The 115,343-nt window shown below is 69.2% G+C and carries 90 protein-coding genes, 3 rRNA genes and 1 pseudogene (2 of these 94 only partly in view); 51 read left to right on the forward strand and 43 right to left on the reverse strand.

Going from position 1 to position 115,343, the window contains the following annotated elements; genetic code table 11:
- Positions 1–1,314, forward strand: partial view of a glycosyltransferase gene (locus tag INTCA_RS05695; RefSeq protein ID WP_013491971.1) — the 3' portion only. Its footprint begins 2,043 nt before the window's first position; 1,314 of the gene's 3,357 nt are visible here — the last part of the coding sequence; the start codon falls outside the window, past its left edge; it ends in the stop codon at positions 1,312–1,314.
- A 33-nt stretch (positions 1,315–1,347) separates the two neighbouring features.
- Here the strand turns inward: INTCA_RS05695 and INTCA_RS05700 are convergent, their stop codons facing one another.
- Entirely contained in the window at positions 1,348–2,424 is a 1,077-nt protein-coding gene (locus INTCA_RS05700) for an SGNH/GDSL hydrolase family protein (RefSeq protein ID WP_013491972.1), read from the reverse strand.
- A gap of 117 nt (positions 2,425–2,541) precedes the next feature.
- Between INTCA_RS05700 and INTCA_RS05705 the strand changes: the two genes are divergently transcribed.
- Positions 2,542–4,434, forward strand: a complete 1,893-nt coding sequence (locus INTCA_RS05705; RefSeq protein WP_013491973.1) for a glycosyltransferase family protein — start codon at positions 2,542–2,544, stop codon at positions 4,432–4,434.
- Between the two features lie 136 nt (positions 4,435–4,570).
- On the opposite strand, the pseudogene INTCA_RS05710 reads toward INTCA_RS05705, so the two are convergent.
- The 5 genes and pseudogenes from INTCA_RS05710 to istA all read right to left on the reverse strand — a co-directional run bounded on the left by INTCA_RS05710 (position 4,571) and on the right by istA (position 10,598).
- Positions 4,571–5,877, reverse strand: a pseudogene (locus INTCA_RS05710) (IS256 family transposase).
- Between the two features lie 606 nt (positions 5,878–6,483).
- Complete coding sequence (locus INTCA_RS05715) at positions 6,484–6,933, reverse strand: transposase (protein WP_083807866.1); 450 nt, start codon at positions 6,931–6,933, stop codon at positions 6,484–6,486.
- Positions 6,923–7,711 carry an O-fucosyltransferase family protein gene (locus tag INTCA_RS05720; RefSeq protein ID WP_013491974.1) on the reverse strand — a complete coding sequence of 263 codons (789 nt, stop codon included), beginning with the start codon at positions 7,709–7,711 and terminating at the stop codon, positions 6,923–6,925. Before INTCA_RS05720 ends, INTCA_RS05715 begins: the two co-directional genes overlap by 11 nt.
- A gap of 311 nt (positions 7,712–8,022) precedes the next feature.
- Complete coding sequence (locus INTCA_RS05725; RefSeq protein WP_013491710.1) at positions 8,023–8,859, reverse strand: ATP-binding protein; 837 nt, start codon at positions 8,857–8,859, stop codon at positions 8,023–8,025.
- Entirely contained in the window at positions 8,856–10,598 is a 1,743-nt protein-coding gene (gene istA / locus INTCA_RS05730; protein WP_244859875.1) for an IS21 family transposase, read from the reverse strand. The genes INTCA_RS05725 and istA overlap by 4 nt, the downstream gene beginning before the upstream one ends.
- A 281-nt stretch (positions 10,599–10,879) precedes the next feature.
- Between istA and INTCA_RS05735 the strand changes: the two genes are divergently transcribed.
- The 6 genes from INTCA_RS05735 (at position 10,880) to INTCA_RS05750 (ending at position 22,543) form a co-directional block, all read left to right on the forward strand.
- Positions 10,880–11,944: a glycosyltransferase gene (locus INTCA_RS05735; RefSeq protein WP_013491976.1), complete on the forward strand. Its 1,065-nt coding sequence runs from the start codon at positions 10,880–10,882 to the stop codon at positions 11,942–11,944.
- Positions 11,945–12,389: 445 nt separating this feature from the next.
- Positions 12,390–14,462 (forward strand): glycosyltransferase family 2 protein, encoded by a 2,073-nt coding sequence (locus tag INTCA_RS19025; protein ID WP_013491977.1) that lies wholly within the window; start codon positions 12,390–12,392, stop codon positions 14,460–14,462.
- A gap of 41 nt (positions 14,463–14,503) precedes the next feature.
- Positions 14,504–15,118 carry a hypothetical protein gene (locus tag INTCA_RS19440; protein ID WP_148236484.1) on the forward strand — a complete coding sequence of 205 codons (615 nt, stop codon included), beginning with the start codon at positions 14,504–14,506 and terminating at the stop codon, positions 15,116–15,118.
- A gap of 177 nt (positions 15,119–15,295) precedes the next feature.
- Positions 15,296–19,771 carry a glycosyltransferase gene (locus INTCA_RS05740; RefSeq protein WP_218916290.1) on the forward strand — a complete coding sequence of 1,492 codons (4,476 nt, stop codon included), beginning with the start codon at positions 15,296–15,298 and terminating at the stop codon, positions 19,769–19,771.
- Entirely contained in the window at positions 19,684–20,499 is an 816-nt protein-coding gene (locus tag INTCA_RS05745) for a DUF6270 domain-containing protein (RefSeq protein ID WP_244859876.1), read from the forward strand. Before INTCA_RS05740 ends, INTCA_RS05745 begins: the two co-directional genes overlap by 88 nt.
- Before the next feature lie 154 nt (positions 20,500–20,653).
- Positions 20,654–22,543, forward strand: coding sequence for a heparinase II/III family protein (locus tag INTCA_RS05750; protein ID WP_041307310.1), 1,890 nt, complete (start codon positions 20,654–20,656; stop codon positions 22,541–22,543).
- Positions 22,544–22,555: 12 nt separating this feature from the next.
- Here the strand turns inward: INTCA_RS05750 and INTCA_RS05755 are convergent, their stop codons facing one another.
- The 11 genes from INTCA_RS05755 to INTCA_RS20460 all read right to left on the reverse strand — a co-directional run bounded on the left by INTCA_RS05755 (position 22,556) and on the right by INTCA_RS20460 (position 34,262).
- A complete protein-coding gene (locus tag INTCA_RS05755) occupies positions 22,556–22,780 on the reverse strand; it encodes a hypothetical protein (RefSeq protein ID WP_013491981.1) in 225 nt (74 codons plus the stop codon).
- Positions 22,781–22,785: 5 nt separating this feature from the next.
- Positions 22,786–24,069 carry an ISL3 family transposase gene (locus INTCA_RS05760; protein WP_218916289.1) on the reverse strand — a complete coding sequence of 428 codons (1,284 nt, stop codon included), beginning with the start codon at positions 24,067–24,069 and terminating at the stop codon, positions 22,786–22,788.
- A gap of 153 nt (positions 24,070–24,222) precedes the next feature.
- Positions 24,223–25,125 (reverse strand): DUF6270 domain-containing protein, encoded by a 903-nt coding sequence (locus tag INTCA_RS20630; RefSeq protein WP_013491982.1) that lies wholly within the window; start codon positions 25,123–25,125, stop codon positions 24,223–24,225.
- A gap of 50 nt (positions 25,126–25,175) precedes the next feature.
- Positions 25,176–26,120 carry an ABC transporter ATP-binding protein gene (locus INTCA_RS05770; RefSeq protein WP_013491983.1) on the reverse strand — a complete coding sequence of 315 codons (945 nt, stop codon included), beginning with the start codon at positions 26,118–26,120 and terminating at the stop codon, positions 25,176–25,178.
- Positions 26,113–27,021 carry an ABC transporter permease gene (locus INTCA_RS05775; protein ID WP_013491984.1) on the reverse strand — a complete coding sequence of 303 codons (909 nt, stop codon included), beginning with the start codon at positions 27,019–27,021 and terminating at the stop codon, positions 26,113–26,115. Before INTCA_RS05775 ends, INTCA_RS05770 begins: the two co-directional genes overlap by 8 nt.
- The gene (locus tag INTCA_RS05780) at positions 27,011–28,765 is read right to left on the reverse strand and encodes a glycosyltransferase family 4 protein (RefSeq protein ID WP_013491985.1); all 1,755 of its coding nucleotides are present in this window, start codon (positions 28,763–28,765) and stop codon (positions 27,011–27,013) included. The genes INTCA_RS05775 and INTCA_RS05780 overlap by 11 nt, the downstream gene beginning before the upstream one ends.
- Positions 28,758–30,011 (reverse strand): glycosyltransferase family 4 protein, encoded by a 1,254-nt coding sequence (locus INTCA_RS05785; protein ID WP_013491986.1) that lies wholly within the window; start codon positions 30,009–30,011, stop codon positions 28,758–28,760. The genes INTCA_RS05780 and INTCA_RS05785 overlap by 8 nt, the downstream gene beginning before the upstream one ends.
- 160 nt (positions 30,012–30,171) lie before the next feature.
- Positions 30,172–31,242 (reverse strand): LCP family protein, encoded by a 1,071-nt coding sequence (locus INTCA_RS05790; protein ID WP_013491987.1) that lies wholly within the window; start codon positions 31,240–31,242, stop codon positions 30,172–30,174.
- A gap of 176 nt (positions 31,243–31,418) precedes the next feature.
- Positions 31,419–32,420, reverse strand: coding sequence for an IS30 family transposase (locus INTCA_RS19445; RefSeq protein ID WP_148236755.1), 1,002 nt, complete (start codon positions 32,418–32,420; stop codon positions 31,419–31,421).
- A complete protein-coding gene (locus INTCA_RS19805; protein ID WP_169312896.1) occupies positions 32,314–33,006 on the reverse strand; it encodes a hypothetical protein in 693 nt (230 codons plus the stop codon). Before INTCA_RS19805 ends, INTCA_RS19445 begins: the two co-directional genes overlap by 107 nt.
- 80 nt (positions 33,007–33,086) lie before the next feature.
- Positions 33,087–34,262, reverse strand: a complete 1,176-nt coding sequence (locus tag INTCA_RS20460; RefSeq protein ID WP_013491988.1) for a PucR family transcriptional regulator — start codon at positions 34,260–34,262, stop codon at positions 33,087–33,089.
- 140 nt (positions 34,263–34,402) lie between these two features.
- On the opposite strand from INTCA_RS20460, the gene INTCA_RS05805 reads away from it, so the two are divergent.
- Together INTCA_RS05805 and pruA are read left to right on the forward strand one after the other, a co-directional pair.
- A complete protein-coding gene (locus INTCA_RS05805; protein ID WP_013491989.1) occupies positions 34,403–35,329 on the forward strand; it encodes a proline dehydrogenase family protein in 927 nt (308 codons plus the stop codon).
- Positions 35,330–35,409: 80 nt separating this feature from the next.
- Positions 35,410–37,038, forward strand: a complete 1,629-nt coding sequence (gene pruA, locus INTCA_RS05810) for an L-glutamate gamma-semialdehyde dehydrogenase (RefSeq protein ID WP_013491990.1) — start codon at positions 35,410–35,412, stop codon at positions 37,036–37,038.
- Positions 37,039–37,714: 676 nt separating this feature from the next.
- On the opposite strand, the gene INTCA_RS19460 is transcribed toward pruA, so the two are convergent.
- Positions 37,715–38,062, reverse strand: a complete 348-nt coding sequence (locus INTCA_RS19460) for a hypothetical protein (RefSeq protein ID WP_148236490.1) — start codon at positions 38,060–38,062, stop codon at positions 37,715–37,717.
- 405 nt (positions 38,063–38,467) lie between these two features.
- Between INTCA_RS19460 and cysD the strand changes: the two genes are divergently transcribed.
- The 4 genes from cysD to INTCA_RS05835 all read left to right on the forward strand — a co-directional run bounded on the left by cysD (position 38,468) and on the right by INTCA_RS05835 (position 45,469).
- Positions 38,468–39,457 (forward strand): sulfate adenylyltransferase subunit CysD, encoded by a 990-nt coding sequence (cysD, locus tag INTCA_RS05815; RefSeq protein ID WP_041307312.1) that lies wholly within the window; start codon positions 38,468–38,470, stop codon positions 39,455–39,457.
- Positions 39,457–40,812 (forward strand): sulfate adenylyltransferase subunit 1, encoded by a 1,356-nt coding sequence (locus INTCA_RS05820; RefSeq protein ID WP_013491994.1) that lies wholly within the window; start codon positions 39,457–39,459, stop codon positions 40,810–40,812. Before cysD ends, INTCA_RS05820 begins: the two co-directional genes overlap by 1 nt.
- A 927-nt stretch (positions 40,813–41,739) precedes the next feature.
- Entirely contained in the window at positions 41,740–43,818 is a 2,079-nt protein-coding gene (locus INTCA_RS05830; protein ID WP_013491996.1) for a TCAD7 domain-containing protein, read from the forward strand.
- 34 nt (positions 43,819–43,852) lie between these two features.
- Positions 43,853–45,469: an esterase/lipase family protein gene (locus tag INTCA_RS05835; protein ID WP_013491997.1), complete on the forward strand. Its 1,617-nt coding sequence runs from the start codon at positions 43,853–43,855 to the stop codon at positions 45,467–45,469.
- 41 nt (positions 45,470–45,510) lie between these two features.
- Here the strand turns inward: INTCA_RS05835 and INTCA_RS05840 are convergent, their stop codons facing one another.
- Positions 45,511–46,392: a LysR family transcriptional regulator gene (locus INTCA_RS05840; RefSeq protein WP_013491998.1), complete on the reverse strand. Its 882-nt coding sequence runs from the start codon at positions 46,390–46,392 to the stop codon at positions 45,511–45,513.
- 106 nt (positions 46,393–46,498) lie between these two features.
- Between INTCA_RS05840 and INTCA_RS05845 the strand changes: the two genes are divergently transcribed.
- Both INTCA_RS05845 and INTCA_RS05850 read left to right on the forward strand, forming a co-directional pair.
- Positions 46,499–47,428, forward strand: coding sequence for a pseudouridine-5'-phosphate glycosidase (locus INTCA_RS05845; RefSeq protein ID WP_013491999.1), 930 nt, complete (start codon positions 46,499–46,501; stop codon positions 47,426–47,428).
- Positions 47,429–48,307, forward strand: a complete 879-nt coding sequence (locus tag INTCA_RS05850) for a carbohydrate kinase family protein (protein WP_013492000.1) — start codon at positions 47,429–47,431, stop codon at positions 48,305–48,307.
- A gap of 108 nt (positions 48,308–48,415) precedes the next feature.
- On the opposite strand, the gene INTCA_RS05855 is transcribed toward INTCA_RS05850, so the two are convergent.
- The 3 genes from INTCA_RS05855 to rfbB are packed head-to-tail and all read right to left on the reverse strand — an operon-like array spanning position 48,416 to position 50,789.
- A complete protein-coding gene (locus tag INTCA_RS05855; RefSeq protein ID WP_013492001.1) occupies positions 48,416–48,946 on the reverse strand; it encodes a TVP38/TMEM64 family protein in 531 nt (176 codons plus the stop codon).
- The gene (rfbD, locus tag INTCA_RS05860; RefSeq protein WP_013492002.1) at positions 48,943–49,791 is read right to left on the reverse strand and encodes a dTDP-4-dehydrorhamnose reductase; all 849 of its coding nucleotides are present in this window, start codon (positions 49,789–49,791) and stop codon (positions 48,943–48,945) included. The genes INTCA_RS05855 and rfbD overlap by 4 nt, the downstream gene beginning before the upstream one ends.
- Positions 49,788–50,789, reverse strand: a complete 1,002-nt coding sequence (gene rfbB / locus INTCA_RS05865; RefSeq protein ID WP_013492003.1) for a dTDP-glucose 4,6-dehydratase — start codon at positions 50,787–50,789, stop codon at positions 49,788–49,790. The genes rfbD and rfbB overlap by 4 nt, the downstream gene beginning before the upstream one ends.
- 42 nt (positions 50,790–50,831) lie before the next feature.
- Between rfbB and INTCA_RS05870 the strand changes: the two genes are divergently transcribed.
- A complete protein-coding gene (locus INTCA_RS05870) occupies positions 50,832–51,728 on the forward strand; it encodes a hypothetical protein (RefSeq protein WP_013492004.1) in 897 nt (298 codons plus the stop codon).
- Here INTCA_RS05870 and INTCA_RS05875 read toward each other — a convergent pair.
- Complete coding sequence (locus INTCA_RS05875; protein ID WP_013492005.1) at positions 51,664–53,241, reverse strand: lipopolysaccharide biosynthesis protein; 1,578 nt, start codon at positions 53,239–53,241, stop codon at positions 51,664–51,666. The two genes, INTCA_RS05870 and INTCA_RS05875, sit on opposite strands and share 65 nt — an antisense overlap.
- Before the next feature lie 100 nt (positions 53,242–53,341).
- On the opposite strand from INTCA_RS05875, the gene INTCA_RS18585 reads away from it, so the two are divergent.
- The 4 genes from INTCA_RS18585 to INTCA_RS05895 all read left to right on the forward strand — a co-directional run bounded on the left by INTCA_RS18585 (position 53,342) and on the right by INTCA_RS05895 (position 56,985).
- Positions 53,342–54,322 (forward strand): glycosyltransferase family 2 protein, encoded by a 981-nt coding sequence (locus INTCA_RS18585; protein WP_169312904.1) that lies wholly within the window; start codon positions 53,342–53,344, stop codon positions 54,320–54,322.
- Positions 54,322–55,419, forward strand: coding sequence for a polysaccharide pyruvyl transferase family protein (locus INTCA_RS05885; protein ID WP_013492007.1), 1,098 nt, complete (start codon positions 54,322–54,324; stop codon positions 55,417–55,419). Before INTCA_RS18585 ends, INTCA_RS05885 begins: the two co-directional genes overlap by 1 nt.
- A 90-nt stretch (positions 55,420–55,509) precedes the next feature.
- Positions 55,510–56,379 carry a glucose-1-phosphate thymidylyltransferase RfbA gene (gene rfbA / locus INTCA_RS05890; RefSeq protein ID WP_013492008.1) on the forward strand — a complete coding sequence of 290 codons (870 nt, stop codon included), beginning with the start codon at positions 55,510–55,512 and terminating at the stop codon, positions 56,377–56,379.
- 6 nt (positions 56,380–56,385) lie between these two features.
- Positions 56,386–56,985: a dTDP-4-dehydrorhamnose 3,5-epimerase family protein gene (locus INTCA_RS05895; RefSeq protein ID WP_013492009.1), complete on the forward strand. Its 600-nt coding sequence runs from the start codon at positions 56,386–56,388 to the stop codon at positions 56,983–56,985.
- A gap of 22 nt (positions 56,986–57,007) precedes the next feature.
- Here the strand turns inward: INTCA_RS05895 and INTCA_RS05900 are convergent, their stop codons facing one another.
- Positions 57,008–57,673 (reverse strand): arsenate reductase/protein-tyrosine-phosphatase family protein, encoded by a 666-nt coding sequence (locus INTCA_RS05900; RefSeq protein WP_013492010.1) that lies wholly within the window; start codon positions 57,671–57,673, stop codon positions 57,008–57,010.
- A 124-nt stretch (positions 57,674–57,797) separates the two neighbouring features.
- On the opposite strand from INTCA_RS05900, the gene INTCA_RS19815 reads away from it, so the two are divergent.
- Positions 57,798–58,076 (forward strand): PqqD family protein, encoded by a 279-nt coding sequence (locus tag INTCA_RS19815; protein ID WP_013492011.1) that lies wholly within the window; start codon positions 57,798–57,800, stop codon positions 58,074–58,076.
- 29 nt (positions 58,077–58,105) lie between these two features.
- Here the strand turns inward: INTCA_RS19815 and INTCA_RS05910 are convergent, their stop codons facing one another.
- Positions 58,106–59,239 carry a glycosyltransferase gene (locus INTCA_RS05910; protein WP_013492012.1) on the reverse strand — a complete coding sequence of 378 codons (1,134 nt, stop codon included), beginning with the start codon at positions 59,237–59,239 and terminating at the stop codon, positions 58,106–58,108.
- Positions 59,240–59,278: 39 nt separating this feature from the next.
- Here INTCA_RS05910 and INTCA_RS05915 point away from each other — a divergent pair, with 39 nt between their 5' ends.
- From INTCA_RS05915 to INTCA_RS05925, 3 genes are read left to right on the forward strand one after another with little or no spacing between them, the layout of a single operon-like run.
- Entirely contained in the window at positions 59,279–60,136 is an 858-nt protein-coding gene (locus INTCA_RS05915; RefSeq protein ID WP_013492013.1) for a hypothetical protein, read from the forward strand.
- Positions 60,133–60,429 (forward strand): PqqD family protein, encoded by a 297-nt coding sequence (locus INTCA_RS05920; protein WP_013492014.1) that lies wholly within the window; start codon positions 60,133–60,135, stop codon positions 60,427–60,429. Before INTCA_RS05915 ends, INTCA_RS05920 begins: the two co-directional genes overlap by 4 nt.
- The gene (locus INTCA_RS05925; protein WP_013492015.1) at positions 60,426–61,292 is read left to right on the forward strand and encodes a nucleotidyltransferase family protein; all 867 of its coding nucleotides are present in this window, start codon (positions 60,426–60,428) and stop codon (positions 61,290–61,292) included. The genes INTCA_RS05920 and INTCA_RS05925 overlap by 4 nt, the downstream gene beginning before the upstream one ends.
- A 56-nt stretch (positions 61,293–61,348) precedes the next feature.
- Here INTCA_RS05925 and INTCA_RS05930 read toward each other — a convergent pair whose 3' ends face one another.
- Entirely contained in the window at positions 61,349–62,767 is a 1,419-nt protein-coding gene (locus tag INTCA_RS05930; RefSeq protein ID WP_013492016.1) for a tyrosine-protein kinase domain-containing protein, read from the reverse strand.
- A 153-nt stretch (positions 62,768–62,920) separates the two neighbouring features.
- On the opposite strand from INTCA_RS05930, the gene INTCA_RS05935 reads away from it, so the two are divergent.
- The 4 genes from INTCA_RS05935 to INTCA_RS05950 are packed head-to-tail and all read left to right on the forward strand — an operon-like array spanning position 62,921 to position 68,599.
- Positions 62,921–65,041, forward strand: coding sequence for a glycosyltransferase (locus INTCA_RS05935; protein WP_013492017.1), 2,121 nt, complete (start codon positions 62,921–62,923; stop codon positions 65,039–65,041).
- The gene (locus tag INTCA_RS05940) at positions 65,038–66,399 is read left to right on the forward strand and encodes an O-antigen ligase family protein (RefSeq protein WP_013492018.1); all 1,362 of its coding nucleotides are present in this window, start codon (positions 65,038–65,040) and stop codon (positions 66,397–66,399) included. Before INTCA_RS05935 ends, INTCA_RS05940 begins: the two co-directional genes overlap by 4 nt.
- 14 nt (positions 66,400–66,413) lie before the next feature.
- Complete coding sequence (locus tag INTCA_RS18590; RefSeq protein ID WP_148236494.1) at positions 66,414–67,418, forward strand: glycosyltransferase family 4 protein; 1,005 nt, start codon at positions 66,414–66,416, stop codon at positions 67,416–67,418.
- Entirely contained in the window at positions 67,415–68,599 is a 1,185-nt protein-coding gene (locus INTCA_RS05950) for a glycosyltransferase (protein ID WP_013492020.1), read from the forward strand. The genes INTCA_RS18590 and INTCA_RS05950 overlap by 4 nt, the downstream gene beginning before the upstream one ends.
- 59 nt (positions 68,600–68,658) lie before the next feature.
- Here INTCA_RS05950 and INTCA_RS05955 read toward each other — a convergent pair whose 3' ends face one another.
- Complete coding sequence (locus INTCA_RS05955) at positions 68,659–69,564, reverse strand: polysaccharide pyruvyl transferase family protein (protein ID WP_013492021.1); 906 nt, start codon at positions 69,562–69,564, stop codon at positions 68,659–68,661.
- 94 nt (positions 69,565–69,658) lie between these two features.
- Here INTCA_RS05955 and INTCA_RS05960 point away from each other — a divergent pair, with 94 nt between their 5' ends.
- Entirely contained in the window at positions 69,659–70,627 is a 969-nt protein-coding gene (locus tag INTCA_RS05960; RefSeq protein WP_013492022.1) for a beta propeller repeat protein, read from the forward strand.
- 11 nt (positions 70,628–70,638) lie between these two features.
- On the opposite strand, the gene INTCA_RS05965 is transcribed toward INTCA_RS05960, so the two are convergent.
- The gene (locus INTCA_RS05965; RefSeq protein WP_114609576.1) at positions 70,639–71,685 is read right to left on the reverse strand and encodes an LCP family protein; all 1,047 of its coding nucleotides are present in this window, start codon (positions 71,683–71,685) and stop codon (positions 70,639–70,641) included.
- Between the two features lie 41 nt (positions 71,686–71,726).
- Here INTCA_RS05965 and INTCA_RS05970 point away from each other — a divergent pair, with 41 nt between their 5' ends.
- The gene (locus INTCA_RS05970) at positions 71,727–72,308 is read left to right on the forward strand and encodes a hypothetical protein (RefSeq protein WP_013492024.1); all 582 of its coding nucleotides are present in this window, start codon (positions 71,727–71,729) and stop codon (positions 72,306–72,308) included.
- Positions 72,309–72,350: 42 nt separating this feature from the next.
- On the opposite strand, the gene INTCA_RS05975 is transcribed toward INTCA_RS05970, so the two are convergent.
- Positions 72,351–73,415 carry a glycosyltransferase family 4 protein gene (locus INTCA_RS05975; RefSeq protein ID WP_013492025.1) on the reverse strand — a complete coding sequence of 355 codons (1,065 nt, stop codon included), beginning with the start codon at positions 73,413–73,415 and terminating at the stop codon, positions 72,351–72,353.
- On the reverse strand, positions 73,412–74,587 hold the full coding sequence (locus INTCA_RS18595; RefSeq protein WP_013492026.1) for a glycosyltransferase family 4 protein: 1,176 nt from the start codon (positions 74,585–74,587) through the stop codon (positions 73,412–73,414). Before INTCA_RS18595 ends, INTCA_RS05975 begins: the two co-directional genes overlap by 4 nt.
- A gap of 135 nt (positions 74,588–74,722) precedes the next feature.
- Between INTCA_RS18595 and INTCA_RS05985 the strand changes: the two genes are divergently transcribed.
- Both INTCA_RS05985 and INTCA_RS05990 read left to right on the forward strand, forming a co-directional pair.
- On the forward strand, positions 74,723–75,766 hold the full coding sequence (locus tag INTCA_RS05985; protein ID WP_244859877.1) for a glycosyltransferase family 4 protein: 1,044 nt from the start codon (positions 74,723–74,725) through the stop codon (positions 75,764–75,766).
- Between the two features lie 216 nt (positions 75,767–75,982).
- Positions 75,983–76,606: a hypothetical protein gene (locus INTCA_RS05990; protein ID WP_013492028.1), complete on the forward strand. Its 624-nt coding sequence runs from the start codon at positions 75,983–75,985 to the stop codon at positions 76,604–76,606.
- 82 nt (positions 76,607–76,688) lie between these two features.
- Here the strand turns inward: INTCA_RS05990 and INTCA_RS05995 are convergent, their stop codons facing one another.
- The gene (locus INTCA_RS05995; protein WP_013492029.1) at positions 76,689–77,684 is read right to left on the reverse strand and encodes a MauE/DoxX family redox-associated membrane protein; all 996 of its coding nucleotides are present in this window, start codon (positions 77,682–77,684) and stop codon (positions 76,689–76,691) included.
- 126 nt (positions 77,685–77,810) lie between these two features.
- Between INTCA_RS05995 and INTCA_RS06000 the strand changes: the two genes are divergently transcribed.
- The 4 genes from INTCA_RS06000 to INTCA_RS06015 all read left to right on the forward strand — a co-directional run bounded on the left by INTCA_RS06000 (position 77,811) and on the right by INTCA_RS06015 (position 81,352).
- Positions 77,811–78,608: an exodeoxyribonuclease III gene (locus tag INTCA_RS06000; protein WP_041308458.1), complete on the forward strand. Its 798-nt coding sequence runs from the start codon at positions 77,811–77,813 to the stop codon at positions 78,606–78,608.
- Positions 78,609–78,643: 35 nt separating this feature from the next.
- Positions 78,644–79,678, forward strand: coding sequence for a tryptophan--tRNA ligase (trpS, locus tag INTCA_RS06005; protein ID WP_013492031.1), 1,035 nt, complete (start codon positions 78,644–78,646; stop codon positions 79,676–79,678).
- Positions 79,679–79,752: 74 nt separating this feature from the next.
- The gene (locus tag INTCA_RS06010; RefSeq protein ID WP_013492032.1) at positions 79,753–80,286 is read left to right on the forward strand and encodes a 2'-5' RNA ligase family protein; all 534 of its coding nucleotides are present in this window, start codon (positions 79,753–79,755) and stop codon (positions 80,284–80,286) included.
- A gap of 7 nt (positions 80,287–80,293) precedes the next feature.
- Positions 80,294–81,352 carry a YihY/virulence factor BrkB family protein gene (locus tag INTCA_RS06015; RefSeq protein ID WP_013492033.1) on the forward strand — a complete coding sequence of 353 codons (1,059 nt, stop codon included), beginning with the start codon at positions 80,294–80,296 and terminating at the stop codon, positions 81,350–81,352.
- Positions 81,353–81,363: 11 nt separating this feature from the next.
- On the opposite strand, the gene INTCA_RS18600 is transcribed toward INTCA_RS06015, so the two are convergent.
- From INTCA_RS18600 to INTCA_RS06040, 5 genes are all read right to left on the reverse strand, one after another.
- Positions 81,364–84,060, reverse strand: coding sequence for a D-alanyl-D-alanine carboxypeptidase family protein (locus INTCA_RS18600; protein WP_013492034.1), 2,697 nt, complete (start codon positions 84,058–84,060; stop codon positions 81,364–81,366).
- A 119-nt stretch (positions 84,061–84,179) separates the two neighbouring features.
- Entirely contained in the window at positions 84,180–84,923 is a 744-nt protein-coding gene (locus INTCA_RS06025) for a succinate dehydrogenase/fumarate reductase iron-sulfur subunit (protein ID WP_041307319.1), read from the reverse strand.
- Positions 84,924–84,928: 5 nt separating this feature from the next.
- Positions 84,929–86,911 (reverse strand): fumarate reductase/succinate dehydrogenase flavoprotein subunit, encoded by a 1,983-nt coding sequence (locus INTCA_RS06030; protein WP_013492036.1) that lies wholly within the window; start codon positions 86,909–86,911, stop codon positions 84,929–84,931.
- A gap of 3 nt (positions 86,912–86,914) precedes the next feature.
- Positions 86,915–87,640 carry a succinate dehydrogenase cytochrome b subunit gene (locus INTCA_RS06035; RefSeq protein ID WP_013492037.1) on the reverse strand — a complete coding sequence of 242 codons (726 nt, stop codon included), beginning with the start codon at positions 87,638–87,640 and terminating at the stop codon, positions 86,915–86,917.
- A gap of 124 nt (positions 87,641–87,764) precedes the next feature.
- Positions 87,765–88,940, reverse strand: a complete 1,176-nt coding sequence (locus INTCA_RS06040; protein WP_041307320.1) for a glycosyltransferase family 4 protein — start codon at positions 88,938–88,940, stop codon at positions 87,765–87,767.
- 148 nt (positions 88,941–89,088) lie between these two features.
- Between INTCA_RS06040 and INTCA_RS06045 the strand changes: the two genes are divergently transcribed.
- Positions 89,089–90,255 (forward strand): nucleotide sugar dehydrogenase, encoded by a 1,167-nt coding sequence (locus INTCA_RS06045; protein WP_013492039.1) that lies wholly within the window; start codon positions 89,089–89,091, stop codon positions 90,253–90,255.
- Between the two features lie 27 nt (positions 90,256–90,282).
- Here the strand turns inward: INTCA_RS06045 and INTCA_RS06050 are convergent, their stop codons facing one another.
- Genes INTCA_RS06050 through INTCA_RS06060 form a run of 3 tightly spaced genes read right to left on the reverse strand, consistent with a single transcriptional unit; the run spans position 90,283 to position 93,907 of the window.
- Positions 90,283–91,374 carry a mannose-1-phosphate guanylyltransferase gene (locus tag INTCA_RS06050; RefSeq protein ID WP_013492040.1) on the reverse strand — a complete coding sequence of 364 codons (1,092 nt, stop codon included), beginning with the start codon at positions 91,372–91,374 and terminating at the stop codon, positions 90,283–90,285.
- Between the two features lie 29 nt (positions 91,375–91,403).
- Complete coding sequence (locus tag INTCA_RS06055) at positions 91,404–93,002, reverse strand: ABC transporter permease (protein ID WP_013492041.1); 1,599 nt, start codon at positions 93,000–93,002, stop codon at positions 91,404–91,406.
- The gene (locus tag INTCA_RS06060) at positions 92,999–93,907 is read right to left on the reverse strand and encodes an ABC transporter ATP-binding protein (RefSeq protein WP_041307322.1); all 909 of its coding nucleotides are present in this window, start codon (positions 93,905–93,907) and stop codon (positions 92,999–93,001) included. Before INTCA_RS06060 ends, INTCA_RS06055 begins: the two co-directional genes overlap by 4 nt.
- 168 nt (positions 93,908–94,075) lie before the next feature.
- Here INTCA_RS06060 and INTCA_RS06065 point away from each other — a divergent pair, with 168 nt between their 5' ends.
- From INTCA_RS06065 to INTCA_RS06125, 13 genes are all read left to right on the forward strand, one after another.
- Positions 94,076–95,668, forward strand: coding sequence for an acyl-CoA mutase large subunit family protein (locus INTCA_RS06065; protein WP_013492043.1), 1,593 nt, complete (start codon positions 94,076–94,078; stop codon positions 95,666–95,668).
- Positions 95,669–95,792: 124 nt separating this feature from the next.
- The gene (locus tag INTCA_RS06070; RefSeq protein ID WP_013492044.1) at positions 95,793–97,019 is read left to right on the forward strand and encodes an amidohydrolase; all 1,227 of its coding nucleotides are present in this window, start codon (positions 95,793–95,795) and stop codon (positions 97,017–97,019) included.
- Between the two features lie 167 nt (positions 97,020–97,186).
- On the forward strand, positions 97,187–98,245 hold the full coding sequence (locus INTCA_RS06075; RefSeq protein ID WP_013492045.1) for a BMP family lipoprotein: 1,059 nt from the start codon (positions 97,187–97,189) through the stop codon (positions 98,243–98,245).
- Between the two features lie 270 nt (positions 98,246–98,515).
- Positions 98,516–100,045 carry an ABC transporter ATP-binding protein gene (locus INTCA_RS06080; protein WP_013492046.1) on the forward strand — a complete coding sequence of 510 codons (1,530 nt, stop codon included), beginning with the start codon at positions 98,516–98,518 and terminating at the stop codon, positions 100,043–100,045.
- Positions 100,045–101,157, forward strand: coding sequence for an ABC transporter permease (locus INTCA_RS06085; RefSeq protein WP_013492047.1), 1,113 nt, complete (start codon positions 100,045–100,047; stop codon positions 101,155–101,157). Before INTCA_RS06080 ends, INTCA_RS06085 begins: the two co-directional genes overlap by 1 nt.
- Positions 101,154–102,440 (forward strand): ABC transporter permease, encoded by a 1,287-nt coding sequence (locus tag INTCA_RS20095; protein ID WP_013492048.1) that lies wholly within the window; start codon positions 101,154–101,156, stop codon positions 102,438–102,440. The genes INTCA_RS06085 and INTCA_RS20095 overlap by 4 nt, the downstream gene beginning before the upstream one ends.
- A complete protein-coding gene (locus tag INTCA_RS06095; protein ID WP_013492049.1) occupies positions 102,437–102,877 on the forward strand; it encodes a cytidine deaminase in 441 nt (146 codons plus the stop codon). Before INTCA_RS20095 ends, INTCA_RS06095 begins: the two co-directional genes overlap by 4 nt.
- 84 nt (positions 102,878–102,961) lie before the next feature.
- Positions 102,962–104,278: a thymidine phosphorylase gene (locus INTCA_RS06100; RefSeq protein WP_041307324.1), complete on the forward strand. Its 1,317-nt coding sequence runs from the start codon at positions 102,962–102,964 to the stop codon at positions 104,276–104,278.
- A gap of 474 nt (positions 104,279–104,752) precedes the next feature.
- Positions 104,753–106,274: ribosomal RNA gene (locus INTCA_RS06105) — 16S ribosomal RNA — on the forward strand.
- Between the two features lie 350 nt (positions 106,275–106,624).
- Positions 106,625–109,754, forward strand: a 23S ribosomal RNA gene (locus tag INTCA_RS06110).
- 80 nt (positions 109,755–109,834) lie between these two features.
- Positions 109,835–109,951: ribosomal RNA gene (rrf, locus tag INTCA_RS06115) — 5S ribosomal RNA — on the forward strand.
- Together the 16S, 23S and 5S rRNA genes form the textbook arrangement of a ribosomal RNA operon.
- 100 nt (positions 109,952–110,051) lie before the next feature.
- Positions 110,052–110,423: a cupin domain-containing protein gene (locus INTCA_RS06120; RefSeq protein ID WP_013492051.1), complete on the forward strand. Its 372-nt coding sequence runs from the start codon at positions 110,052–110,054 to the stop codon at positions 110,421–110,423.
- Positions 110,420–111,580 (forward strand): adenosine deaminase, encoded by a 1,161-nt coding sequence (locus INTCA_RS06125; RefSeq protein WP_013492052.1) that lies wholly within the window; start codon positions 110,420–110,422, stop codon positions 111,578–111,580. Before INTCA_RS06120 ends, INTCA_RS06125 begins: the two co-directional genes overlap by 4 nt.
- Positions 111,581–111,638: 58 nt before the next feature.
- Here INTCA_RS06125 and INTCA_RS06130 read toward each other — a convergent pair whose 3' ends face one another.
- From INTCA_RS06130 to deoC, 4 genes are all read right to left on the reverse strand, one after another.
- Positions 111,639–112,277 (reverse strand): uridine kinase family protein, encoded by a 639-nt coding sequence (locus INTCA_RS06130; RefSeq protein ID WP_174411521.1) that lies wholly within the window; start codon positions 112,275–112,277, stop codon positions 111,639–111,641.
- Positions 112,278–112,390: 113 nt separating this feature from the next.
- Positions 112,391–113,278, reverse strand: coding sequence for an aldehyde dehydrogenase family protein (locus INTCA_RS06135; RefSeq protein WP_013492054.1), 888 nt, complete (start codon positions 113,276–113,278; stop codon positions 112,391–112,393).
- A complete protein-coding gene (locus tag INTCA_RS06140) occupies positions 113,275–114,750 on the reverse strand; it encodes an aldehyde dehydrogenase family protein (RefSeq protein WP_013492055.1) in 1,476 nt (491 codons plus the stop codon). The genes INTCA_RS06135 and INTCA_RS06140 overlap by 4 nt, the downstream gene beginning before the upstream one ends.
- Before the next feature lie 16 nt (positions 114,751–114,766).
- Positions 114,767–115,343 carry the 3' portion of a deoxyribose-phosphate aldolase gene (deoC, locus tag INTCA_RS06145; RefSeq protein WP_013492056.1) on the reverse strand. 410 nt of this gene lie beyond the right edge of the window, so the window shows 577 of its 987 coding nt (coding positions 411–987); its start codon lies off the right edge, out of view; its stop codon occupies positions 114,767–114,769.

Genomic DNA, 115,343 nt, shown 5'->3' on the forward strand with positions numbered 1-115,343 from the left:
GACGCGCACGGCGTCGGGAGCATGCGGTTCGCGGTGGTGACGGCGGCGGCGCTGCTCATGCGCCGAGCCGATGTCCTCAGGCTTCGCGGGTTCGACCCCCGCTTCGTCAACGGGATGGAGGACGTCGACCTCTGCCTGCGCGCAGGGGCGGCCTCCCAAACGGGCTATTTCGCCGTCGAGCCCGCGGTGCGCTTCCAGCATCGCGAGAGCAAGACCCCGGCTCGCGGCAAGAACCTCGATGACAACCGTCGGCTCTTCATGGACCGGTGGTGGGGCCGTCTCCCGTCGCCGGACCTGGACAAGGTGGCGGCCGCGAACCTGCGGGTGACCCGGATCCAGACCGACGGCCGGGTCATCCCGTCGCTGCGCCCGGTGCTGGTCCGGGACCGTCCGGGTCCGGGACTGCGGTGGGGGCTGCGCCAGGCCGCGCCGGGAGGCCCCAGCGGGGACCGCTGGGGTGACACCGCCTACGTGGAGTCGCTGGCCGGCGCCTTGCGCCGGGCCGGCCAGGAGGTCGTCACCTACCGTCATGGCGCGAACCGGGAGACCGCGCACGTCTTCGACGACGTCAACGTGGTGTTGCGCGGCCTCGACCAGGTGGCCCCGATCCCGGGGGTGGTCAACGTCCTCTGGGTCATCAGCCACCCGGAGCTCCTGACGCCGCTGGAGGTCCGCGGCTACGACCTGGTCTTCGCGGCGTCGGCCTCGTGGAGCGAGCAGTTCTCCCGTCGGGCGGGTCGCGAGATCCTCCCCCTTCTCCAGGCGACGGACGTCGACCGGTTCGTTCCCCGCGAGCCGGGCGATGGCTTCACCAGGCCGGCGGTCTTCGTCGGTGGGAACCATTCAGGGCGCGAACGGACGATCGTCACGGATGCTCTCGCGGCGGGCGTGGACCTTCGCGTCATCGGCGGCGGCTGGGCCGACGTCGTCCCGGCGCCCGTTCTCGAGGCGGACCATGTCGACAACCGGGACCTGTCGGCCGTGTACCGCAGCGCCTCCCGGGTGCTGGCCGACCACTGGCCCGAGATGGCCGAGCTGGGCTTCATCCAGAACCGGCTCTTCGACGCGGTCGCGTCGGGGGCGCGGGTCATCTCCGACGAGGTCGCGGGTCTGCGCGAGGTCTTCGGTTCTGCGGTGCAGACCTATGACGGCCCGGACGAGCTGCGCCACCTCTGCAGCCCGGAGGGTGCGCAGCGTTTCGGCACCGACGAGGAGATCCTCCAGCAGGCCAAGGAGGTGCGCGCTCACCACTCGTTCGATGCCCGCGCCCAGGTGCTGCTCGAGGCCGTGGAGTCGGTGCGGTCAACGCAGTAGGCCCGGTCCCGTGCGCGGCTGCTCAGTTCACTCTCAGTTGGCCGGGGCGGGTGGAGGGGTCTCGGGCTCAGTCGTCGTGGTGGTCGGGTTGGCCCGGGTCGGCTTGAACGTCGTGGTTGACGTCTCGACGGGAGTCTCGGTCGGGGTCGGCTCGGGCGCTGGCGGAGTGGTGGAGACCGCGGTCGGTGTGGGCTGAGCGCCAACGGGGCTGCTGTCACCGACGGGGAAGGCCGCACCGGGTGCGATGACGTCGGTCGCCTCGGCGCCGACGGTGGGTGGCGAGGACGAGGACGAATCCGCGGGGAGCCGGCCGCCGATCGCGCGGTAGACGGTCTCGCCCCAGAGCAGACCGCCCTGCGCGTTGACGCTCGGCGGGTCGACGACGGAGACGAAGGAGTTCGGGTCCCCGGCTTGGCGGAAGGCGGCGGCGACATCCACCGTCGGCAGCTTCTTGGCCGCTGCCCACTTCTCGGTCGCCTTGCGCACGGGCGCAAGCTGGTCGTTCAGGTTGGGCGCCTGGAGCACGACGACGATGGGCACCTTGGGCCACTTGGCCCGGACCGCCGAGAGCGTGGTGTCGAGGCGATCGGCGATGGCCGAGGCCTTGTCGTCCCGACCGTAGTTCAGCACGACGGCGTCGGGCTCCTCCGGGATGAGGAAGTCGAGTCGGTCCGCGGCGTAGCCGGCGCCCGCTCCGGGCCGGCTGCCGTTCCAGATGACCGTCGTCGGCCCCGACGTGCCGTAGGTCTGCTCGTCGGCGTAGCGGGTCGGGTCGGTGGGGTCGAGGTTCCGCAGGGTGACCTGTCGTGTCGAGCCGGCCAGGTCGGCCAGGACCGACACCCATTCGCCGTCCTCGTCGCCGGTGCCGTCGCCGAGCACGGCGAGGACGAGATCTGCGTCGCTGGCGAGCAGCCGGGAGACCTCCGGCAGGGCACCGTCCATGCCTGCGGAGCTCGAGGAGCCGGGGGTCGCGGTCGTGGTCGGCAAGGTGCTCGCCGCAGGTGGGGCGTCGTCCCCCCCGATGAAGAAAACGACTGCGACGACGATGGCCACGTTGATCAGAAGGGCGATGAGCCCCAGCGACACGTCGGTCGCCCGGGATCTTCGCATGCCGACATTGTGCCCCAGCCGGGGGACCGCCCGGCACGGCCGTGCAATCGACTCTTTCCGTTCGGTACATTGGGCGCGCTCTGCGGGTTCGCCCGCATGTCCGTGTCAGGGGTGTCCATGTCCATTGCCCGAGAGGTCCTCGCGGACCCTCGCACCGCCGCGTGGCACCTCCGCCGTGGTGGCGTGTCCCAGGTCCGCACGTGGGCTCGCCGGCGCACGATCTTCGGCCGGCCGCTCAACCTGGACGGCCACCAGGCTCTCGGGGCCCCGGAGTTCCCGGCCTGGCCGTTGCCCGATCGCCCGCCACGTCGCCCGGATCTGCGCGTCGGGGTCATTCTCGACGACTTCAGCCGGCTGGCCTTCCGCTACGAGTGGGACCAGGTGGAGCTGACCGCCGCAGGGTGGCGCGCCGAGGTGGCCGCGCCGCGGCGCATCGACCTGCTCTTCGTCGAGTCCGCGTGGCACGGCAACGGAGACTCGTGGCAGTACGCGCTGACGGGTCCCACGGCGCCGCGCCCGGCGCTCGTCGATCTCCTCGAGTGGTGCCGGGCCGAGGGGGTGCCGACGGTCTTCTGGAACAAGGAGGACCCGGTCCACTACGACGACTTCCTCGACACGGCTCGCTTGTTCGACCACGTCTGGACGACCGACTCGGAGCGGCTGCCCGACTATGAGCGCGACCTGGGCCACGACCGGGTCGGCGTGCTCCCGTTCGCGGCGCAGCAGTCGATCCACAACCCCGTCCGGCCGTCGAGGGGTCACCAAGCCCGCGACATCGCCTTCGCGGGCATGTACTTCGCGCACAAGTACCCCGAGCGTCGCGAGCAGATGGATCTCCTCCTCGGGGCGGCTGAGCGTGTCTCGTCCCGTATGCCGCTGGGCTTGGAGATCTTCTCGCGTCATCTTGGGGGGGACGACCGTTACCAGTTCCCGGGGTCGCTGGGTGACCGGGTCGTCGGCTCACTCTCGTATGAGCAGACGCTGTCGGCATACCGCGGCTACAAGATGTTCCTCAACGTGAACTCGGTGGTGGGCTCACCGAGCATGTGCGCGCGGCGCATCTTCGAGATCACGGCCTGCGGCACGCCGGTCGTCTCCACGCCGAGCGCGGCCATCGGGGGGTTCTTCCCGGGCGACGAGGTCGTGCAGGTCTCCGAGCCGCGGGAGGCGGAGTGGACGTTGCGTGCTCTGTACAACAGCCCGGAGCTGCGCGACCGGATGGTGCACAGTGCCCAGCGGCGGATCTGGGCCGAGCACACCTACACGCGTCGGGTCGACGAGGTCCTGGCCGGGGCGGGGTTCGCGGCGCACCGGGTCAAGCGGCCGACCGTGAGCGCGCTGGTCTCGACGAACCGCCCGCACCAGCTCGACCACGTCCTCTCCACTCTCGCGGCCCAACAAGACGTCGACCTCGAGGTCGCCGTGCTCACCCATGGCTTCGAGGGGGCTTCCGCCGTCCGAGACAAGGCTCGGTCGCTCGGGATCGAGCACCTCGTCACGCTGGAGGCCCCGGCCGACGTCCCGCTCGGCGCGTGTCTGAACCGACTGGTTGCCGCAGCCTCAGGCGACCTGGTCGCCAAGATCGACGACGACGATCTATACGGTCCGCACTACCTCCGCGACCAGCTCAACGCCCTCGACTATTCCGGCGCCGATGTGGTCGGCAAGCAGGCGCACCACATGTACCTCAAGGCCGAGGACCTGACGATCGTCCGCTTCCCGGAGCGGGAGCACCGCTTCACCGACTTCGTCATGGGCCCGACCATCGTCACCTCGCGCGCCGTCGCCGTCGTCAACCCGTTCCCCGAGGTCCGTAGGGGAGAGGACACCGGCTTCCTCAGGGGAGTCAGTGACGCGGGGGCGCAGATCTACTCAACGGACCGCTTCGGCTTCATCCAAATCCGGAACACTCACGCTGGCGCCCACACCTGGGAGTCGGGAGCGTACGAGCTGCTATCAAGCGGTCGTGTCCTCGCTTCCGGCAACATGAACGGTCACGTCATGCGCTGAGTTTCTCAGAGACCGAAGGGAAAAGACTCCGTCAGTGACCTGAGCGGGAGCATAGAGCGGTGTTCTGGGCCTTGATGAAGTCCAGTGGCGACCCATTCGGGTGTGTCCGATGAACGGTGTTTCCGGCACTTGATTCCTACAGGTTCTCCGCCGCCGGCATGCGGTCGGCGAAGGTGACGGCGAAGGCGTTCAGTGCCGGCTTCCACCGTGTGATCCATCGTGCCTGCCCGAGGCCCTTGGGGTCCAGTCCTCGGGTGACCAGGTAGAGGCACTTGAGCGCGGCCTGCTCGGTTGGGAAGTGCCCGCGCGCCCCCACGGCCCTGCGATACCTGGCGTTGAGGCTCTCGATCGCATTGGTGGAGAAGAGAACCCGCATTATCTCGACGTCGTAAGCCAGGAACGGGGTGAACTCCTCCCACGCCGCCCGCCACAGCTTGGGGATGGCTGGGTAGGGTTTGCCCCACTTCTCCTCCAGCTCCTCGAACGTGGCCCAGGCCGCCTCGGCCGTGGGTGCCGTGTAGATCACCCGCAGATCCCGCGCGAGCTGGTCCCAGTACCTGCGTGAGGCGTAGCGCAGGGTGGCCCGGATCAGGTGGATCACGCACGCCTGCACGATCGCCTGAGGGAAGACCGCGGTGACCGCGTCCGGCAGGCCCTTCAGACCATCACAGACGACGAAGAAGACGTCTCGCACGCCGCGGTTGCGCAGGTCGGTGAGCACGTTCATCCAGAACTTCGCCGACTCGCCGCCGCCGTGCCCGGCCCACAGACCGAGCACGTCCCGGTGACCGGCAAGGTCGACCCCGATCGCGACGTAGTACGGCTGGTTGCCGACCTGCCCGTCGCGGACCTTGACATAGATGGCGTCGATGAAGACCGCCGCGTAGACCGCCTGCAGCGGCCGTGAGGACCAGGCCTGCATCTGCTCGACCACCGCGTCGGTGATCCGCGAGATCGTGTCCTTGGAGATGGAAGCGCCGTACACCTCGGCGAAGTGCGCCGAGATCTCACCGGTGGTCAACCCCTTGGCGTACAAGGAGATCGCGACCGCGTCCACGTCGTTCAGGCGCCGCTGCCGCTTCCTGACGATGACCGGCGCGAACGTGCCGGCCCGGTCCCGCGGCACCTCGATCGTCACCTCGCCCGCGGCGTCGGTCAGCACCGTCTTGGGCCGGGTGCCATTGCGGATGTTGCTGCCACCCTCGGCCGGGGCGCCGTGCCTCTCTCGTGGCCCAGGTGTTCGGTCATCTCCTCCTGCAGAGCGGACTCGAGCACCGTCTTGGTGATCGACTTGAGCAGCCCGTCCGGGCCGGTCAGGTCCTCACCCCTGGCGCGAGCGGCCTTGACCAGCTCACGCACCGCAGCCCGCTCAGCCTCACCAGGCTTGGCGGCCTTCACCGCTTCCTTGGGCATCAAGCTCATGCCCTCGAGTGTCTCGGTCATCAGGTGACCAGCCTTCCTCGCCGACCACGTCGGCGTGTCGGCCAGAAACACCGTTCAACGGACAGTCCCACCCATTCAACGTTTTGGTGCGTGCTCCGCCCCGTGGCAAAGCAGTATTCGTCGTACTTGAAGTTGCGATCTGTCGCGGACCTCAGGTCATCCCTGTAGGAGCGGGGCCGTGTCAAGAGCGTTCGGAGGTTGTTCTTGGCCGGCCCGGACCGTTGCTGGGCATGACTGGGTGGGCGTCGGGGTCAAGGCTCGAGCGGAGCTCGACCGCGTAGCGGCCGAAGGGCCTTGGGGCCGGCGCCCGGCGAGTCGACAATGTGGGGACGGCGGGCCCGCCGAGAGGTAGTGGTCGTTCTGGACTTTGGTCCTCACCTCGCGGGGTGGAAATCCCATTGGGGTAGGTGCCTCGTCAGTGCTGATGCGGTGCAGGGTGGACAGCCCGTCGTGGGTGTCAGTCATCCCTTCGCCACCGGAGCCGGTGGCATGACGTGGTGCGTGGGGTCTTGGCCGGTGTGGTCAATCAGAACGCGCGACCGCGCCCAACAGCTCGGGGGGTCATGACCTGCACGACCGAGCATCGACCAAGAAGAGTGAGGACGGTCATGCCGCGCCCCGGTGGGTCAGGACGCGGACGTGCCCGTCGCGTAACGCGTGGTAGACGTGCTCGAGCTGACGGCGGGCGGCAGCGACCGTGCCGATGTTCTTGCCCCGCTTGGCGGCGACCCGTTCGCGGAGTGGCCCGGCGCCGGTCAGGGGGCCGAGCCGTTTGACCGACTCGATCGCGGCCCACCACACCAGCCTCGAGCCTTGCTTGGTGATCCGCCCCCGCCGGACGTGGGTGTCCGACTCGTGGTGCTTGGGGGTCAGCCCGGCCCACGACGTCAGATGCGCGGCACTCTTGAAGCGGGTCACGTCGCCGATCTCGGCGACCAGCGGAGAGCGGGCCTCGTTCGGCGTGTCGCCTGCGCGAGGCGAATATCGAGTTGGTGCGAATGCGGCCAATGTATTGGTTGAGGGCAAGATCCCTAGCGTAGGACCTCTACTGTGCACTCCCTGCTCTCCTCAGGCTGCGCGACGTCTCGAGTGCCTGCTGCCTCCCTGAGTGTAACCACGCCATCTCGACGAAGCTCGACCAGTAAGGGCCGAGCAAGTGTCGAGCCCCGGCGAGCAGGTGCAGGTCTACCACGCTGGATCGGATCCCCTCGAAGGTGTTGTACTGGCCCTTGTCGCCAAGGGCGACGGTCATTGGGAACTCGGAGAGAATGGCTGACTGGACTTCGGGCTCATCACATGAGAGGAAGAACCGCGTTTCAGGCTGGTCGGTGATCATCTCCCGCATGCGGGTTGTGAACCATGACACCGGTGACGCGGCAAGGGTCTTGGCATGCGTTTTCTCGTTCACGCGGATCTGCACCCCAACGTACGGACCGGGTAGAAACTCGCGGCGGAACCGGGAGATACGCTCCGCGAGCTCCGCGACGGGCTGAAGGGAAGCAAAGATCTCTGACCATTCGCGCTCCGTCCCGTCTCCTCGTATGGCGGATCCCGAGCGGACGCACCAGAGGTCCCGATCGCGCAGGGAAGTGAGGTCGTCCGCCTCCGTTAGGTCGGCGGGCATGCCCTCGGCGGGGACCCGGACCGCCTCGTACTGCCATAAGTCCGTCAGCGCGGCGCCGAAGTGACTCCCCACATGCCATGAGTAGTAGAAATGCCGACCTTCCGCCTCCGCGACGGCCTGCGCAGAAAGGGTGAAGCGGATGCGGTTGCCGAGCCCGGCCCAGGGCGCGTTGACGGCGACCATCGCGGGCGTCTCGATGGCGGTGGTCATCGGCGTAAGGTAGCACGCGGCACAACCTCACCTGCCAAACGCGTAGCGCCGCCCATCCCTGTGGGGGCAGGGGAGGCGGAGGGAAGGGGTCGCGTGCAGGGCGAGCGATGGCGTCGCACCACCCGGCGTGGCGATCCTCCAGAACGGCGAGACCATCAGGAGTGGACGCCTGATAGGCTCGCCGACCGCTATGCGTCATACGGGTCAGTTGAATCGAAGCGCGAGGATCAGGGTGAGAACCGTCTACAGGTGTCGCTTGCCAGCGTGATGGGACCACCTCGTTGCCACGAGCATGGGACCACCTGGAGGTGTCAGTGAGCATGCTGGGCCTCGCTTGTTTCGTCAAGGATGACGCGCTGTCGTTGCCGGTGTGAGGGGCCCTCGATGATCAGGTGGTGCGCGCCGGAGGTGAGCCGGTCGATGGCCGACTGGGCGAGCAGGGCGTCGGTGGTCATGGCGAGCCATTCGGACGGCTCCCTGTTGGACACCCAGATGGTGGACTTCTTGCGGTGGCGCTCGACGACGAGCTCGTAGAAGTCGTTGGTCTGGGTCGCGTCCAGGGCGCGGAGTGCGAAGTCATCGACGATGAGCAGGTCCACGGCCGCGAGGCGGCGGACCTCGGCTTCGAGGGTGTGGTCCAGGCGTGCGGCGCGTAGCCGGGTGAAGAGTTTGTCGGCGCGGGCGAACACCACGCTCATCCGGCGCCGGATCGCGGCGTGTCCGAGCGCGGTCGCCAGGTGTGTCTTGCCGGCGCCGACGGGCCCGAGGATCAGGACGCCGGTGCCGGCCTCGGTGAACCGCAGCGAGGTCAGGTCCGACCAGAGGGTGCGGTCGTAGTTGAGGTCGGGGTGTTCGTCCCAGGTCTGGATCCGCATGCTCGGGTCGAGGCCGGCCTTGGCGGCGCGCAGCATCGCGGAGCGGGACTCGCGGCGGGCGACCTCATCAGACAGCAGCAGCTGCAGGAACGCGGCGTGGCCCAGCTTCTGTTGGCGGGCCAGCGCGAGCCGTTCGGGCAGGGTGTCCTTGAGGCCGGACAGTTTCAGGGCGCGCAGGATGCTGCTCAGGTCGGTCCCGACCGGGTCGATGGGCCCGGTGCTCGGGTGGGGGCTCGGGTGGGGGCTCGGGGCGGGCTTGGTGATGGTGCTCATCGGGTGCTCTCCTTCTGAGGGTTCCTGGGGGTGGGAGCGTCCTCGCGCGCGATGGCCTCGCGGGCGCTTCCGGGGATGAGGGACAGCGCGGTGGTCCCATTCGTGGCCGCGTTGACTGGCTCGGTGGCCACGGTGGTCCCATGAATGGCGAGGGCGGTCCCTCGACTGGCCGGGGTTGTCCAGCTATTGGCAGTGCGCGTCGTTCGGCTCATGAATTCGGTTGGCTGGCGGGCGAATCGGGTCGTGGTCGCGGCGGTCGCGGTGGGCAGGGTGGGGGTGGTGTGCTCGGTGGCGCGTTCGAGCATGGAGGCGATCTTGGTGACGGAGATGACGTCGAGCTGCAGCGCTCGGTCGCAGGCTTGCTCGACCGGGTCGGGTCCGTAGCGGCGGACGAGGCCGAGGAGGCGGTACACGGCGCGCATCCGCGTCCAGGGCAGCGGGTCATCCAGGATCCGTTCGGCGTAGATGCCGATGTTCGCCCCGTGCCCGGCGCAGGTGCCGATCAGCCGGGCCAGGTCCCGTAACGCGTACGAGGCCTGGTGCTCGGGCAGGTCGGCCGGGTCGGTGGACCGCCCGCCGGGCCGCTGGCGCGGGTGGGTCTTGACCAGCGCCCCTCGCTGGTACAGCTTGACCAGCTCGCTGTCGGCGCGGACGTCGAGGTGCTGGCCGAGGTACTGCTCGGGCAGCGAGTAGAGCGACTTGGCGACCTCGACGTGGAAGTCGCGGTGCACCTTGACCCGAGCGAAGATCGGCACGTCGTAGGCGTCCGGTGCTGGCAGCAGGACGGGCGCCTCGGCCTGCAGGAACACCTCGATCGGGCGGGCCTGGATGGTGCCGTGGATCCGCATCCCGGCCCGCTGCGCGCACCAGCGGGACGCGGCCACCTGAGCATCGGCGAGGTCGGTGAAGGACTCCCCGGCCCAGAAGTTGCCGCGCACGTACTGCACCGTCCGCTCGACCCGAGGCTTGTCCTTCGGGCGGCGGACCCGCGCGGGGTCGGTGACGAACCCGGCGTGCTGGGCGTAGTCGAGCCAGCCCTGGCTCAGCCGCGGGTTGACCGCGTCCGCGTCGGTGACGACCGGCTTGAGGTTGTCCGGGACGATCACCTTGAACACGCCGCCGAAGAACGCCCAGGCCGCCTCGCAGCCGGCGATCACCGCGGCCAACGTCTGGGCGTGGGTCAGCCAGACGAACATGTGCCGCGAGTAGACCGCGGTGAAGATCAACGCGTGCACCTTCCGGCGCCGCCCGTCCTGGTCGGTCAGGTAGCCCATCTGACCGAAGTCGACCTGCAGCTCGGCGCCCGGCTCGCCGTCGTTGACGCGCACCGTGCTCTCCTTGGCGCGGTAGCCGCATCGCTCGGTCGCGAACCGGTGCAGCGTCCGGTACGGCACGACCGTGCCTTGCCGGGCGAGCAGCTCCTCGATCTTCACGATCGACAAAGGCTTGGCGTCCTTGCCGTCGCCGGCCACCCAGGCCCGGATCTGCTCCTCATGCGCGAGGAGGGCCTCCCACGCCCGGCCGTGCCCGTTCGGGCGGACCGGGCGGACCGCGACCACGACCTGACCGACCAGCCCGTCATCGAGCGCGTCCCAGCCCGCCGCCCGGTCCAGCCCGGCCTCCTGCGCGGCCTGCACGTACCGGCGCGCCGTCTTGCGGTCGACCCCGGCCCGCTCGGCGACGGTGCGTAGCCCGGCCCCGTCGAGCCAGCCCCGCAACACTTCCCTGACCTCACTCACGCTGACCTCCCGGAATCCCATGCCCGCTGACCTCCACGTCGACGACGCTGACGAGGCGATCAAACGAGCCGGCCGAGGACCCACCGGCGAGGCGCGCCGGGTGGTCCCATGACTGGCAATCCAGGTGGTCCCATGAACCTGGCAAAAGACCGCTCAGAGCGGTCCCATGCTCATGGCAGGCGACATACAGGGGCTTTAAGCACGATGAACAGTCCCCCATCGCCGAAGCCAAAGCGGCAATCGCCTTGGCGAGGGTGGGGCCAGGGGAGAGACCGACCCTGGTGGCCTATACCCCGGTAGGCCGTACCAATCCGTATCAGGCATTGCTTTACAGAAGTGTCGAGGCCTACGGCGTCGCAACGACGCCGATTGTAAAGAGCTGGCAGTTCGAGCAGTTGAGCCGCGTGGCCAATCTAGTTGAAGATATGGTTCTCCATATTCACTGGACGTCTTTCGTCCTCGATGGAATACAGGCACGTCCTACGGCACGGAAGAAGATCTCACAATTCAAAAGTGCAATTTCCTCCTTCAAGGGCAGCGGGGGCCGGCTGACCTGGACGCTGCACAACATTGTGCCTCATGATAGCAATTTCCCCGACCTGGAGATTGAGATCCAGCAATTCCTCGCGGACGAGGCCGACGTCCTTCATGCGCTATCCTACGCCTCCCTTGATGTCATGGAGGAACTCATTTCCTTTGATCGCGGCAAGGTGATTGTTGTGCCGCACCCGAACTATCGGCTTGCCTACGAAAACTACGTGACGAGGTCGGACGCGCGACTTGCCTTCGGCCTGGAAGCGCACGACAGGGTCTACGTGCTTCTCGGGGCCCTTAAGCCATATAAAGGACTTGATGTACTGTTTCAGGCCTTCGAGCAATTCTGCGCTGAGGACCCCACGGTATCGCGAAAACTCCTAGTAGGGGGACGGCCCGATGACAATCCCGAGGTGCGGTCCTTTGTGCGTGATTGCGAGAACAGCCCGAATGTTCTCATTGAGCCGAAGATGATCGCGCCCCATTTCATTCAATACTATCTACGCGCGGCGGATGTAGGTTTAGCATCCTATTCGCGCATGCTGAATAGCGGTGCCCTGCTGCTTTACCAAACCTTCGATTTGCCCGTCATCACCTCCAGCAGTCCCGCCTTGTGGGAACACATGACGAAGGAGATCGCGGAGTGCGTAGGGACGCCCGACATCGAAGGCCTCTTGGGGGCCCTCCGGAAGGCGGAACGCTTCTTTGGTGAGGATGTAGGCCCTAAGGTGCGCTCGTACGCCGAAGGGTTCGACGCGACGGCATTGTCACATGTGTTTGTCTCGCAACTAATGGCTCGATTGGCGTCGTGAACGCTGGAAATTCAGGTGAATCCGTGGACAGAACCCCAATGCTAAGTTACGAGTGGAACTTTCTTAGCCCGAAAGGCCATTTCGATCTGTTTCTGCAGGTGCTCGGTCGTGTCGAGGAGCGCGGTTTCGTGTATCTTGCGGAGGCACTGGCTCCAGATGGAACGATCGATCCAAACGTGACATTTGACTGGTATTACTCCGATTCCCTCCAACGATGGTTCCTATACTCGCCGCCGGCCACGACTCGTACCACCAGTCAATTACGTTCGTTGACCTCTGACCGACAGCTCCTTGGGTTGCGCCTCACGGTTCGACCATGGGGCAGCCCCGACCCGTTCTCTGCGCATGGCGAGTGCTGGCTGCGCACCTCTGAAGCGGGTGTACAGGCGAAATCGGGCATCTGGGCTCTGTCGCGAGGGTTACGAGCAACCACGGAGGATCTGCTATGAGCAAGGACCCTCGGGTTGCGGTCTTCGTGCTCGTGGATGCCAATCAGGCGGAGTCAGATGTTGCCCGGACGATGCAGGGCCTCGCGCTCCCGTGCCAGGCTCAGATTGCGGTTCACATAGTTCCGCGGGCGCAGGAGAATAACTACACCGATCCTGGCATGGTAGGGCAGAGGTTGTCCCCGCAGGTAAGCGTTGCTGGCGCGGTCCATGAAGTACTGCCACAGGAGACGGCGGATGTGTTCTTCTTCGTCGTCAGCGGCTCAGTGGTTCATACAGAGGATATCGTGGAGTCGGCGCGGTACCTGGCTGGTGGATCATTGTCGGCCGTGAGGGGGCGCACCTATGACGTGTTGCCTGGTCGACTCGTCCATGGGGGAGCGTGGCGGCGGAGAGTCCGTCATGCAGATGCAGAGAACCGTATGGACTTAAGTAGGAACCCGGCTGTCGTGCTCCTGGGTGTGAGTCGCTCAACGTATCTAGCGCTTCGCGGCCTCGACGAGTCTCTTGCGGAGCCGGAGGCTTTGCTGCGGGACTTCGAAGCCAGAGCGCGCAGTGCAGGGGTCGTGGTACAGATGGGCCCGATGGTGCTGCGTCGCGCCCCTCGTCTCAACGCATTGGTGCGCAGGAGCAACCCAGGACTGCCTACCAAACATCGATCCGCGCAGCCTTCTCCGGTCTATAGGAACTTGAGCCGAGTTCTTGGCAATCCGCGAACGGACCCTCCGTTCGTTTCGATTGTGATATCTACCTACAACCGGGCCCAATATTTGGCCGAGTGTATCAATTCGATTTTGTCGCAGTCTATGCCTGACTTTGAAGTAATTCTGGTGGACGACGGGTCCACAGATGAGACAGAAGGTGTGGTGCGCGCTTTCGATGATGACCGGATTCGGTACTTCAAGCGCTCAAATTCAGGCATCTCTGCTGCACGAAACTTCGGTCTTCAGGCGGCGCGAGGCACCTTCGTCGCCGTGCATGACGACGACGACATCATGCTCCCTTGGCGCTTGGCTACGCAGTTGGCGTCGCTACAGCCTGAAGACCATGGGTCGTTCGGCGTGTCGGTGCACTTTGACGACGAGACGGGTGAAACACACAACCTCATTCATCGCCAATTCAACATGCAGACCGCACTGACATACGGCCACAACCCGACTCATCCGACCTGGCTCCTACGGCATGACGTGATTGCAGCTTTTGGGTACGACGAGACGCTGGAGAGCGGTGTGGACAACAACCTTGCGCTGCGCATGGTCCGAGCCGGGGTTCGGATGCGGCACTGCGGTGTACCGCTCATCTTGCGAAGGGTCCATCATGAACAGATCACGCGGACGGCGGGGGAAGCGCAGAAGGCCTATGCAGGAATGTCCCGGCGACTCCTACAATTCGCGAATGCTGGTCGCCCCACCCCGCGTGCGAGCAGCGAGTCTGAGTGGCTGCCTCCAAGTCAAGTGGACGTTCGCCTGCACCGGGTGCTTCCCTACCTTCCGGATAGGCTCACACGTCGCACTGTGACGATCAAGGTGGGTATGCCCCTTCGGGAAGCTCTTGTCGCTGTCCGGGACATTGGTTCTGTCCATTTCAGGGAGGAGCACTTCGGAAAAGCCCAGGATACGCCTAGGACCGTCCTCATCCTCACGGACGTAACTTGGCCAGGGCTCGCGACCCTTCGTAAGGTTGGTGCTGAATTCGAGGCGTCCGTGTTCACCGGGACGAACGTAGAAGGTGGAGGGTTCGACTCAGCCATCGAGGACTGGAGCTTGGATAAGATTGCTTCCTCAGGCCGACAGGGTGAGGTCTACGTGAGGGTTCTTTCGCGGGATCGAATAGGACTCCAGCGGTTTGTAAGGGAGTCAGAGCTTTCAGGGTGGACTTTCGAAACTCACTTGGAAAATGAGCTAATGGCAGTGGTGTTCTCGACTTCAGATCTGCATTCAGCTAGCGCACTGTGTTCCGGTTTGTTGGGCGCCGGCGTCAGCGTATATGAATTGTCCGTCCTCTGTTCCACCCACGTTGACGACGCTTCGATTCGTGCCGATCTATTCGGTGATGGCGGGATGAACGCATGAGATTTCGGTGGGAGCCCAACTCATTTGGACGCTCGGGTCTCGTGGCTATCCCGGAGCGGTTTGACTCGCGACCACTGTTCGATGAATTATGGCTAGACTACACGCTCGATAACGTGATGCCAGACCGACTCGCCGTGGCAGCCGCCTTGACGTTCAGACAGGGGCTCACGAAATCGTTCAAGGTCCCAGACCCCATATTTACCGTCACCGCGAGTGCGATCGAAGATCTTGCTTCATCAAGGGACCTGCGAGTCAACCAAGTGGTCCCTGGCGAGTTGTCGCGATCCAGAGGCAACGCAGTCCTTGTTGTTAATGTCGATAACCCGTCGGCAACCGTGGTGAATACGCGCGGCGGTCGGCGTCATATTGCCTTCAACATTCTACGAAGCGATCGATTTGCCGGCGCGCTCTTGGCGATGGATTCGCTGAGCCTGGCCAGCAACGCTTGGCTTCATCAGCGGCATCCTTCCTCGCCTTTGGAGGCGCACCTACCGTATTTGGCGGTGGCCGTCTTGACAGCGGAGGATCTGGGCGCAGGAGCCATTGCACTGATGACTGACGTCCTAGAGTCGGATCGGGCGTTAGCCAAAAAGGTCCGTCGACTCTGTAATGCTGTCGGCTTATCACTATTAAGTTCTTCACACGATGGTGACTGAACGACGCCGGAGGATCTGGCGTGCTGATCGAGACCAGTTGCATCTGATGAAACCGGTCCAGCATCGCCCGTTCGTAGGTCTATCCGATAAGCGAGAAGGCTATGGTCATCGCTGCTGGCAGTTGGAAAAGGCCAAGGCCATGACCAGAGGCGCCCGCATAGCCGAGGAGGCTTTCCGGTGAAACCCGATGAGGGGCGGGACGAGGAGGCCTTCAGTGGACTCCTCTTTAGGGATTTTCTTGCCAACGAGACGCGGGCCAGGGCTTTGTATGACGATCTGCGCCAACGTGAGGCTCGTGCAACACGGCGGCTCACCGAACTCGAGGTAGAGGTCGTCCGTTTGCAGCGAGCGGAGCAGGACAGCCGGGCACTTAGGCGTCGGCTCGGAACGGCGAACGCCGCGCTTGACGCGTACCGCACCGAGAGCAGACGCCTGAAGGCGGACCTTAAGCGCGTGCGTGGCTCCAACGCCTATCGGGTCGGCAGGGCTGTATTAAGGCCCGTCGGGATCCTTCGGCGCCTCCGTGGTGGCCCGGGGGGGGCATCCGATAACCCGGCAGTAGGTCACGAGAAGGCGCTGTCGGGCTCTGACGAGAATGGGTCGGACGAGCAAGTCCTGCCGTGTCGTTCTGTTCGAGGTCGCGCAGAACTCTCGTTCGAAGAGCTCAGGTCTGATTTCGAGAGCCAGCCGAGCACGGAGCGAATGGGCCCGCTGCTCTCTCATGCGTGGTATCAGCTTGGCCTCATCTCGGCTCCGGCGGAAGTTCTGCGGCGACACCCGGACGTGGCGGTGAATCTAAAGGGCCACCCACGCGTCTTGGCGGAACTTATCCGCGGGGAGGAGCGCCTTCTTGGCGCCAGCGTGAACCTTCCTGAAACCGGTCGGGGGGCCGCGTACCTACCCGAGCGCGACCGGGTCATGTACTGCGTGCACTCCTCGCCGGTGTTCAACACGAATGGCTATTCCACGCGTACCCAAGGGGTGGCGGGGGGTATGTCAAAGGCGGGCGCCGACGTCGTCGTAGTGTCACGGGTAGGGTATCCTTGGGACTCGAATGTCGATATTTCTAAGCCGGCACAGCGCAGATACGTCACCGCCCGTGAGGGAGTTGGTTACGTGCACCTGCCGGGGGCATCGCTCAGCAGCACACCCACTGACTTCTACATTCTGCAGGCCGCTGACGCCTTCGTGCGCGAAGCGAGGTTGCAGCGCCCAAGTGTCATCCAGGCGGCCTCCAATTTTCGCACGGGACTTGCAGCGCTTATCGCTGCCCGTCGACTTGGAGTTCCATTCGTTTACGAGGTTCGCGGTCTTTGGGAAATTACAGAGGCCTCGGAGAAGCCAGGGTGGGTCGACTCCGAACGCTTCCAGTTGCAGGCGAATCTTGAGACTTTGGTGGCCAAGGAAGCCGACTGCGTCCTCGCCATCACCCAGCAGATCAGGGACGAGCTGGTGCGGCGCGGGGTGGGACCAGAGCGGATCTTGCTAGCGCCGAATGCGGTCGACCCGCTGGCCTTTCTGCCGCTGCCAAAGGATCACGCTTTCGCCCACTCCAAGGGTGTGCGGACTGACGTGCCCGTAATCGGCTTTGCTGGCAGCATGGTCCCGTACGAAGGGTTGGACGTCCTGGCGGAAGCTGCAGCCGTCCTGCGCGATAGAGGGGTGGACTTCCAACTGGCGCTAGCCGGTTCGGGGTCTGCCGAACATCACCTCAGGAAGGAAGTGACGCAGCTCGGTCTGGGCGACAAAGTCCGATTCCTCGGCCGGCTTTCCGCCGATGAAATGCCTCGGCTCCTCAGCCTGTTCGACATCATGCCGTGCCCGCGAGTGTCCGTCCCGGTCACGGAGATGGTCTCGCCTCTCAAGCCCCTCGAGGCGTTGAGTTGCGGCAAGGCCGTCGTCTTGTCGGATGTCGCGCCCCACGTCGACCTAGCGGGCGGACATGAAGGACGTGCCCTGATCTTCCGAGCTGGTGACGCTCCGCAGCTGGCTGATGTGCTGGAACGCCTGATCAATGACGTGGACCTTCGAAGTGACCTGGGTCGTGCCGGCCGTCTGTGGTGCCTGGAGGAGCGTACGTGGGTCAAACTTGCTGAGACCATGCGTTCGGCGCATGCGCAAGCACGGGTAGCACTGGACCGACGCATCACCTCGGTCCCGAAGGTAGAACTCGCGGCGCTGCGGGTGGGGCTCGTGGCGGATGAGTTCACGACACAAACCCTGCGAGCTTCGGCGCTGATCGTGCCTCTCAGTCGGTCGAGCTGGCGCGAACAAGTCCATGGGCTCGATCTGGTCTTCCTCGAGTCCGCCTGGGAGGGCAACGGGGGCGAGTGGCACCGCGGTGTTGGCCGCTACTCCGACGAGGAGCACCGGGACATCGTGGCCCTGCTTGCCTGCGCGCGGGAGTTGGGGATCCCGACGGTCTTCTGGAACAAGGAGGACCCGATCCACTTCGAGCGCTTCGTTGCCACGGCATCACTGTGCGACCACGTCTTCACCACAGACGCCGATCGAGTGGTGTCGTACCTCGAGGCTGGGGCGGGGCACCTCAAGTCGGCGTCCTCGCTTCCGTTCTACGCTCAGCCCCACCTGCACAATCCCTTGCCAGGGCAGCGACCGTTCGAGAAGTCGGCCGCGTACGCGGGCACATACTATGGCGACCGTTATCGGAAGCGCTCGCGCGAACTCAGCAGCCTCCTGGCGACGGCCGCGCCGTTCGGGCTTGCTATCTATGATCGCCAAGCCGCGCTGCCAGATTCGCCCTACCACTTCCCCGCCGCCTTGGAGCGACATGTTCGTGGCGCACTGCCCTACGAAGAGGTCGTGGACTCGTACAAGGCGCACCTGGCCAACCTCAACGTCAATTCCGTGGCTGATTCTCCGTCGATGTTCTCGCGGCGGGTTGTCGAGGTTGCGGCCTGCGGTGGGGTAGTTCTTTCTGGACCGGGCCGAGGCATTGAGGAGACTCTCGGCAATGTCATTCCGAGTTCGTCGGATCCGCAGGTGTGGCATGCCCTGCTTGCGGCCTGGTCGAGTGATGCCGAGGAGCGGCTTCGCGAGGCATGGTTGCAGATGCGGGCTGTTTACAGGGCTCACACTGTCGGTGCAGCGCTGACGATCCTGGCGCGAACGGCCGGGATTCCCGTGTCCGCTCCCCCCTTTCCGACATACGCTGTGGAAGTGACTTCGGCTGACCAGGACGTCGTCGAGGGCCTCGCCCGTCAATCCATACTGCCGACGGACGTTTACGGGGCAGAGATCTCCCCCCGGGTGAGGGAAGTCCTGGAGCCGCTAGGGGTGCGGGTCCACGACGAACCGATCCACGACGGCGCGAACCTTGTCGCGGCGTTCGCCGCTCTCGTCGACGCGCCTCTTGGTCGCACCCACTTCGAGGACCTCCTCCATGCGTGTGCCTTCGGGCACTGGGAACGGATCGTGCCCAAGGATGGAGCCGCCTGCCAGCACGGACAGCCCATAGCGAGGCAGATCGACCACTCCGGTGAACTCTCGGGAGTCGTCGCCGCCGACCTGGTTCGCCGACTCGGGGGGCTGGTGCTCGCGCTCCACGCCACCCAAACGCGAGGTCTCGAGCTCGTCGTCGCGCCACAGCAGGTACGCCCCCCGGTCCCAACGGCGGAAGTCGCCGAGGCCGCTAAACATCGGTCGCTCTCTGAGCGTCGTGTAGTGGTGGCCGGTCATGACCTGAAGTTCGCGACGGGGCTCATTGACGCTCTCGAGTCCGGCGGAGCCAGGGTTGAGAAGGACCAGTGGCACTCGCACGTCAAGCACGATGAGCAGCGCTCCTCAGAGCTGCTCGAGTGGGCTGACATCGTGGTCTGCGAGTGGGGCCTGGGGAACGCCGTGTGGTACTCACGTAACCTGATGCCGCACCAGAGACTGGTTGTCCGGGTGCACTCGCAGGAGCTGAGAAGGCCCTATCTGGCCAGCATCGACCATGACCGCGTCGACGCTTACGTCTTCGTAGGCGATTTGATACGCGATGCCGCTATCCGCAGTCATGGCCTACCGCGAGAGAAGTGTCACGTGGTTCCGAATGCCGTCGACACCGCCGCACTGGCTTTGCCAAAGACCGCCGAGGCGAGCCGAGTCATCGGGCTTGTGGGCATCGTGCCCCAATCGAAGCGCCTGGACCTGGCTCTGGATGTGCTGGACGGCCTGCACGCCCTTGGCCTCGACTACGTCTTGCGGATCAAGGGCAAGCTACCCGAGGACTTCCCGTGGATGGCGCAAAGGCCCGATGAGCTCGACTGGTATAAGAGGCAGTTCGACCGCATCGGCGAGATACAACAGCGCCGGTGGGGCGGTGTGCTACTCGACGGACATGGCGACGACATGCTGCACTGGTACCAGAAGATCGGGGTCGCATTGTCGGTGAGCGACTTCGAGTCCTTCCACCTGACCATCGCGGACGGCGCTGCTTCTGGGGCGATGCCGGCGGTGCTCGCTTGGCCGGGTGCGGACCTGATATATCCCCGCGAATGGCTGTCACCGACGGTCGCGGCTCTCGTCAAACGCATCGCACAGGCTGAGCGCGATCCGCACGCATGGCGCGAGGTCGTGACAGCGCGCTTCGGAGCGGATCAGGTGCTCGATCGACTTGCAGCCCTGATCGCGGGCGGGGGGGGATTGTGAGCGCTTCGGAGCAGGTCCGTGTGCTCATCCATGGGAGTTGTGTCTCGCGGGACACGTTCGAGTTTCTGCCCGCCTCCTACCGTCTCGTCAATTATGTCGCCCGACAGTCCGCCATCAGCGTGGGTAACTCAGCGCCGGGGATCTCTGACCGACTTCCGCGACTGAGTTCGCCCTTCCAAGACAGGATGATCCGCGGCGATATCCGAGGCGACCTTCTCGAGCGGATCCGGGCGCTAGCTGAGGAGGTCGATTTGGTGCTCGTCGATCTGGTGGACGAGCGGGGTGGTGTCGTCGCCATTGGTGATGGCTATGCGACCCGCCTCGCGGAGTTCTGGAGCAACGGGGGAAAGGAACTAGCCAAGGGAGCCGAGCACATCGCATTCGGTACTCAACGCCATTTCAGCCTCTGGGCCGGCGCCTTCGACCGGATCGTGAGCGAACTCGAGTCTCTTGGACTACTGGCCAAGGTGCTCGTGCTCTCTACGCCATGGGCGGAGAAACTGGAGGACGGGAGCCCTCTGGGTGTCCCTGAGTGGATGACAGCGCCAAAGGTAGCGAACGAGGAATACGCCCGCTATTTCGACCACCTTGAATCGCGGGGCCTAAGGTTGCTTCGTCTGCCTGACCGATTGGCTCTATCCAGCACAGAGCACCGTTGGGGTCCGAGCCCCTTCCACTACACGGACGCGGCATACGAGTGGCTAGCCCAGGGGATCTCGCGTGCTTGATTCTTGCCGCGAAAGTGCGCCCCTCGACCTAGACCGGGCCGCGGCTATTGTCCGACGATCGCTGCCTCGCGATGTCTCCGACGACGCGCGGACACGTGCCACGAGGCACATCCGAGATGGAATCGTCGACGTTCCCCAGTCCGGCCTCCTGAGAGTGACCACCGACATGGACTCCGAGGCCTGGAGCGACAGCTCGGACCGCTCCCGAGGGCGCTACGTCCATGGGTTCATCTTCCTTCGCGACCTCGCCGGCCTGATGGCGTCCGACTTGGCGCCGCAGAACTCCTCTCCTGCGCGTTTCGCCTTGGATCTGCTGCGGGCGTGGGAAGGCCGCCACCCGCTTGCAGCCTCATCGGCAGCCGTACACCCCATGGCCTACCACGACGAGACGACTGCCCAGCGCATGCTGCACGTCTTGGCGATCGTTGACAAGATCAGTGCGTTGGGGGATGACGAGCGGACGTGGATACGCGCATTTCTCGATGGGACGGCGAAGCTGTTGGCGAGTCAAGACTTCCACGCGGGGCTCAATAACCACGGTATGTTCCAAGATGTTGCGTTGTTCTCGTGGGCGTGTCTTGCTGACTGGCGGAATCGACGGGTTCGCCTCGAGTACCTGTTCACAGCCAACGACCGCCTCCTTGATTACTTCCGGCAAAGCTTCACGCGGGAAGGAGTGCATATCGAGAACGCGCCGAACTACCACGTTCTCATCGCCAGATACCTCAAACAGCACACTGAACTCGCCCGGGCCGCTGGGCTGGATCAGCTCAACGAGCTCGAGGAGGTCCTCGCACAGGCGGCGGTTTATGCAACTCATGCCGTACGTCCCGACGGGTCTTTTCCGCTCGTGAGCGACACCCAGGCGACCCATTTGGCGACGGTGGCTCGTGAGGTCTTCGCCGACGAGGAGTTTCTGTATGCCGCTACCGCAGGGGTTCAGGGGATGCGCCCGTCGAAGCGTGTCCTCGTCCTTCCGGACTCCGGATACGCGATCTACCGGTCTGCATGGGGAGATCCAGACGCAACCTATGTCTACTTCTCGGCCGCCTACAACTCGGGCTACCACAAGCACTCCGACGAGAATTCGTTCTGGCTGACCAGTGAGGGAGTCGATCTCCTCGCCGAAGCGGGACCAAACGGATACACCTACGACGACCCCTTCACCCGCTATGCCTACTCTCAATTCGCGCACAACACTCTCGTGGTGGACGGACGGAGCACACCCCGGGCAGACGGACACGTCAACCATGTGGAACTCCTGCCTCTTTACGTGGGTCCAGACCGGTTCAAGGTGCTCGGACGCAATGCGCGCCTCAGCGGGGCGGTACACGATCGGACCTTCGAAGTGGTGGAACACAGCGGCCGGCACCCAATGATCCTCGTGACAGACGAAGTGCGCGCCTCAAGCCGGCACGTGTACGACATCTACTGGCACGTCGGCGATGGGCTGGACGTCCACCTTCGTGGGGATGGGTTCGACCTCACGAAGGATGGTTTCACTCGCATGTCTCTGACCCTGACAACGCGCGAGGACGTCGCGATCACCGTTCATCGCGGTGAGGGACCGCCGGAGCCGCTCGGCTGGCGCTTCTCACGCTTCGGGCGCAAGACGCCGTGCATAGTCGTTCGCATGCGCCTGCGGGGCGCCGACGTGATCATCGACTCGGCCATCACGCTCCCGGACGAGCCTGCCCTCTATGACAAGACAGACGCGGTGACCTCTTGCTACCACAATGACGCTCTTGCGACCGAGACGTCCTGGGAAGCGACCTCCACAAGGGAGCCGTCCCTAACGGTCCACGTCGCCGCCGACGGGGGCGGAAGGGCGCTCACGGCCACCATGCAGGTCTCAGGGTTCGCCCAGTACGCATTCAAGCTCTACCGAGGCTCCAGCTTGGTCGCAGAAGTGGGCTATTCCGCGCGCTCGCACGTGCGGTGGGCCGGGCTGGAGCCCGGCCGGTATCGCGTCAGGGGATACGCGAGGGAGCGCTACGGCTCACCCGTGAACGCTGAGACCAGTGAGTCTGTTTTCATCCGATGATGACCGCGGGGCCTACCGCAAGCGGAGCCGTTCGCTCACCATGGCAATGCGTTCTCCTTGGTCGTCCTTGACGAAGGCTCGAACGTAGAACGGCCCAGTCCCGCGTCCGGCGACGTGGAAGACGCGAAGCGGTGAGCGGCCGTAGTGCACCTTCTCGATGGGCTCCCCAGCGGCATACAGGTGGAACGCGAAGGCCCGCCCCGCGGGCGGTCGAACCGTGGCAGTAAGCTGGCTCATCGAACTTAGCCGGGCAGTGTGTGGTGAGTCGTGGCTGACGCCCGCCGGTGTTGGCGGGTGCAGGCCCACCGTATCCGGCGTCTCTGGTTGACCGGATTGCGGAAGCCGAAGGCGTCCCGTCCGACGTGCTTGGCGAGGCGGTTGTAGCCCTCGGAGCGGGCGTTGGTGTAGCCGGTGGTGATCGCGGCGAGCACGGCCGGCCACCAGGTCTCGATGGTCTGCGCGAGGCGGTGGGCCTCGGGCAGGTCACTCGCGGCGGCCTGGGCGTAGAACCGGTACAGCCGGTGCGAGATGAGCTCACGGTCCGCGCCCGGGGCCAGCGCGAGCAGGGAGCGCAGTCGCTCCTTCACGGCGTACGCGTGCAGCACCTCGGCGCCCGGCTCGCCCGCGTCGACCAGCGCGTTCCAGAGCCTCGCGAACGCATCGTGGGTGAGCCGTTCGTGGCCGAGCAGCAGCCGCCGGCGGGCGGCCCACTCGGGGTCCTTCTTCCGGCCGCGGCGGCCGCGGGCCTGCCGGGTGGCGTGCTGGCGCACCTCGGTGAGCATCTGGTTGCCGAGTGCGACGAGGTGGAACTTGTCGGCGACCAGGACCGCGTCCGGAAGGGCGTCGCGCACGGCCTTGGCGTACGAGGCGGACAAGTCGATCGCCACATGCGTCACCTGCGTCCTCCACGCATCCGGCTGGCCGGCAAGCCAGCCGGCTACAGACGAGGCGGTCCGTCCGTCGATGTGCGCGAGCAGCCCGGCCGTGCCGGCCGCGTCCACGACGGCGGTGTGCCACCGGTCGTGCAGCACCTTCCACCGACCCGTCACCGGGTCTTGGGCCCAGACCGGCTTGCCGCGGCGGGTCTCGTCGATCCCGAGCACGGCCACCGCCGGCAGCTCCTGCTCGAGGAGAGGGGTGACGTGCTCGACGAACGCGGCGTGCGCGACCGGCCAGGACACCCCGTGCGCCCGGGCCGCGGCCAGCACGCAGGAGAACCCGTCGGCGACACCGGCCCCGACCAGCTGCCGCAGCCGCATGGTCAGCCGCGTACGGGCCGGGACCTGCGGCAGGGACTCAGTGAACGTCACTCTGTCACAGAGCGGTTCGCGACACCGCCACCTCGTCTTGTGCCACACCAGCCGCAACGGCACCCGACCGTGCGGCACATCCCGTGGGCGGGTACGGACTCGTTCCTTGACCGAGGTGGAGAACACCCCGCAGGACGGGCACGCCGCCGCCGTCTCGTCCTCGGTGACCACGTGCACCACCCGTCCCCCGAACGCGTCGAGCTCAACTCGCTGCACGGCGACCCCCTCCAGGCCGAGCAGCCGGGAGGCGTGCTCAGCCGGGTCGTGGACATGCTGACATTGCGTAGGCTGGCTCAAGCCCGTGACCTCACTTCGTGACACGACTGCGTAGACAACAGCCATGATCACCGAGGTCACGGGCCCCTCACGTCACCGACGCGGACCCGGACCCTGCCCGGCTAACTTCGAAGACCCAGTAAGCTCTGCCGACGCACTCTGACGGAGTGTGACGACAGAAGGCGAGTCCTGCCTCCGCAGCGAGACGACGGCTGGCCCGACGGTCTGACTTCTTGGCTCAAGGCCCACATTGACGCAGAAACGCTCGATTTCCTGTGCTAGGGCGGCGTAGGTCTCGTCGTCATAGTGAAAGGGCGCCACACCCCAGCGATGGTCCGGCTCGGAGGCAACCGGGATGTTGGCGCCCAGAACATCCAGACCACAGGTCTCAGCCAGGATGTCGACATACTCACCAAACACCGGGTTCATGTTGGCTCCCGAGAGCCCGAAGCTTTTAGGAGCTTCACCGTCACCCCCACCCCTCACTCGATCTGCCCAGGCTGGGGCGAGAAGGGCCGTGCATTGACGCAGGGACAGATCCTCGAGCAGTTCTCCGAGTCGCCTGGCGGCGGAGGCGAACAGCTGACGGTGGCGATCGGACCCCATCTCTAGCCTAATGCGATCCGGCGCGGCCTCCCGCCGCAGGTGACGTCGCTCGACCGAGTCGGTCCAGAAGCCTGTGGCCCGAGGAAGCACCCCGAGTCGCTCATCCACGAGGTCCAGCAGGAGTAGGTCAGTGGTTGCGGCATGCTTCCGCAGGCTCTGAGGGAGTGAGGAATCCTCGTCCCCGGCGAGCATGCGGCGCTGGAAAGAACTGCTTAGCCCGCTGTGGTCGACGTGCCCCCCTGCCGGAGGGCCGAAAGCGCTGATGAGGCTCTGTCGGGCGACGTAGTCCACGAGCGTGTAGCCGAGCGGACGAAGGAACTCGAATGTGTCCCTGGAGACACAGCTCCCGTAGAGGAAAGTGTGTATCGACCGTGGCTCCTCAGACCTCATTTTCGTCAATTGCCCACGCTCCTCTGGCTAGTCTTTCCTCTCGCTCAAGGCTAGAGGTTGCGGCGGTGGCGGGAGATGTACCTCTTCGAGGTGCTGTCGTGCGGTGCCACGTGGGTCAGTCGCAGCTGCGCTCGGGCGTCGTGCAGGAGCTTCTCCGCCTTCTCGTGCTCACCCTTGGAGACGTTCCAGGCCCACCAGCGGTAGGCGCGCGCGGTCTCGTAGGCAGGTCCGTCCAGCACCATCTCGCCCTTGTGCAGCCAGATCGCTCGTGTGCACATCTCCTCGATGGTCTGGGCGGCGTGGGACACGAGGAAGATGGTGCCCGCCTCGCGGCGGATCTCGGCCATCCGCGCCTCACTCCGCTCCTTGGTGGCCGCGTCACCGGTCGCCAACGCTTCGTCGATGAGGAGGATCTCGGGGCGAGCCGACGCCGCGATGGCGAAGCGCAGTCGTGCCCCCATGCCGGAGGAGTACGTCTTCATCGGCAGGTGGATCGAGTCGCCCAGCCCCGCGAGCTCCACGACGTCGGGGATGGCTTCCCTGACTTCGCGTGGGGTCTTGCCCATGGCGAGCAGGCCGAGCCGCACGTTGGCCAGGCCGGACATCTCTGGCATGAGCGCGGCGTTGACGCCGAGGAAGGACGGCGTGGCCGTGGCGAGCACGGTGCCTCGGGTCGGCGTCTCCAGGCCGGCGATGACCCTCAGGAGCGTGCTCTTGCCGGAGCCGTTGTGGCCGACGACGCCGATCGATTCGCCGGACCTGGCGACGAAGGTGACGTTGCGCACGGCCTTGACGGTGACGTTGCGGGACCAGCCGAGCCGCGACTTCAGCCCACCCGTTCCGCGCTCGCTCGTGGGCACGCGGTAGTGGACCGAGAGGTTGCGGACCATGACGGTCGGCTCCCCGATGGGCACGATGATGCCCTTCTTCGGGGTCTCCTCGGGCATCCCCTCCGGCAGATCCAGGCCCCCGCTGGCCAAGGCTTCCTCAGGCACGGCCGTACTCCTCCTCCGCCTGCCAGAAGTAGAGGAACCCCAGCGCCGGCGTGACGACGGCCCAGGCGCCCAAGGTGAACCAGAGCTTGAGGTCGGGGGTCGTGCCATAGACCAGCAGCTCGCGCGACAGCTCGATCGCACAGTAGGCCGGGTTGAGCTGGACGATCTCGAGCAACGTCGGGTGAGTGATGAACCTTTCCATGGAGAACATCACGCCCGACCCGTAGAGCCAGAAGCGCGAGATGAAGGCGAGCACATGCCGCACGTCCGGGATGGCACTCGTGAGCCGGGCGGCGTAGAAGATCAGCCCGGCGTTGAACATCATCAGGAGCAGGAAGACGAGCGGGAAGAGCGCCCACCGCCACGTGATCACCGCGTGCGGCGGGATCACCGTGATCATCAGCAGCATGGTGATGATGACCGGGATCATCGACAGGGACTCGCGGATGAGTAAGGCGATGGGGATGGCGGCCCGGGGGAAGGAGAACGCCCGGATGAGGTTCTTCCCCGCGTTCATCACGCCGGCGCCCCCGGTGAGCGACCGTGACGTGAAGGAGAACATGAACACGCCGACCAGGAGGAAGCCGATGAAGTTCTCCACGCCGCGGCTCGTGCCCAGAACCAGCCCGAAGATGACGTAGTAGGCGAAGCCGTCGAGGATAGGTCGCCCGATGAGCCAGAGGTTGCCGAGCAGCGTGTCCTTGTTGCCTGAGAAGGCCTTCGCCCGGGCGTCCGCCCAGATGAAGTGCCGACGCTGGTGCAGGCCCCAGACGTAGCGCCCGAGGCTCGGTCGCACCCCCACCGGGGACAGGCGGCTGATGTCGACCCGCTCGAAGTTGACCACGTCGAGCTCGTCCAACGGCGACTGGCGGAGCTGTCGCCGGTGCGAGTCACGCGCCACGGGACACCCCCAACCCTTCATAGATCGCCCGATACGTCTCGGCCTGCGCCCCCCAGGTGCGGGTCCGGGCGAAACGCTGACCGCCAGCACCCAACCGTGCCATGAGGTCCGCGTCCGCTGCCAGTCGACGCAGCGCCGCCGCCAACCCGTGAGGATCGCCAGCAGGAGCCACGAGACCGCTGCCGGGCTCCACGACGACCTCGGCCAGAGCCGGCAGGTCAGAGGCGACCACGGGCCGACCCAGCGCCATCGCCTCGATCGGCTTGAGCGGTGTCACGGTGCGGCAGACCTCGGTGTCGAGGCGCGGCACGACGAAGGCATCCAGCGCCTGGTGCCACCGCACGGCCTCCTCCCGCGGCACCCGCCCCGGCAGCACGATCGCATCCGAGATGTCGAGCCGCTCGGCCAGCCGTCTCAGGCCGGGCCGAGCCACGCCCTCGCCCGCGATGGCGCAGCGCACCGGCAGGCCCTCCTCCCGGAGCAGCGCCACCGCGCGAATGAGCACGTCGAAGCCCTCGTAGTCGACGATCGACGACACCGACCCGACCCAGAAGCCGTCCTGCGGCAGCCCCAGCGACGCGCGCGCCTCGGCGGGCGTCTCAGCGCGCTCGAGCAGGCCGGCGTCCACCGCGTTGGGGACCAGCGAGATCCGCTCCGCCGGCACCCCTTGGGCCACCAGGTCGTCGCGCAGCGCCGTCGACAGGGTCACCACGTGGTCGGCGGCGAGCGCCATCTCGGTCTCGCGGGCGCGGGCGAGCAGGTAGCGCTCGCTCGTCGCGGCGCGCTCCTGGTCCTCCGGCGGCCGCCGTGCGAGCCAGGACTTCTCGAGCTGCCCGCGCACCTCATAGACCCACGGCACCCCGAGCGCGTCAGCGGCCGCCTGGGCGGTGAGCGCGTTGGGGTAGTGCGTCGTCGTGTGGAGCACCGTCGCACCGAACTCGCGCCCTCGCTGCACCACGGCCTCGACCGTCTGCTCGAGCCGGCCCGTCGGCGTCGCGGCCAGCCGCGCCGGCACGACCCGGCGATACGTGATGCCATCCACGACATCGACGTCCTTCGCCTGCGGCAGGCCCACGACGACCGGATATCCGATCCGGGTCATCGCCTCCACCGTCATCCCGGCCGCCTGCTGCGCCCGGAGGATGGCGTGGCTGCGCAGTGAGTAGCCGGACTGCGTCCACGGCAGGGAGTTGATGAGCAGATGAAGCGCCCGTATGCCGCTGGGCTCGCTCCCCGACGCCACCGACCTCGCTGCTGGGGCGGGGAGACGGAACCCCGGCGTGAGGAGGTCGCGCTCGGAAGCGAGCACAGCGGCATACCGCTGACCTCCGCGTCGCGGAGACGTCGACGCGACGGCAGCCGCCTCGCTCACGTCACCTCGCGCCCAGGCGGACCGGGCCCGCAGCAGGGGAGCGGCGTCGAGGGGGGCGGTGCCGCCGAGGACGATGTCGATCTCGGCGCCGACCCGGCGGGCGATGCGCGAGGAGGGCTGCGCGTGCGCGAGCGACTGGCGCGCGTCCGCGGGGTGGTCCGCGAGGAAGTGCGCGAGCGCGTGCCGGACCGATGCGGCTGAGCCCCCGGAGAGCAGCGCGGACGCGACCCGCGACCGGACGGGGGAGGGCAGGCGGCGCAGGGTCTGGACGGACAGCAGCATCGGGTCGTCCTGTGCGTGCCGCGCCGCGGTGCGGCCGAGGAGGACGACGTTGCGGGCGACCGATCGGAGTGCAGTGGACCGGTCAGCCACGGCGGCGCGCGATCCGTTCGAGGACCGCGAGGTACCGCGTCGCCAGGCTGTCGTCGTCGGCGTGGACCTGGGTCCAGCGGCTCGGCTCGGGGCCGACGACGAGGCTGGTCGGGTCGGCCACCATCTTGGCCCACAGCTCGGCCAGGGCGTCCGGGTCGCCCGGGCTCAACGTGGCGCCGGCCCTCGTCTCACGGATGATGCGCGCCGCCTCACCGTCGACGACCCCGGTGATGTGCAGGCCGATCGACATCGCCTCGTACAGCTTGGACGGGACGGTGACCGAGAGCGCCGGCCAGGGTCGGAGGTGGACGAGGAGCGTGTCGGCCCACGCGTAGTGCTCGGCGACCTCGTGACGGGGCACCTGGCCGACCATCTCGATCGGGACGTCACCCTTGGCGGCCATCTCCGCCACGGCCTCATACTCGGCGCCGGCCCCGACAATGCGCAGGCGGATCGGGACCCCAGCGTTGTGGGCGTGGCGCGCGGCGAGCACCGCTGCGCCGAGGCCCTGGGCCCGCCCCACCGTCCCGAGGTAGAGGACGTGCAGCTCGCCGTCCGGCACCCGGGGCAGATGGCGGGGGTAGCGCGGGACCGGGTGGGCGCCGTTGCGGATGACGTGGACCTCGGTCAGGCCCCGGTCGCGCAGGGTCTCGGCGAAGGTGTCGGTCGTCGTGATGACGGCCGCAGAGCGGCGCTGGATGGTCGACATGCCGACGCTCGCGGCCCGGATGAGCTGCGAGTGGACTAGGGCGCGGGCGCGGCCCGGCGGGACGGCGTCCTCATCCCACTCGTTCGCCACGGCGAGCAGGTCCGGCCAGGCGTCCCGCATCTCCGTGACGAGGGGGGCGCGCAGTGCTGCGGCCACGACCGCACCCGAGCCGAGCGTCGGGATGGCCGGCGCCGTGGCGACGACGACATCCGGGCGGTGCCGGTGCAGCCGCTGGATCGAGAGCCGGGTCGTGTCGGCCGCCGTGACGACCTGGTCGACGATGCGCGTGCCCAGGGCATGACCCTGGGTGCGGAAGTGCGCCCGGTGGACGACCTCGCCGTACCGACCGAGGTGGACCTGCCCGGGGCGTGGGTAGGCCGAGTCGTCGATGAGCAGCTCGCGGGGCTGATGGGGCGGCGGCGTGACGACCGTCACGTGATGGCCGCGCTCGCAGAAGCGTCGGACGAAAGCACCCCAGCGCTGCTGCGGTGCTCCGAGCTCAGGCTCGTAGTTGTGCGTGAGGAGCAGGATCCTCATGTGTGAGTGTGAGTTGCGATGTGCGGCACGTGTCGGTCTCTTGCTTCCCCTGTGGTCCCCGGTGCAAGGACCCTCGGGCCGAGGCTACCGGAATCGGGCAATGTGCTCGACCTGAGCGCCTCGACCGGTCGCATCGGCCGTCATTCTTGACCTGGGACGGTCAGTCCTCGTAGTCGTCGACGGTGTCCGTGCGGATCGCCTCACCGAGCGCGTCCATGCCCGCCTCGTCGACGATGTCGATCGACGCGCCCTCGGGGCTCGTGCCGAAACCGGTGAACGGCGCGGTGATGAAACGCACGTCGCGGCCCCGCAGGCCCTTCATCGAGAACGCCTCGGAGCGCATCGTGCCCACGTCGAGGTCCTGGTCGACGATGAGGTTGCTCGTCGCCGCGTCGATGAAGTCCTTGAGCCGGATCGGGTTGGTCAGGGTCTCGGCGCTCAGCGTCTTGAGCATGAGCGCCTTGATGAAGGCCTGCTGGCGACGGCCGCGGGAGATGTCGCCCTCGCTCAGCTGCTTGCGCTGGCGCACGAAGATCAGCGCGGTCTCGCCGTCCATGTGCATGGTGCCCTCGTTGAAGGTGACCCCGTTGCCGGTCGACGCCTCCTCGACCTTGACGTCCACCCCGCCGACCGCGTCGGTCATCCGCTTGAAGCCCTCGAAGTCGACCATGGCGACGTGGTCGACCTCGACACCGAGCAGGTTCTGCATCGTCTGGACGAGCAGCGGAGACCCGCCGAACGCGAAGGCGGCGTTGAGCTTGTTCTTGCCGTGGTCCGGGATCGAGACGTAGAGGTCGCGCGGGAAGTGGATCAGCGTGACGTTGTGCTTGTCCTCCGGGACGTGCACCAGGACCATGACGTCGGATCGCCCGCCGACCCGACCCGGGCCGGCGTCGCTGCCGAGGAGCAGGTAGTTCGTCCCGTTGCCGGCCGGCTGCTCGATGGCCTCTCCGGCGTCGTTCGTCGGTCCCGGGACATCGGGGAGCAGCTGCTCCTGCTTGATGTTCGAGGAGACGATCTGGTTCAGCCAGACGAGGTAGCCGCCCACCGCCAGGACCGGGACGAGGAGCAGGACGAGGGCCGCGACGAGGACGCGCCGGTTGCGGCGCTTCTCCCGCTGCCTCCGGTGCAGGTCGTGGCGGCTGCCCTCACCGTGGAGGAGCTCGCCACCCCCGTCCTCGGGGTCTGCGTAGCCAACGTCGTCGGGCGTGGAGGGGCCATAGGTGGACACGAGGCGTCAGTCTAGGAGACGACGGCGCCGACCTCCCTCGAGTGTGCACTTCGTGCCGGGGCGACCCCTCCCTCGAGTGTGCATTTCCCGCCATGCGTCGTGGGCACGAACTGCACACTCGAGGGGAAGCGAGCTCAGCGGCATACGGCACGAACTGCACACTCGACCGGGCGGTTTCAAGGGGTCGACGCAACACCGGTTGGTCCCTCGGACTGTAGTAGGTCGCGGAGGCGTTCGGCGGGTGTGGCCCAGCCGAGGGTCTTGCGGGGTCGGCCGTTGAGTTCTTGGGCGACGAGTTCGAGCTCTTCGGGGCCATGGACGGTCAGGTCGGTGCCCTTGGGGAAGTACTGGCGAAGCAGCCCGTTGGTGTTCTCGTTGCTGCCGCGCTGCCACGGGGAGGCCGGGTCGCAGAAGTAGACCTGCATGTCGGTGGCCAAGGTGATCTGCTTGTGCGCGGCCATCTCGCTGCCCTGGTCCCAGGTCAGCGACCCGCGCAGGTGCGCGGGCAAGGTGGTGATGCTGGCCAGCAGCGCGTCGCGGACGTGTTCGGCGGTGTGCCCGGCCGGTAGGTGCAGCAGCATGGTGTACCGGGTGGTGCGCTCGACCAGGGTGCCGATCGCGGACTTGTTCAGCTCCCCGGTGATCAGGTCGCCCTCCCAGTGCCCGGGTACGGCGCGGTCCTCGACCTCGGCCGGCCGCTCGGCGATCATCACCATCTCGTCCTTGAACCGGGAGCGGCGGGTCCCGGGCGCGGCGTGGGGTTTGCGCCGGGCCCGGCCGGTGCGTAGCGCCTGGGCGACCTCGCGTCTGAGGCCGCCGCGGGCCTGCAGGTAGAGGGCCTGGTAGATGGTCTCGTGGGACACCCGCATAGTCTCGTCGCCCGGGTTGTCCTGGATCAGCCTGTTGGCGATCTGCTCGGGTGACCAGTGTTGCTCCAGACCCTCCTGCACGTACTGCCGCAGCGGCGAATCCTCGTTCAGCTTCGAGGGTTTCGGCCGGGCCCGGCCAGCGGCGGCGTGCGCGTGCGCGGTCCGGGGCAGGTAGACCCCGGTCACCGTGTGGGCCCGCACCTCACGGCTGACGCTGCTCTTGTGCTTGCCGATCAACCCGGCGATCGCGCTCAGCGTCAGCCGGTTCTGCAGCCCGTCCGCGATCAACAGCCGCTCGCCCAGCGTCAGGTACCGCGCCGGCTCCGACGCCTCGGCCGTCGGCTCGGCGGAGGCACGTGGATCGGTGGAGGCGGGTGGATCGGTGGAGGCGGGTGGATCGGTGGAGGCGGGTGGATCGGGCGAGGGTGAGGCCACGGCTGGTCACCCACTGGTCATACCAGCGCGAGCCGGTCGTCTCGTGGATGCCGACTCGTGTGGCCGCGGCCCGAAGGTGGATGCCCTGCTCGAGCAGGGCGTGGAACTGCTCCTTGGCCGTCGCCGCTTGAGCCCGCCGCTGCGCCAGCGGCACCACCGCCGGCACCGCCCCAGCCCGGCGCAGGATGGACCGCGCCGCGTCCCGGCCCACCCCGCCGGCCTCGGCCGCCCGGTCCACGCTGCCCGACGCCTCGAACCCGACGAGCACCGCGTGCCGATGTTCCGCGGTGACCCTGGTGCGCTTGACCGGCGAGCCCAGCCCGAGCGAGCGCAGCACCTCACACGCCCAGCTCGGCGAGACCCCCAGCTGCCGCGCCGCCTCGACCACGGCCATCCCCTGGTCCTTGAGGGCCAGCAGATCCGCCAGCCACCCAGGCCGCTGCTCCCACACTTCCACCATCCTGCAACTCCTTCGGTATCGAAGGTGTTGCGTCGACCCCTTGAACCCGCCCCGGGAGCCAGCCCAGCGGCATACGGCAGCTATTGCACACTCGACGGGGGTGGGGAGGAGAGGACGGGGGCGAGCTTGAGGGCGAGGTGCAGGGAGAGTCGGTCCTCGCCGTTGCCCAGGTCGAGCCCGGTGATCTCGGCGATGCGCCGCAGCCGGTAGTAGGCCGTCTGGCGGTGGATGCCCAGCCGCTGCGTGGTGCGCTGGATGCTGCCCGCCTCGTCGAGGTAGACGAGGGCCGTGCGCGCCAGCTCTGGGTCTCCGTGCGCGAGGAGGCGACGGGCCGGGGCGTCGAGAAGGGCGGCGGCGAGGTCGTCCTCGGAGGCCGAGCCGAGCAGCCGGAAGGGGCCCAGACTCTCCCACCTCACGGCGGCGTCGCCTGTCCTGAGCCTCGCGACGCGGGTGCCGATGACCGCCTGGCGGTGGCTCGTCCGAGCCGCGCGCACCGACGACTGAGGGGCGCCGATGCCGATGAGGAGCCGCTCGGTCGCGGCGGTCGGCCCGGACTCGTTGTGCTCACGCGCCTGCGTGGCGACCCGCCCCAGGAGGGTCAGGTCGCTCTGGTCGGCCAGCCGGATGACGAGTGTGGCCCGGCCGGGACGGATCGTCGCCAGGACCTCGCGCGGGAGGGACCACACGTTGAGCGGGACTGCGGACCTCGACTCCTCGAGGCGGATCTCCATCACGACGACCCACTCACCGACTGCGACGAGCTCGCGTTCGAGGAGCTCGTCCGCCGCCGCCTGCGAGCGTGACAGGTCAGGGGAGAGGAGGGCCTCGAGCAGGATCGCGACGTCGAGTCGGCCCAGGGCGCGCTGGGCCAGCACTGCGCCGGCCTCGTCGGCGAGATGGGCCACCTCCGGGATGGACGGGTTGGCGCTGACGCTGCCGTCGGGGTCGATGACCCAGAGGTAGCCGTAGGTCACGCCCTTCCACCGGACCGGGAAGCAGAGTCGGCCGAGGATGCCGCTCGATGGGTCCGGCGGAGTGCGCACCGGGCCCTCGGCGGTCGCGATCCCGAACTGCTCGAACCACGACCGGACCTCGGCGGACGACCCGCGCTCCAGGATCGAGCGTTGGCGCACCAGGTCGATGTCCGGGCGTTGGCTGTGGAAGGCGACGAGGTGGAAGTCGCGGTCCTCGAGCAGGGCCGAGTGGTCGAGCAGGCGTGAGGCGAGGTCGACGATGTCCTGCACGTCGCGCGTCACGTGACTCCCTCCCTGGACCAGCCAGGTCGTCAGACGAATGTCTGAATGTTAGCTGCTGAAGTCCGTACGTCTGTGTCGTGACGCCAAGAGTGACCTCGCCCTAGCGTCGCTCCTGTCCACCTCACGTCAAGGAGCTCCCCGTGCTCGGTCCTGCCCTGCTCGCCGCCTCGAGGTCGCCTCGAGTCCGCACCCTCGTGTCCACGTCGCCGGTCTCGCGCAGGCTGGTCGACCGCTTCGTCGCCGGCGAGGCCCCGACCGACGCCCTGGCCGCGGTGCGCGCCCTGACCGAGCGCGGCCTCAGCGTCACCATCGACCACCTCGGTGAGGACACGACCGAGCGGTCCCAGGCCGAGGCGACGAGAGACGCCTACACGGCCCTGCTGGCCAAGCTCTCGGCTGAGGGCCTCGCCGCGGGCGCGGAGGTCTCGCTCAAGCTGTCCGCGCTCGGCCAGGCCCTGCCTCACGAGGGCGGGCGCCTCGCGCTCGACAACGCCCGCGCGATCTGCGCGGCCGCCGACGGGGCCGGCACGACGGTCACCCTCGACATGGAGGACCACACGACCGTCGACTCGACCCTGTCGATCCTCGCGGCCCTGCGCGGCGACTTCCCGTGGGTCGGCGCCGTGGTCCAGTCCGCCCTCTTCCGGACCGAGGCCGACGTGCGCGACCTCGCCCACCCCGGCTCCCGCGTCCGGCTCGTCAAGGGCGCCTACCGGGAGCCGCGCACCGTCGCGCACGCCCGCAAGCCCGAGGTGGACGCCGCCTACCGGCGCTGCCTCGCCGTGCTCTTCGCGGAGGGCGCCTACCCGATGGTGGCCAGCCACGACCAGACGATGATCGACGAGGCGAACCGCCTGGCTGCGCAGCACGGTCGCAGCACCGACGACTACGAGCTGCAGATGCTCTACGGGATCCGCACCGCCGAGCAGGACCGCCAGGTGGCCGAGGGCCGGCGGGTGCGGGTCTACCTGCCGTACGGCCAGGACTGGTACGGCTACTTCATGCGGCGCCTCGCCGAGCGACCGGCCAACGTCGGTTTCTTCCTGCGCGGCCTCGTCGCCCGCTGAGGCGGCCACACCACTCCCGCACCACCCCCCGCCACTCCCGCAGCACCTCGAGCGCCCGCACCAAGGAGACCCGAACGCCCATGGACGCAGTGACCCACGTGCCCGCCCCGATCAACGAACCGGTACTCGACTACGCCCCCGGCTCACCCGAGCGAGCCTCCCTCGAGGTGGCCCTGGCTGATCTCGCGTCCACCCAGGTCGAGCTGCCACACGTCATCGGCGGCCGGCGGGTCACCGGCGCCGGCGAGGAGATCTCGGTGCGCCAGCCGCACGCGCACGCGAAGGTGCTCGGCACGATGCGCAACGCCACCGTGGCCGAGGGCCAGTCCGCCGTCGACGCGGCCAAGGCGGCCGCCCCGATGTGGCGGGAGCTCGCCTTCGACGACCGGGCCGCGATCCTGCTCAAGGCCGCGGAGCTGCTGGCCGGGCCGTGGCGCGCGCGGCTGAACGCCGCGACGATGCTCGGCCAGTCCAAGACGGCCTACCAGGCCGAGATCGACGCGGCCTGCGAGCTGATCGACTTCTGGCGGATCAACGTCCACTTCGCCCGGCAGATCCTCGAGGACCAGCCGCTGCTCAACAGCAAGGGCGTCTGGAACCGCTCCGACTACCGGCCGCTCGAGGGCTTCGTCTACGCGATCACCCCGTTCAACTTCACCGCCATCGCGGGCAACCTGCCGACCGCTCCCGCGCTGATGGGCAACACGGTCGTGTGGAAGCCGAGCCCCACGCAGCAGCTCGCTGCGTCGTTGACGATGGAGCTGCTGGAGGCGGCCGGCATGCCCCCGGGTGTCATCAACTTGGTCACCGGCGACGGGATCAACGTCTCTGCGGCCGCGCTCCGCGACCCCGACCTGGCCGGGATCCACTTCACCGGGTCGACGCCGACCTTCCAGCACCTCTGGGCCGAGGTCGGGACCAACCTGCAGCGCTACCGGACCTACCCGCGCCTCGTCGGGGAGACCGGCGGCAAGGACTTCATCCTCGCCCACCCGTCCGCGGACCCGGCGGTGCTGCGCACGGCGATGATCCGTGGCGCGTTCGAGTACCAGGGCCAGAAGTGCTCGGCCGCCTCGCGCGCCTACGTGCCCGCCTCGGTGTGGAAGCTGATCCGCGACGAGCTCGTCGAGATCACCAACGGGCTCACGCAGGGTGACGTCACCGACCTGTCCAACTTCATGGGCGCCGTCATCGACGACCGCGCGTTCGCCAAGCACCGCGACGCGATCGACCGGGCCCACGCCACCGACGGCATCGAGGTCATCGCGGGTGGCACCTACGACGACTCGGTCGGCTACTTCGTTCGCCCGACCGTCCTCGAGATCGGCGACCCGACCGACGAGTCGTTCCGCACCGAGTACTTCGGGCCGATCCTGTCCGTGCACGTCTACGACGACGCCGACTACGACCGGGTGCTCGACCAGATGGAGCGGTTCGCGCCCTTCGGCCTGACCGGCTCGATCGTCGCCCAGGACCGCCGGGTCATCGCCGACGCCACCCGCCGCCTGCGCTTCGCGGCGGGCAACTTCTACATCAACGACAAGCCGACCGGCGCGGTCGTCGGGCAGCAGCCCTTCGGTGGCGGCCGGGCGTCCGGCACGAACGACAAGGCCGGCGCCGCGCAGAACCTGCTCCGCTGGACGAGCGTCCGCTCGATCAAGGAGACCTTTGTCCCCCCGACGAACCACACCTACCCGCACATCGGCTGAGGCCCCCACCCGCCAGCCCCGCCACGTCGCGAGGCGCCACCAGACGCCCGCGCTCGACGACTGCTTCACGGGCGGGACGGTGCCCGGTCAGGGCGGCAATCACCACAGAGCTGTCGACGACGATCACCGACCACGCCCCGCACGCACGACCTCGACGATGTCCTCAACCTTGACCGCAAGCTCAGGTGCGGACCACAGCAGATCGGCGTTGCGAAGACCACAGGCGTCCGTGCAAGTACGGGGCGACGGCAAGACGCAAGAAGGCCCCCATGGCCCCTCGCGCCGGTGAGGCGGGAGGGGCCGTTCTCTACGTGTGAGGACCGTCGTCGCTCAGCGCTCGTTTCTGAATGGCAGGTGCGGCCGCTCATGCGACCGTGAGGGTTTGTCCTGCGTTTGATGCCGCTAAGGCGCCGTGTCTGACGTGGAGCCCGGAGCCACGTCGTGATGATCCGTAGGCTCGGTGCTCTGGAGGGGCCAAATGATGAGTGCGAGGCCGACCAAAGTCAATATATGGGTCCACCAGCCTCTGCCCCATAACGTGAACGCTACCAATAGCAGGACGAAACCTGGGATGGCGTACCGCATATAGCGGACAGTGCGGATTGCGGCCCAATTTCGAGCGCGAAAAGTCACGAGGACTCCCGATCTGTGAATGGCGTCTGTAGTGAGTTCATCACTAGATACCCCAACGGACGGCCCGGATGAGTTGCCAAGCAGGCTTCACCTTGGAAACGAGGAAAGCTTCCAAGGCAATGCTGCAGATGAAGTTGCGGAAACTGGGGTCCTTGAACCAGTCCGGGGCTGGCCCGCCAACAGAGATGTTTGGATCCGTGCCTTCGCCCTCGCCGTCCTGATCTGTTGGAATGGGCTGTTCAGGCCGGTAGGCCGAATCCTTGAACCAGTCCGGGGCGGGGCCGCCGACGGGCACATTCGGGTCCTCGGACCCTGGCCCGTTTACGGGGGTGCCCTTCGCGACCGTCTGGCCGCGACTGGGTGCTGGCTCGGCCGCGACTGCGGTGCCCATCGGTAGTACGAGGGCGGTGGCGATTAGAGCGACGAGGAACCTCGCTCTTCCCATATCAAACTCCGTCCATCAGGGAGTCCCCTCTGAGACCCCGAGGCCTGTGATTCTGCTTGGGCGAAGGGGCCCGGGAACACCACTGAGAGAAAGAAATTACCTGAACCTGTGCAAACTTTACTAAACATACACTGAATGAGGCAACCGTCAGCAAGCTACGGGAACCACGGCAAGGCGCTCGAGCCAGTTGCTGGCCGCTCCAAAGCCGGGCCCAGAGAGGACACGATGCGGTGCCGGTGGGCGCCTGCCGCCTCCGCGTCCGTGAGGAGGATCTCCCACGAGCCGAGTGGGAATCGCCCGGATCGTGGAACCAACCGACTCGGCATAATCGAGCGTTATACATTGCATTACATGACGGTCACCGAGGTCCCCAGCCCCGCGCGCGATCAAACGCTCCGCGCGGATGCGAGCCCAGCGGCATACAGCACTCCTGAGCGCGAGCCGGCCCGGCGCCTGACCCAGCTCGACGCGCTCGAGGCGGAGTCGATCCAGGTCATCCGCGAGATCGCCGCCGAGCTCGAGCGGCCGGCGCTGCTCTTCAGCGGTGGCAAGGACTCGGTCGTCATGCTCCACCTCGCGGTCAAGGCGTTCTGGCCGGCGCCGATCCCGTTCCCGGTCCTCCACGTCGACACGGGCCACAACTTCCCCGAGGTGCTCGCCTATCGCGACGAGACCGTCGAGCGGCTCGGGCTGCGGCTCGAGGTCGCGAGCGTGCAGGACTACATCGACGACGGGCGGCTGCGCGAGCGCGCCGACGGCACGCGCAACCCGCTCCAGACGATCCCACTGCTCGACGCGATCAACGAGCACCGCTTCGGCGGCGTCTTCGGCGGCGGTCGGCGCGACGAGGAGAAGGCGCGCGCCAAGGAGCGCATCGTCAGCCTGCGCGACGAGTTCGGCCAGTGGGACCCGAAGAACCAGCGCCCCGAGCTGTGGAACCTCTACAACCCGCGGCACCGCCCCGGCGAGCACGTCCGCGTGTTCCCGATCAGCAACTGGACCGAGCTCGACATCTGGCGCTACATCGAGCGCGAGGACATGCCGCTCGCCCCGCTCTACTACGCCCACGAGCGCGACGTCTTCCAGCGCGACGGGATGTGGCTCGCCGTCGGGCCGGTGTCCCAGCCCCGCGAGGGCGAGACCGTCGAACGGCGCGTCGTGCGCTACCGCACCGTCGGCGACATGTCCTGCACGGGAGCCGTGGACTCCCCGGCGGCGACGAACGCCGAGATCGTCGCCGAGGTCGCCGCGTCCACGCTGACCGAGCGCGGGGCCACCCGCGCCGACGACCGGATCTCCGAGGCCGCCATGGAGGACCGCAAGAAAGAGGGGTACTTCTGATGACCACCCACACCATTCCGTATGCCGCTGGGCTCGGTGAGCGCGGACTGTTGCGTCTCGCGACGGCTGGGTCAGTCGACGACGGCAAGTCGACGTTGGTCGGGCGGCTCCTCCATGACACCAAGTCGGTGCTGTCGGACCAGCTGGCTGCTGTCGAGCGCGTGTCCCGTGACCGTGGGCTGACTGCCGCTGACCTGGCCCTGTTGACCGACGGCCTGCGCGCGGAGCGCGAGCAGGGCATCACCATCGACGTCGCCTACCGGTACTTCGCGACCGCCACGCGCTCCTTCGTCCTCGCCGACTGCCCCGGCCACGTGCAGTACACCCGCAACACCGTGACCGGGTCCTCGACCGCGGACGTGCTCGTCCTCCTCGTCGACGCGCGCAAGGGCGTCCTCGAGCAGACCCGCCGGCACCTCGCCGTGGCCGCACTGCTCCGCGTGCCGCACGTCGTCGTCGCGGTCAACAAGATCGACCTCGTCGGGTTCGCGCAGGACGTCTTCGAGCGCGTCGAGGCCGAGGTGCAGTCCGTGGCCCGCGACCTCGGCGTCGCTGAGGCGCAGGCGATCCCGGTGTCCGCTCTCGACGGTGACAACATCGTCGACCGGTCGACCCGGACACCCTGGTACACCGGTCCGGCGCTGCTCGAGCTGCTCGAGGCGCTGCCGCCGTCCGAGGACGTGCGGGCTGAGTCCTTCCGGCTGCCGGTGCAGCTCGTCATCCGGCCCCAAGGCGCGGCCGTCTCCGAGGAGCACCGCGAGTACCGCGGCTACGCCGGGGCGGTGGCGTCCGGAGTCATCCGCCTGGGGGACGAGGTCGTCGTCCTGCCCTCGGGCCAGCGCTCCCGCGTCGTCGGGATCGACCTCGGGTCCGAGTCGCTGTCGGAGGCCTTCGCCCCGCAGTCGGTGACGCTGCGTCTGGCGGACGAGATCGACATCTCACGGGGTGACATCATCGCCGCGGCCGAGGGCGCGCCGGAGCCGACCCAGGACATCGAAGCCGTCGTCTGCTGGCTCGGTGACGCGGCGCTGCGTCCGGGCCAGCGGCTCCTGCTCAAGCACGGAGCCCGCACCGTGCAGGCCTTCGTGCGGTCGCTCGACGGGGTGCTCGACCTCGACGACCTGCACGCCGTGTCGGCAGAGTCCCTGTCCCTCAACGACATCGGCTGTGTCACGCTGCGGCTGGCGGCCCCCGTCCCCGTCGAGGACTATGCGGTGTCGCGGCGCGGGGGCTCGTTCCTGCTCATCGACAGCCACGACGGCCGGACGCTCGCGGCCGGCATGGTCGGGGCCACGCTGCCCTCCGCCCCGCCGGCCCCCGTGGCCCCGGAAGGCGACGAGGACTTCGACATCTGACGGCTCCTCCGCTAGAGCTCTACGGGGAGGCGGCCGGTGGGGCGACCACCCTCAACGAGGTGGCCTGGCGTGCCGCCAGCCTGGTCACCCACCTCTTCTCCCGCAGGATGGCCTGCTGAATAAATGTGTTGCGTCGGACCATTCTGTCTGGCCTACTCGAAGGTGAGAGTTTCCCACCCAACAACTCTCGAGGAGAAATACACCATGCAGATCGATTCGATGATCCCGACACCCGTCGGGTCGGACGCCCCGGGCGTCCTCGCTTCGATCGTCTGAGCACGAATCGCCTTGACTCCCTGACGGTTTCGGGCCCGCGCAACGACGATCCGCAGCGTTGACGCTTCTGGGGCCACCTTCGTACTTCTCATCAAATCGGCACGACTGTCACACATTGGCGCATTACGCCGTCGACGTATCAGCCGGCCCCCGCCGCATTCCTAGTGAGCAGTACGTCAGCCAGAACCATTCTTGAAACAGGGAGATTCCGATGTTTGAGCACTTTGCAGAATTCGAGATAAATGAGCGCGTGCGTCAGGCGCACCGAGAGGCGGAGCAGTTCCGTCGCCAGTCGGCCCCTCGTGAGCCCCGGGTGCGTCGGTCCTGGTGGCCCCGCCGCGGCGGTTCCGCGGTCCAGGTCCCGTCGCTCCAGCTCCCGTCCGCGCCCCGGCGCATCGCCCCGGCCGAGTGACACGCCCACTCGCCACACCGCTCCTGCCGCACTGACCCGTCACACGGGTCAGTGCGGCAGTCGTTCATCGGCTGCTCCCTCTCGACGGGTGGTCAGCGGAAGATTCGCGGATTCAGCCACCTGAGAGGACAGACGCGCCTATCGTCGAAAGATCCAGACGCGTGTCGCCGGGGAGGCCGCGATGAAGGAGCTCCAGCACCGCGGTCGCCGACCATCCCTCCAGCTGGTGAGGAGCCATCATGTTCACCTCCGCCATCGTCCTGCCGGCCACCCTGACGCCGGAGCTCGCGCTGGAAAGGCTCGCGCCCCTCTCCGATGAGGCTCCGGTCGTGGTTCGTCGCGAGGAGGGTGGGGCGACGTACGTCTACGACTTCACCGTGGGCAGCCTCCGGGCGGCGTTGCGCGGCAACCCTGCCCCGACGCTCACCTTGGCCCTCGGCCTCCACGAGTGGCAGGCCAGCCGTCAGGTCGACCTGCGCACCACCTCGGTCGCCGACGCGGATCGCGCCGCGGCGACCGGCCGCACCGTCGTGGTCCAGGGCGACGACATCCTCGGCATCCTCCTGCCGGGGCGGGGTACCCGCGGCGGCTCCGGTGGGACCCGCAGCGTCGACCTGCCCATGGCGCCCCCGCCGCCGGCAGCCCCGCCGCCCGCGGCTCCGCCGGCACCTGCACCACCCACTGAGCGGGCGGTGCCCCGGGAACCGAGCCCAGCGGCATACGACGCCTTCTTCCGGGCGTACCCCCGGGTGGCGGCACCCGACGCGGTGACGGCAGGACAGCAGTTCACCGTGGAGGTCGGCTTCAGCGAGACGGGCGCACCGGGCGCGGTGCCCTTCACCGTGGCGGCTCCGCGCGACCGGCAGGACCTGCCGTTCACCGTGTCGGTGATGGGGCACGGCCTCGCCTTCCCGGAGGGTGTCCGCCGCGAGATGACGGTGTCGAGATCGGCGCCGGAGGCGGCGACGGTCACCTTCGCGGTCGTCGCGCAGCCCGTCGAGACCGACGTCGTGCGGGTGATCGAGGTGTCGTACGAGTGCGACGGCAACGTCGTCGGGCGGGCCTGGCGCGAGATCCACGTCGGCGCGGTCGCCACCCCCGCGCCGACGACCCCGCCGCTGGAGGGTGGGACGAGCCTCGCCCCGACCTCGGACGTGCCGGCGCCGCACATCACGGTCGAGGTCCGCAACCGGCAGGGGGACGCCCAGCTCGAATGGCTGCTGCACACGCGCTACACCGACATCGCGTTGCCCGCGGGGCGCATCACGACCGACCTCGGCAACGAGTCGGCCCGCGAGTTCGCCGTCCAGCTGATGAACCAGCTTCCCGCCCAAGCCGGCTCGGCCTTCCTCCGCAAGACCATCACGGGGATCGGGCGGGCGGTCACCGGGGCGGTGCCGGCGGAGTTCTGGGAGCTCTTCGCGCAGGTCTGGCAACGCGCGAAGGCCGAAGGGGAGGTGCCGAGCATCCTCATCGTCACCAACGAGCCGTACGTCCCGTGGGAGCTCGCGTGGGTGGGCGAGGACATCGTCGACCCTGCCGACCTCCCTCCCGAGGAGCCGGGAGAAAGCGTCGGTATGCCGCTGGGTTGCCTCTGTCGGGTAGGCCGCTGGGTGCCCCCCATCACCCGGACACCCCGCGGTGGCGACCGGCCCGCCACGCCGCCCCCGACCCGGGCCTCGGCGGCGTCGATGGCCGTCGTCATCGGCGACTACGCGTCCGACACCAACCTGCGCCCGCTGCCGGAGGCGATCGAGGAGGGCAAGGCCATCGCGCTCGCCTACGGTGCGTTGCCGCTCAAGGCGACCGAGGAGGACTTCGACCGGCTGCTGAGCAACGAGCTCGTGCGCAACGGCGCGCCCTTCGGACCGACCGCGGTGCACGTCGCGGCCCACGGCGAGGTGAGCCCCACCCTGCAGCAGTACACGGGGATCATCCTCAGCGCGTCCCAGCGCCGCCTCGACCCGTTCATCGTGCAGGGCTCCTCGTTGACCCGCGAGACGAAACCGTTCATCTTCCTCAACGCCTGCCAGGTGGGGACCGCCGGGTCGGTGCTCAGCGACTACGGCGGCATGGCGGGAGCGTTCGTCGCGGAGGGCTGCAGCGGCTACGTCGCGCCCCTGTGGAACGTCAACGACCTCGTCGCGCGACAGTTCGCCGAGGAGTTCTACGCGGCGGCACTGAAGGACGGGACGTCCGTGGCGGAGTCGCTGCGACAGCTGCGCAGCCGGTACGCCACCGACTGGGACCAGCAGACCGCCACCCCGCTGGCCTACGTCTTCTACGGACACCCCGAGCTGACGTTCGAGACGTCGTGAACCTGACCTGGTAACCACTCGGATCGGAGGACGCATGGCAGAGCTGGACGGAAGTGCGCGACGAGTCGACCTCGGACGAGGCGTCGTCATCATGGCCCCCGGCCTGCGGGGGAGTGCCCAGGTGCAGGAGGGCACCCTCGGCGGACGGTCGGGGGAGCCGGAGCGGACCACGGGCGCCCTGCAGGAGGCCCTCGACCGGGCGGGCATGCGGCAGCTCGTGGCTGTGGAGGTGGAGGCCACGCCGGCACCCGGCCCTGGCGGGCCAGGGGGAGCCGCGGGAGGCGGTGGCGGGGCTGCCCCGGGGCGCGCCGGCGAGGTACGCACCGCGGCCGGCGAGCCCGGGATGGTGCTCGACGTGCCGGACCTCGGGCCGACGCGTGGGCAGGTGCTGCTCCTCGTCGACGAGGCCGGGGTGCCGAGCTGGCACTACCCGGAGCAGCCGCGGACCGACGCCTCGGGTGGGCCGGGCGGGCCGGGTGGACCGGGCGGGCCCTCGGGAGGTGCGTCCCGCGGCGGAGCGGCCACGGTGCGGTTCGTCGTGCCCAGCGCCGTTGCGACCCCGCAGGTCGCTGAGGGGCAGGACACCCCTGTCGGTGACCGGTCCCTCATCACGCTGATCGGCAAGAAGGTTCTCTCGGTTCTCGTCTACCCGATCCTCGACGAGCTGGTCGGCGCAGCCGCGCGGGTCATCGCCGGCAGATGGGAGGACGCCCGGCGCCCGACCCGGCTGCGGGACTTCGGGCCCGCGGTCCACAGCTCGGCTGTCTCCGGGTCGGCCGCGGGAGACGGGTTCGATGCGGCCGGGCTGACCTCCGGTCGGGCCCTGCTCTTCGTGCACGGCACGTTCAGCACCAGCCACGGCTCCTTCGCCGCCGTGCCCACGCCGACGATGGAGGCGCTCGCCTCTCACTACCAGGGGCGCGTCTTCGCGCTCGACCACCCGACCCTGTCGGTCGACCCGACCCGGAACGCCCTGGAGCTGACCCGCCTGGTCCGCGCCATCGGGCCGGACGCGTCCCTCGACGTGGACCTCGTCTGCCACAGCAGGGGCGGTCTCGTCGCTCGGGCCCTGGCCGAGGTCGGCTCGCAGTCCGGTGGACGGGTCACGGTGGGGCGCACGGTCTTCGTCGCCTCGCCCAACGGCGGCACGCCGCTCGCCGACGGGGACCACATGGGGGCGTGGGTCGACCGCATGACGGCGCTGCTCAACCTCGCCCCGCCCGGGCCGTGGTCGGTGGTCACCGACGTGCTGGACGGGGTGCTCGAGGTCGTCAAGGTCATCGGTCAGGGTGCCCTCGGCGGTCTGCCGGGGCTCGCCTCGATGCGTCCCGGCGGCGAGTTCCTCGGGGGGATCGCGACCGCTGCCCCGGATCCGAGCCGGCTCTACGCGATCGACGCCGACTTCGAGCCGACCGGCTCGCTGGCGGCGCTCTGGCGGCTGCCGGAGTCGTTGCTGGACAAGGTCTTCGATGACCAGGCCAACGACGGGGTGGTGCCCACCGCAGGGGTCGGGTTCGTCGACGGGCCGCTGGGGTTCCGGGTCAGCGACGGACAGGCGCTGCACCTCAGGTCGGACACCGGGACGTGGCACTGCTCGTTCTTCACCGAGCCCCGGGTCTCCGAAGCGCTGACGAGCTGGCTCCCCGGCTGACCGTGCGGGCTCACCTCGGACGGGGAGTTGGCCGGGAGTGGTCAGTGGACGAGGGCTCGGACCTGCGCCATGAGCGTGCGCGCCGCGGGGGAGGGCGGGTCCAGCCACGCGAGGTCAAGAGGCACCTGCGCGCGGGGGCTGAGGTGGGCGGCCCGGACCCCATGGGACTCCGACTGCGCGAAGTCGCGCGGCCCGAGGGCGAAGGCGCGGCCCTCGCGGAGCAGGTAGGACCGCGAGCCGCTCACCCGGGACGTGCCCGAGAGGAGCAGCGGCTCCAGCCCGCGTGACCGACAGATCCCCAGGACCGCGTCGTGATAGACCGGGCTCTGCTCGCGCGGCCACAGGATGAGCGGCACATCGGCGAGGCGGTCCAGCGCCACGCTCCGACCCTCACCCAGGACGGACTGTGCGCCGATGACGAAGAGCTCGTCGCGACCGATGGTGCGGACCCTGCCGTGAGCGGGAGCAGCGACGTGGTGCCCGAGCCCGACCTCCGCGGCACCGGCGTCGAGAGCGGCCGTGACGCCGCCGGTGTCGACCTCGACCGCGGTGACCTCCACATCGGGGTGGTGGTGCTCGAGCTGACGGAGCAGCTGCGGCATGAGCCGGTTCACGACGCTGGGTGACGCGGCGACTCGAACTTGGCCGGTCCGCCGCCGGCGTGCCGTGGCGCCGGCTCGTTCGAGGGCGCGCACCGCCTCGAGCACCACCTCGGCCTGCTGGAGCAGCTCCGACCCCTCCGGCGTGAGGACCGTGCCGCCGCTGGACCGGTGGAACAGGTCGAGGCCCAAGGACCGCTCCAGTCGGGCCAGCTCCTTGCTCACGGTCGGCTGGGACAGCTGCAGCCGACCGGCGGCCCGGCCGAAGTGCAGCTCCCGGGCAACGGCCTGGAAGACCTCCAGCTGACGAAGCGACACGCTCATTCGGAAATGGTATCGACTGATTCACAACTGATTCTCGACGCGAATCGACGGAGGCCGTAGCGTGGCGTCAAGGCCCAACGCCACCACCCACGAGAGGACCGCACCCATGTCGACCAGCGCCCCGTCCGTCATCCACGTCGGAGACCACGTCGCCGAGGCGCTTGCCGCCGGCGTCCCCGTCGTGGCGCTCGAGTCGACGATCTTCACGCACGGACTCCCACGCCCGCGCAACATCGAGGTCGCCCTCGAGGGTGAGGAGATCATCCGGGCGGCTGGTGCGGTGCCGGCCACGATCGGGGTGCACCACGGCACGCCCGTCGTGGGTCTGACGGCCGACCAGATCCGTGAGCTCGGCGAGGACGACGACGCCGACAAGGCCTCCATCCGCGAGCTGTCCATCGGCGCGGTGACGAAGAAGAACGCCGGCACCACGATCGCCGCCACCGCCTTCCTCGCTCGCGCCGTCGGGATCGACGTCTTCGCGACCGGCGGGCTCGGCGGCGTGCACCACGGCGCGGACAAGACCTTCGACGAGTCAGCCGACCTCATCGCCATGTCCCGCACGTCCATCGTGCTCATCAGCTCGGGCGCCAAGGCGATCCTCGACATCCCCGCGACGCTCGAGCGGTTCGAGACTCTCAGCGTGCCGGTCGTCGGCTACCGCACCAACCGCTACCCGGGCTTCTACGTCGTCGACTCGGGCTACCCCGTCGCCGCCCGCCTCGACTCTGCGGAGGAGATCGCGACCGTCCTCACGACGCAGCGGGCCCTCGGCGTGCCGAGCGGTGTCCTCGTCGCCAACCCGGTGCCCGAGGCGGAGCAGCTCGACCCGTCCGAGCTGGACGGCGTCATCGAGGACGCCTGGGCCGCCGCCGAGCGGGACGGGATCGGCGGCCAGGCCTCGACGCCCTACCTGCTCGACTTCATCCGGCGGGCCACCGACGGGCGGAGCCTCGACGCGAACGTCGCCCTCTACCGCAACAACATCCGCCTCGCCTGCGAGGTCGCGGCTGCTCTGGTCGGCCGGGGCGAGTAGTTGCTCGGGGTCATCGGCGACGTCGTCCAGGACGTCGTCGTCTGGCAGCTAGAACCGCAGCGCAACGCCACTGACACGAAGTCGGAGATCGTCCTGCGCCGGGGTGGCTCCGCCGCGAACGTCGCCGCCTTCGCCGGTCCGCGCTATCCGACGCGCTTCATCGGGTGCGTCGGTGACGACCTCGGGGGCCACGCCCTCGCGGAGGAGCTCGCAGGCCACGGCGTGGATGTCCGGCTGCAGCGCCGCGGGCAGACCGGGACGATCGTGCTGCTCGTCGACGAGCACGGCGAGCGCACGATGTTCCCCTCTCGTGGAGCGAGTGCCCTGCTCGAACCGATCGACCCAGGTTGGCTCGAGGGGCTCGAGGTCCTGCACGTGACGGCCTACTCCTTCGAGTCCGGTCCGACCGCCGACACCGTGCTCGACGCGGTGCAGCGCCAGCACGCCCAAGGCGGCCTGGTCTCCTTGGACCTGTCGTCGGCCGGTCTCATCGAGCACTACGGCGTCGCGGAGTTCCTCGATCTGGTCGAGCGGTGTCACCCCGAGCTCATCTCCGCCAACGAGGACGAGTGCCGGTTGCTCGGGCTCGTGGACGGCGGCGCGGCAGGGGCCGGGCTGGAGCGGTTCCCGGCGGCGATCGTCCTCGCGCGACACGGCAAGGACGCGACGATGGTCTTTGAGCGTGGCCAGCTCGTCGCGACGGTGGCGGTGCCACCCGTTGACGACGTGCGTGACCTGACCGGCGCCGGCGACGCCTTCAACGCGGGTTTTCTCGCGGCCTACCTCGGCAACGGCGGGGACCTGATCGCCAGTTGCGAGGCCGGCCACGCGCTGTCGGCCCGCGTGCTGCGCAGCCCGGGAGCCACCGAGGCGCCTTGAATCCGGGGTTGCCCTTGCTGGCCCCTGCCACACTGACCCGCCTGGCGAATCAGGGTGCGAGGTCTCCGTGACGGGCCATCTGGGAGATGGCAGGACGTGCCCACTCGACTATGCGGCGGACTGGCCCAGGGGTCGGCGGGCAGCCAGCCAGGCGAGTCCGAGAACGGAGACGGCGGCGAGGGCCCACTCGAGGTTGCCCATGCCGATCGAGGCGCCCGCCCCGCCGAAGGCGATCGCGCCGGGAATGATCCCCACCGCGGTGCCGAGGACGTACGGACGGGTGCGGACGCCGAGGGCACCGAGGCTGTAGTTCACGACGGCAAAGGGCACGGGGGTCATCCGGGTCAGGAGCACGCCCCTGAAGCTGTGGCTGTGCAGCGCGGCCCGCACCCGACGCAGCCGCGGCCCGGCGCGCCGCTCGACGAGCTCCTCGCCCAGCGCGCGCCCCACCCACAGTGCGAGCACCGCGGCGAGGACCGACGCCACCCAGGCCAACGTGATCCCGAGGACGGGCCCGAACGCCAGTCCTCCAGCCAGGGTCAGCGCCGAGCGGGGGACTCCGACCATGACCACCGCGGTGAACCCGAGCAGGTAGACCGCAGGCGCCCACACTCCGACGGCCGCCAGGATCTCGCTCACCGGCGCAGGTACTCGGCGAGCGCCTCGCGCCAGTCGCGGATCGGGTCGATGCCCGCTTCCTCGAGGCTGCGGTGCGAGAGCACACCGTAGGCGGGCCGCGGTGCTGGGCGTGGGAAGGCATCGGTCGACGTCGGACGCACCCGGTGCGGATCGAGCCGACGCTCCTCGAAGATGGCCCGGGCCAGGCCGTGCCACGTCGTCTCGCCCGACGACGTGCCGTGGTAGGTCCCGGTAGGCGCCCTGGCGTCGACCATCCGGACCACGAGCTCGGCCAGGTCCCGGGTCCACGTCGGCTGGCCTCGCTGGTCGTCGACGACGTCGAGGGTGCCGCGTTCCTCGGCGAGCCGGAGCATGGTGCCGACGAAGTTCGGCCCCCCGGCCCCATAGAGCCACGCCGTCCGCACGACCCAGTGATCCGCGCACAAGGCCCGGACCGCCCACTCGCCTGCGAGCTTGGTGCGTCCATACGCCGACAGGGGGCTGGGAGGGTGCTCAGCGGCATACGGCCGGTTGGCTTGTCCGTCGAAGACGTAGTCGGTGGAGAAGTGGAGGATGCGGGCGCCCGCGTGGGCCGCGGCCCGCGCGACGTTCGCGGCACCGAGGGCGTTGACCGCGAACGCGAGCGGCTCCTCGCGCTCGGCCTCGTCGACCCGGGCGAAGGCCGCGCAGTTGACGACCAAATCGTGCCCCGCTGCAGCTGCGAGGCACTCGGGCGCACCGGTGATGTCGAGCTCGTCGGCACCCAGTGCAGTCACGGCGTGGCCCGCGGCGCGCAGCGCCGGCACCAGGTCCCGGGCCAGCATGCCCCCCGCCCCCGTGACGAGGACCCGCTGGCCGCTCGTCATCGTCCGAGCCGCTCGTAGGTGCGCTCGGCCGCGACCTTGGCCTCCCGCCACCACGACTCGTTGGCGCGGTACCAGTCGATGGTCTGGGCCAGACCCGCGCGCAGGTCGCCGAAGCGCGGCTGCCAGTCGGTCTCACGGCGCAGCTTGGTCGAGTCGATCGCGTAGCGCAGGTCGTGGCCGGGCCGGTCGTCGACGTGGTCGAACCAGTCGGCCGGCTCACCCATCAGCTCGAGGAGCATGGCGACGATCTCGAGGTTGTTGCGCTCGCCGTCGGCGCCGATGAGGTAGGTCTCACCGGGCCGGCCCTGCTCGAGGATCGCGATGACCGCATCGTTGTGGTCGTCGACGTGGATCCAGTCGCGGACGTTGAGGCCGGAGCCGTAGACCTTGGGCCGGACGCCCTGCAGGATGTTCGTGATCTGGCGCGGGATGAACTTCTCGACGTGCTGGCGGGGGCCGTAGTTGTTGGAGCAGTTGGAGACGGTCGCCTCGATGCCGAACGACCGGATCCACGCCCGGACGAGCAGGTCCGCTCCCGCCTTCGTCGCCGAGTAGGGGGAGCTCGGGTTGACCGGCGTCTGCTCGGTGAAGCGGGCCGGGTCGTCGAGCTCGAGGTCGCCGTAGACCTCGTCGGTCGAGATGTGGTGGAACCGCTTGCCGTGGCGGCGGATCGCCTCGAGGAGGGTGAAGGTGCCGACGACATTGGACTCGACGAACGGCCACGGGCTGTCGAGGCTGTTGTCGTTGTGCGACTCGGCGGCGAAGTGCACGACGACATCGTGGTCCGCGACGAGCGCGTCGACAAGGTCGGCGTCGGCGACGTTCCCCTCGACGAGAGCCACCTCGCCCGTCGAGAGCACCGGCTCGAGGGAGGCCCGGTTGGCGGCGTACGTCATCGCGTCGATGACCGTCACCTGCCAGTCCGGGCGGCTCTCGCGGGCCCGCAGCACGAAGTTCGATCCGATGAAGCCGGCTCCGCCGGTGACGAGAACACGCATGGTGTGAGGGTAGACGAGGGCCGGGTCGATAGGTTGACGGGTGTGTTGGCCCTCGTCACGTCCCTCCGGCACCCGTGGAACAGCCGGAGCTACGGCCAGGTGGAGGCGATCTTCGCCCAGTCCGCGAGGTCGTGGGTGCGCCAGCAGAGCGACGCGTTCGGTGTCGTGGTCGTCGGCAACCAGGCCCCGCGGGTCCAGCTCCCAGAGCGGGTCAGGTTCGTCGAGGTGGACTTTCCGCCCCCGTCCTCCCACCGAGGCCCCCAGACCGGAACCGCGGCGGTCCTGAAGGACAAGGGCAGCAAGCTCGCGGTCGGCCTCCTCGCGGCACGGCAGCAGCACCCCGACCTGACGCACGTCATGTTCGTCGACGCCGACGACTTCGTCTCCCGGCGGCTGGCCGGCTTCGTCGCCGATCGGAGCGGCGAGGCGGGCTGGACCGTGACCCACGGCTGGCGCTACCACGCGGGCCGGCGGGCGGTTCGCCCGGTGCGAGGTGACTTCCACCTGCACTGCGGCTCGTCGCACATCGTCCGACACGACCTCTACCCGCGCGTCGACCTGCCGTTGACCGCCTCCCAGGACGAGCTGTACTCAGCCTTCGGGGAGCGGCTGGAGAGGTGGTTCGGGTCGCACCTGCACATCCACGACGACCTTCCGCTGGTCCCCTTGCCGTTCCCCGGCGCCCTCTACCGCGTCGGGACGGGGGAGGCGCACTCGGGGGCCAGCATGGGCGGCTTGGGGCGCCCCGTCTCGCGGGCGGTCGCCGAGGAGTTCGGGGTGGAGCGCACCGGTGTCGCACCGTGGTCGTTCGCGCGGGCCGTCCTGCCCAGCGCTGGGGCCTTCACCGGCAGGATCGGGAACGTCCTGCTGGCCCTCAGCCGCGGCGGTGAGCGAGCAGCCCCAGCACCCGGCGCACCGACGGACGAAGCCTGGCGCTGACGCTGGCCTCGAGCGCGGCTCCGTCGGGTGCCGCCAGGCCCAGGTGCAGCACTCGCAGGCCGACGACATATAGGACCGCGCCCGCCACGGCGCTCAGCACGGCGGTGGTGACCAACCCCGTCGGGGCGGTGCGCGCGACCGCGTGGACGAGGAGGCAGGCGACGCTGCCGACGAGCAGCGGGGCCACGTCCCCGAGCGCCGCAGACAGCCGCACCTGCGCGTCCCGGCTCTCCGTGACCAGCAGGAGGCCGTTGCGCACCGCGACGCCGGCGAGGTTGGCGATGACCGCCCCCCAGAGCCCGAGCACCGGGAGCAGGGCCACGATGAGGACGAGGTTGACCACGACCGCCGCGAGGTTCAGCTTGAGGACCGCCCCGCCCGCCAAGCGGGCCTGGATGAAGGCGAGGAGCGGTGACCCTGTTGTCGCCACGGCGGCACCGATCCCGAGAGCGACGACGACAGGCGCCGCGCCTGCGAACTCGGCCCCGTAGATGGGCTGCAGGAGCAGGGCCAGGGGGCCCAGCCCGCCGGCCACGAGGAGAGCCGACAGCGTCGCGCTCGCCCGCATCGTCCGGCGGAGGGCGCGCCCGAGGGACGCGGCGTCCACTGCTCGCAGCCCCGAGATGGCGGGGATCAGCGGCCCGACGAGGGCCTGGGCCGGACTGAAGACATGGACGGCGAGGCCGAACGCCAGCGCGAACAGGCCCGCCGCCGCCGTGTTGCCGCTCCAGGTGAGGAAGGCCACCTCGGTGCGGGAGACGATGAGGTTGCCGAGGATCGAGGCCACGCCGGCCGGGACGGCGTACCTCCAGAAGCCGGTGGGGAAGCCGCGGGGTAGGGCCGGGTGGAGCACCGCGCGCCGGTAGGCCCGAGAGACATAGGGCAGAGCGAGGACGACGCCGAGCGCCCCCACCGTCACCCGGCTGATCCACACCGTGTCGGCGTCCCGCGAGGTGAGCGCTGCGACGACGACCGCCACCTGCGTCAGCAGGTTGACGACCATTGCGTTCTTGGCGATCTGGGCCGTCTTGTTCTCGATCGTCAAGGCGGCGGGAGTCCCGCTGAGCGCCGCCTTGAGCCAGATGCCGAAACCGATGGCCAGCGCCATCAGGAGCGGGTCCACGCGGACCACGAGCAGCACCGTGAGGCTGACGACGGGGGCGATGACGAGCAGCCGGAACCCCTGCGACCTCGACAGGACGGACCGCACGACCTCGGTGTGGCCCATCGCGTGTGCCTTGGTCCCGAACTGGACCACGGCCATGCCGAGACCCAGCTCCGCGATGACTCCGGCGATCGTGATGACGGTCGTCAGGTAGGCGACGCGTCCGTAGTCGACGACACCCAGGACCCTTGCCAGCAGGATGTTGACGCCGAAGCCGAGGCCCACGGCGACCACCGTGTGGAGGGCGGTCCAGCGGACCCCGCTCAGGGCTCGAGCCTGCAGCTCACCGCGATCGAGCGGGGGGACGGCGTCCGGGCCGGGCCCCGGTTCGGTGCCTCCCGTCCCCATCCCGGCCTCCTCGCGGGTCGCCCGCCCTGTTCGGACGGGCACCCTCCCGCCGCTGGCATCATGGCACAGCCGACGATCCGGCGATCTATACACTCCGGTGGTGCAACCCACTGACCGAGAGGGGTCGGACCCCGGCTCGCTCGCCGTGTCCGTCGTCGTCTGCGTGCGCAACGGCGCGGCCACTCTCGCGTCGCAGCTCGAGGCCCTGGCCGGGCAGGTGGACGCGCCGGGATTCGAGGTGGTCCTGGTCGACAACGGGTCGACCGACGGGACCGTGGCAGTCTTCGAGCAGTGGGCGGCCGCGGGCATGGGGGTGGTCGCGGACGCCCGCGTCGTCGATGCGTCCGAGCAGGTCGGCCTGTGCTTCGCCCGCAACCGGGGAGCGGCGGCGGCCCGAGCCCCGGTGCTGGCCTACTGCGATGCCGATGACGTGGTCGGCAGCACCTGGGTCGCGGCCGTTCACGCAGCGTCCATCTCCGGCGCGCTGGCGGTCGGGGGCCGGGTCCTCGTCCTGGACGCGGCGAGGAGGCCCACCTCGCAGGTGCTGCTCGACTCGCTCGACAGCCTCGGCCCCGACGACGGGGCTGAGAGGGTGTTCCCCTACTTCTGGGGCTGCAACTTCGCCATGAGCGCGGCGACCCTGGCCGCTGTCGGAGGCTTCGACGAGGGTTTGCCGCCCTACGGCTGCGACGACGTCGAGATCGGGATCCGGCTGGCCGTGGCTGGAGTCACCCTGGCCTACGAGCCGCGGATGGAGGTCTTCTACGACCCACCGCGAGGGCTCCGCCGGCGCCTGACCCGCACGTACCGCGCCGGGATCGCGGAGGCCTGCCTCTGGGCCCGCCATCCCGGGCTCTACCGCCAGCGACCCACTGCCGTCGCACTGCTCCTGGCGCTTCCCTCGACACCCATCCGGGCGGCGCTGGGGAGCCGGGGCGGCGCCAGGCGCCGGGTCCTCGCGGCCGCCGAGGCAACGGCGCGCGACCTGGGCCTGGTCCGGGGGCTGCGGCGGTGGGTGGCCGGCGGACGGCTCCGTCCCTTCCATGGCAGCACCGTCCTGCTGCCGCGCCAGGGACCCTGATGTGCGGCTGTCGGCCGGATCCGGGGGATGCCGCCGTCCTGGCGGCCCTCCGGGCCGCCTTCGACGAAGCGCTCGGCGCCGCACTCGACGGCCGTTCCCGAGCGGTGGTCCTCGATGCCCCCGACTACCGGAACGCCGGTGACCTGCTCATCCTCCGAGGTGCCCTCGACTCCCTGGGCCGGCTCGGGGTCCACATCCGACTCCTCCAGGACCGGCGGCTGACCTCGTGGGAGACGCTGCGGCGCCTCCCGAGCAGCGTGGCCGTCCTCCTGCACGGCGGCGGCAATCTCGGCGGTCTCTACCCGGTGCACGACGAGTACCGTGGCCGGGTCTTCGAGACGGTTCCCGACTCTTCGCGGGTCGTGCTGCTCCCACAGTCCGTCAGCTTCCCGGACCGACCGGCCGAGCTCGCCGCCCGGCAGCGGTACGGCCGCTTCCCCCAGGCCACCTACCTCATCCGAGACACGCGATCCCTCCAACGCCTGGGCGACGCGGTCCCGGAGCTGGGTGCCGGCCTCCGCCTCGCACCCGACGCCGCCTTCGGTACCACCTTGGCCCGGCGCGGCCCGCCCTCGCACGACCTGCTGGTCCTCCAGCGCAGCGACAAGGAGTCGACCGGGCTCGACCTCGCCGAACCAGCCGTGGGACTCGACTTCCGGCAGACCGACTGGCCGTCGTTCGGCCAGGCACAACCGGCCTTCCGCGCCATCCGCCGGCTGGCTCGGCTCTACGGCTCTGCCGACGTCCTACCGTCGGGACCAGAAACCGCCGTGAACGGCCGCTGGGCCCGGGCCTCGCGCCGACTGCAGGAGGGGCTCTGGGCCGTCCCCCAGCGCGCACTGCTTCGCAGGCACACCGCCGACCACGTCCGGGTGATCGAGGAGACTCTCAGCGACGGGCGGGTCATCGTCACGGATCGGCTCCATGCCCACATCGGGGCCGCCCTGCTGGGCATCCCGTCCGTGGCGCTCGACAACCTCGACGGAAAGGTGAGCGCCCTGATCCAGGACTGGACGGCCCCCCTCTCGACGACCCACCGAGCCGGCTCGGCCGCCGAGGCCCTCACGATCGCGAGGTCCCTGCTGCCAACCATCTGAGCGGGCCGCCCGACGCCGTAGCCCTTCGCGATCGCGGTACCAAAGGTGCGGAACTTTTGACGTCATCCGCGGCGGCTAGGCTGGCGCACCATGAAGGGAATCATCCTGGCCGGGGGAACCGGTAGCCGCCTGCACCCGATCACGCGCGCCATCAGCAAGCAGCTCATGCCGGTCTACGACAAGCCGATGATCTACTACCCGCTGTCGACCCTGATGATGGCCGGCATCCGCGAGGTCCTCGTCATCACGACCCCCCAGGACCGCGAGCAGTTCGAGCGGCTGCTCGGCGACGGGTCCCAGTGGGGGATGTCCCTGTCCTACGCGACTCAGGAGCGCCCCGAGGGCCTGGCCCAGGCGTTCATCATCGGTGCCGACTTCATCGGCTCGGACCACGTCGCGCTCGTCCTCGGCGACAACATCTTCTTCGGTCCGGGCCTCGGCGCTCGCCTCGCCGACAACACGAGCGTGACGGGCGGGCACATCTTCGCCTACCGCGTCGCTGACCCCACGGCCTACGGCGTCGTCGAGTTCGACACGGACGGCCAGGTGCTCTCCATCGAGGAGAAGCCGGAGCGGCCCAGGTCGAGCTACGCCATCCCGGGCCTCTACTTCTACGACAACGACGTCGTCTCCATCGCGAAGGGGTTGACGCCGAGCGCTCGGGGTGAGCTGGAGATCACGGCCGTCAACGCCGAGTACCTCCGGCGCCAGGCGCTCACCGTCAGCGTGCTGCCCCGCGGCACCGCGTGGTTCGACACCGGGACGTTCGACGGGCTCATCGAGGCCAGCCAGTACGTGCACGTCATCGAGGCGCGGCAGGGGCAGAAGGTCGGGTGCGTCGAGGAGGTCGCCTGGCGCAATGGATGGATCAACGACGATGTCCTCCGCGGTCATGCTGACGACCAGCTCAAGAGCGGCTACGGGGCGTACCTGTTCGACCTCATGAACGAAGGACATTGACCACCTGTGGAGATCCGATCTCTGACCATCGCTGGTGCCTTCGAGGTCACACCTCGCCAGTTCCACGACGATCGCGGAACCTTTGCCGAGGGCTTCCGGGCAGACCGGTTGGCCGAGGCGCTCGGCCATGAGATGCGCGTCCGGCAGACGAACATCTCGGTGTCGCAGGCGGGCGCCCTCCGCGGCATCCACTTCGCCGCCCTCCCGCCGTCCCAGGCCAAGTTCGTCACGGTGACGAGTGGCGTCTTCCTGGACTTCGTCATCGACATCCGCGTGGGTTCCCCGACCTTCGGGCAGTGGGACAGCGTCCGGCTCGACGCCGTCGACCGGCGCGCGGTCTACGTCGCGGAAGGCCTTGGCCATGCGCTCGCGTGCCTCGAGGACGGCGTCGCCGTCTACCTCTGTTCGGAGGTCTTCAACCCGGCGGCCGAGCGCGGCGTCAACCCGCTCGACCCCGCGGTGGGCCTGGCCCTGCCGGAGGGGTTCGTCCCCGTCGTCTCCGACAAGGACGCGGCAGCGCCGACCCTGGAGGCGGCGGCGGAGCGGGGCGAGCTGCCGACGTTCGAGCAGTACCTCGCCCACACCGCCTCCCTCGCCGGACACTGAGCCACCGCGGGGACCGGTCCGCTCAGCGCCGCCGCCGTCCCCACGAGCGGCGCCCCGGCGGCGCCTCCTCCGGGGACGGAGCCGCCGGGCCGACCACTCGCGGATCGGACACCGGGAGCCCCTCGAGCACCCGTCCGACGAGGTCCACGGCTCGCGAGATCTCGGTGAAGGCCAGGTGGTACGCCTCGAGGTCGCGTCCGTAGGGGTCGGCGATGTCGTCCACGGCCGGGTCGAGCACGGCCCGGCGTCTCGACCCCGCGAGCTCGACGACGCGGCGGAGCGACTCCACGCGGTCCTCGGTGGGCTCGAACTCGGCGGCCCCGTCGGCGACGAGTCGGGCGAACTCGCGCAACGTGAACGTCCGTCCCGTCGCGGCGGGGCCCAGGGCCACCGCTGCGGCCCGGTGCCGTCGGGTCATCCCGAGCACGAGGTCCGCGCGCTCGACGAGCTGGGGCGTGAGCAGCTGGGCACAGAACTCTCCCGAGTAGGCGCCCGACTGCTCGAGGAGGTGCGCCATCGAGATCTGGATCGGTTCGCCGACCATGGCGTGGGTGCCGCCGCTGACGACCTCGACGCCGGCGGCGCCGTCGACCCAGACGCGACGGATGAGGCGTTCGGCCGCGGGCGACCGGCAGATGTTGCCGGTGCACACGGTGAGCACCCTGAAGCGAACGTCCCCCTCCGCCATCGCCGCCCTTCCACTGAACCGGTGCGGTCCCCTCCGCCTGCCCAATCTACCCACGCCGACGCAGCGCCCTGCGCTTTCCGCACGATCGGGTGAGCCCGCCACCCACTCGTGGGACGCTACGTGCGTGACGAGCTCAGCGGCATACGGCATCGCTCCCGACGTGGGACGCGTCGACGCGGACGAGCTGACCTATGTCGCACGGTTGCCCGAGGGGCCGGCGCTCGTCCTCGCCGACTCGGCGGCGGTCATCTGGGCGGAGGCGAGCGAGGGGGGCTCGCTCGAGCAGGTCGTGGAGCGCGTCGCGGACGCGTTCGGGCTGGCGCCCGCCGCCATCGAGCAGGACGTGGCCGCCTTCGTGGAGCAGCTCGTCGCGCTCGGGCTGCTCGTGCACACCGACGACTGAGCCGTATGCCGCTCAGCTCGCTCCCAGCGTCAGGCGCGGTCGTCGGTGAGCAGGGTCTCCACCGCGGCAACCAGGCGCCGGTGGAAGTGCGGCTCCGAGAAGCTGTCGACGTGCGACCGGATCGCCTCGGCGTCCCATTCGGCGTTCCGGTTCGCGGCCACGGCGGCCCGGACGTCGTTCGCCGTGGGGGTTGCGAAGAACGCTCCTGAGACCCCGGGCGCGACGGTGTCGAGGTAGCCGCCGGCGTGCAGGGCGAGGGTGGGGCGCCCGAAGGCCCCTGCCTCGAGGGGGGTGAGCCCGAAGTCCTCGAGACTCGGGGCGATGAGCGCGGTGCTGTGCGAGTAGACCCAGCGCAGGTGCGCGTCGACGAGCCCGGACACGATCCGCACGTTGGGGGGCGCGGTGGCGCGCAGCTCGGCCTCGAGGGGGCCGTGCCCGACGACGACGAGGCGTTCGTCGAGGCCGTCGAAGGCGCGGACCGCTTCGGCGACGTTCTTGTAGGGCAGCAGCCGGGAGACGAGCAGGTGGTAGCCGTCGGCCCAGTCGGCGAGCTCCCCGACGACCTCGCTGGGGCCGTGGGGGTCGATCCCGAACGGCGGGGGGAGGACCTCGGCGTCGATGCCGTAGGCCTCCTTGACGCGGTCTCGGACGACGGTGGAGTTGACCAGGTAACGGTCCGCGGTCGCTGCCGCGCGCCGGTCCCACCGGAGCAGCGGGGGACTGAGCGCGAGGAGCGCCCGCCCCGTCACCGAGCTCCGCGGGGGGTGCCCGAGGTAGGCGTCCGCCTGGTAGAGCCACCGGGCGGGGGCGTGGCAGTAGACGAGCTTCTTGCCCGACGTCGGGACTCCGTGCGCCCAGCCGGAGCTCGAGGCGATGACGAGGTCGGCGTCCACCGGCAGTCGCGAGACGGCCCACGGCAGGAGCGGCAGGGCCAGCCGGTGGTCGTGGCGGAGGCGTGTCGAGCGGTTCAGGGGCGACGTGACGATGCGGGCGTCGCGGAACTCGGGGAACGTCCCCTCCGGGTCGTAGAGCGTCGTGTGGATCGTCGCGTCGGGGAACGCCCGGAGCATCGAGAGGACGACACGTTCGGCGCCGCCGCGCTGGGTGAGGTAGTCGTGGGCGATGGCCACGCGCGGTCGGCCGCCGCCACTGCCGCCTCTCATGGCGACGATGATGCCACGGGGTGGTTACGCTGCAGCACGATGCCCACGGTCCCCAGCCCGCGCGCCCATCCGGGCCCGACTGCCTCGCCGGCCGTCGCCGACGAGGTCGTCGACCTGCATGCGCTCGGCGCGCATCTCGCGCTCGACCTGAGCGGGCTGCCGGTGGAGGTGGCCGCGGCGTTCCGTCGGGCGTGGCAGCACTGTCTCGACCCCCGCGCGGGAGGCGCCGACCCCGCCGAGGAGGTCGGTGCCGGCGCGTTCGTCGTGGCCGAGCGGTTCGGGGAGGCGTTGCCCCCGGGGGACGAGGACGCGCCGGCCCGGATGCTCATGCGGGCCACCCAGGGCATCACCAAGGCGCTCATCGCGGCGCAGGCGGGTCGCGTGCTCATGCTCCACGCCGGCGCGCTCTGCGATCCGACGACCGGCGCCGCGGTGGTCTTCGTGGCGCCGGGTGGGACGGGCAAGACGACGTTGAGCCGCACGTTCGGGACGTCGCTCGCCTACCTCACCGACGAGACGGTCGCCGTCACGGCCGACGGTCGGATCCTGCCGTACCGCAAGCCGCTGTCGATCCGCCGGGACCCGCACCGCGGGCTCAAGGACGAGGTGCCGGCCGCACAGCTCGGGCTCCTGGCCCCTCGAGCCGAGCCGTGGGTCGCCGGGGTGGTCGTCATCCGCCGGGACCCGGCCATGGTGGGCGTCGCGGTCGAGCCGATGGACGTGCTCGACGCCATCGTCACGCTCGCTCCGGAGACGTCGTCGCTGCCGCTGCTCGCCCGACCGCTCAACCGCCTGGCCGAGCTGGGGGAGGCGACCGGCGGGTTCCGGCTGCTCCGTTACGCCGAGGCCGCCGACCTCGAGCCGGTCATCCGTGAGATCACGGGGAGGGCGCGATGAGCGAGGTCGTCGTGCGTGCGGTCGAGGCCGTCGACGAGCTCGTCGTCGACGGGGAGGGGGTCGTCCTGCTCGGCGACGCGTCGGGCGGTCGGGTCGTCCGGCTGTCACCGCTCGGTCTCGCTGTGCGCTCGCTGACCCGAGACGGTATGCCGCTGGGCGCGTTGGGTGCCCACCTGGCCGCCGAGTTCGGGGTCCCTGAGGACGGCGACCTCGAGGGCGCGGTGCGGGCGGTCGTCGACGACCTCGCGGCGCAGGGTCTCGTCGAGGTGGAGCCCGAGGGAGGCGGCGCGTGACGACGACGATCCCGACCCCGATCCGGCTCCAGCTCGGGCACGCCGCGGTCCAGGTCGTCGCCGACCGCATCGGCGCGGACCTGCTGCACATCAAGGGCGAGTCGCTCGACCCGACGGTCCGTCGCAGTGGGCGGACGGCGTCCGACGTCGACGTCCTCGTTCACCCCGACCACGTCGCGGCCCTCCTCGTCGCGCTCCGTGCGGCCGGATGGGAGCTGCTCAACGACTTCCCCTCGAGCTCGGCCTTCGAGCACTCGGCCACCCTGCGCCACCCGGCATGGGGCCACCTCGACGTCCATCGCAGCTTCCCGGGACTCACGGTGCGGGCCGAGGTGGCTTTCGGCGTCCTGTGGTCGGCGGGGCGAACCTGGCTGGCGGCCGGGCGCGCCTGCCGGGTCCCCGAGCCGACCGCCCAGCGACTGGTCCTGCTCCTGCACGCGGCCCGGTCGCGCGGGTCGCACCGGGGCAGGCAGGACATCACCCACACGTGGACCGCGGCGGACGACGACGTGCGGGCCGCGGTGGAGGAACTGGCCCGGCGCCTCGGCGCCGAGGTCGGCCTGGCCGCCGCCACCGGACGGCTCGACGCGTGGCGAGGGCACCCGGACCACGACCTCTGGCAGGTCGCCTCGGCCGGGGGGACCCGGATCGACGAGTGGCGCGCCCGGGTCAAGGCGGCCCCCACGACACGGGGCAAGCTGCGCCTCGTCGGCCGGGCGGCACTCGTCAACGTCGAGCACCTGGCCATGCTGAGGGGGCGACCGCCGACCCGTCGCGAGGTGGTCGCCGAGTTCTTCGCGCGTCCCGCGCGCGGCGTCCGGGAGGAGCTGGCGCGCCGCCGTCCGCGCCGGGCGGGCGACTGAGTGCACCGGCCCCCGGCCCCTCGGCCCCCGGCTGGTCCCAGCGGGCTCAGCCGGTGTCAGCGGGCCCGGGAGAGGCCGCGTCGGTCGGACCGGCGTGACTTCTTCGCCGCCCTGCTGCCGTGGACCGCGGCGGTCTGGCCGTACCCGTAGGTGCCGTACCGGTAGGCCGCGGACCGTGCGCCGGTCGCGAGGTTGAGCGCGAACCCGGCGACCGGGACCTCGACCGTCTCGAGAGAGCGCAGGGCCGCCTCGAGCTCGCGCCGCCTGGTGCGCTCGCTCGCGACGACCATGATGAGGCCGTGGGTGAGCTGGTTGAGCAGCACCGCGTCGATGACCGGGTTGATCGGCGGGCTGTCGATGAGGATGTAGTCGAACTCCTGCGCCAGCTTCTGGAAGAGCTGCGACATCGCCTCCGAGCCGATCAGCTCGCTCGGGTTGGGTGGGATCTGGCCGGCCGGCAGGACGTGGAGGCTCGTGTCGCGCCACGCCTGGATGACGTCGGCCGGCTCCGCGCGCCGGAGCAGCACGGTCGTCAGCCCGGCACTGCCCTCGAGCCCCATCGTCTTGGCCACCGATGGGTTGCGCAGGTCGCCGTCGATGAGCAGCACCTTCGAGCCGGCGTCGGCCATCGCGATGGCGAGGTTGACCGAGGTCGTCGTCTTGCCCTCGCCGGGGTTCGACGAGGTGATGACGAACGAGTGGCCCTGGGTCGTCACGTCGACGAAGAGGATGTTCGTGCGCAGCCGCCGGATCGCTTCGGCGTGGTGCGTGTGCGGGTCGTCGGCGAGGGTGAGGACCGGACCGTCGCTGCCCTTGACGAAGGGGATCGTCGCGAGGATCGGCCGGTCGGACAGCTTGCGGATGTCCTCGTCCCCTCGCACCTTCGTGTCCGCGACGTGCCGCAGGAGGGCCGCGCCGATGCCGATGACGAGACCAGCGAGGAGGGCCATCGCGAGGTTCGTCTTGACCTTGGGTGAGATCGGCTCGGCCGGGGCCAGGGCGGGGGTGATCGCCTCCGCCTCGACGACCTGGTTGTTGTTGGCGAGCAGCGGGGAGAACTTCTTGGCCGCGTCAGCGAGGACGGGTCCCGCGGTGTTCGCGATGTCCGCGGCCCGCTGCGGGTCGGAGCTGCGAGCCTGCAGGTCGAGGACGTTCGTCAGCTCGGACACCGTGCCGCTGATGTCGATGCCCGTCCCGGGGGCCAGCCCCAGCTCCGCACGGAGCGGGTCCTGGACAGCCGGGGAGCCGAGGATGGCGACGTAGGTGTTGAGGTCCTTCTGGGTGATCGCGTAGGTGCCACCGGGGCTCTTGTCGTCGGCCGGCTTGACGGTGGAGAGGTAGACCCGGGCGGTTGCCTCGTAGACGGGAGTGGTCATCAGGGTCGAGGCGGCGGTGGCGCCGATGACGACGAGGACGCAGAGGGCGATGAGCCGCCACCGTGTACGGATCACGCCCACGAGGTCACGGATCGTCACTGGCCCCCCTTGGGCGTTGCTCCGGAGAGAAGTCGGACTGCTGACCGCCAATCCTCCCATATCATCTGGGGGTCGCTGGCCCGTTCAGCGAAGCCCCGGTCACCACGGGTCGGGACACCAGAGGGTGGGAGTTGTCGATTGCGGGTCCTGCGGGTGTCGCACAGCGCCGTCGTCGACGCCTGGCGTGAGCGCGAACGCGCCCTGCGCGTCCGCGGCCACGACGTGGTCACCCTGTCCGCCGCCGAATGGGACGAGGGCGGCAGCACCGTCCGTCTGGCGCCCCGCGTCGGTGAGGCGGTGACGGGGGTGCGCACCATCGGCCGCCACCCGGCCCTGTTCCTCTACGACCCGCGGCCGATCTGGCGGGCCCTGGGGCAGGCGTGGGACGTCATCGACATCCACGAGGAGCCGTTCGCGCTGAGCACCGCAGAGGTGCTCGCCGTGAGGGCGGTGCGCCGCTGCCGGGCCCCCTACGTGCTCTACTCGGCGCAGAACCTCGACAAGACGTACCCGGTCCCGTTCCGCTGGCTGGAGCGCTGGGCGCTGCGTCATGCTGCTGGGGTGAGCGTGTGCAACTCCGAGGCCGGGCGCATCGTCGAGCGCAAGGGCCTCTCCGGGACGGCGACGCTCATCCCGCTCGGCATCGACCTGGCGCGCTTCAGCCCGACGAGAGCGACCGAGGGGGAGGCCGACCCGGGCCCGCACGAGCCGCCCGCCGCAGCGCGAGACCTCGACGATCCGGTGCGGGACGAACTGCTCTTTCGATCGGGTGCGCGACGAACTGAGCAACCGACCGTCGTCCGGGTCGGATACGTGGGCCGGCTCGCGGCACACAAGGGCGTCTCGGTGCTCGTCGAGGCCGTCGCCGCCGACGAGCGCCTGACGCTCCGGATCGCCGGGCAGGGCCCGGCCGCCGCAGGGCTCCGCTCCCAGGTGCAGGCCCGGGGAGCGACCGGCCGGGTGGAGCTCACCGGCTCGGTCGACCAGGCGGACCTGCCCGACTTCTACCGGTCCGTGGACGTCCTCGCCGTCCCATCGCTGACGACCCGCTCGTGGGTCGAGCAGTTCGGCCGGGTCGCGGTCGAGGCGATGGCCTGTGGCACGCCGGTGGTGGCGAGCGACAGCGGGGCGCTGCCCGATGTCGTCGGTGACGCCGGGCTCCTCGTGCCGCCGGGCGACGCAGCCGCCCTGCGCGACGCGTTGCTGCGGGTCGGCACTGACCCGGCGCTCGCCCGGCGGCTGCGATCGGCCGGCCTGGCCCGGGCCACTGACACGAGCTGGACGTCGGTGGCCGCCCTCCAGGAGGGCCTCTACCGCGCCGCGCTCGGCCCGGCGGGCGCGACCCACGACCCGGCGGGCGCGACCCCCGACCCGCCGGGTGCGACCCCCGACCCGGCGGGCGCGACGGCCGAGACCCGGCCGGTCGACATCGTCGTCGTGGCCTACGGCGTGGCCGACCTGCTCCGTTCCACGCTCGAGCCCCTCCACGACGAGTCCGTCCTCGTCGTGGACAACTCGTCCTCACCCGAGGTCCGAGCCGTCTGTTCCGCGCTCGGCGTGCGTTACGTCGACCCCGGCCACAACGGCGGGTTCGCCGCGGGCGTCAACGTCGGTCTGCGCGAGCGGCGGTCTGCGGACTCCGACGTGCTCCTGCTCAACCCTGATGCGCGAATCGAGCCCAGCGGCATACGACTGCTCGCGGAGGCGCTGCGGGCGCGACCCGACCTCGCCAGCGTCAGCCCGCGGCTGCTTGCCCCCGACGGCGACGAGGAGCGCGTGCTCTGGCCCTTCCCCACGCCGCGCGGCGCGTGGCTCGACGCCGTGGGACTCGGGCGGCACCGACGAGGCGAGTTCGCCATCGGCGCGGTGCTGCTCCTGCGCGCCGAAGCGATCAGCGCCATCGGCGGGTTCGACGAGTCCTTCTTCCTCTACGCCGAGGAGACCGACTGGGCCTACCGGGCGGCTCGGCGGGGCTGGCACCACGCGGTGGTCCCGACCGTGACGGCCACGCACGTGGGCGCCGGCACGAGCGGGGACGCGACACGACGGGAAGTCCGGTTCCACGCGGGCCAGGAGCGCTACTACCGCAAGCACTTCGGCGCCCCCGGCTGGCAGGCCGCCCGGCTGGCCCAGCTCGCGGGTTCCGCCGTTCGGTCCCTCCGCTCGGGGCGGGAGGGCCGACTCGCCCGCGAGCGGTTCATCACCTACCTCCGCGGACCGCTGCGGGTCGAGAGCGACGTGACCCCGCCGGGCGACGCGGGGGCAACGTCGTGACCACCGGGCGCCTGCGGGAGCTCGCCCTTCGCGTCGCAGTCGTCGTCGGCCTGCTGGCCGTGCTCCTCTACGTCGGTCGGGGCCTCGCCGGCGACCCCGAGCTGCCCCTGCTGGTCGCCGGCCTCATCCTCTTCCTCGGGCTCGTCGTCGCCGACCCCGCCCTCGTGCCCCTCGTGGCGCTGCCCTTCCTGCTCGTCACCGCGCGGCTCTCGGTGGCCGGGGTCGACCTCGCCGTCTCCGACGCGATGCTCGCGGTGGCCCTCGCGCCGTCGCTGCTCGTGCTCCTCGCCGGCGCGTCACGGCCGATGCGACAGGTCATGTGGCTCGGTGCCCTCTACCAGTTCGCCACGGTGTTCACCCTCGTGCGAAATCCCTACCAGGCCAACCTCGTCGAGTGGTTCCATGCGGGCGTCCTCGTCCTCGGTGCCGTCGCGGTCGGGTGGGCGCTCGGCCGTCGTGGGCACGGTGGCCGGAGTCTTCGCATCCTGGCGCTGTCCACCCTCGCGCTGGCGCTCATCACGCTCGCCCAGGCTGTGTTCCAGTACGACGCAGGCAACTTCGGCCCGGTCGAGATGTCCTGGCCCTACCAGGTGCAGAAGAACGCGATCGGGACGATCTTCGCCCTGACCGGAGTCGTCCTCTACGTGCGACCGGCCTGGATGGGATGGAGCCGGGCCTGGTCCCTCGCCGGCTTCTGGACCGTCGTCGCAGCGCTCCTCACCACACAGTCGCGGCAGGCGATCATCGCCCTCGCCGTCGCGGTGTCCCTGCTCGTGATGCGCCGCACGACCACCCGTCGCCGGTCCAAGGGGATCCTGCTCGCCCTCATCCCGGCACTCGTCGGAGTCAGCGTCATGGTCCAGGACCAGATCCAGTCCGGCAACGAGTTCAACTCCTTCTTCCAGAGGCTCACCTGGTTCGAGGACTCGATGGACATCTGGGGAACCGACCCGTGGTTCGGGGTCGGCCTGCGGTGGTGGTACACCGACCGGTTCCCGCAGGCCTTCCAGCCCCCCAACTCCCTGATGGACACGATGACCAGCGCCGGCATCATCGGGCTCGTCGCCTTCATCGCCCTGCTGGTCGGGACCTGGCTGGTCGCCCGGCGGCTCGACCCCGCCTACGGCGTGCTGGCTGAGCTGGTCCTGGTGACCCGCATCGTGCAGAGCCAGTTCGACCTCTTCTGGGTCGCGGTCCAGGTGTCCCTGCCCTTCCTCATCCTCGGTCTGTGCCTCGGAGCAGCAGCGCGCCACGAGGCGGCGCAGGAGGAGAAGGCGAAGGTCCGCACCCAGGTGGAGCAGGCCCGGCACCCGGCCCTCAGAGCGCGACCTGCGCGGACGGCCGGGGCAGCCGGGTGAGGATCGTCCATGCCGTGTGCACCGATGCCTTTGCGGGTGTGGAGCGCCACATCGCGATGCTCGCCGTCGCCCAGGCCGACAGCGGGCACGAGGTCGTGGTGGTCGGCGGCCATGCACGGACCATGCGAGAGGTCATGGACCGGCCGGACATCCGCCACGTGGCCGCGAGCACGGTGTGGGAAGTGAGCCGGGCCCTCGGCCGGCTCGGCGACGCCAGCGTCTTCAACGTCCACATGACCTCCGCAGAGATCGCCGCCGCACTGGCCCGGCGATCGCGGCGGGTGCCGGTCGTGGCGACCCGGCACTTCGCCGCCACCCGGGGCCGCTCCTCCCGGGCCGCCGGCCTCGTGGCGCGCCTGGCCGCGCGGCGGATCTCGGCCCAGATCGCCGTGAGCCGCTTCGTCGCCGACCGCATCGAGCCGACCTCGACGGTGGTCGTGTCGGGGGTGGCTCCCGCGGGCGAGCCGAGGGCCGCATCCGCCCGAGAGCGCCGGGTGCTCGTGGCCCAGCGGCTCGAGCCGGAGAAGCAGACGGCCGATGCGGTGCGGATCTTCGCGGCCTCCGGCCTTGCGGCTGAAGGGTGGTCGCTCGACGTCGCGGGGGAGGGGCGCCAGCGTCGCCGGCTCGAGTCCCTGGCGTCGCAGCTCGGCGTGGGTCAGGCCGTCCGCTTCCTCGGGCACCGGAGCGACACGGCCGAGCTGATGGACCGGGCCGCGGTCCTGCTGGCCCCGCGACCCGACGAGGCGCTCGGCCTCACCGTCCTCGAAGCGATGAGCCACGGGCTGCCGGTGGTCGCAGCGGCCGGTGGCGGACACCTCGAGACGATCTGCACCACTGCGCCCGAGACCTGCTACTCGATCGGCGACCTCACCGCGGCCGCCAGCCTCCTTGCCGAGCTGGCCCACGATCCCGCGCGGCGCAACGCCCTCGGCCAGCGGCTCCGGACCGCTCAGCTGCGCCACTTCTCCGTGGCCGCCCAGGCCGCCGCCACCGAGGCCGTCTACCGGAGCGTGCTGTGAACGGCGAGGCGGGCGGCGCGCAGGGAACAGATCTGGTCGTCCTGTCGCTGGAGCGGTGGGACGACGTGTGGCGGAGGAACCAGCACCTCGTCGCAGGCCTCCTCCAGCGCGATCCCGGGCTCCGCGTCCTGTTCGTGGAGCCGGCCGTCGACCCCCTGCACGACCTGCTGCGCCGGCGGCGACCCCGGCTGCCGCGCGGCCTCAGGGACGGGCCCGCCCTGCCCGGGGTCGAGCCCGGACGACTGCGGCTCTTCGAGCCGGCGAAGTGGCTCCCGAGACGCCTCGACCACCGCGTCGACCAACAGCTGGCCGCGGTCACGGTGCGAGCCGCGCGCCGAGCCGGGTTCCGCTCCCCGCTGCTGTGGGTCAACGACCCTGACGGCGCCGCGGTCCTGCAGGCCACCGGCTGGCCGGCCCTCTACGACGTGACGGACGACTGGCTCCTCGCCGACCGGTCCCCGGCCGAGACGGCCAGGCGCGCGCAGGCCGAGGCCGTGCTCCTCGAACGGGTCCGCGAAGTGGTCGTCTGCTCGCCGGCGCTCGCGCGCAGCAAGGGCAGTGGGCGCCCGGTCACGCTCGTCCCCAACGCCGTTGACCTCGCCGCCTACCGGACCCAGCAGGTCCGTCCGGGGGACCTGCCGGCTGGGCCCGTCGCGCTCTACGTCGGCACGGCACACCGGGACCGGCTGGACGTCGAGCTCTGCGCCGCGACAGCGCAGGCCCTCTCCGGGGTGGGTCACCTGGTGCTGGTCGGCCCGGTGGCCCTCGCCCCGGAGGACGTGCACCGACTCGAGGCCGCCGGCGCCCTCCTTCTCGGGGCCAGGCCTGCGGTCGCCGTTCCCGGCTACCTCCAGCACGCCGACGTGCTCCTCGTGCCCCATGTGGTCACGCCCTTCACCGACAGCCTCGACCCGATCAAGCTCTACGAGTACCGTGCGGTCGGCCGGCCGGTGGTCAGCACCGCTGTCGCCGGCTTCCGCGACGCGGTGGACGCGCGGACCACCGTGGTCGACCGGACCGTCTTCGCCTCCGCGGTCGTGGACCGGATTCGGTCATCCCCGGCTGTGGTCCCCGGACCGGGCGAGACACCGGTGCCGACATGGACCGACCGGGTCGGTCAGTTCGCCCAGGTCCTGGCCCGGGTGGCCGGCGGCCCGGGGGACGGCCGGCCCTCTGGCTGACCGCCCGGCGTAGCACCCCCCGGGAGCCGCGCCGGAGGCCGGCGAGGGCCACCCGACCTTCACCCGCGGTCGAGCACCTGACGCACGGTCGACGTCGGGAAGCGCGCAGTCGACCGGGCGATGGACCACAGCTCGTGAGTCGCCGACTCCAGGGAGGTCACGCAGTCCGCGACGGCGGTGGCGGAGACCTGCACGGCCTGGCGCACCATCTCGTCGACGCGCATGTCGGGTCCGAGCGCGAACCGGCGGGACGAGCCCGGTGACACCACCGACTCGTAGTCGCGGAACTTGAACTCGCCTCCGGGCAGGGCAGGCTCCCAGACCGTCCACGCAGCGGGGATCCCGAAGGCGTCGGCCGTGATGAGACCGTGGAGGGACGTCGCGACGATCGCCGAGCAGGCCGCGATCTCGTCGACCACCTGGGGGATCGACCGGTTCACGTCGATGAGCCGGACGCGGCCGGGCTGGGCGGCCGCCAGGCCCCGGAGGTGCGGGTCGTCCCGGTGGTGCCCGTGGGCGGCGATGCCCAGCTCCCAGCGCGCGGCCGGACGGCGTCGGTGTCGAGCGACGAGCAGACCGGGGTCGCCGAGGGCGCAGCCGGGTGGGTTGCCGACCAGCTCGCGAGTGAGCTGGCCCCGGACCGCCAGGAAGGTCGCAGCCGGCAGGGCCCGCGGGGCTTCGTGCATCAGGCCGCTGCCCCAGACGACCCCGTCGAAGTCGGCGGGAAGGAACTCGAGGATGCTGCCGACCCCGACGAACCGGGCGCGCGCCGGCTCGCGGTGGACCGGCACGATCCCGTAGCGGGGCAGGAGCCACGGCGTCATCGCGTCGCCGAAGTTCTCATGGCCGTCCCACCAGTAGCCCTGGATCGAGGTGCCGCCGCGCCACACCGGCGCCTGCAGGCTCGCGCCCAGGAGGCGGCGGAGGGCCCGGGCCCTCCGCCGCGCTGGCTGGCTGTAGTCCACGGTGCGCAGTATCGCAGGGCAGCCGTCGGCGGCCTGCCCCCTACCATGGGGCGCAACGAACGGGCGTGCACGGCGGGCTAGGAGCGGTTGACGGATGAAGCGGGGAATCTCCACGGCGGGCCTGGTGGCGTTCCTTCTCGTCGACCTCGTGCTCGTCTACCTGGCCCTGCGCCCGCCAGCAGTCGGGACCGCCCCCGCCACCCCCCGCGGCGTCGTCACGAGCGCTCCCGTCGCCACGGTCGGGGCGCCCGCCCCGGGACCCGACGGGACGCTGTCGCCGACGACACCACGCACGGCCCCCACCGGATCCACCGTTGGCCAACGGTCGCCACGACCGGTCCGGGTCCTGCTGGCCGCCCTCGACCTCGAGGTCGCGTGGCGGGCGACGGTCGGCACATGCGCCGCGGGCGGGGCCAGGCTGGCCATCTCCGTGGACGGTGGCGCGACGTGGGACGACGTCGAGGCCCCCTCGGCAACCATCTCGAGGATCCAGCCGCTCGACCGGGACGAGGGCTTCGTCGTCGGTGGGGTGGAGGGCTGCGGCCAGGACCAGTTCACCACCCGGGACGGGGGGCGGGCCTGGGCGGGTCCGACGGCGCTCGTGGGTGCTTGGGCGCGCCGGCTGGACCGCCCGACCGAGGTCACGACTCCGCAGTCGCCCACGGCTGAGCCGTGCGAGGGCGACATCGTCATCGACCTGTCCCGCACGTCGGCGCAGCAGGCCGAGGCGCTGTGCAGCGACGGAGGGGTCAGGGTCACCGGTGACGGGGGCGTCAGCTGGCGTGACTCCGGTCAGGCGTCCGGAGCACTGGCTCTCTCCAACCGCCTCGAGGGCGGGGTCCTCGCGACGTACGTCGCCCGCGTCGGTGTCGAGGGGTGCGACGGGGTCCAGGTCGCCAAGGTGACCCAGGGGGCTGACCCGGTGGAGGTGGCGTGCATCCGCTCGGTCCGGGCGACCGGCGGCGACGTGGCCATCTCCGTGGCGGACGAGGCCGGATGGCTCGTCGTCGACGACCGGACGTGGGTCAGTGGTGCTGGCCTGACCGTCTGGGAAGAGGCCTGACCGCTCGACCGCTACTCGTACGTCTCGAGCTCGTCGGTGCGGATCGCCTCACCGAGCTGCGTCATCCGCGCATCGTCGACGACGTCGATCGACTGCCCGTCAGCGCTGGTGCCGAAGCCGCTGAACGGTGCGGTGATGAAGCGGACGTCGCCCCCTCGGATGTGCCGCATCGCGAAGGCCTCCGAACGCATGGTGGAGGCGTCGAGGTTCTGGTCCACGGTGAGGTTGCTCGTCGCGGCGTCGAGGAAGTCCTTGAGCTGCAGGGGGTTGGTCAGGGTCTCCCGGCTGAGCGCCTTGAGCATCAGGGCCTTGATGAAGGCCTGCTGCCGCTTGCCGCGCGAGATGTCACCCTCGCTCAGCTGGTAGCGCTGGCGCACGAAGACGAGGGCTGTCTCGCCGTCCATGTGCATCATCCCCTTGGGAAAGACCTTCCCGTTCCCCTCGGACGCCTCCTCGACATTGACGTCGACGCCGCCGACCGCGTCGGTCATCGCCTTGAACCCCTCGAAACCCACCATGGCCACGTGGTCGATCTCGGTGCCGAGCAGGTTCTGCATCGTCTTCACCAGGAGCGGCGCACCGCCGTAGGCGTAGGCAGCGTTGAGCTTCGCCTCACCGCGCCCCGGGATCGGCACCCAGAGGTCACGGGGGAAGTGGATGAGGGTGACGTCGCGGCGGTCCTCCGGCACGTGGACGAGGACCATGACGTCCGATCGTGAGCCGGTGTCGCCGGGTCGGGCGTCGTTGCCGATGAGCAGGTAGTTGGTCCCGTTCGCCTCGGGCTGGGCGACGACGTCACCGTCCTTGCCCGTCGGCCGGGTGCCCACATCGGGCAGGAGCGTTGCCTGCTTGACGTTGTCCGTGATGATGTGGTTGAGCCAGCCGAGGTAGCCGCCGACGACGAGCACGGGGACCAGCAGGAGCACGAGCGCCGCCACGAGCACCTTCCGGTTGCGACGGCGTTCCCGGCTCGCCCGCCTCGGCGGGGGCTCGGCGGCCTCGCCGTCCCCCGTCGCGTCGAAGAGGTCCGGCTCGTCCACCTCCCGAGCGCCATCCACCCGGCCAGTCTAGGTCGGCGCCGCTGAATACACTGACCGTCATGTCAAGAAGGCCGGGGCCCATCAGCGGCGACGTCCCTGTCGCGGTGGGCGCCGCCCTCCTGTTCGTCGTCTACGTGTGGGTGCTGACCCGGGCGACCGTCCCCGTGGTCACCACGCTGGCCTTCGCCAGCGACACCCGCCCCAAGGTGTATGCCGGTCTGCTCGCGCTGCTGGTCGGGCTCCCCGGGTGCCTGCTCACGTTGCCGAGGGCCCTGGCCGCTGATCCCCCGCGGGTGCAGCCGTCGGTGCGGGAGCGACGACAGATGGCCGCCCGCCGCAGGTCCTTCCTCAAGACCGACGTCATCGGGCTGGCGGCCCTGCTGTTCGCCCAGGTCCCGCTGCCCGCGCCGTGGGGTCCTGCCGGCAAGGCGGCCACGATCGCCAACATCACCAAGTCAGCCGAGATCGTGGAACTCAGCGCCCGCTTCGCGAACTGGTCGATCGGCATCTTCGGCATCGGGGTGCTCGCGGCGGTCATGGTGCGCGTCTACAGCCATGCGGCAGCGTTCCGGGTCCTCGGCATCGTCCTCGCTTTCGGCGTTCCCGTGATCGCGTGGTTCATCCTCGTGCGGTCGATCTGAACGCCGGCGGCACTCCGCGCGCGAGCGTCGTCACCCGGCGGCTCAGCGGCTGCGGTTCTGGTCCTGGAGGCGCCTGACGACCTCTGCCACGGTGGCGGCGCTGTCGCGCCACCGTCTTCGGCTGGCGTTCGCTCGCCCGGCTCGCCTCAGCGAGTCCCGGCGACTCTCGTCGTGCTCCAGGCCCAGGACGGCGCCCGGGAGGTCGCTCGTCGCGGCGACCAGGACGGCCCCGTCTCCCGCGACCTCTGGAATGGAAGCCGCTGCGAGGGCCACGACGGGGCAGCCGCGCCGCTGGGCCTCGATGACGGGCAGCCCGAAGCCTTCGTACCGCGAGGGGAAGACGAGGCAGCGGGCGTGGTCGTACAGCCAGATGATCTCCTCGTCGGAGAGCCGCCCGGCGAACGTGGCCCCGCGCCACGTCTGTCGGTGCTCGGCCTGGAACACCCGATCGCCGCCGGATGCCCCGACGACCACCGACCGGATCCCTTCCGCCTCGAGAGCGGTCAGGGCTGCGGCGAGGTTCTTGTGACGCGCGAACGTCCCGACGCAGAGGACGAAGTCCTCGTCGAGGTGCGGCAGCTGCGGACGGCTCGGCTCGACGCCGTCCACGTGGTCGCTCCCGTTCCCCGCGACGACGATGCTTCCCTGCGACACGTGGAGGACGGCGGCGAGCTCCGACGCGCTGAAAGTGGAGACGGTCAGGATGGCCGCTGCGCGGCGGGCGAGGATGCGGTACATCAGGCGGTACCACGTCCCGAACAGCGTGCTGTACGTGTCAGGGAACCGGAACGGGGAGGCGTCGTGCATGGTGACGATCTGGCGTCGGGCGGCCAGCGGCGCGGGGCCACCCAGGCTGACGAGCAGCTGTCGTCGGGCCACCCACGGGAGCCAGAGCTGCTCGAAGAGGGTGCCGCTGAGCGGGGCGCGCCTGACGACCACGTCGAGCGGCAGCCACGAGGGGACGTCGGCGTCGCGGGGGAGGTGCAGCGTGACCGGGCCGTCGAGCAGGGGCAGCATCCGCCGCGCGATCTCGCCGGCGTAGCGCTGGGTCCCGGTGACGGGTTGGCTGAGCCACTTGCCGTTGAGCCCCACGCCTCCGGCGCTCATCGGGGCCGTCCTGCGCCGGCGCCCGGTGGCAGGACCGAGTCGTAGAGGGAGAGGTAGTCCTCGGCGACCCGATCCCAGGTGAAGTCCTCGACGTTTCGGCGGCCGTTGTCGGCCAGGACCGCACGCAGCGCCGGATCGTCGATGACCCGGCGGATGGCGCGTCCCAGGGCAGTGGCGTCCGTGGGGTCCACGAGGAGCGCGTCGACCCCGTCCGTGACGATGTCGCGGGCTCCGCTGTTCGCAGTGAGGACCAGCGGCGAGCCGCCCCGCCAGGCCTCGAGGGCCACGATCCCGAAGGCCTCGACGCGACTGGGCACCACCACGACCGACGACTGCTCCATGAGCCAGGCCACCTCGGGCCGGCTGATCCGGCCGGGGAGGACCACCGAGTCGGTGAGGCCGAGCTGCTCGACGAGCCTGGTGAGCTCGGGGAGCGCAGAGCCGGCGCCGGCGATGACGAGGCGCTCGCCGGGGAGCCGAGCCGAGCCGAAGGCCCGGACGAGCAGGTCGAACCCCTTGACGGCCTCGACCCGCCCGACGGCGCCCACGACGACCCCGCGTCCCGGCCACCACTCCGGGGGAGTGCCCGGAGCTCGCTCAGCGTCGGCATCGAGCTCCACCCCGTTGGGGACGACGACGGGTTCCTTGGTCGCATAGGTGTTCACGAGGTCGCGCGCCACCATGCTCGAGCAGGCGGTGACTGCCACGGCGCGGTCGCCCGCGACGCGCAGGGCCCGGCGGAGCAGTGCCGACCTCTCAAAGACCTGGTGATCGTCCATGAAGGTCTCGCCATGACCACTGACGACCAGCGGCGTGCGCGTGAGCCGGCTGAGGGCCAGCGCGTACACGCCGTTGGGGCCGAAGCAGTGGACGTGGAGGACGTCCGGCCGGAAGCTGCGGTAGGCCAGGAGCCAGGAACGCAGGGCGGCGGGCAGCTCCAGGCCGAAACGGAGGAGGGACCGGAAGGATCGAGCCGGCAGCGGCGTGGGCAGGTCCCGGACCTCGACGCCGTCGATCTGCCGGGTCCCGAGGTGCTCGCCCCGGTCCACGGTCCAGACCACGACCTGGTGGCCCCGCGAGGCGAACACCCGGGCCACGTGCCGGACGTGCTCCTCGACTCCGCCGGTGTGTGGATCGAATGATGACGAGACGAGCGCGACTCGCCGATCCATGTCCCTCCGCCCGTATGTCGTGGCCGCCCAGCGGCAGCCGGCTCACCCTATGATGCGGGAGCGCTCGGCGGGAGTGGTCCGCGCCCGGCCGAAGACCCGAACGGAGGCCCAGTGCCACGCCTGACGATCGCCACCGTGGCTGCCGAACACCCCATGGGCGCTCAGGTGTACGAGGCCGAGATTGCTCATCGGGCGGACGCCGCGCTGGCTGCCGTGGACGGGGAGGGGTGGCAGGCTCGTCGGCTCACCGTTCGCTCCTTCCGAGCGGCCACGCCGGGCAACCGCAGACTGCCGATGGGCTGGGTGACCACCACGTCACCCGCGGCCCGACGGGAGCTCGGGCGGCTTCTCTACGCCGGCGACACGGTGTCCCATCGGACGAACCTCGAGCTCCCACCCTCCCCCCGGGCGGACGTCGTCACCCTCCATGACGTCGTGGCCTGGAAGTTCCCCGACGAGTCCGCCCCCGTAGCGGCCGCCCGGGACGAGCTGCGTCGCGCGGCGGCGGTCATCTGCGTGTCCCACTTCAGTGCCGCGGAGGCCGTCGAGCTGCTCGGCATCGAGGCGCCCCACGTCGTGCACAACGGGGTCGACAGCCGCTTCTTCGACCCGTCCTCGGCTCACCCAGAGGTCCTCCACCGGCTCGGGGTCGATGGCGCGTACGTCCTCGTCACCGGCGGTGCCTCCGCCCGGAAGAACCTCGAAGGGCTCGCGGTGGCCTGGCAAGAGGTGTCGCGGGCCAGGCCGGACCTCACTCTCGTCCTGTCCGGGCCGGAGCACCCTCGCCGCACCGCACTCTTCGCCGATGTTCCGTCGGCTCGGCTCGTCGGGCGCGTCAACGGCTCGCTCCTCCCTTCGCTGGTCGCCGGCTCATCGGCCCTGGTCGTGCCATCTCATTACGAGGGCTTCGGTCTGCCCGCGCTCGAGGGCATGGCCGCGGGCGTGCCCGTGGTGGCGGCTCGCACCAGCTCGCTCCCGGAGGTCGTCGGGGACGGCGGTCTCCTCGTGGACCCCACCCCCCGAGGCCTGAGCGGGGGCATCCTCGTCGCGGTCTCCGGCGAGTCCGAGGTCTTGGCCATGGCGCGTCGAGGTCGCCGGAGAGCGGAGGCCTTCACGTGGGAGGAAAGTGCGCGACGACACGCTGAGGTCTGGTCCGCCGTGGCTCGTTCGTGCGCGTGAGAAATGTGCTGGAAGGCCCTCTCTCGTGATGATTTCTCCCACTTCCGGGCCCCGGGTCACAGATCCGCAAACAGCGGTGTGACCTGCGCGGAAAGGCGCGGCACCGGAGGCGGCCATGCGGTATCGTCTGCCTCGGCTCGCGGGGAGCGTTGTTTGCAGTTTCAGAGCCGCGGAGCACCCGAGCAGCGTCCATATTCCTGAGGGGGAGTCACCCACATGACCCACAACGAGACCGGCTCCGGCTTGCGCCCTTCGCGGCGCACCGTGGTCAAGGGCGCGGCCTGGGCGGTCCCCGCCGTCGCCGTCGCCGCCAGCACACCCGCTTCGGCGTCATCGCCCGTTCCGCCCGAGATCCAGTTCGGTGAGAGCCAGCTCTGCAAGCTGCCGGGTGCGTCACAAGCAGACAACTGCTACGACAAGGGCTACGTCGCGTTCCTGGTCTTCGACAACACGGCGAACACGCAGCCGTACTACCTGTGCTCAGTGGAGAGCTTCACTGCCAAGGGCGCAGAGCTGTGCGTGGTGGGGATCTCGGAGGTGACCTCGAGCGAGGCGTGCCAGACGCTCGTCGCCCCGAACGACGGGATCCTGATTCCGGCCGAGCAGGAAGTCACCGTTGCCGTCTGGACCAACTCCAGTTCCAGCAGCGCCAGCGGCACCTTCCAGGTCACCTTCACCGGGTCCTTCGAGGGCTGCCCGTCGGTGGACGCGCCCGAGGTCCAGTCTGGTCACCTTACGGGGAGCTCTTGGCCGGGCGACGACCAAGGTTCCTGCAAGCCTCCGGCTGCTTGCACGACGGTTCCCTCCGCCTGTGACAGCGTCTGTGCCACGACTGCCTGACCGTTTCAGAGCCACACCGAGCCCACGCGTAATGCGCGTGGGCTCGGCATGTCATGGAGGAGGGCTGGCGCCCGGCCGCACCTCACTTCGTGTCAATATTGTGGAGCTGGTTCCGGATGTCCCGCACGAACTCCTCGATTGCGACAGTTCCGGAAACGGGCCCGCCCGCCACCAGCCCATCGATGCCAAGCAGGACAGCGCTCGGCATGCCTCGTACGTTGAACGTCTCGCGCACCAGTTGGGGCGGGTCGTGCAGCGTCATCGCGTCGTTGAGAGCCTCCGTCATCGTGGTCTTACCGGGCTCGGTCGGGACCAAGAGCCGGAGGTCGATGAGCTCCAGGTCCTTGCGCCATGCCGGGACCTGCCTTGCCACCACTTCACAGAAGCCGCAGGTCTCGCTGACCAGCAGGATGAGCTGAGCTCGCTCACGACTTAGGTCACGCAGGGTGCGGGTGCCCCCATCAGGCAATGACACGGGCACGGCAGGCGTGCGGACACGAATGTAGTCGTCGGCGTCATCCTCGTCGTCGGCCGGGTCCCCCCCGAGCCGGGCGCTGCCCTGGCCGTGCATCGTCACGCCCACGGTCACCGCAGCGGCCGCGGCCCCGGCGACCCACCACCACCCCGCAGCCTCAAGGCCGACCATCGCGCTCGCTGGGCCGACCCCAGCGGCGTGGGCCCAGATGGCGAGACCGGCCACCACGAGGTACCAGACGTTCCGAACGACCGTGAGGCGCGTGACCGGACCGGCGCCCAACGCCCCGAAGCAGTCACAGTCGACCGGCTCCGGCTGGGTCGCGGCGCGGACGATCAGGACGAGATAGCCGGCGAAGAGGAGTGCTGCAGCGAGGGCCACGGCGGTGCCGAGCCAGCCGGTGGTGAGCACGAGACCCACGGCGAGCGCGAGCTCGGCCCAGGGGTGGGCCTTGACGAGCCGGGGCTCACGCAGCCATCGCGGGACGTCGAGCGCCACGAGGGCGTCAGCGGAGCGAGCCGGCGCCCTGAGCTTGCCGGCAGCCGCGACCGCGAGCACGGCCGCGAGCAGGAGGGGGGCGAGGACGAGCGCAGTCGGTGGCACGCTGCGGAGTCTATGTCGCGACTGAGGCGGCCACCGGGCGTGACCAGCCAGTGTGACCAGCGGCTCTGCCGGCGTGACCCGCAGGCCCTGTCCGCAACGTCGCACCCGACCGGCAGAATGGCCGTCATGCGCGTCATCACCGCCAACGTCAACGGCATCCGGGCGGCGATACGTCGCGGCGCGGCCCCGTGGATCTCCCAAGCGGCACCGGACGTCCTGTGCCTCCAGGAGGTCCGGGCCGGCGAGACGGAGCTCGCCAAGGCGCTGGCCGAGGCGGGGCTCGGGCACTGGCACGTCGCTCACACCGAGGGCACGGTGAAGGGCCGCGCCGGGGTGGCTGTCGCGACCCGGGAGCCCCACACAGCGGTGCGCGTCGGGGTCGAGGGCGCGTTCGCCGAGGCGGGCCGGTGGGTCGAGGTGGATGTCTCGACGCCTGCGGGGGTCGTGACGGTCGCTTCGACATACGTCCACACTGGTGAGGCGGGGACCGGTCGTCAGGTCGAGAAGCAGCTGTTCCTCGATGCGATGACCGGCCGCCTGGAGCGCGCCGCCCAGGCCGGTGCGCTGATGGTCGTCACCGGCGACCTCAACGTCGCGCACCGCGAGGACGACCTCAAGAACTGGAAGGGCAACTTGAGGAAGTCAGGCTTCCTGCCGGAGGAGCGCGACTACTTCGACCGGTGGTTCGACGAGCTGGCCTGGGTCGACGTCCATCGCGTCCTGCACGGCCCGGGTCCCGGGCCCTACACCTGGTGGTCCTGGCGTGGGAAGGCGTTCGACAACGACGCGGGCTGGCGCATCGACTACCAGCTCGCGAGCGCCTCGTTGGCCCCCCTCGCCCGGTCCGCAAGCGTGGGCCGGGCCGAGAGCTACGCCGCCCGGTGGAGCGACCATGCCCCGGTGATCGTCGACTACGACCTCTGACGACGGTCGGACGCGGATTCGGACGACACCGGCCGATGGGCCAGAATGCAGCCATGCCCTCGAGCCACCAGCCCCGCAGCCTCTCCGGAATGCAGCCGACGAGCGACTCCCTCCACCTCGGCAACTACATCGGTGCGCTCGTCGAGTGGGTGAAGCTCCAGGAGTCTCACGATGCCTTCTACTTCGTCGCCGACCTCCACTCGCTGACGGTCTTCCCGGACCCCGGCGTCCTGCGGGAGCGGACCCGTGCCACCGCCGCGCAGTTCATCGCCGGCGGTGTCGACCCGACGCGTTCCGTGCTCTTCGTGCAGAGCCACGTCGCGCAGCACACGGAGCTGGCCTGGGTCCTCTCCACGCTGACGGGCTTCGGCGAGGCGAGCCGGATGACCCAGTTCAAGGACAAGACGGCCAAGGGCGCCGTGGCCAACGTCGGGCTCTTCACCTATCCGGTCCTCATGGCCGCCGACATCCTGATCTACGACCCGGCGGTCGTGCCCGTCGGGGAGGACCAGCGACAGCACCTCGAGCTGTCCCGCGACCTGGCCGGTCGGTTCAACCAGCGGTTCGGCGAGACGTTGGTCGTCCCCGAGCCGCACATCATCCGTGAGATCGCCAAGATCCAGGACCTGCAGGAGCCGACGGCCAAGATGAGCAAGTCGGCGGCGTCCGACTCCGGGCTCATCTCCCTCCTCGAGGACCCGGCCCGCATCGCCAAGAAGATCAGGTCCGCTGTGACAGATACCGAGCGCGAGATCCGGTACGACCCGGCCGCCAAGCCGGGCGTCTCCAACCTCCTCTCGATCCACCACGCCCTCTCGGGCACGCCGATCGCGCAGCTCGAGGCGGCCTTCGAGGGCAAGGGCTACGGCGACCTCAAGAAGGAGGTCGCCGACGTCGTCGTCAGTGCGATCACCCCCTTCCGTGACCGCACCTTGGAGCTGCTCCAGGACCCGGCCCAGCTCGACGCCATCCTGGCCGATGGTGCGGAGCGGGCGGCGGAGGTGGCGGAGGCGACGGTGCGCCGGGTGTACGACCGGGTCGGTCTCCTTCCCGCCCTCAAGCGATGTTGATGAACCCGACCTCATCTCCCCGGGCAGTCTGACCGGGGCGAGGTGCGGGGCCGGGATTCAGTAGGGTCAGGGGTGTGACCGAACCAACGACGATCGGTGTCTCCATCCCGATCCCGTCACCGCACGGCGACTTCCTGCAGGAGCGCCGGGCGGCGTTCGGTGACGCTGCGGCCTGGCGGATCCCCGCGCACATCACTCTCCTGCCGCCGACCGCGATCGAGGGCGAGATCTACGAGGAGTTCATCACCCACTGCAAGCAGGTCGCCGCGGAGCGGGCATCGTTCGAGGTGGTCCTCCGGGGGACGGGCACGTTCCGACCCATCTCCGACGTGGTCTACATCCAGGTCGCCCAAGGGGTCTCGGCCTGTGAGCGCCTGGAGACGGCGCTGCGGTCGGGCCCGATCCAGCGCAACCTCGACTTCTACTACCACCCGCACGTGACGGTCGCCCACAACGTGTCGACCGAGCGGCTGGACCAGGCCTTCGAGGAGCTGGCTGACTTCCACGTGGCTTTCCGGGTGGACGCGTTCCACCTCTACGTCCTGGGTACTGACCAGGTGTGGCGTCCCACCCATGACTTCCGACTGCGGGGCAGCCAGGGAGGGTGACCCCAGCATGTCGATGAAGACGTTCGGCGCCCGGCTCAAGGCGTCCGCGCCGTACCGTGCCTGGAAGCGGTACGGCGACGCCAACGGGGACCTGCTCGCGGCGGGTGTCGGGTACTTCGCCTTCTTCTCGATCTTCCCCGCCCTGGCGCTGGCCTTCACGGTGTTCGGGTTCGTCCTGCAGGGCCGCCCGGACCTGCTCGCGGCGATCGCCGACTCGATGAACGGCTACCTCCCGGGGATGGTGCGGACCGAGAGCAACCCGGACGGGATCATCAGCCTCGCGGCGCCGCAGAGCTCGACGCTGACGATCACCGGCATCGTCTCGGTCGTCACGTTGCTGTTCTCGGGGCTCGGGTGGATCAGCGCGATGCGGACCGGGATCCGTGGCGTCTTCGGGCTCGACGCCAGCCCGGGGTCCTTCGTCACGGCGAAGCTGAGGGACCTCGGCGTCCTCCTCACGCTGGGGCTGGGCATCGCGGCCTCCGCCATCATGACGAGCGTCGTCGGGGGCCTGGCGGTGGAGATCGCGGGTTGGGTCGCCCTCGGCGGGAACGCGGTCCTGGTCACCGTCGTCGGCCTGCTCGTCGGCGTCGTGTTCGACACCCTCCTCATGGTCGTCCTGATCCGGATGCTCTCCGGTGTCCCGTTGCCGTGGGCGAACGTGCGCAATGGCGCCGTCGTCGGCGCGGTCCTGCTGACGGCGATGAAGTACTTCGGCGGTGTGCTCATCGAGCGGGCCACGGCGAACCCGTTGCTCGGCGCCGTGGCCGTCGCGGTGGGCCTCCTCTTCTGGCTCAACCTCATGTCGCGCGTCGTGCTGCTCGCGTCCGCCTGGGCAGCCAACGACGTCGACGTGGCCCGCCTCGCCGGCGAGGAGGCCGAGGTCCACGAGGGGCAGGACGCTCCGGCTGCCGCGAGGACCACAGCTGAGCCGTATGCCGCTCAGCTCGCTCCCGGGCCGCCGCCGAGTCGGGCGGGTGATCGGGTCTCCGCCCTCGCGGGTGCCGTGCTTGGTGCCGCGGGGGCGCTCGCGGTGGCAGCCGTGCGCCGTGCCCGCCGCTCCTGAGGCGGCCGTTCTCAGAAGATCCAGTACTCCGCTCGAGGCAGCCGGGCGAGGCTGATCAGCAGCCAGACGTCGGCGATGACGAAGGCGGTGAGCAGCCCTGCGACGATCGCCCGGCCGGTTCGGTCCCGGGCGGCCATCGCGATCACGACGGCCCCCACGGGCGCGGCGAGGAAGAGCAGCCGCGCCGCGATCCAGGCGACAGCGAGCGCGTAGACGAGGTAGGCGGCGACCGTCATGACGAGCACCGAGACGATGAGGAGGCGGACGGGGTCGCGGCGGACGCGACGAGGCAGCGCCAGGACCGGGGCTCCCCGGCGACGCGCCGCCCTGGCGAGCAGAATGACCAGGGCGACAGCCGCCCCGACCGCGAGGGCCTCGAGGGCGAGCGGCGCGTTGACGGCGTTCCGGTAGTACTCCACCGGGACGAAGAGGTACGAGACCATCGAGCCGAGCCAGGTCACTGCCTGCTCTGCGCTGGTCAGCCGCATCGGCGGGAAGGACACGCCGAGGCTGGCGATGCCCTGGGCGCCCGTGAGGTCACCGTAGAGGGCGAGGTTGCGCACGAACCACCAGCCCGCTGCGGCGACGACGCCGGCGGTGACGGCGAGGGCCTGGGCCGTCCGGACGCGAGGGGTGGTGTCCGTGCGCAGCGCCTGCGTCAGGAGGGCCGCCGCGAGGAGAGCCACTGCCACCACCTTGACGAGGATCGCCAGGCCGATGAGCGCACCGAGGAGGACGTGGCCCCACCAGGAGGGGGTGGGACGCCGGAGGAGGCGCACTCCGAGCAGCACCGCAGCGGCGGCGACGACGATGGCCAGGTAGTCGTTCTGCACCGTCGAGCCCATCGCGAGCATGAGTGGGTTCACGGCGACCAGCGCAGCTGCACTGAGCCGGGTGTGGCGGGTGGCGCCGAGCGCGGCCGCCGTCTGCGCGGTCAGCACCACGAGGACCGGGACGAGCAGGACCCAGGCCAGCCGGACCGCCCAGAAAGGCGCCTCGCCGGTTCCGGCTCCCGCGACGTCGGCGATGAGGGCACTCGGTGCGTAGTAGCCCGGGCCCATCTGGGCCTCGTACTGCGTCCCGGGCTCTCCGAGGACGGGCATCCGGTGCTGTCTGGCATAGAAGAGCACGTTGGACCAGTGCGCCGGCTCGTCGTAGGGCTGTCCGGGTGGGGTGAACCGGACGAAGAGGAGCGTCGCAGCGGCGCCGATGGCCGCGGGCAGCAAGGCGGCGTGGGCCGCGGGCAGCAAGGCGGCGTGGGCCGAGGGCAACCGATGCACGGTCGGACCCTGGCGCAGCCGGCTGGACGGCCTGGACCTGTGACCAGCGTGTCGCCGCGCCACGACGAGCAGCCCCAGGCCGAGCAGCCCCAGGCCGACCGCGGCGGCGAGGGCAGTGACTCCCCACGTGGCGACCCCGACTGCGGTCCGTTCCGTGACCGGCCACTCCGGCACCGCAGCCTGGGCCGACCCGAGAGTCGCCGTCGGGTTGGCGGCCGCGCTGGGGGCCGGCGGCGTCCCCGGCATCGGTGGAGCGGCGGCTGGAACAGGCGGCGGCGGCGCGGCGTCGGGCTCGACGAGGACCCCCACGGGTGAGGCCACGTCGGCGTTGGCGAAGCCCCAGTCGAGGAGCGCAGCCGTGTCCTTCCAGTCTCCGGTCGTGCTACCCATCTGCGTCACGATGAGGGTCCGCCCCGCGCGCGTGGCGGCGCCGATGAAGGTGTGCTGGGCCCGGTTCGTCCGACCGGGCTTGATCCCGATCGCTCCCGGGTACCTCCCGAGGAGCTCGTTGATGTTCTGGATCTGGAATGACCGGTAGACGGTGCCGGTGGCCCGGTTCGTGCCGCCGGGGAAGGCGGCGTCCCGCTTGCTCACGTAGCTGCGGAAGGTGGGCAGCCGCATGGCCGCCCGACCGATGAGGGCGAGGTCATAGGCGCTCGAGTGCTGCCCGTCTTCGTCGAGCCCGCTCGGGTCGACCGCGACGGTGTCGTGGGCTCCCAGCCCGACAGCCGTCTCGTTCATGAGAGACACCGTCTGCTCGTAGCCCCCGGCGGCGTCGGCCAGCAGGTAGGCGGCGTCGTTCGCGGAGGAGAGCAGCAGAGCGTCGAACAGGGTGCTCACGGGGTAGCGGTTGCCGGCGAGGATCCCCACCCGAGTGCCGTCCGCTGCCTCGTGCTCGGACGTGGCCAGGACCCGACGCGCGGGATCGAGGCGGGGGATCAAGGCGAGGGCGGTCAGGGTCTTGAGCGTGCTCGCGGGCCGGAGCCACGCGTGCGGCGACTTGGCCGCGAGAACCTCACCCGTGTCGAGGTCGGCGAGGACGTAGGACACGTCCGGGACTGGCGGCGGCCGGTGAGCACCGGCCGGGACGTCGGCGACCAGGCCGGTGGCGGCGAGCCGCGGTCCACCGACGACCGTCGGCGGGTCCCAGGCGGGGTGGGGGAAGGGCGCCGGCGGAGCGTTGCGGCAGGCCGGGCTCGTTCGCGGTCTGGGCGTCGCGGTGGACGAGGGCCGGGTCGGTCGAGTGCTGCCGGACACCGGGACCTGCGTGACGGTCTGCCACTCCTCGCACCGCGGGGTCGGGGTGGCGGCCACGGGAGTCCTGGTCGCGAGGGCCGCGATCGCCGCGGTCGGGGAGGCCAGCGCCAGCGTCACCACGACGCCCACGGTCGACAGTGAGCGCTGCATCGTCGCGGCGTGAGACCTCACGGCCGACACCCTAGCTGCTCAGCTGCAGGGACCCAGCCCAGCGGCATAGGGCCCCATCCGGCGGCATGCCGAAGGCCCGCCCCCGGGCGAGGGGGCGGGCCTTCGGGGACTGCGGACGCTCAGAGGCCGTGCGACAGCGCGCGACGCAGGTCCTGGTTGAGCTGGTTGATGACGTCCTGCGGGATCTCCTTGGGGCACGCGAGGGAACACTCGCCGATGTTCGTGCACCCGCCGAAGCCCTCGTGGTCGTGCTGGTTCACCATGGCGACGACGCGGGCGTCCCGCTCCGGCTGGCCCTGGGGCAGCTCACCGAGGTGGGTGATCTTGGCACCGAGGAAGAGCATGCCGGACGCGTTGGGACAGGCGGCGACGCAGGCACCGCAGCCGATGCAGGCCGCGGCCATGAACGACCGGTCCGCCTTCGGCTTGGGCACCGGCACCGAGTGCGCCTCGGGCGCCGCCCCGGTGTTGGCGCTGATGAAGCCGCCGGCCTGGATGATCCGGTCGAAGGCCTCGCGGTCGACCACGAGGTCCTTGATGACCGGGAAGGCGTCGGCCCGCCACGGCTCCACGGTGATCTCGTCACCGTCATGGAAGGAACGCATGTGCAGCTGGCACGTCGTCGTCACCTCCGGGCCGTGGGCCTTGCCCGAGATCATCAGCCCGCACATGCCGCAGATTCCTTCACGGCAGTCCGAGTCGAAGGCGATCGGCTCCTCGCCCCGAGCGGTGAGCTGCTCGTTGAGGACGTCGAGCATCTCGAGGAACGACATGTCGGGGGAGATGTCGGTGACCGGGTAGGTCACCACCTCGCCTTTGGCGCGAGGGCCAGCCTGACGCCAGATCTTGAGGGTGAGGTTCATACCGGTCACTTGTAGCTCCGCTGCTTCATCTCGACGGCTTCGTAGACGAGGTCTTCCTTGTGCAGGATCGGGGCGCCGCCGTTGTCGCCGCCCCATTCCCAGGCCGCGACGTAGGCGAACTCGTCGTCGTGACGCAGCGCCTCGCCGTCCTCGGTCTGGCTCTCGGCCCGGAAGTGCCCGCCGCAGGACTCGCGGCGGTGGAGGGCATCGATGCACATCAGCTCACCGAGCTCGAGGAAGTCGGCGACGCGGCCGGCCCGCTCGAGGCTCTGGTTGAGCGTGTCGGCGGCGCCGAGGACGCGCACGTTGCGCCAGAACTCGTCGCGCAGGGCGCGGATCAGGTCGATGCCCTTGAGCAGGCCCTCTTCACTGCGCTCCATGCCGCAGTACTCCCACATGATGTTGCCGAGCTCGCGGTGGAAGGAGTCGACGGTGCGGTCGCCGTTGATCTCGAGCAGCCGCGCCAGCCGGGCGTCGACGGACGCCTTGGCCTCGACGACCGACTCGTCCGACTCGTCGAGCTTCTGGAACGGGCCCTTGGCGAGGTAGTCGCGGATCGTGTTCGGCAGCACGAAGTAGCCGTCCGCAAGGCCCTGCATCAGCGCGGAGGCGCCGAGTCGGTTGGCTCCGTGGTCGCTGAAGTTTGCCTCGCCGGCGACGAAGAGGCCGGGGATCGACGACTGGAGGTCGTAGTCGACCCACAGTCCACCCATCGTGTAGTGCACCGCGGGGTAGATCCGCATCGGCACCTCGTACGGGTTCTCCCCCGTGATCTGCTGGTACATGTCGAGCAGGTTGCCGTACTTCTCGGCGACGGCTTCCTTGCTCATCCGGCGCAGGGCGTCGGTGAAGTCGAGGTAGACACCGCGACGGAAGTCGCCGACCTTCGGGCCGACGCCGCGACCCTCGTCGCAGACGTTCTTCGCGGCCCGCGATGCGATGTCGCGCGGGACGAGGTTGCCGAAGCTGGGGTAGATCCGCTCCAGGTAGTAGTCGCGGTCCTCCTCGGGGATCTGGCGCGGGTCCTTGTCGCAGTCCTCCGCGCGCTTGGGCACCCAGATCCGGCCGTCGTTGCGCAGCGACTCGGACATCAGGGTCAGCTTGCTCTGGTGCTCGCCCGCCACGGGGATGCACGTTGGGTGGATCTGCGTGTAGCAGGGGTTGCCGAAGTACGCGCCCTTGCGGTGGGCCCGCCACGTCGCCGTGACGTTGGAGCCCATCGCATTGGTCGAGAGGAAGAAGACGTTGCCGTAGCCACCGGTCGCCAGGACGACGGCGTCGGCGAGGTGGGTCTCGATCTCACCCGTCACGAGGTCCCGGGCGATGATCCCGCGGGCGCGGCCGTCGGCGACGATGACCTCGAGCATGTCGTGCCGGCTGAACATCTCGACGGTGCCTGCGGCGATCTGGCGCTCGAGGGCCTGGTAGGCCCCGATGAGCAGCTGCTGGCCCGTCTGGCCGCGGGCGTAGAAGGTGCGGGAGACCTGGACGCCACCGAAGGACCGGTTGTCGAGGAGTCCGCCGTACTCGCGAGCGAACGGGACGCCCTGAGCCACGCACTGGTCGATGATGTTCGCGCTGACCTCGGCCAGCCGGTAGACGTTCGACTCGCGGGAGCGGTAGTCGCCACCTTTGACGGTGTCGTAGAAGAGGCGGAAGACGGAGTCGCCGTCCTCCTTGTAGTTCTTCGCCGCGTTGATGCCACCCTGGGCTGCGATCGAGTGGGCGCGACGCGGGGAGTCCTGGTAGCAGAAGGACTTCACGTGGTAGCCGGCCTCACCGAGCGTCGCGGCGGCCGCGCCACCGGCGAGCCCGGTGCCGACGATGATGACGGAGAGCTTGCGGCGGTTGGCCGGGTTGACGAGGGCCGCCTCGAACTTGCGGGTGTTCCACCGGTCGGCGACCGGGCCGGGGGGAGCCTTGGTGTCCTGGATCGGCTCGCCCTCGGCGTAGAGCCCGTGGATGAGACCGGAGGTCTGCTGAGTCATCGGTCAGTTCCCCTTGACGATTCCGAAGAGAATGGCGAGCGGCGGGAGGATGAATCCGACGGCCACCACGAGGGCGATCACGGTCGCCGTCGCCCGGGCCCGGGCCCGGGCCCGGGCCGTCGAGGACCACCCGAGCGTCTGGCTGGCGCTGAAGACGCCGTGGTAGAGGTGCATCCCGAGGGCGATCATCGCGACCACGTAGATGAGGGCGACCCACCACACCTGGAAGCTGCTGATGACGAGGCGGCCGACGCTGTCGCCGGCCGCGTCGGGACCGACGTTGAACTTGACGACCGTGAACTGCAGCAGGTGCCAGATGATGAAGAGGACGAGCGCGAGCCCGCCCCAGCGCATCGCCTTGGACGTGAGTCCGGCGCGTGCGGCTTCCTTGGCGATGTACCGGGTCGAGCGGGCCCCGTTGGCCCGCTGCCACAGCTGGGCGGCCGACCAGACATGGGCGACAACCGCGACGATGAGGAGCGCACGCAGCAGCCAGAGGACGCCGCCGACGGGGAGGATCGGGGTGAGCAGGGTCCGCAGGCTCTCGGCGTAGTGGTCGAAGGACTCGACGCCGGCGAAGATCTTGAGGTTGCCGTACATGTGCAGGAGGACGTAGAGCACGAAGAGCGCACCGGACACGGCCATGACCATCTTGAGGAACACAGTCGTGCGGCGCGCCGAGGCGGGTCCCGTCCTTGGGAGAGTGTTGGTGGCCACGGGGGGCACCATATCGCCGCGCTCGGGGAGTCAGGATCCTACTCGCCGGTAAACGCGCGACTGTGACAATTTCCACTGGGTCGCGCAGACCGGACACGGCATCTGCATCGGGCGCCGCCGCCTCGGCCCGAGTGGCTCACGCCACCGCTGACAGGCGCTGGCCGGCCACGGCCTCGTAGTGCTCGACCAGGTGGTCGACCACCGCGGCCCACGACCGGTCGCGGACCCGCTCGAGACCCCGCTGACCCAGTTCGGACAGATGGTCCGGGGAGGCGAGTGAGCGGCATACGGCCTCGCGGAGCGACCCCGGCAGGTCGGGGTCGAAGAGGTGCCCGTTCTGCCCCTCGGTGACGAGGTCGATCGGCCCGCCCGCGCGGGGCGCGACGACGGCCACGCCGGACGCCCCGGCCTCCTGGATGGTCTGCCCGAACGTCTCCCGCGTGCCGGTGTGGACGAAGAGGTCGAGCGCGGCATACGCGCGCGCCAGGTCCGCTCCGGTCCGGGACCCGAGGAAGACGGGGGGCCGGTTGGGCCGGCCCGGCGACGCCGCGACGGCCTCGGTGAGCAACTCGCCCACGCTCAGCCGCGACGGTCCGTCGCCGACGATGACGAGCCGCGTGTGCGGCACGTCGGCGAGCTCGGCGAGGCGCTCGAGCTCCTTCTCCGGAGCCAGGCGGCCGACGTAGCCGATGAGTCGCTCCCCGTCGGGGGCGAGCTCGCGCCGCAATGCGCGGGTCAGCGCGTCGGCGCGCCAGGCGGGGGAGAAGAGGGAGGTGTCGACCCCGCGCCCCCACAGCTGCGTGCGGGGCACGCCGTGGGCGCGGAGGTCGGCGAGGGCCCCGCTGGAGGGGGCCAGCGTGAGATCGGCCCATGAGTGGATGCGCCGGATCCAACGCCAGGTCGTGCTGGCGGTGGCCCGGCCCGCCGAGCCGGGGGTGTGGTGGCGGACGTAGCCCGCCATGTCGGTCTGGAAGATCGCGACCGTGGGCAGTCCGAGGCGGGCCGCTGCTCGCAGTCCCCGGGCCCCGATGACGAAGGGGCTGGCCACGTGGACGACGTCGGGTGCCGCGTCCGCGAGGATCTGCTCGATCTCGGCGCTCGGCAGGCCGACGTCGAACTGGCGGAACGGCAGCGAGGTGATCCGGTGCACCGGGAAGCCCAGGTAGGTGTCCGGCATCGCCTCTCGCGCCCGCGGCGCGATGATGACGGCGTCATGCCCCCGGGAGCGGAGCTGGTCGGCCACGTGGCACACGCTCGTGGTCACGCCGTTGAGGCTCGGGAGGAACGACTCGGTCACGATCGCAGCTCGCACGACTCCACGGTCCCGAGCCCGGATGAGGTGGGGGCGACGTCGTGGGGTGTGTTGCGTGACGCTCCGGTGACGTCCGCCCACCACGCCGTATGCCGCTGGGCTCGGTCGCGCTGAGCCGTGCCCTCGGGCACCGTCTAGGGTGTCCGGTGTGAAGATCGCAGTCGCGGGCCTCGGTTACGTGGGCCTCTCCAACGCCGTCGTCCTGGCCCAGCACAACGAGGTCGTCGCCCTGGACCTGGACGCACGCCGGGTCGAGCTGGTCAACGCCCGCCGCTCGCCGATCGTTGACGCGGAGCTCGAGGAGTACCTGGCTGAGCGCGAGCTCGACCTCCGGGCCACGGTCGAGCCCGCCGACGCGTACGAGGGTGCGACCTTCGTCATCGTGGCGACGCCGACCGACTACGACCCCCGGTCCAACTACTTCAACACGTCGTCGGTCGAGTCGGTCATCGCCGACGTCCGTCGCCTCGCGCCGGGCGCGACCGTCGTCGTGAAGTCGACCGTTCCGGTCGGCTTCACCGAGCGGATCCGCACGGAGTACCCCGGCGCGAAGGTGCTCTTCTCGCCGGAGTTCCTCCGCGAGGGACGAGCCCTGTGGGACAACCTGCACCCCAGCCGGATCATCGTCGGGGACCTGTCGCCCGAGGCCAAGCAGTTCGCCGACCTCCTCGTCGAGGGGGCCGAGGACACCGACATCCCCGTCCTGCTGACCAACCCGACCGAGGCGGAGGCGACCAAGCTGTTCGCCAACACCTACCTCGCGATGCGGGTCGCCTACTTCAACGAGCTCGACACCTATGCCGCGATGCACGGTCTCGATGCGAGGTCGATCATCGAGGGCGTCGGGCTCGACCCGCGGATCGGGTCGCACTACAACAACCCGTCGTTCGGCTACGGCGGCTACTGCCTGCCCAAGGACACCAAGCAGCTGCTGGCCAACTACGACCAGGTGCCGCAGACGCTGATCCGGTCGATCGTGGACTCGAACACGACTCGGAAGGACTTCATCGCGAAGGACATCCTCCGGCGGGAGCCGCGGGTGGTCGGGATGTACCGCCTCGTCATGAAGGAGGGTTCCGACAACTTCCGCAGCTCGAGCATCCAGGGGATCATGAAGCGGATCAAGGCCAAGGGCGTCGAGGTGATCGTCTACGAGCCATCCCTCCAGACCGACGACTTCTACCGCTCACGGGTGGTCCGCGACCTCGCGGCCTTCAAGGCCGAGGCAGACGTCATCGTCGCGAACCGCCACTCCGACGAGCTGGCGGACGTCGCCGCCAAGGTGTACACCCGCGACATCTACGGTCGCGACTGAGCCCCGTCGAGTGTGCACTTCCTGCCGTCAGGTCAGGTCTGCTCGACCGCGCTGCTGCAGCTCCTCGACGACCCTCTTGACGTCCTGGGCACGCTCCTGCGTCGTCACGAGCAAGGCGTCTGCGGTGTCGATGACGACGATGTCCTCGAGCCCGACGACAGCGACGACGCGACCACTGTCAGCCGCGACGAGCCCGGTCGAGTCGATGGACACCACGTCGTCCTCCCCGGCGATGACGCGGAGCCGTGGGGCTCTGTCCGACTCCGCGAGAATGCCTGCGAGAGAAGCGAAGTCGCCGATATCGTTCCAGCCGAACGAAGCCCGCACCACGGCAACCCTGCCCGCTGCAGCCGCCGGCTCGGCGACGGCATGGTCGATGGCCACCTTCGGCAGGGTGGGCCACAGGTCGGTCATGCGTCTCGGGTCGCTGGCGATGATGCGCAGGTTGTCGGTGAGGTCAGGGTGGGTCTGCGCGAGCAGTTCCAGCAAGGTGGTGGCTCCGACGACGAACATCCCTGCATTCCAGCGGAACTCGCCTGAGTCGACATACCGTCTCGCCGTTGCAGCGTCCGGCTTCTCGACGAACTCGCGCACTCGACGCCCCGACTCGGCACCGACGACGCCGAGTGGGTCACCCTCGCGGATGTAGCCGAACCCGGTTGCGGCATGGGTCGGCTCGACGCCGATCGTGACGAGCTCACCCCGACGTGCCAGCACGACCGCCTGCCGAACCGCCGCATGGAAGGCGGCGACCTCGGTGATGACGTGGTCTGCAGCGAAGGACCCGAGGACGGCCTCCGGGTCGCGACGCTCGAGGATCGCCGCGGCCAGACCTATGGCGGGCATCGAGTCTCGCGGGCTGGGCTCGGTCACGACGGCGTCGCGGGGGAGCATCGGCAGCTGCGCCCGGACGGCCTCAGCGTGAGCCGACCCCGTGACGACGAGAACTCGCTCGGCGGCCAGGGGCGACAGCCGCTCCCAGGTGGCCCGGAGGAGCGACTGCCCTGAGCCCGTGAGGTCGTGCAGGAACTTGGGGGAGGTGCGCCGGGACATCGGCCACAGCCTGGTGCCGGCGCCGCCGGCCGGGATGACGGCCCAGAAGTCGTCCATCGAGGTCATGGCGGTACCGTAGCGGCCCTCGTCGTAGCTCAGGTGATGTCGCGGTTCCGGAGGCCGTACAGCCCGGCGCCGCCGAGGGCGGCAGCCACCGCGAGCAGCGCGACGAGAGGCGCCCACTCCACTGCACCTCCCGGCAACCGTGGCAGGTGCGCGAAGGGGGAGAGGCCGACGAGCCACCCGGGCAGCTCCAGCAGCTCGCCGAACTCGCCGAGCGCGAAGAAGGTGAGCAGCACGCCCCACGCGAACCCGGTGAACCGCGGCGCCAGCCCCACGAACGCGAGCGCCACGGCGGTGCAGACCCATACAGCCGGCAGCCGGGCGAGCGCCGCTCCGCCCAGGCTGGCCACCTGCCCCGGCACGTCGCCCACCTGGCCGCCCCGGACGAGACCGAGCACCAACCCCATCACCGCCAGCACGAGGGCCGTCCCGACCACCGCCACGCCGAGCTGGCTGACCGCCCAGCCGATGCGAGTGGTGCGGGTTGCGAGGACGGACTCGGCCCGTCCCGCGGTCTCCTCGGCTCGGAGGCGGAGGACGAGCGCGATGCCGAGAGCGGACACGGCGACGGCCGCGAAGCCGAGCTCGGTCGCGAAGAAGGTGTCGATGAGACTTCCGGCGGATCCGCCGAGGCGGGTCAGCACGTCACGGATCTGTGACCCGCTGAGGAACCGCTCGACGTTCGGCGCGACCGAGCCCATCACCGACGCGAGGACGGTGACTCCGACCAGCCAGCCGGCCACGGTCCCGCTGGCGAGGCGACGGGCGAGAGCGCCCGTGGTCCGGAGTCGGCCTCGGGCGGGCCCGATGCGGCCGGCGAAGATGCCGGACCCGAGGTCGCGGCGCTCGAGCAGGAGGAAGGCCAGGGTGACGAGCAGGAGATACGCGATGACGCCGAGGGCGCCCACCCAGAGGCGGTTCGCGCCGTAGGCCTGGACCTTGACGACCCAGCCGAGCGGGGACAGCCAGCTGAGTCCGCTGGCGAGCGTCCCCTCCCCGGCCCCGTCGCCGATGACCCGGACGACGTAGGCGACGGCAAGCGCACCGAGGGCGAAGCCGGCGGCCCCGCGGGACGTGCCTGCGAGCTGCGCGGCGACCGCGGTCACCCCGACCCAAGTCAGCCCCGCCGTCGCCCACGCGATGCCGAGCCCCACAGAGCCGGTGTCATCGAGCCCGACCTGGACCGAGGCCGCGGTGACGAGCATGGCGGTGAGCAGGACCGCCGCTGTGGCGAGCAGGACGGCCGCCGCCAGCGGCGCCCGCCGGCCGACGACGCCCCCGCCGAGCAGCTCGAGGCGGCCCTCCTCCTCCTCCGTGCGGGTGTGCCGGCGGACGACGACATAGACGAGGAGGACGAGGAAGACAGCTCCGAGCAGCACCGTCTTGAAGGTCGCCAGGGAGTCGATCGAGGACGGGTCGGACACCGGTCCGTAGAGCGCCACGACAGCCGGGTTCGAGAGAGCTTCCTGCATGGCGGCGATCGCGAGCGCCGGCTCGGGATAGAGGTCGATCGTCGCCCTGGCGGCAGCGGTGACGAGGCCGACGACGGCCACGATGCTGGTCGGCAGCAGGACCCGGTCCCTGCGCAGGGCGAGGCGCAGGAGGGCTCCCGTGCCGGCGAGTCCGGTCATCGGGGACCCGCCGGCGTCTCGCGGTCGCGGTACTGGTCCATGAAGAGGTCCTCGAGCGTGGGGGGCTGGCTCGTCAGGCCGCGGATTCCGTGCGTCCCGAGCCGCGCGAGCAGCTCACCGAGGTGGGTCGTGTCGACCGAGCAGGTGACCCGGTCCCCGGCGACGACGAGGTCAGCCACTCCGGGGACCTTCGACAGCTCGCTCGCATTCACCGGCTGCGCGAGGAACGCCTCCACGGTGGTCCGTGCCCGCCGCCGCAGCTCGTCGATGGCGCCCGACTCGACGTTCCGCCCGGCGCGGATGATGCTGACCCGGTCCCCGAGCGCCTCGACCTCGCCGAGGATGTGGCTCGACAGCAGGACGGTCCCCCCTCCGGCGGCGAAGTCGCGGACGCAGCTCCGGAACTCCGCGTCCATGAGCGGGTCGAGCCCGGAGCTCGGCTCGTCGAGCAGGAGCAGCTCGACGTCGGAGGCGAGGGCCGCGACGAGCGCGACCTTCTGCCGGTTGCCCTTCGAGTAGGACCGCCCCTTCTTGGTGGGATCGAGCTGGAAGCGGGCGAGCAGGTCCGCGAGCCGCTTCTCGTCGAGGCCACCGCGCAGGGAACCGAGCAGGTCGATGACCTCGCCGCCGGTGAGGTTCGGCCAGAGGACGACGTCGCCGGGCACGTAGGCGAGTCGTCGGTGGAGCGTCTCCACGTCGTGCCAGGGGTCTCCGTCCAGGACCCGCGCGGAGCCGTTGTCGGCCCTCACGAGGCCGAGCAGGATCCGCAGGGTGGTCGACTTCCCGGCCCCGTTCGGCCCGAGGAACCCGTGGATCTCGCCGCGCTCGACGACGAGGTCGAGTCCGTCGAGAGCGATGGTGCGGCCGAAGGACTTGTGGAGGTCGCGGACCTCGATCACGGGCATGTCCTCACCATGGACCCACCCCGGGGGGCAGGCAAGGAGGTTGGGCCCGGCTCGCCAGCCCAGCGGCATACGGCCGGGTGCCCGACGTGCGAGACGACGGAGTGACGTGGACGACGTTCGACGTCCGCACCGGCCACGACGACGGACGACGCCACTACTCTCGGCAGCATGGCTGACAGCACTGGCGCGCGCTCCGAGTCCGACCTGCCGATCAAGCCCGTCTACGACGCGTCGGCGCTGAGCAGGTGGGACCCCCAGACCAGGCTGGGCGCGCCGGGCAGCTACCCGTTCACGCGGGGGGTGTACCCGACGATGTACACCGGCAAGCCGTGGACGATGCGGCAGTACGCCGGGTTCGGCACGGCCAAGGAGTCCAACGAGCGCTACCACCAGCTCGTCAGGGCCGGCACGGGTGGCCTCTCCGTCGCGTTCGACCTGCCGACGCAGATGGGCTACGACTCCGACGAGCCCATCGCGCACGGTGAGGTCGGCAAGGTCGGGGTCGCGATCGACAGCCTCGACGACATGCGCACGCTCTTCAACGGCCTGCCGCTCGACAAGATCTCGACGTCGATGACGATCAACGCGCCCGGGTCGACGCTGCTGCTGCTCTACCAGCTCGTCGCCGAGGAGCAGGGTGTCGCGGGCAACCAGCTGACGGGCACGATCCAGAACGACGTGCTCAAGGAGTACATCGCCCGCGGCACCTACATCTACCCGCCGCGCGAGAGCCTGCGCCTCATCGCCGACATCTTCGCGTACTGCCAACAGGAGCTGCCCCGCTGGAACACGATCTCGATCTCGGGCTACCACATGGCCGAGGCCGGAGCGACTCCCGTGCAGGAGATCGCCTTCACGCTGGCCAACGCGATGGAGTACGTCCGGGCCGCCCAGGCGGCCGGTCTCGACGTCGACGACTTCGCCCCGCGCCTGTCCTTCTTCTTCGTCGCGCGCACGACGCTCCTCGAGGAGGTCGCGAAGTTCCGCGCGGCTCGCCGGATCTGGGCCAAGATCATGAAGGAGCAGTTCGGCGCGACGAACCCCAAGAGCCAGATGCTCCGCTTCCACACCCAGACTGCCGGGGTGCAGCTGACCGCCCAGCAGCCCGAGGTCAACCTCGTCCGGGTGGCGCTCCAGGGCCTCGGCGCGGTTCTCGGCGGCACCCAGTCGCTGCACACCAACTCCTTCGACGAGGCGATCGCGCTGCCGACCGAGAAGGCGGCCCGTCTCGCCCTGCGCACCCAGCAGGTCATCGCGTTCGAGACGGACGTGACCAAGACGGTCGACCCGTTCGCCGGCTCCTACGTCGTCGAGTCGATGACCGACGAGATCGAGGAGGCCGCGCTCGCGCTCATCCAGCAGGTCGAGGACCGCGGGGGAGCGGTGGCCGCGATCGAGCAGGGCTTCCAGAAGTCGGAGATCGAGCACTCCGCCTACCGCGTGCAGCTCGAGATCGACAGCGGTGAGCGCATCGTCGTCGGCGTCAACAAGTACACGGTCGACGTCGAGGAGAAGTACGACCCGTTGCGCGTCGACCCGCAGATCGAGGCGGAGCAGCGTGAGCGCCTCGCGGCCCTGCGCGCGGAGCGCGACAACGAGGCGGTCGAGGCGGCGCTGGCCGAGCTTCAGGACGCGGCCCGCGGCACGGACAACGTCCTCTACCCGATGAAGCGGGCCCTCGCGGCCCGCGCGACCGGTGGAGAGGTGGCCCACGCGCTGCGTGAGGTGTGGGGCACCTACCAGCCTCGCGAGAGCTTCTGACCCAGGCCGTATGCCGCTGGGCTCGCTCCCAGGGCGGCCTCCGTCGGGCGGCGGGCGGGCGCGTCGGTCTCGTCGGCGGGTCGGGACCCGGACATCCGCTCGGTAGACTCTCGTGCTCGTGACCATGACCCCGTTGTTCGATGAGATCTCCCGAGTCGTGACCGAGTCCGAGGGTGAGCTCATCGACTTCCGGCGGGACCTGCACCAGCACCCCGAGCTGGGACGCGCCGAGGTCCGCACGACGCGGCTGCTCGCGGAGCGCCTCGAGTCGGAGGGCATCGCCGTGCACCGGCTGCAGGGGACCGGGCTGGTGGCGGACGTCGGCGCTCCCGAGCCGGTGGTCCGGATCGGCCTGCGCGCCGACCTCGATGCGCTACCGATCCGCGAGCAGACCGACCTGGAGTTCGCCTCCCGCACCGACGGGGTCAGCCATGCGTGCGGCCACGACGTGCACACGACCGCGCTGCTCGGCGCCGCCCTCGCGCTCAAGGCCGTGGAGGAGCGGCTCCGGGACCACGGTGTCGCCGCTCGGCTCGTCTTCCAGCCCGCCGAGGAGCTGATGCCGGGCGGGGCAGAGGACGTCGTCGCCCAGGACGGCCTGGTGGGGGTCGACCGGATCTTCGCCCTGCACTGCGACCCGTCCCTCGACGTGGGTCACGTCGGGCTCCGCGTCGGCCCGATCACCGCGGCGGCCGACCACATCGACGTCACCCTCACCGGGCGCGGCGGCCACACGAGCCGACCGCATCTCACCCAGGACCTCACCTACGCCCTGTCCAAGGTGGTGACGGACGTCCCGGCGGCGCTCTCCCGCCGGATCGACCCCCGAGCGGCTGCGGCCCTCGTGTGGGGGTCGATCCACAGTGGCGGGGCGCACAACGTCATCCCGGCCACCGGCCGGGCGACTGGCACCCTGCGGATGCTCGACGTGGAGACGTGGGCGGGCGTCGAGAAGCTCCTCGACGAGGTGGTGCACGCCGTGGTGGCGCCGTACGGGGTGGCCGCCGACGTCACCATCACCAAGGGTGTGCCACCCGTCGTCAACGACGCCGCCTGCATCGACGCGTTCACCGCCGCGGTGGTCGGGGCCGGCGCCACGGTGGCGCCGACACCGCAGTCGCTGGGCGGCGAGGACTTCGCCTGGTACCTGACCCACGTCCCTGGTGCGATGGCCCGGCTCGGCACCCGCCGCCCCGGCGGGCCGACCTATGACCTGCACCGCGGCGACCTCGTCATCGACGAGGGCGCGATCGCGGTCGGCGCGGCGACCCTCGCGGGATGCGTGCTCGCAGCGGCGGCCCACCACCTGCTGGCCCGGCCGGGCGGCGGAGCCCTCGCTACTGCCGAGTAGTGAAGTGCGTCACTGGGTGGGCGCGCACCGCACGCACAACGGGGTCGCGGATAGGTAACACTTGCGGCGCGTTTTCCAGCCCCGTCCCGATCGGGTCCGGACGCGGGTCTACAGTGCGGGAATCAGGGCCGATGTCGTCGTCGGCCGATGGAGCGAAGGAGCATCCCTTGCGTCATGCAACCAAGGTCGCAGCAGTCATCGCGGCTGCCGCGCTCGGACTTGCTGCCTGTGGCAGCGACACCCCGGCCGCCACACCAGGCGCGGGTAACACCGGCACCGGCGGCGCTCCGGCCGCTGAGCAGCTCAAGGTCGGTATGGCCTACGACGTGGGCGGTCGTGGTGACCAGTCCTTCAACGACGCCGCGGCTGCCGGTCTGGACAAGGCCAAGGCCGAGCTGAACCTCGACAGCAAGGAGGCCGTCGCGCAGAACGGCGAGGCCGAGTCGGCTCGCGAGGAGCGGCTCCAGCAGCTGATCGACGCCGGCTACACGAACATCGTCGCGGTGGGCTTCGCCTACGCGCAGTCGGTGGCGAAGGTCGCCGGGGAGAACCCCGACGTCAAGTTCGCCCTCATCGACTCGACGGACGCCAAGGGCGACAACATCGAGAACGTCACCTTCGCCGAGCACGAGGGGTCGTTCCTCGTCGGCGCGGCTGCCGCCCTCAAGACGAAGACCAACGTCATCGGGTTCGTCGGCGGCGTCGAGACGCCCCTCATCAAGAAGTTCGAGGCGGGCTACATCGCCGGCGCCAAGGCCGTCAAGTCCGACATCGACATCAAGGTCCAGTACCTCACCCAGCCGCCGGACTTCTCCGGTTTCGGTGACGTCGCCAAGGGCAAGGCGGCCGCCGAAGGGATGTACCAGGCCAACGCCGACATCGTCTACCACGCTGCGGGTGGTTCCGGCGGTGGTGTCTTCCAGGCCGCCAAGGCCGCGAACAAGCTGGCCATCGGCGTCGACGCCGACCAGGCGCTCACGGCCGACGCGGCGGTCCGCGACGTCATCCTCACGTCGATGATCAAGAAGGTCGACGTCGGCGTCTACGACTTCATCAAGTCGATCGCGGACGACAAGTTCACGGCCGGCGAGAAGTCGTTCGACCTCGAGGCCGGCGGCGTGGACTACTCCACGACGGGCGGCAAGATCGACGACATCAAGGCCCAGCTCGACGACTACAAGCAGAAGATCATCTCCGGCGAGATCACGGTCCCCACGACTCCCTGAGTCCCGGATCGACCAGCCGGCCACGTGAAACGGCCCGGACGACGCGCCGCGCGTCGTCCGGGCCGTCTCTCGCCCTGCCACCGCATCACTGTGTACGTTCGACGTGGTGGTCCATATCTGTCGTCGCCCGTCTGCACAGGGCCCTGATGAGGAGCGTGCGTCATCGTCCCCACTGAGCCAGCCGCCACCGTCCCGCCGGACCGAGGCTCGGCGCCCACCGGCTCCCGAGCTGCCGGGGCTGCCGGGGCTGCCGGGGCTGCCGGGGCAGCGGTGGGTGAGCCGGTCGTCGAGCTGCACGGGATCACCAAACGGTTTCCGGGGGTCGTCGCCAACAAGGACATCGAGCTGACGGTGCACCGCGGCACGGTCCACGCGATCGTCGGCGAGAACGGTGCCGGCAAGTCGACGCTGATGAAGATCCTCTACGGGGTGCAGCAGCCCGACGAGGGGACGATCTCGGTGGAGGGCAGGGCGCGCCAGCTGAAGTCGCCGGCCGACGCCATCGACGCCGGGATCGGCATGGTCTTCCAGCACTTCCAGCTCGCCGACAACTTCACCGTGCTCGAGAACGTCGTCCTCGGCGCCGAGAAGCTGCACGGCATCGGTGAGGGCGCCCGTCGCAAGGTCAAGGAGATCTCCGACGCCTACGGGCTCGACCTCGACCCGGACGTCCTCGTCGAGCACCTCGGAGTGGGCGCCCAGCAGCGGGTCGAGATCCTCAAGGTCCTGTACCGCGGCGCCCGGATCATCATCCTCGACGAACCGACCGCGGTGCTCGTCCCCCAGGAGGTCGACGAGCTGTTCGACAACCTCAGGGAGCTCAAGGCCGAGGGACTCACCGTCATCTTCATCTCGCACAAGCTCGACGAGGTGCTGAGCGTCGCGGACGCCATCACCGTGATCCGGCGCGGCACGACGGTGGCCGAGGTGGCTCCGAGGGACGTCACCGCGCGCGACCTCGCGGAGCTCATGGTGGGTTCGGAGCTGCCGTCGCCGAGCACCGAGGAGTCCACGGTGACGGATGTGCCGCTGCTCAGCGTCGAGAGCACCTCGCTCGACAACCCGCTGGGGGGCAGACCGCTGCTCACCGATGTCAACCTGACGATCCACTCCGGGGAGATCGTCGGCATCGCCGGCGTCGAGGGCAACGGTCAGGACGAGCTCGTCGAGGTCGTCATGGGGATGCGGGAGCCGACGTCCGGCCGGATCCTCCTCGGCGACGTCGACACCTCCAGCTGGCACACGAGAGAGATCCGCGAAGCCGGCATCGGCTACATCCCCGCCGACCGCCACCGCCACGGACTGCTGCTCGAGGCGCCCTTGTGGGAGAACGTCGTCCTCGGTCACCAGACCGAGCCGGTCTACGTGACCGGTCCGGGCGGCACCCTCATCAACGGCGCCGCGGCCCGACAGGAGGCGGAGGCGGTCGTCGAGCAGTACGACGTGCGAACCCCGTCGATCAACGTCACCGCCGGCTCGCTCTCGGGTGGGAACCAGCAGAAGCTCATCATCGGCCGCGAGATGCGCCGAGAGCCCAAGGTCCTCGTCGCCGCCCATCCGACCCGCGGCGTCGACGTCGGTGCCCAGGCGGCCATCTGGGACCACATCAAGCAGGCCCGCCGGGCCGGGCTCGGCGTGCTGCTCATCTCCGCGGACCTCGAGGAGCTGGTCGGCCTCTCCGATAGCATCCACGTCATTCTGCGTGGCCGCCTCACCGGGCAGTTCGACCCCGACCGGGTCACCAAGGAGGAGCTCGGCGCGGCCATGACGGGCGCCACGGCCACCGAGGGAGCAGCCTGATGACGAGCCGCTTCGACCTCCGACGGATGGGCATGGCGCTGTCTGCCCCGGTCCTGGCCATCATCGTGGCGGTCCTCGTCACGTCCGCGATCCTCGTCGCCGCCGGCGACCCTGTCGGCGAGGTGTGGGGCACCATCCTCTCTGTCCCGCGGCCCCGAGTCGTCGTGGCCATCATCAACGCGGCGATCGTCTACTACATCTCGGCCGTCGCCGTGGCCATCGGCTTCCGGATGAACCTCTTCAACATCGGCGTCGACGGCCAGTACCGCATCGCCGCCTTCGCTGCTGCCGTGGTGGCCGGAGAGGGCTGGCTCCCGGGTCCGCTCAACATCCTGCTCGGCCTCGTCGTCGCGATGCTCGCCGGTGGACTCTGGGCCGGGATCGCGGGCCTCCTCAAGGTCTATCGAGGGGTGTCCGAGGTCATCTCGACCATCATGCTCAACGCGATCGCCACCGTGCTCGTCGCCTTCCTGCTGCGCAAGGTGGCTCCGCAGACCGGATCCAACATCGTCAGCACCAAGCCTCTCCCCGAGAGCTCCCACGTGTCCGGACTGCCCCTGATCCCGGGCGTCTCCCGCGAGGTCTACGGCCTCATCATCCTCGCGGTCCTCATCGGCGTCGTCTACTGGTTCATCCTCGGGAAGACCCGCTTCGGCTTCGACCTGCGCGCCACCGGACGCTCCGAGTCGGCGGCAGTGGCGAGCGGCGTCAAGGTCAAGCGGATGGTCCTCATGTCGATGATCCTCTCGGGAGTCGTCGCCGGACTGGTCGGCATGCCGCTGCTCTTCGGCCAGGACTACGCGTATGGGACGACCTTCCAGCCGGGCCTCGGCTTCGCCGGGATCGCCATCGCCCTCCTTGGTCGCAACCACCCCGTCGGCATCGTCTTCGCCGCGTTCCTGTGGGCCTTCCTCGACCAGCAGTCGAATGCCCTGCAGATCACGGCGGGAGTCAGCGACCGGCTCGTCCTCATCATCCAGGGCGTCATCGTCCTGTCGGTCGTCATCGCCTACGAGGTCATCCGTCGGCTCAACGTGCGGATCGAGCAGCGGCGGGTGGCCCAGGCCCTCGCCACCCAAGCCGCCGACGTCAAGGAAGGGGCCCCGGCATGAGCGCGCAGATCGTGCAGACCGAGCCGGCCGGCCCGTCGGTCGACCAGCGGACCGGATGGACCGGATGGCTCGGGTCCCTCGTCGGCTGGCGTCGGCTCGTCGTCCTCGCCTCCTTGGGGCTGGTCGTGCTCTCCCTGACCCGTGTCATCACCGGGGCCAACGACATCGACTCGTCAGGCGCCCTGGCTGCTGCGCTCGCCCTGGCGGCCCCCATCGCCCTCGCCGGTCTCGGCGGTCTCTGGTCCGAGCGGGCCGGGGTCGTCAACATCGGCCTCGAGGGGATGATGATCCTCGGCACGTGGGGCGCGGCGTTCTTCGCCTCGAACTACGGGCCCTGGGCGGGCCTCCTCGGCGCGATCCTCATGGGGGCGGTCGGCGGTGCGGTCCATGCGCTGGCCACCGTCGTCTTCGGGGTCGACCACATCATCTCCGGCGTCGCGCTCAACCTGCTCGGGCTCGGGGCGGCCTCGTACCTCGCGGTCCGCACCTTCGAGGGGACGGGCGGCACCCAGTCGCCGAGCCTTCCCGAGCTGCCCCGCATCACCATCTCGGGGCTCTCGGACTGGCTCGGCGAGATCGAGCAGGGCCGCACCTTCCTCGTCGCCGACGTCGCGAGCGTCCTCCGGGCCCTCGTCACCAACCTCTCGGTGGTGACCGTGCTCGTCGTGGGACTCCTCGTCCTGTCCTGGTGGATCATCTGGCGCACGTCATTCGGTCTTCGGCTGCGCTCGTGCGGTGAGTCGCCGACAGCGGCTGAGACCCTCGGCGTCAACGTCTACCGCTACAAGTTCATCGCGGTCGTCATCTCGGGTGGGCTCGCCGGGCTGGGCGGTGGCTTCCTCGCGATGGTGGCCTCCAACCTCTACCGCGAGGGCCAGACCGGCGGACGCGGCTACATCGGGCTGGCCGCCATGATCTTCGGCAACTGGCGCCCGGGCGGCCTGGCCGCCGGAGCCGGGCTGTTCGGCTACAGCGACGCGATCTACCTGCGCGGAGGCGGCGACGTCATCCACGCCTTCCTCCTGCCGTTCTCGGTGTTCCTCCTGCTCTGGGGCGCGTGGGCGCTCTGGCGCCGGCGGCAGGGCAAGCGCGTCGTGGGGCTGGTCAGTGTGCTGATCGCCATCGGGGTCTTTGCCTGGTTCGCGCTCACGTCGATCTTCCCGCGGGAGCTGACGGGCATGACCCCCTACCTCGCGACGCTCATCGTCCTGGCGTTCGCCTCGCAGCGGCTCCGCATGCCCAAGGCCGACGGGGTCGTCTACCGGAAGGGGGAGGCCTCGTGACGGAGGCTGACCCGGGAACGAGCCCAGCGGCATACGACATCGACTGGGAGACTCTGCGCCACCGTGCGGTGGAGCTGATGCACCGGGCCTACGCCCCCTACTCGTCCTTCCCGGTCGGGGTCGCCGGCCTCGTCGATGACGGGCGCGTCGTCGCCGGGTGCAACGTCGAGAACGCCGCCTACGGAGTCGGGCTGTGCGCCGAGTGCGGCATGGTCTCGGACCTGCATGCCACTGGCGGAGGCCGGCTCGTCGCCGTCTTCTGCGTCGGGGCCGACGGCTCGGCCTTGATGCCCTGCGGTCGCTGCCGTCAGCTGCTGTGGGAGAACGGCGGGCCCGACTGCATGCTGATGACGCCCGAGGGTCCGCTGACGATGCGGGAGGTCCTGCCCCAGGCGTTCGGCGTCGACGACCTTCGGGCGGGCGGAGCCCAGCCGTGAGCTCCGGGTCGCCGTGCGCAGTGGCCTCCGGGCCGGCCCGGTGCGGTGGGCCCACCCACGGGTTGTCCACGACTGCCTGCACCGATGGGTGAGGATGGGACCGTGACTGGGACGACTGAGGGTTTCGACGCCGTTGACATCATCGCCGCCAAACGCGACGGCCTCCGGTTGGGCGGGGAGCAGATCGACTGGGTGGTCGACGCCTACACCCGAGGTGTCGTGGCCGAGGAGCAGATGGCAGCCCTGGCCATGGCCATCTACCTCAACGGCATGACAGCGGAGGAGATCGCCCGCTGGACCGATGCGATGATCAGGTCCGGTGAGCGGCTGGACTTCTCCGGGCTCTCGCGACCGACGAGCGACAAGCACTCCACCGGCGGGGTCGGCGACAAGATCACCCTGCCGCTCGCCCCCCTCGTCGCAGCCTGCGGCGTAGCGGTCCCGCAGTTGTCGGGCCGCGGCCTCGGCCACACCGGAGGCACCCTCGACAAGCTCGAGTCGATCCCCGGCTGGCGCGCCTCGCTGACCAACGAGGAGATGCTGCGTCAGCTCGAGGACGTGGGCGCGGTGATCTGCGCTGCAGGCTCGGGCCTGGCCCCGGCCGACAAGAAGCTCTACGCGTTGCGCGACGTGACGGCCACGGTCTCCTGCATACCGCTGATCGCCTCGTCCATCATGAGCAAGAAGATCGCTGAGGGGACGGGGTCCCTGGTCCTCGACGTCAAGGTCGGCTCCGGTGCGTTCATGAAGGAGCTCGACGACGCCCGGGAGCTGGCCCGGACCATGGTGCGCCTGGGCACCGACGCCGGCGTCAGGACGGTGGCCCTGCTGACGAACATGTCGACGCCCCTCGGACTCACCGCCGGCAACGCGCTCGAGGTGCGCGAGTCGGTCGAGGTTCTCGAAGGCGGCGGGCCACAGGACGTCGTCGAGCTCACGGTGGCGCTCGCCCGAGAGATGGTTGCCGCTGCGGGCAAGGACGACATCGACCCGTCCGACGCCCTCGCCGACGGACGCGCCATGGACGTGTGGCGTCGGATGATCCGGGCGCAGGGCGGCGACCCGGACGCACCCCTGCCCACGGCGAAGGAGACGCACGAGGTCCCCGCTCCCGCGGACGGTGTGCTCGTCCGGCTCGACGCGCTGGCCGTGGGGGTGGCCGCCTGGCGCCTCGGCGCCGGGCGGGGTCGCAGGGAGGACCCGGTCCAGGCGGGGGCGGGCGTCGAGATCCACTACAAGCCCGGGGCAGTGGTGCGGGGTGGCGAGCCGCTGCTCACGCTGCACACCGACACGCCAGAGCGCTTCGAGCGGGCGATCGAGGCTCTCAAGGGGGCCTACGTGATCGCGCCTGAGGGGTCCCGACCGGACCTGCCGCCGATCGTGATCGACCGCATCTCCTAGGGCCGCCCGGGGGCGCCACGGAGCGGCCTGTCGGGACGGCTCCGCAACCTGCCTGAACTCGGGCATCTTCGCAGGTCAGAGGCCGTTTTTGCCGCTCGGTGGGGGTGGATTAGGAGATCCGCAGGGGCCCGTGTAATGTTCTACCTGCCGCAAGGGAAACCAAGCGAGTCGGGACCGGCGCCTCCAAGAGGCGGTCACGGATTTGACTCCCAAGCAGACGAGCGGCAAACTAGAAGGGTTGCCCCGGTGGCTGGCTCGGTGAGCTGGTTGTTGGTGTGTGTCCGATTCTTGAGAACTCAACAGCGTGTCAAAAATCGATGCCAAGTTTTACCTCGTGGTGGGGTGTGGCTGGCTGCCGTTGTGGTGGTTGGTTGTGTCTCGCGACGATTTTTATCCTTTGGTTGAATGATGACTGCTTTTTATAGCTAGTTGTTTACTTCAGTCAGTGATTTTGCCCTTCGTGGGTGTTTTACTTCAACGGAGAGTTTGATCCTGGCTCAGGACGAACGCTGGCGGCGTGCTTAACACATGCAAGTCGAACGGTGATGATGGGGCTTGCCCTGTCTGATCAGTGGCGAACGGGTGAGTAACACGTGAGCAACCTGCCCCAGACTCTGGGATAACTCCGGGAAACCGGAGCTAATACCGGATATGACCCTCGTACGCATGTGCTGGGGGTGGAAAGTTTTTCGGTCTGGGATGGGCTCGCGGCCTATCAGCTTGTTGGTGAGGTAGTGGCTCACCAAGGCGACGACGGGTAGCCGGCCTGAGAGGGCGACCGGCCACACTGGGACTGAGACACGGCCCAGACTCCTACGGGAGGCAGCAGTGGGGAATATTGCACAATGGGCGGAAGCCTGATGCAGCGACGCCGCGTGAGGGATGACGGCCTTCGGGTTGTAAACCTCTTTCAGCAGGGAAGAAGCGAAAGTGACGGTACCTGCAGAAGAAGCACCGGCTAACTACGTGCCAGCAGCCGCGGTAATACGTAGGGTGCGAGCGTTGTCCGGAATTATTGGGCGTAAAGAGCTTGTAGGCGGTTTGTCGCGTCTGCTGTGAAAATCCGGGGCTCAACCCCGGACTTGCAGTGGGTACGGGCAGACTAGAGTGTGGTAGGGGAGACTGGAATTCCTGGTGTAGCGGTGGAATGCGCAGATATCAGGAGGAACACCGATGGCGAAGGCAGGTCTCTGGGCCACTACTGACGCTGAGAAGCGAAAGCATGGGGAGCGAACAGGATTAGATACCCTGGTAGTCCATGCCGTAAACGTTGGGCGCTAGGTGTGGGGCTCATTCCACGAGTTCCGTGCCGCAGCTAACGCATTAAGCGCCCCGCCTGGGGAGTACGGCCGCAAGGCTAAAACTCAAAGGAATTGACGGGGGCCCGCACAAGCGGCGGAGCATGCGGATTAATTCGATGCAACGCGAAGAACCTTACCAAGGCTTGACATACACCGGACACATCCAGAGATGGGTGCTTCTTCGGACTGGTGTACAGGTGGTGCATGGTTGTCGTCAGCTCGTGTCGTGAGATGTTGGGTTAAGTCCCGCAACGAGCGCAACCCTCGTTCTATGTTGCCAGCACGTGATGGTGGGGACTCATAGGAGACTGCCGGGGTCAACTCGGAGGAAGGTGGGGATGACGTCAAATCATCATGCCCCTTATGTCTTGGGCTTCACGCATGCTACAATGGCCGGTACAAAGGGTTGCGAAGCCGTGAGGTGGAGCGAATCCCAAAAAACCGGTCTCAGTTCGGATTGGGGTCTGCAACTCGACCCCATGAAGTCGGAGTCGCTAGTAATCGCAGATCAGCAACGCTGCGGTGAATACGTTCCCGGGCCTTGTACACACCGCCCGTCAAGTCACGAAAGTCGGTAACACCCGAAGCCGGTGGCCCAACCCTTGTGGGGGGAGCCGTCGAAGGTGGGACTGGCGATTGGGACTAAGTCGTAACAAGGTAGCCGTACCGGAAGGTGCGGCTGGATCACCTCCTTTCTAAGGAGCATCTTGGCTGGCCGGCTTTGTGCTGGTTGGTCCAGGCCTGGTCTGTCCCCGAGTGTGGGGCAGCGGGTGCTCGAGGGTGGAACATCGATTATTTGGCGCCGTCATGTTGCGGGTGCTGGCAAGTACTGGCCGTTTGGAGCCCTTGGGTGGGTGAGGTCGTGGAAAGCTGGTCCGTGGGGTGGGGGTGTCTGACACGTTGTTGGGTCCTGAGGGATCGGGCGAGCGCATAGCTTGTCGGGTGCTTCTGGTGTGGGCCTCGTGGATGGTTCGGTGGTTGCCGGGCCGGGTGCGGGGTGCCGGTTGTATGTTGAGAACTTCACAGTGGACGCGAGCATCTTTGTGGCCAAGTTTTTAAGGGCACACGGTGGATGCCTTGGCACCAGGAACCGAAGAAGGACGTAGGAATCTGCGATAAGCCTCGGGGAGTCGATAACCAGACTGTGATCCGAGGATTTCCGAATGGGGAAACCCGGCTGGAGGCAAGTCCAGTCACCCGCGCCTGAATATATAGGGCGTGTGGAGGGAACGTGGGGAAGTGAAACATCTCAGTACCCACAGGAAGAGAAAACAACAGTGATTCCGTGAGTAGTGGCGAGCGAAAGCGGAAGAGGCCAAACCGGGCGTGTGTGATAGCTGTCAGGCGTTGCACGTCCGGGGTAGTGGGACCTCTCGGTCGGGACTGACATCCCGGCATGGAGTAAGAAATCTGCGTCATAGTCGAAGAGCATTGAATGGCTCGGCATAGAGGGTGCGACCCCCGTAGACGAAATGGCGTGGACTCCAGAGGGGGATCCCAAGTAGCACGGGGCCCGAGAAATCCCGTGTGAATCTGGCAGGACCACCTGCTAAGCCTAAATATTCCCTGGTGACCGATAGCGGACAAGTACCGTGAGGGAAAGGTGAAAAGTACCCCGGGAGGGGAGTGAAATAGATCCTGAAACCGTGTGCCTACAATCCGTCGGAGCCTCCCCCCGTTGGGGGTGTGGGGTGACGGCGTGCCTTTTGAAGAATGAGCCTGCGAGTTAGTGCTCAGTGGCGAGGTTAACCCGTGTGGGGGAGCCGTAGCGAAAGCGAGTCCGAACAGGGCGCCCATAGTCGCTGGGTCTAGACCCGAAGCGGAGTGATCTACCCATGGCCAGGTTGAAGCGCAGGTAAGACTGCGTGGAGGACCGAACCCACTTAGGTTGAAAACTGAGGGGATGAGCTGTGGGTAGGGGTGAAAGGCCAATCAAACTCCGTGATAGCTGGTTCTCCCCGAAATGCATTTAGGTGCAGCGTCACGTGTTTCTTACCGGAGGTAGAGCTACTGGATAGCTAATGGGCCTCACCAGGTTACTGACGTTAGCCAAACTCCGAATGCCGGTAAGTGAGAGCGTGGCAGTGAGACTGCGGGGGATAAGCTCCGTAGTCGAGAGGGAAACAGCCCAGATCACCAGCTAAGGTCCCTAAGCGTGTGCTAAGTGGGAAAGGATGTGGAGTTGCTGTGACAACCAGGAGGTTGGCTTAGAAGCAGCCACCCTTTAAAGAGTGCGTAATAGCTCACTGGTCAAGTGATTCCGCGCCGACAATGTAGCGGGGCTCAAGCACACCACCGAAGCTGTGGCATTGACATACTGCTCGGCCGTGACACCTGAGGGTTCACGGTCCAGGCGTGTTGATGGGTAGGGGAGCGTCGTGTGGCCAGGGAAGCGGCGGAGTGATCCAGCCGTGGAGGCCACACGAGTGAGAATGCAGGCATGAGTAGCGAAAGACGGGCGAGAAACCCGTCCGCCGAATAACCAAGGGTTCCAGGGTCAAGCTAATCTGCCCTGGGTAAGTCGGGACCTAAGGCGAGGCCGACAGGCGTAGTCGATGGACATCCGGTTGATATTCCGGAACCGGCGAAGAACCGCCCCTGACGAGGCATGTGATGCTAAGTGCCTGAAGCGCGCCCACCGACCCTTCGGGGTCACCGGGTGCGTGGAGCGCACGAACCGAACTTGTAGTAGTCAAGCGATGGAGTGACGCAGGAAGGTAGCCGCCGCGTGGCGATGGTAGTCCACGTCCAAGGGTGTAGGGCGAGGTCCAGGCAAATCCGGACCTCATACAAGCCTGAGACCTGATAGTGACCGCGTATGCGGGAAGAGGGTGATCCTATGCTGCCGAGAAAAACTTCTAGCGAGGTTCGAGCCGCCCGTACCCCAAACCGACTCAGGTGGTTAGGTAGAGAATACCAAGGCGATCGAGTGAATCGTGGTTAAGGAATTCGGCAAAATACCCCCGTAACTTCGGGAGAAGGGGGGCCCTGATCGTGACGGAACTTGCTTCCCGAGCGTGATCGGCCGCAGAGACCAGGGAGAAGCGACTGTTTACTAAAACACAGGTCCGTGCCAAGTCGCAAGACGATGTATACGGACTGACGCCTGCCCGGTGCTGGAACGTTAAGGGGACGGGTTAGCCGCAAGGCGAAGCTCAGAACTTAAGCGCCAGTAAACGGCGGTGGTAACTATAACCATCCTAAGGTAGCGAAATTCCTTGTCGGGTAAGTTCCGACCTGCACGAATGGCGTAACGACTTCTCCACTGTCTCAACCACGAACTCGGCGAAATTGCACTACGAGTAAAGATGCTCGTTACGCGCAGCAGGACGGAAAGACCCCGGGACCTTTACTACAGCTTGGTATTGGTGTTCGGTACGGCTTGTGTAGGATAGGTGGGAGACTGTGAAGCCGTCACGTCAGTGATGGTGGAGTCAACGTTGAAATACCACTCTGGTCGTTCTGGATATCTAACCTCGGTCCGTGATCCGGATCAGGGACAGTGCCTGGTGGGTAGTTTAACTGGGGCGGTTGCCTCCTAAAAGGTAACGGAGGCGCCCAAAGGTTCCCTCAGCCTGGTTGGCAATCAGGTTTTGAGTGTAAGTGCACAAGGGAGCTTGACTGTGAGACAGACATGTCGAGCAGGGACGAAAGTCGGGACTAGTGATCCGGCGGTGGCTTGTGGAAGCGCCGTCGCTCAACGGATAAAAGGTACCCCGGGGATAACAGGCTGATCTTGCCCAAGAGTCCATATCGACGGCATGGTTTGGCACCTCGATGTCGGCTCGTCGCATCCTGGGGCTGGAGTAGGTCCCAAGGGTTGGGCTGTTCGCCCATTAAAGCGGTACGCGAGCTGGGTTTAGAACGTCGTGAGACAGTTCGGTCCCTATCCGCTGTGCGCGCAGGAAACTTGAGAAAGGCTGTCCCTAGTACGAGAGGACCGGGATGGACGAACCACTGGTGTGTCAGTTGTTCCGCCAGGAGCACCGCTGATTAGCTACGTTCGGAAGTGATAACCGCTGAAAGCATCTAAGCGGGAAGCACGTTTCAAGATGAGGTTTCCACGGCCGCAAGGCCGAGAGGCTCCCAGCTAGACGACTGGGTTGATAGGCCGGATGTGGAAGCACAGCAATGTGTGGAGCTGACCGGTACTAATAAGCCGACAACTTGACCAACAAAGATGCTACGCGTCCACTGTGCGGTTCCCGAGATACAAACGGGGAACCCACCCACTGAATTGATATCTCCATAGAGTTACGGCTGCCATAGCGAAGGGGAAACGCCCGGCTCCATTCCGAACCCGGAAGCTAAGCCCTTCAGCGCCGATGGTACTGCACTGGTGACGGTGTGGGAGAGTAGGACGCAGCCGGACAACTTTTGAAACGCCCCACCGACTTTCGGTGGGGCGTTTCGCATGTCCGCGCCAACTATCGCGCCGTGTGGACGGAGGCGCCGGGGCGTAGGGTGGCTTCGTGCCTGAACTCGTCCAAACTCCGACCCGCATCCCTGTGCCTGGGGGCAAGCTCATCGAGGAGCACGTCGGGCAGGTGACCACGCCCGGCGCGAACCTGCAGGCCTCCGTGTCGGTCGCCCACATGAAGGCCCCGGCAGGGTGGTCGGAGCCGTACCAGACACCGACTTTCGACGAGATCACGCTTGTCCTCGCAGGTCAGGTCATCGTCGATCACGAGGGTGGCCGGCTCGAGGTGGAGGCCGGTCAGACCGTCATCACCCGCGGCGGCGAGCGCATTCGGTACTCGTGCGGAGCAGAGGGCGCTGAGTATGTCGCGGTGTGTGTTCCGGCATTCTCGGCCGAGACGGTGCACCGTGAGGAGATCGGGTGAGGCCAGAGACCACCCGAAGGGCGCCCAAGGTCCTGCTCCACGACCACCTGGACGGGGGCCTGCGCCCGGAAACCATCGTCGAGCTGGTGCAGCAGACCGGCCAGGCCAACGACCTGCCCCGGCCGGATGCCGAAGGGCTCCGTGCCTGGTTCCAGGAGAGTGCTGACTCCGGGTCGCTGCCCCGGTACCTCGAGACCTTCGTGCACACCCTTGCGGTGATGCAGACCGCCGATGGTCTCCGGCGGGTCGCCCGGGAGTGCGTCGAGGATCTCGCCGCCGACGGCGTCATCTACGCAGAGAGCCGCTATGCGCCTGAGCAGCACCTCGCGCAGGGCCTCTCGCTCGAAGAAGTCGTCGAAGCGGTCAACGCCGGCTTCCGGGAAGGCGAGGCGGTGGTTGCCGAGGGAGGTGGCCAGATCCGGGTCACTGCGCTCTTGACGGCGATGCGCCAGGCAGCGATGTCGGCGGAGATCGCGCGGCTGGCGGTCCGCTACCGCGACGACGGGGTGGCGGGCTTCGACATCGCCGGAGCGGAAGCCGGCTATCCACCTACGCGTCACCTCGATGCATTCGAGTATCTCCGGCGCGAGAACGCCCACTTCACGATCCATGCTGGTGAGGGGTTCGGACTGCCCTCGATCTGGGAGGCGATCCAGTGGTGTGGGGCTGACCGCCTGGGCCACGGGGTTCGGATCGTCGACGACATCAGCATCGGGGGTCGGTCGTTCGGTGACTGGGTGGCGCACCGACGGAACGATCCACGTGCCCTGGTTGAGGTCGATCTCTCTGAGGTACGCCTGGGGCGCCTCGCCGCCTACGTCCGGGACATGCGGATCCCCCTGGAGATGTGCCCCAGCAGCAACCTGCAGACCTCGGCGGCACTGTCGATCGCCCTCCACCCGATCACGCTGCTCAAGCGCCTGCGCTTCCGCGTCACGCTGAACACCGACAACCGGCTCATGAGCGGGACCTCGCTCAGCCGGGAGGCCCAACTGCTCTCTGACGAGGCAGGGTGGACCTTGGCCGACCTGAGGTGGGTGACGATCAACGCGATGAAGTCCGCCTTCATCCCGTTCGACGAGCGACTCTCGCTCATCGACGGCGTGATCAAGCCTGGTTACGCGGCCCTCGGTTATGCCGGTGAGCCGGTGAGCTGACCTCGAGGTCCGCCAGGACGGCGTGTGGGCGCAGTGCGCCTGCGCCAGAGTGCGCCGCTCATCGTGGCAGGGACGTTGCCCCGGACCACGACTGAAGCTCCTGCTCGGCCTCGCGCGGGCCGACGCAGCGGGCACCGTGGGTCTCAGCCTGCGCGATGATCCGCGGCTCGGCTCGCAGCAGGGCCAGTCCGCGTCGGAGGAGGATGTGAGGGGGCTTCCGCCGTTCGGAGAGGTCGCGCACCAGCCGGAGGAGGAAGGTCACCCACCGGGAGCGGCGGACGCACAAGGTGGCGGCGAGCAGGCCCTCCGCACCAAGCGGCTCAGCCAGCCGCGCGGCGAACAACCCCTCGGCGACGATGTAGGAGTCCGGGGTGCCCGAGACGAGGTGACGGCCGGTGACTCTGGACGCGGAGATGTCGTAGATCGGCACCTCGGCCGCACCTGTTTCGACGAGCGTCCGCAACGCCACGACGGCGCGCTGCGCGTCCCAAGAGTCGACGTGGTCCCAGTCGGGGATGCCGAGTGGCGACCTCGGTAGGTCGGGGTCGTCGACCTCGCGGTAGAAGTCGTCGAGACGCACCACGGGCCAGCCGAGCCTGGCGTTGAGCCGGGCGGCCAACCGGCTCTTACCCGCACCGCTCGGACCGGTAAGAAGGATGACGCGCCGACGCGTCGCCGCCCTCGATGTGGGCGGTATGCCGCTGGGCTGGCTCCCCGCCGCAGCGACGGTCTCACCGTGGCCCGGGGCCCGATCCCCGGAGGTTGGGTCGCTGCGGCCCCCACCGGACACCGTCGTGCGCCCGCCGTCGCTCACAGGCCCTTGGGGTGCCAGACCGTCTTCGTCTCGACGAAGGCGCGGATCCGGTCCAGGCCCGGACTGGCGGACCAGTCCGGCTCGACCGGACGGCCATCCGAGAGGGCGGGGCGCAGCACTCGCTTGAGGTTGCCTGCGGCCTCGGCCTCGAGCGCTCCCCAGTCGACGCCGTCGGCGCCCGCAGCTCCGGTGAGGTCGATGGCGTTGACGTCCCGGTGCGAAGCGAGCCACGGTGCCACCTCGGCCGTCTTGGCGGTGATGAGGTTGACGACGCCACCCGGGACGTCCGAGGTGGCCAGCACCTCACCGAAGGTGATCGACGGGAGGGGCCGGCCTGCGGAGGTGAGGACGACAGCGGTGTTGCCCGTCGCGATCACCGGAGCGACGACTGAAACGAGGCCGAGCAGCGAGGACTCTTGGGGAGCCAGGATGCCGACGACGCCGGTCGGCTCGGGGCCGGAGACGTTGAAGAACGGCCCGGCCACCGGGTTGAGGTTACCGAGGACCTGAGCGACCTTGTCGGTCCAGCCGGCGTACCAGACCAAGCGGTCGACTGAGGCGTCGACGAGGGCGCCGGCTGCCTTCGCGGCCAGCCCCTCTCCGGCGCCGACCTCCTCGACGAACTGGGCCCGGCGACCCTCGAGGACCTCGGCCACGCGGTACAGCACCTGACCCCGGTTGTACGGGGTCGCCCCGGCCCAGCCGGGCTGGGCCGCCCGCGCGGCGACCACCGCGTCGCGGACGTCCTTGCGCGAGCCCATTGACGCATTGGCGAGGAACGCCCCGCTGGCTGACACGACCTCGTACGAGCGGCCGGACTCGCTGCGCGGGAACTTCCCGCCGATGTACAGCTTGTACGTCTTGCGGACGTCGAGGCGGGTCATCGGGGGGCTCCTGTCGTCACAGCGGAGGTGGACGTCGTCACGTAGGCCTCGAGGCCGTGCCGCCCACCCTCGCGTCCGTACCCTGACTCCTTGTAGCCGCCGAAGGGAGACGTGGGATCGAAGCGGTTGAAGGTGTTGGCCCACACCACGCCGGCCCGCAGCTGGTCCGCCATCCACAGGATCCGCGAGCCCTTCTCGGTCCACACGCCGGCGGAGAGGCCGTAGGAGGTGTTGTTCGCCTTGGCCACCGCCTCCTGAGGGGTCCGGAAGGTGAGCACCGACAGGACGGGACCGAAGATCTCCTCGGTGGCCACCCGATGGGTCTGGGAGACACCCGTCAGGACGGTGGGTGGGAACCAGAAGCCCCGGGCGGGGAGCGTGCAGTCGGGGCTCCAGCGCTCGGCGCCCTCGGCGACGCCGGCGTCGACCAGGGTCGTGATGCGGTCGAGCTGGGCACGGCTGTTGATCGCGCCGAGGTCGCTGTTCTTGTCCATCGGGTCGCCGACGCGCAGGGTCTCGAGCCGCCGCTTGAGCCGCCCGATGACGGCGTCGTGGACGCTTTCCTGGACGAGCAGCCGGGACCCGGCGCAGCACACCTGACCCTGGTTGAAGAAGATGCCGTTGACGATGCCCTCGACGGCTTGGTCGATGGGCGCGTCGTCGAAGACGATGTTCGCTGCCTTCCCGCCGAGCTCGAGCGTGGCCTTCTTCGCGGTGCCGGCAATCCGGCGTGCGATCGCTTTGCCGACCTCGGTCGATCCGGTGAAGGCGATCTTGTCGACACCGGGGTGTTCGACCAAGGCCTCGCCGGTGCGTCCGTCACCGGTCACGATGTTGACGACGCCCGGAGGTAGGTCGGCCTGCTCGCAGACCTCGGCGAAGAGCAGGGCGGTCAGGGGGGTGGTCTCGGCCGGCTTGAGGACGACGGTGTTGCCGGTGGCCAGGGCCGGGGCGATCTTCCAGGCCAGCATGAGCAGCGGGAAGTTCCACGGGATGATCTGGCCGACGACACCGTGCGGGCGCGGGGCCACCCCACCGGTGGGGGCGAGGCCGGCGAACTCCAGCTTGTCGGCCCAGCCGGCGTGGTAGAAGAAGTGCGCGGCAGCGATCGGCACGTCGACGTCGCGGGTCTCCTTGATCGGCTTGCCGTTGTCCAGCGTCTCGAGGACGGCGAACTCGCGCGCCCGCTCCTGGAGGATCCGGGCAATCCGGAAGAGGTACTTGCCCCGCTCGGCTCCGCTCAGACGACCCCAGACCTCGTCGAAGGCTCGCCGGGCTGCGGCGACCGCCTTGTCGACATCCTTGGGGCTCGCCTGGGACACCTCGGCGAGGACGGTCTCGTCGGCGGGGTTGATCGTCTCGAAGGTGTCCTTGGGCCGCGTGAAAGCGCCGTCGATGTAGAGACCGTACGACTTCTTGAGCGTGACGACGGCCCGTGACTCGGGCGCGGGTGCGTACTCGAACTTCGACATCAGCACGTTCTCCCGGTCAGTCGATCGTCACGTAGTCGGCGCCCGAGTAGGCGCCAGTCGCGAGCTTGTGGCGTTGCAGCAGCAGGTCGTTGAGCAGGCTCGAGGCGCCGAAGCGGAACCAGTCGGGTGACAACCAGTCGTCCCCGGCGACCTCGTTGACCATGACGAGGTACTTGATGGCGTCCTTCGACGTGCGGATGCCGCCTGCTGGCTTGACCCCGACCTGGACACCGGTCAGCTCACGCCAGTGCCGCACCGCCTCGAGCATGACGAGCGTGACCGGCAGGGTCGCCGCGGGGGAGACCTTGCCCGTGGAGGTCTTGATGAAGTCACCCCCGGCCAGCATGGCGAGGTAGGACGCACGGCGGACGTTGTCGTAGGTGACGAGCTCACCGGTCTCGAGAATGACCTTGAGGTGAGCGTCGCGACATGCCTGCTTCACCTCGGTGATCTGGCTGAACACCGTCAGGTAGTCACCCGAGAGGAAGGCGCCCCGGTCGATGACCATGTCGATCTCGTCCGCTCCTGCCTCGACCGCGGCCCGCGTGTCTGCCAGCTTGACGGCCAGGGCGGCTCGGCCCGACGGAAACGCG

Origin of the sequence: Intrasporangium calvum DSM 43043 (assembly GCF_000184685.1) — a bacterium.
GTDB classification, from domain to species: domain Bacteria; phylum Actinomycetota; class Actinomycetes; order Actinomycetales; family Dermatophilaceae; genus Intrasporangium; species Intrasporangium calvum.

What these genes read in the sequence shown, in the direction of transcription:
- INTCA_RS06065 (WP_013492043.1), top strand. Translation starts at nt 94,076, where the DNA reads ATGGCTGACAGCACTGGCGCGCGCTCCGAGTCCGACCTGCCGATCAAG.
- INTCA_RS06030 (WP_013492036.1), bottom strand. Translation starts at nt 86,911, where the DNA reads ATGACTCAGCAGACCTCCGGTCTCATCCACGGGCTCTACGCCGAGGGC.
- trpS (WP_013492031.1), top strand. Translation starts at nt 78,644, where the DNA reads ATGGGCCAGAATGCAGCCATGCCCTCGAGCCACCAGCCCCGCAGCCTC.
- INTCA_RS05830 (WP_013491996.1), top strand. Translation starts at nt 41,740, where the DNA reads ATGTTCACCTCCGCCATCGTCCTGCCGGCCACCCTGACGCCGGAGCTC.
- INTCA_RS06000 (WP_041308458.1), top strand. Translation starts at nt 77,811, where the DNA reads ATGCGCGTCATCACCGCCAACGTCAACGGCATCCGGGCGGCGATACGT.
- pruA (WP_013491990.1), top strand. Translation starts at nt 35,410, where the DNA reads ATGGACGCAGTGACCCACGTGCCCGCCCCGATCAACGAACCGGTACTC.
- INTCA_RS20095 (WP_013492048.1), top strand. Translation starts at nt 101,154, where the DNA reads ATGAGCGCGCAGATCGTGCAGACCGAGCCGGCCGGCCCGTCGGTCGAC.
- INTCA_RS05785 (WP_013491986.1), bottom strand. Translation starts at nt 30,011, where the DNA reads ATGAGGATCCTGCTCCTCACGCACAACTACGAGCCTGAGCTCGGAGCA.
- INTCA_RS05920 (WP_013492014.1), top strand. Translation starts at nt 60,133, where the DNA reads ATGAGCGAGGTCGTCGTGCGTGCGGTCGAGGCCGTCGACGAGCTCGTC.
- INTCA_RS05960 (WP_013492022.1), top strand. Translation starts at nt 69,659, where the DNA reads ATGAAGCGGGGAATCTCCACGGCGGGCCTGGTGGCGTTCCTTCTCGTC.
- INTCA_RS05745 (WP_244859876.1), top strand. Translation starts at nt 19,684, where the DNA reads ATGGCGCGAGGTCGTGACAGCGCGCTTCGGAGCGGATCAGGTGCTCGA.
- INTCA_RS05975 (WP_013492025.1), bottom strand. Translation starts at nt 73,415, where the DNA reads ATGAGCGCCGGAGGCGTGGGGCTCAACGGCAAGTGGCTCAGCCAACCC.
- INTCA_RS06085 (WP_013492047.1), top strand. Translation starts at nt 100,045, where the DNA reads ATGACGAGCCGCTTCGACCTCCGACGGATGGGCATGGCGCTGTCTGCC.
- INTCA_RS06070 (WP_013492044.1), top strand. Translation starts at nt 95,793, where the DNA reads ATGACCCCGTTGTTCGATGAGATCTCCCGAGTCGTGACCGAGTCCGAG.
- cysD (WP_041307312.1), top strand. Translation starts at nt 38,468, where the DNA reads ATGACGGTCACCGAGGTCCCCAGCCCCGCGCGCGATCAAACGCTCCGC.
- INTCA_RS05900 (WP_013492010.1), bottom strand. Translation starts at nt 57,673, where the DNA reads ATGGCGGAGGGGGACGTTCGCTTCAGGGTGCTCACCGTGTGCACCGGC.
- INTCA_RS05885 (WP_013492007.1), top strand. Translation starts at nt 54,322, where the DNA reads ATGTGCGGCTGTCGGCCGGATCCGGGGGATGCCGCCGTCCTGGCGGCC.
- INTCA_RS06140 (WP_013492055.1), bottom strand. Translation starts at nt 114,750, where the DNA reads ATGTCGAAGTTCGAGTACGCACCCGCGCCCGAGTCACGGGCCGTCGTC.
- INTCA_RS06050 (WP_013492040.1), bottom strand. Translation starts at nt 91,374, where the DNA reads ATGACCTCGATGGACGACTTCTGGGCCGTCATCCCGGCCGGCGGCGCC.
- INTCA_RS05990 (WP_013492028.1), top strand. Translation starts at nt 75,983, where the DNA reads ATGACCCACAACGAGACCGGCTCCGGCTTGCGCCCTTCGCGGCGCACC.
- INTCA_RS05875 (WP_013492005.1), bottom strand. Translation starts at nt 53,241, where the DNA reads ATGGGGACGGGAGGCACCGAACCGGGGCCCGGCCCGGACGCCGTCCCC.
- INTCA_RS06135 (WP_013492054.1), bottom strand. Translation starts at nt 113,278, where the DNA reads ATGACCCGCCTCGACGTCCGCAAGACGTACAAGCTGTACATCGGCGGG.
- rfbD (WP_013492002.1), bottom strand. Translation starts at nt 49,791, where the DNA reads ATGACGAGCGGCCAGCGGGTCCTCGTCACGGGGGCGGGGGGCATGCTG.
- INTCA_RS05835 (WP_013491997.1), top strand. Translation starts at nt 43,853, where the DNA reads ATGGCAGAGCTGGACGGAAGTGCGCGACGAGTCGACCTCGGACGAGGC.
- INTCA_RS05820 (WP_013491994.1), top strand. Translation starts at nt 39,457, where the DNA reads ATGACCACCCACACCATTCCGTATGCCGCTGGGCTCGGTGAGCGCGGA.
- INTCA_RS06025 (WP_041307319.1), bottom strand. Translation starts at nt 84,923, where the DNA reads ATGAACCTCACCCTCAAGATCTGGCGTCAGGCTGGCCCTCGCGCCAAA.
- INTCA_RS19805 (WP_169312896.1), bottom strand. Translation starts at nt 33,006, where the DNA reads ATGGTGGAAGTGTGGGAGCAGCGGCCTGGGTGGCTGGCGGATCTGCTG.
- INTCA_RS06035 (WP_013492037.1), bottom strand. Translation starts at nt 87,640, where the DNA reads ATGGTGCCCCCCGTGGCCACCAACACTCTCCCAAGGACGGGACCCGCC.
- INTCA_RS06100 (WP_041307324.1), top strand. Translation starts at nt 102,962, where the DNA reads ATGGGTGAGGATGGGACCGTGACTGGGACGACTGAGGGTTTCGACGCC.
- INTCA_RS19025 (WP_013491977.1), top strand. Translation starts at nt 12,390, where the DNA reads ATGAGCAAGGACCCTCGGGTTGCGGTCTTCGTGCTCGTGGATGCCAAT.
- INTCA_RS05700 (WP_013491972.1), bottom strand. Translation starts at nt 2,424, where the DNA reads ATGCGAAGATCCCGGGCGACCGACGTGTCGCTGGGGCTCATCGCCCTT.
- INTCA_RS06055 (WP_013492041.1), bottom strand. Translation starts at nt 93,002, where the DNA reads ATGACCGGACTCGCCGGCACGGGAGCCCTCCTGCGCCTCGCCCTGCGC.
- INTCA_RS18595 (WP_013492026.1), bottom strand. Translation starts at nt 74,587, where the DNA reads ATGGATCGGCGAGTCGCGCTCGTCTCGTCATCATTCGATCCACACACC.
- INTCA_RS05970 (WP_013492024.1), top strand. Translation starts at nt 71,727, where the DNA reads ATGTCAAGAAGGCCGGGGCCCATCAGCGGCGACGTCCCTGTCGCGGTG.
- rfbA (WP_013492008.1), top strand. Translation starts at nt 55,510, where the DNA reads ATGAAGGGAATCATCCTGGCCGGGGGAACCGGTAGCCGCCTGCACCCG.
- INTCA_RS05705 (WP_013491973.1), top strand. Translation starts at nt 2,542, where the DNA reads ATGTCCATTGCCCGAGAGGTCCTCGCGGACCCTCGCACCGCCGCGTGG.
- INTCA_RS05910 (WP_013492012.1), bottom strand. Translation starts at nt 59,239, where the DNA reads ATGAGAGGCGGCAGTGGCGGCGGCCGACCGCGCGTGGCCATCGCCCAC.
- INTCA_RS05720 (WP_013491974.1), bottom strand. Translation starts at nt 7,711, where the DNA reads ATGACCACCGCCATCGAGACGCCCGCGATGGTCGCCGTCAACGCGCCC.
- INTCA_RS20630 (WP_013491982.1), bottom strand. Translation starts at nt 25,125, where the DNA reads ATGAGGTCTGAGGAGCCACGGTCGATACACACTTTCCTCTACGGGAGC.
- INTCA_RS05845 (WP_013491999.1), top strand. Translation starts at nt 46,499, where the DNA reads ATGTCGACCAGCGCCCCGTCCGTCATCCACGTCGGAGACCACGTCGCC.
- INTCA_RS06015 (WP_013492033.1), top strand. Translation starts at nt 80,294, where the DNA reads ATGTCGATGAAGACGTTCGGCGCCCGGCTCAAGGCGTCCGCGCCGTAC.
- INTCA_RS05755 (WP_013491981.1), bottom strand. Translation starts at nt 22,780, where the DNA reads ATGAGCCAGCTTACTGCCACGGTTCGACCGCCCGCGGGGCGGGCCTTC.
- INTCA_RS05915 (WP_013492013.1), top strand. Translation starts at nt 59,279, where the DNA reads ATGCCCACGGTCCCCAGCCCGCGCGCCCATCCGGGCCCGACTGCCTCG.
- INTCA_RS05840 (WP_013491998.1), bottom strand. Translation starts at nt 46,392, where the DNA reads ATGAGCGTGTCGCTTCGTCAGCTGGAGGTCTTCCAGGCCGTTGCCCGG.
- INTCA_RS19460 (WP_148236490.1), bottom strand. Translation starts at nt 38,062, where the DNA reads ATGGGCACCGCAGTCGCGGCCGAGCCAGCACCCAGTCGCGGCCAGACG.
- rfbB (WP_013492003.1), bottom strand. Translation starts at nt 50,789, where the DNA reads ATGCGTGTTCTCGTCACCGGCGGAGCCGGCTTCATCGGATCGAACTTC.
- INTCA_RS06060 (WP_041307322.1), bottom strand. Translation starts at nt 93,907, where the DNA reads ATGCCCGTGATCGAGGTCCGCGACCTCCACAAGTCCTTCGGCCGCACC.
- INTCA_RS05725 (WP_013491710.1), bottom strand. Translation starts at nt 8,859, where the DNA reads ATGAGCACCATCACCAAGCCCGCCCCGAGCCCCCACCCGAGCCCCCAC.